The organism is Cribrihabitans pelagius (assembly GCF_048820915.1).
Taxonomy (GTDB): Bacteria; Pseudomonadota; Alphaproteobacteria; order Rhodobacterales; family Rhodobacteraceae; genus Cribrihabitans_A; species Cribrihabitans_A pelagius.
In genome coordinates this window covers 1-110,701 of the sequence record NZ_JBMERR010000009.1, presented here as the reverse complement: position 1 = coordinate 110,701, position 110,701 = coordinate 1, and the positions used below count along the sequence as shown (strand labels likewise).

General features: G+C 66.6%; 107 protein-coding genes, 1 tRNA gene, 3 pseudogenes and 1 riboswitch (1 of these 112 cut by a window edge). Of the genes and pseudogenes, 52 read left to right on the top strand and 59 right to left on the bottom strand.

Annotation, left to right across the window (positions count from 1 at the left end; all coding sequences use genetic code 11):
- Both nudC and ACOHX0_RS10180 read left to right on the top strand, forming a co-directional pair.
- A protein-coding gene (gene nudC / locus ACOHX0_RS10185; RefSeq protein WP_420676569.1) for an NAD(+) diphosphatase crosses the window boundary here: on the top strand, positions 1–711 show its 3' portion. Its footprint begins 261 nt before the window's first position; only the last 711 of its 972 coding nucleotides appear in the window; its start codon lies off the left edge, out of view; it ends in the stop codon at positions 709–711.
- A gap of 53 nt (positions 712–764) precedes the next feature.
- A complete protein-coding gene (locus tag ACOHX0_RS10180) occupies positions 765–1,232 on the top strand; it encodes an SRPBCC family protein (RefSeq protein WP_420676568.1) in 468 nt (155 codons plus the stop codon).
- Between the two features lie 69 nt (positions 1,233–1,301).
- Here ACOHX0_RS10180 and ACOHX0_RS10175 read toward each other — a convergent pair whose 3' ends face one another.
- Positions 1,302–2,180, bottom strand: coding sequence for an alpha/beta hydrolase family protein (locus tag ACOHX0_RS10175; protein WP_420676567.1), 879 nt, complete (start codon positions 2,178–2,180; stop codon positions 1,302–1,304).
- 75 nt (positions 2,181–2,255) lie between these two features.
- Between ACOHX0_RS10175 and ACOHX0_RS10170 the strand changes: the two genes are divergently transcribed.
- Together ACOHX0_RS10170 and ACOHX0_RS10165 are read left to right on the top strand one after the other, a co-directional pair.
- Entirely contained in the window at positions 2,256–2,927 is a 672-nt protein-coding gene (locus ACOHX0_RS10170) for a TetR/AcrR family transcriptional regulator (RefSeq protein ID WP_420676566.1), read from the top strand.
- 18 nt (positions 2,928–2,945) lie between these two features.
- Positions 2,946–3,176, top strand: a riboswitch (cobalamin riboswitch).
- 105 nt (positions 3,177–3,281) lie between these two features.
- A complete protein-coding gene (locus tag ACOHX0_RS10165; RefSeq protein ID WP_420676565.1) occupies positions 3,282–3,689 on the top strand; it encodes a hypothetical protein in 408 nt (135 codons plus the stop codon).
- Positions 3,690–3,723: 34 nt separating this feature from the next.
- Here the strand turns inward: ACOHX0_RS10165 and ACOHX0_RS10160 are convergent, their stop codons facing one another.
- A complete protein-coding gene (locus ACOHX0_RS10160) occupies positions 3,724–4,254 on the bottom strand; it encodes a protein-tyrosine phosphatase family protein (RefSeq protein ID WP_420676629.1) in 531 nt (176 codons plus the stop codon).
- A 310-nt stretch (positions 4,255–4,564) separates the two neighbouring features.
- Here ACOHX0_RS10160 and ACOHX0_RS10155 point away from each other — a divergent pair, with 310 nt between their 5' ends.
- The 3 genes from ACOHX0_RS10155 (at position 4,565) to recR (ending at position 7,708) form a co-directional block, all read left to right on the top strand.
- On the top strand, positions 4,565–6,403 hold the full coding sequence (locus tag ACOHX0_RS10155) for a DNA polymerase III subunit gamma/tau (RefSeq protein ID WP_420676564.1): 1,839 nt from the start codon (positions 4,565–4,567) through the stop codon (positions 6,401–6,403).
- A 151-nt stretch (positions 6,404–6,554) separates the two neighbouring features.
- Positions 6,555–6,899 carry a YbaB/EbfC family nucleoid-associated protein gene (locus ACOHX0_RS10150; RefSeq protein ID WP_420676563.1) on the top strand — a complete coding sequence of 115 codons (345 nt, stop codon included), beginning with the start codon at positions 6,555–6,557 and terminating at the stop codon, positions 6,897–6,899.
- 209 nt (positions 6,900–7,108) lie between these two features.
- Positions 7,109–7,708, top strand: coding sequence for a recombination mediator RecR (gene recR, locus ACOHX0_RS10145; RefSeq protein ID WP_420676562.1), 600 nt, complete (start codon positions 7,109–7,111; stop codon positions 7,706–7,708).
- A 95-nt stretch (positions 7,709–7,803) separates the two neighbouring features.
- Here recR and ACOHX0_RS10140 read toward each other — a convergent pair whose 3' ends face one another.
- Entirely contained in the window at positions 7,804–9,891 is a 2,088-nt protein-coding gene (locus tag ACOHX0_RS10140; protein ID WP_420676561.1) for an ATP-binding protein, read from the bottom strand.
- 416 nt (positions 9,892–10,307) lie between these two features.
- Positions 10,308–11,081 carry a DUF1013 domain-containing protein gene (locus ACOHX0_RS10135; protein WP_420676560.1) on the bottom strand — a complete coding sequence of 258 codons (774 nt, stop codon included), beginning with the start codon at positions 11,079–11,081 and terminating at the stop codon, positions 10,308–10,310.
- 130 nt (positions 11,082–11,211) lie between these two features.
- Between ACOHX0_RS10135 and ACOHX0_RS10130 the strand changes: the two genes are divergently transcribed.
- Together ACOHX0_RS10130 and ACOHX0_RS10125 are read left to right on the top strand one after the other, a co-directional pair.
- Entirely contained in the window at positions 11,212–11,865 is a 654-nt protein-coding gene (locus ACOHX0_RS10130) for a ribonuclease T2 family protein (RefSeq protein WP_420676559.1), read from the top strand.
- Positions 11,866–12,070: 205 nt separating this feature from the next.
- Positions 12,071–12,928: a DUF2189 domain-containing protein gene (locus ACOHX0_RS10125; RefSeq protein WP_420676558.1), complete on the top strand. Its 858-nt coding sequence runs from the start codon at positions 12,071–12,073 to the stop codon at positions 12,926–12,928.
- A 91-nt stretch (positions 12,929–13,019) separates the two neighbouring features.
- Here ACOHX0_RS10125 and ACOHX0_RS10120 read toward each other — a convergent pair whose 3' ends face one another.
- On the bottom strand, positions 13,020–14,030 hold the full coding sequence (locus ACOHX0_RS10120) for an NAD(P)H-quinone oxidoreductase (protein ID WP_420676557.1): 1,011 nt from the start codon (positions 14,028–14,030) through the stop codon (positions 13,020–13,022).
- Between the two features lie 138 nt (positions 14,031–14,168).
- Positions 14,169–14,870 (bottom strand): COQ9 family protein, encoded by a 702-nt coding sequence (locus ACOHX0_RS10115; RefSeq protein ID WP_420676556.1) that lies wholly within the window; start codon positions 14,868–14,870, stop codon positions 14,169–14,171.
- Between the two features lie 117 nt (positions 14,871–14,987).
- On the opposite strand from ACOHX0_RS10115, the gene rpsU reads away from it, so the two are divergent.
- Both rpsU and ACOHX0_RS10105 read left to right on the top strand, forming a co-directional pair.
- Complete coding sequence (rpsU, locus tag ACOHX0_RS10110) at positions 14,988–15,194, top strand: 30S ribosomal protein S21 (protein WP_005614280.1); 207 nt, start codon at positions 14,988–14,990, stop codon at positions 15,192–15,194.
- 837 nt (positions 15,195–16,031) lie between these two features.
- Positions 16,032–17,015, top strand: coding sequence for a CAP domain-containing protein (locus ACOHX0_RS10105; protein WP_420676555.1), 984 nt, complete (start codon positions 16,032–16,034; stop codon positions 17,013–17,015).
- An 81-nt stretch (positions 17,016–17,096) separates the two neighbouring features.
- On the opposite strand, the gene ppk2 is transcribed toward ACOHX0_RS10105, so the two are convergent.
- Both ppk2 and ACOHX0_RS10095 read right to left on the bottom strand, forming a co-directional pair.
- Positions 17,097–18,014, bottom strand: coding sequence for a polyphosphate kinase 2 (gene ppk2, locus ACOHX0_RS10100; protein WP_420676554.1), 918 nt, complete (start codon positions 18,012–18,014; stop codon positions 17,097–17,099).
- 339 nt (positions 18,015–18,353) lie between these two features.
- Positions 18,354–18,812, bottom strand: coding sequence for an Lrp/AsnC family transcriptional regulator (locus ACOHX0_RS10095; protein WP_420676553.1), 459 nt, complete (start codon positions 18,810–18,812; stop codon positions 18,354–18,356).
- Between the two features lie 138 nt (positions 18,813–18,950).
- Between ACOHX0_RS10095 and ald the strand changes: the two genes are divergently transcribed.
- The 3 genes from ald to mscL all read left to right on the top strand — a co-directional run bounded on the left by ald (position 18,951) and on the right by mscL (position 21,909).
- Positions 18,951–20,069 (top strand): alanine dehydrogenase, encoded by a 1,119-nt coding sequence (ald, locus tag ACOHX0_RS10090; protein WP_420676552.1) that lies wholly within the window; start codon positions 18,951–18,953, stop codon positions 20,067–20,069.
- 327 nt (positions 20,070–20,396) lie between these two features.
- Positions 20,397–21,308 carry a hypothetical protein gene (locus ACOHX0_RS10085; RefSeq protein ID WP_420676551.1) on the top strand — a complete coding sequence of 304 codons (912 nt, stop codon included), beginning with the start codon at positions 20,397–20,399 and terminating at the stop codon, positions 21,306–21,308.
- A 166-nt stretch (positions 21,309–21,474) separates the two neighbouring features.
- Positions 21,475–21,909, top strand: coding sequence for a large conductance mechanosensitive channel protein MscL (mscL, locus tag ACOHX0_RS10080; RefSeq protein ID WP_420676550.1), 435 nt, complete (start codon positions 21,475–21,477; stop codon positions 21,907–21,909).
- A gap of 111 nt (positions 21,910–22,020) precedes the next feature.
- Here mscL and ACOHX0_RS10075 read toward each other — a convergent pair whose 3' ends face one another.
- From ACOHX0_RS10075 to ACOHX0_RS10065, 3 genes are all read right to left on the bottom strand, one after another.
- Positions 22,021–22,470, bottom strand: a complete 450-nt coding sequence (locus ACOHX0_RS10075) for a YtoQ family protein (protein WP_420676549.1) — start codon at positions 22,468–22,470, stop codon at positions 22,021–22,023.
- Positions 22,461–23,123, bottom strand: a complete 663-nt coding sequence (locus ACOHX0_RS10070) for a phosphoribosyltransferase (RefSeq protein WP_420676548.1) — start codon at positions 23,121–23,123, stop codon at positions 22,461–22,463. Before ACOHX0_RS10070 ends, ACOHX0_RS10075 begins: the two co-directional genes overlap by 10 nt.
- Before the next feature lie 90 nt (positions 23,124–23,213).
- Complete coding sequence (locus ACOHX0_RS10065) at positions 23,214–23,849, bottom strand: class I SAM-dependent methyltransferase (RefSeq protein WP_420676547.1); 636 nt, start codon at positions 23,847–23,849, stop codon at positions 23,214–23,216.
- 87 nt (positions 23,850–23,936) lie between these two features.
- Here ACOHX0_RS10065 and ACOHX0_RS10060 point away from each other — a divergent pair, with 87 nt between their 5' ends.
- Positions 23,937–24,818, top strand: coding sequence for a LysR family transcriptional regulator (locus ACOHX0_RS10060; RefSeq protein WP_420676546.1), 882 nt, complete (start codon positions 23,937–23,939; stop codon positions 24,816–24,818).
- A gap of 106 nt (positions 24,819–24,924) precedes the next feature.
- On the opposite strand, the gene pheT is transcribed toward ACOHX0_RS10060, so the two are convergent.
- The 3 genes from pheT to pheS all read right to left on the bottom strand — a co-directional run bounded on the left by pheT (position 24,925) and on the right by pheS (position 29,169).
- Positions 24,925–27,321: a phenylalanine--tRNA ligase subunit beta gene (pheT, locus tag ACOHX0_RS10055; RefSeq protein WP_420676545.1), complete on the bottom strand. Its 2,397-nt coding sequence runs from the start codon at positions 27,319–27,321 to the stop codon at positions 24,925–24,927.
- A gap of 477 nt (positions 27,322–27,798) precedes the next feature.
- Entirely contained in the window at positions 27,799–28,095 is a 297-nt protein-coding gene (locus tag ACOHX0_RS10050; RefSeq protein ID WP_420676544.1) for a hypothetical protein, read from the bottom strand.
- Complete coding sequence (pheS, locus tag ACOHX0_RS10045; protein WP_420676543.1) at positions 28,096–29,169, bottom strand: phenylalanine--tRNA ligase subunit alpha; 1,074 nt, start codon at positions 29,167–29,169, stop codon at positions 28,096–28,098. It abuts the gene before it with no gap.
- A gap of 188 nt (positions 29,170–29,357) precedes the next feature.
- Here pheS and ACOHX0_RS10040 point away from each other — a divergent pair, with 188 nt between their 5' ends.
- Positions 29,358–29,993, top strand: coding sequence for a DUF1326 domain-containing protein (locus ACOHX0_RS10040; protein ID WP_420676542.1), 636 nt, complete (start codon positions 29,358–29,360; stop codon positions 29,991–29,993).
- Positions 29,994–29,999: 6 nt separating this feature from the next.
- Here the strand turns inward: ACOHX0_RS10040 and ACOHX0_RS10035 are convergent, their stop codons facing one another.
- The 4 genes from ACOHX0_RS10035 to pyk all read right to left on the bottom strand — a co-directional run bounded on the left by ACOHX0_RS10035 (position 30,000) and on the right by pyk (position 33,106).
- On the bottom strand, positions 30,000–30,779 hold the full coding sequence (locus ACOHX0_RS10035) for a MauE/DoxX family redox-associated membrane protein (RefSeq protein ID WP_420676541.1): 780 nt from the start codon (positions 30,777–30,779) through the stop codon (positions 30,000–30,002).
- A gap of 140 nt (positions 30,780–30,919) precedes the next feature.
- Positions 30,920–31,285: a 50S ribosomal protein L20 gene (gene rplT, locus ACOHX0_RS10030; RefSeq protein ID WP_008557989.1), complete on the bottom strand. Its 366-nt coding sequence runs from the start codon at positions 31,283–31,285 to the stop codon at positions 30,920–30,922.
- A 15-nt stretch (positions 31,286–31,300) separates the two neighbouring features.
- Positions 31,301–31,501, bottom strand: coding sequence for a 50S ribosomal protein L35 (gene rpmI, locus ACOHX0_RS10025; protein ID WP_259958335.1), 201 nt, complete (start codon positions 31,499–31,501; stop codon positions 31,301–31,303).
- Positions 31,502–31,660: 159 nt separating this feature from the next.
- Positions 31,661–33,106, bottom strand: coding sequence for a pyruvate kinase (pyk, locus tag ACOHX0_RS10020; RefSeq protein ID WP_420676540.1), 1,446 nt, complete (start codon positions 33,104–33,106; stop codon positions 31,661–31,663).
- Between the two features lie 261 nt (positions 33,107–33,367).
- Here pyk and ACOHX0_RS10015 point away from each other — a divergent pair, with 261 nt between their 5' ends.
- The 3 genes from ACOHX0_RS10015 to ACOHX0_RS10005 all read left to right on the top strand — a co-directional run bounded on the left by ACOHX0_RS10015 (position 33,368) and on the right by ACOHX0_RS10005 (position 35,150).
- Complete coding sequence (locus ACOHX0_RS10015) at positions 33,368–33,607, top strand: DUF6868 family protein (RefSeq protein WP_420676539.1); 240 nt, start codon at positions 33,368–33,370, stop codon at positions 33,605–33,607.
- Positions 33,608–33,674: 67 nt separating this feature from the next.
- A complete protein-coding gene (locus ACOHX0_RS10010; RefSeq protein ID WP_420676538.1) occupies positions 33,675–33,989 on the top strand; it encodes a DUF1244 domain-containing protein in 315 nt (104 codons plus the stop codon).
- A 177-nt stretch (positions 33,990–34,166) separates the two neighbouring features.
- Entirely contained in the window at positions 34,167–35,150 is a 984-nt protein-coding gene (locus ACOHX0_RS10005; protein WP_420676537.1) for a zinc-dependent alcohol dehydrogenase family protein, read from the top strand.
- Between the two features lie 84 nt (positions 35,151–35,234).
- Here ACOHX0_RS10005 and ACOHX0_RS10000 read toward each other — a convergent pair whose 3' ends face one another.
- The 3 genes from ACOHX0_RS10000 to dgcN all read right to left on the bottom strand — a co-directional run bounded on the left by ACOHX0_RS10000 (position 35,235) and on the right by dgcN (position 38,223).
- Positions 35,235–36,095, bottom strand: coding sequence for a D-amino-acid transaminase (locus tag ACOHX0_RS10000; RefSeq protein ID WP_420676536.1), 861 nt, complete (start codon positions 36,093–36,095; stop codon positions 35,235–35,237).
- A gap of 10 nt (positions 36,096–36,105) precedes the next feature.
- Positions 36,106–37,071 carry an N-acetyl-D-Glu racemase DgcA gene (dgcA, locus tag ACOHX0_RS09995; RefSeq protein WP_420676535.1) on the bottom strand — a complete coding sequence of 322 codons (966 nt, stop codon included), beginning with the start codon at positions 37,069–37,071 and terminating at the stop codon, positions 36,106–36,108.
- Between the two features lie 150 nt (positions 37,072–37,221).
- A complete protein-coding gene (dgcN, locus tag ACOHX0_RS09990) occupies positions 37,222–38,223 on the bottom strand; it encodes an N-acetyltransferase DgcN (protein WP_420676534.1) in 1,002 nt (333 codons plus the stop codon).
- Between the two features lie 299 nt (positions 38,224–38,522).
- Between dgcN and ACOHX0_RS09985 the strand changes: the two genes are divergently transcribed.
- Entirely contained in the window at positions 38,523–39,485 is a 963-nt protein-coding gene (locus tag ACOHX0_RS09985; RefSeq protein WP_420676533.1) for an L-malyl-CoA/beta-methylmalyl-CoA lyase, read from the top strand.
- Between the two features lie 187 nt (positions 39,486–39,672).
- Here ACOHX0_RS09985 and ACOHX0_RS09980 read toward each other — a convergent pair whose 3' ends face one another.
- Entirely contained in the window at positions 39,673–40,125 is a 453-nt protein-coding gene (locus tag ACOHX0_RS09980) for an Lrp/AsnC family transcriptional regulator (RefSeq protein ID WP_420676532.1), read from the bottom strand.
- 73 nt (positions 40,126–40,198) lie between these two features.
- Between ACOHX0_RS09980 and ACOHX0_RS09975 the strand changes: the two genes are divergently transcribed.
- Entirely contained in the window at positions 40,199–40,795 is a 597-nt protein-coding gene (locus ACOHX0_RS09975; protein ID WP_420676531.1) for a LysE family translocator, read from the top strand.
- A 43-nt stretch (positions 40,796–40,838) separates the two neighbouring features.
- On the opposite strand, the pseudogene ACOHX0_RS09970 reads toward ACOHX0_RS09975, so the two are convergent.
- Positions 40,839–41,670, bottom strand: a pseudogene (locus tag ACOHX0_RS09970) (AraC family transcriptional regulator).
- A gap of 125 nt (positions 41,671–41,795) precedes the next feature.
- Here ACOHX0_RS09970 and ACOHX0_RS09965 point away from each other — a divergent pair.
- From ACOHX0_RS09965 to ACOHX0_RS09955, 3 genes are all read left to right on the top strand, one after another.
- Positions 41,796–42,758 (top strand): acetyl-CoA carboxylase carboxyltransferase subunit alpha, encoded by a 963-nt coding sequence (locus ACOHX0_RS09965; protein WP_420676530.1) that lies wholly within the window; start codon positions 41,796–41,798, stop codon positions 42,756–42,758.
- A gap of 202 nt (positions 42,759–42,960) precedes the next feature.
- Entirely contained in the window at positions 42,961–43,164 is a 204-nt protein-coding gene (locus ACOHX0_RS09960; protein WP_420676529.1) for a dodecin family protein, read from the top strand.
- Between the two features lie 606 nt (positions 43,165–43,770).
- Entirely contained in the window at positions 43,771–44,649 is an 879-nt protein-coding gene (locus tag ACOHX0_RS09955) for a DUF1206 domain-containing protein (RefSeq protein WP_420676528.1), read from the top strand.
- 10 nt (positions 44,650–44,659) lie between these two features.
- Here the strand turns inward: ACOHX0_RS09955 and ACOHX0_RS09950 are convergent, their stop codons facing one another.
- Positions 44,660–45,313, bottom strand: coding sequence for a GntR family transcriptional regulator (locus tag ACOHX0_RS09950; RefSeq protein WP_420676527.1), 654 nt, complete (start codon positions 45,311–45,313; stop codon positions 44,660–44,662).
- Between the two features lie 99 nt (positions 45,314–45,412).
- Positions 45,413–46,132 (bottom strand): M48 family metallopeptidase, encoded by a 720-nt coding sequence (locus tag ACOHX0_RS09945; protein WP_420676526.1) that lies wholly within the window; start codon positions 46,130–46,132, stop codon positions 45,413–45,415.
- A gap of 99 nt (positions 46,133–46,231) precedes the next feature.
- Here ACOHX0_RS09945 and ACOHX0_RS09940 point away from each other — a divergent pair, with 99 nt between their 5' ends.
- From ACOHX0_RS09940 to ACOHX0_RS09925, 4 genes and pseudogenes are all read left to right on the top strand, one after another.
- Entirely contained in the window at positions 46,232–46,558 is a 327-nt protein-coding gene (locus tag ACOHX0_RS09940; RefSeq protein WP_420676525.1) for a TIGR02300 family protein, read from the top strand.
- A 182-nt stretch (positions 46,559–46,740) separates the two neighbouring features.
- Positions 46,741–46,816: transfer RNA gene (locus ACOHX0_RS09935), tRNA-Ala, on the top strand.
- 531 nt (positions 46,817–47,347) lie between these two features.
- Positions 47,348–47,581 carry a hypothetical protein gene (locus ACOHX0_RS09930; RefSeq protein WP_420676524.1) on the top strand — a complete coding sequence of 78 codons (234 nt, stop codon included), beginning with the start codon at positions 47,348–47,350 and terminating at the stop codon, positions 47,579–47,581.
- Between the two features lie 68 nt (positions 47,582–47,649).
- Positions 47,650–48,062, top strand: a pseudogene (locus ACOHX0_RS09925) (transposase); the annotation flags it as partial.
- A gap of 11 nt (positions 48,063–48,073) precedes the next feature.
- Here the strand turns inward: ACOHX0_RS09925 and ACOHX0_RS09920 are convergent.
- Both ACOHX0_RS09920 and ACOHX0_RS09915 read right to left on the bottom strand, forming a co-directional pair.
- Positions 48,074–49,183 carry an ATP-binding protein gene (locus tag ACOHX0_RS09920; protein ID WP_420676523.1) on the bottom strand — a complete coding sequence of 370 codons (1,110 nt, stop codon included), beginning with the start codon at positions 49,181–49,183 and terminating at the stop codon, positions 48,074–48,076.
- 610 nt (positions 49,184–49,793) lie between these two features.
- Positions 49,794–50,204: a sugar 3,4-ketoisomerase gene (locus ACOHX0_RS09915; RefSeq protein WP_420676522.1), complete on the bottom strand. Its 411-nt coding sequence runs from the start codon at positions 50,202–50,204 to the stop codon at positions 49,794–49,796.
- Between the two features lie 111 nt (positions 50,205–50,315).
- On the opposite strand from ACOHX0_RS09915, the gene ACOHX0_RS09910 reads away from it, so the two are divergent.
- Genes ACOHX0_RS09910 through ACOHX0_RS09890 form a run of 5 tightly spaced genes read left to right on the top strand, consistent with a single transcriptional unit; the run spans position 50,316 to position 55,010 of the window.
- On the top strand, positions 50,316–50,996 hold the full coding sequence (locus ACOHX0_RS09910) for an acetyltransferase (protein ID WP_420676521.1): 681 nt from the start codon (positions 50,316–50,318) through the stop codon (positions 50,994–50,996).
- Positions 50,993–51,922 (top strand): glycoside hydrolase family protein, encoded by a 930-nt coding sequence (locus ACOHX0_RS09905; RefSeq protein ID WP_420676520.1) that lies wholly within the window; start codon positions 50,993–50,995, stop codon positions 51,920–51,922. Before ACOHX0_RS09910 ends, ACOHX0_RS09905 begins: the two co-directional genes overlap by 4 nt.
- The gene (locus ACOHX0_RS09900; protein ID WP_420676519.1) at positions 51,919–52,866 is read left to right on the top strand and encodes a GNAT family N-acetyltransferase; all 948 of its coding nucleotides are present in this window, start codon (positions 51,919–51,921) and stop codon (positions 52,864–52,866) included. The genes ACOHX0_RS09905 and ACOHX0_RS09900 overlap by 4 nt, the downstream gene beginning before the upstream one ends.
- 30 nt (positions 52,867–52,896) lie before the next feature.
- Entirely contained in the window at positions 52,897–53,994 is a 1,098-nt protein-coding gene (locus ACOHX0_RS09895) for a DegT/DnrJ/EryC1/StrS family aminotransferase (protein ID WP_420676518.1), read from the top strand.
- A 56-nt stretch (positions 53,995–54,050) separates the two neighbouring features.
- Positions 54,051–55,010, top strand: coding sequence for a glycosyltransferase family A protein (locus ACOHX0_RS09890; RefSeq protein WP_420676517.1), 960 nt, complete (start codon positions 54,051–54,053; stop codon positions 55,008–55,010).
- A gap of 226 nt (positions 55,011–55,236) precedes the next feature.
- On the opposite strand, the gene ACOHX0_RS09885 is transcribed toward ACOHX0_RS09890, so the two are convergent.
- On the bottom strand, positions 55,237–57,990 hold the full coding sequence (locus ACOHX0_RS09885) for a M10 family metallopeptidase (RefSeq protein ID WP_420676516.1): 2,754 nt from the start codon (positions 57,988–57,990) through the stop codon (positions 55,237–55,239).
- An 18-nt stretch (positions 57,991–58,008) separates the two neighbouring features.
- Positions 58,009–58,416, bottom strand: a complete 408-nt coding sequence (locus ACOHX0_RS09880; protein WP_420676515.1) for a hypothetical protein — start codon at positions 58,414–58,416, stop codon at positions 58,009–58,011.
- A gap of 321 nt (positions 58,417–58,737) precedes the next feature.
- Here ACOHX0_RS09880 and ACOHX0_RS09875 point away from each other — a divergent pair, with 321 nt between their 5' ends.
- The 6 genes from ACOHX0_RS09875 to ACOHX0_RS09850 all read left to right on the top strand — a co-directional run bounded on the left by ACOHX0_RS09875 (position 58,738) and on the right by ACOHX0_RS09850 (position 64,636).
- Complete coding sequence (locus ACOHX0_RS09875; protein ID WP_420676514.1) at positions 58,738–59,643, top strand: metal ABC transporter substrate-binding protein; 906 nt, start codon at positions 58,738–58,740, stop codon at positions 59,641–59,643.
- A 105-nt stretch (positions 59,644–59,748) separates the two neighbouring features.
- Positions 59,749–60,729: a manganese/iron ABC transporter ATP-binding protein gene (locus tag ACOHX0_RS09870; protein ID WP_420676513.1), complete on the top strand. Its 981-nt coding sequence runs from the start codon at positions 59,749–59,751 to the stop codon at positions 60,727–60,729.
- Positions 60,726–61,634 (top strand): metal ABC transporter permease, encoded by a 909-nt coding sequence (locus ACOHX0_RS09865; RefSeq protein WP_420676512.1) that lies wholly within the window; start codon positions 60,726–60,728, stop codon positions 61,632–61,634. The genes ACOHX0_RS09870 and ACOHX0_RS09865 overlap by 4 nt, the downstream gene beginning before the upstream one ends.
- A 5-nt stretch (positions 61,635–61,639) precedes the next feature.
- A complete protein-coding gene (locus ACOHX0_RS09860; protein ID WP_420676628.1) occupies positions 61,640–62,491 on the top strand; it encodes a metal ABC transporter permease in 852 nt (283 codons plus the stop codon).
- Positions 62,492–62,812: 321 nt separating this feature from the next.
- Positions 62,813–64,162, top strand: a complete 1,350-nt coding sequence (locus ACOHX0_RS09855) for a sensor histidine kinase (protein WP_420676627.1) — start codon at positions 62,813–62,815, stop codon at positions 64,160–64,162.
- Positions 64,163–64,183: 21 nt separating this feature from the next.
- Positions 64,184–64,636 carry a response regulator gene (locus tag ACOHX0_RS09850; RefSeq protein ID WP_420676511.1) on the top strand — a complete coding sequence of 151 codons (453 nt, stop codon included), beginning with the start codon at positions 64,184–64,186 and terminating at the stop codon, positions 64,634–64,636.
- A gap of 105 nt (positions 64,637–64,741) precedes the next feature.
- Here ACOHX0_RS09850 and ACOHX0_RS09845 read toward each other — a convergent pair whose 3' ends face one another.
- The 22 genes from ACOHX0_RS09845 to arsQ form a co-directional block, all read right to left on the bottom strand.
- On the bottom strand, positions 64,742–65,122 hold the full coding sequence (locus ACOHX0_RS09845) for a response regulator (RefSeq protein WP_420676510.1): 381 nt from the start codon (positions 65,120–65,122) through the stop codon (positions 64,742–64,744).
- Complete coding sequence (locus ACOHX0_RS09840) at positions 65,115–68,345, bottom strand: ATP-binding protein (protein WP_420676509.1); 3,231 nt, start codon at positions 68,343–68,345, stop codon at positions 65,115–65,117. Before ACOHX0_RS09840 ends, ACOHX0_RS09845 begins: the two co-directional genes overlap by 8 nt.
- A gap of 78 nt (positions 68,346–68,423) precedes the next feature.
- A complete protein-coding gene (locus ACOHX0_RS09835) occupies positions 68,424–69,467 on the bottom strand; it encodes a potassium channel family protein (protein WP_420676508.1) in 1,044 nt (347 codons plus the stop codon).
- 132 nt (positions 69,468–69,599) lie between these two features.
- The gene (gene ureG / locus ACOHX0_RS09830; RefSeq protein WP_420676507.1) at positions 69,600–70,217 is read right to left on the bottom strand and encodes an urease accessory protein UreG; all 618 of its coding nucleotides are present in this window, start codon (positions 70,215–70,217) and stop codon (positions 69,600–69,602) included.
- Positions 70,214–70,879, bottom strand: a complete 666-nt coding sequence (locus ACOHX0_RS09825) for an urease accessory protein UreF (RefSeq protein WP_420676506.1) — start codon at positions 70,877–70,879, stop codon at positions 70,214–70,216. The genes ureG and ACOHX0_RS09825 overlap by 4 nt, the downstream gene beginning before the upstream one ends.
- Positions 70,851–71,375 carry an urease accessory protein UreE gene (ureE, locus tag ACOHX0_RS09820; RefSeq protein WP_420676505.1) on the bottom strand — a complete coding sequence of 175 codons (525 nt, stop codon included), beginning with the start codon at positions 71,373–71,375 and terminating at the stop codon, positions 70,851–70,853. Before ureE ends, ACOHX0_RS09825 begins: the two co-directional genes overlap by 29 nt.
- 8 nt (positions 71,376–71,383) lie before the next feature.
- Entirely contained in the window at positions 71,384–73,096 is a 1,713-nt protein-coding gene (ureC, locus tag ACOHX0_RS09815; protein ID WP_420676504.1) for an urease subunit alpha, read from the bottom strand.
- Between the two features lie 8 nt (positions 73,097–73,104).
- The gene (locus ACOHX0_RS09810; RefSeq protein WP_420676503.1) at positions 73,105–73,425 is read right to left on the bottom strand and encodes an antifreeze protein; all 321 of its coding nucleotides are present in this window, start codon (positions 73,423–73,425) and stop codon (positions 73,105–73,107) included.
- Complete coding sequence (locus ACOHX0_RS09805; protein WP_420676502.1) at positions 73,422–73,727, bottom strand: urease subunit beta; 306 nt, start codon at positions 73,725–73,727, stop codon at positions 73,422–73,424. Before ACOHX0_RS09805 ends, ACOHX0_RS09810 begins: the two co-directional genes overlap by 4 nt.
- On the bottom strand, positions 73,724–73,954 hold the full coding sequence (locus ACOHX0_RS09800) for a hypothetical protein (protein WP_420676501.1): 231 nt from the start codon (positions 73,952–73,954) through the stop codon (positions 73,724–73,726). Before ACOHX0_RS09800 ends, ACOHX0_RS09805 begins: the two co-directional genes overlap by 4 nt.
- 11 nt (positions 73,955–73,965) lie before the next feature.
- Positions 73,966–74,268: an urease subunit gamma gene (locus ACOHX0_RS09795; protein ID WP_420676500.1), complete on the bottom strand. Its 303-nt coding sequence runs from the start codon at positions 74,266–74,268 to the stop codon at positions 73,966–73,968.
- A gap of 2 nt (positions 74,269–74,270) precedes the next feature.
- Positions 74,271–75,029 (bottom strand): urease accessory protein UreD, encoded by a 759-nt coding sequence (locus ACOHX0_RS09790; protein WP_420676499.1) that lies wholly within the window; start codon positions 75,027–75,029, stop codon positions 74,271–74,273.
- Positions 75,030–75,298: 269 nt separating this feature from the next.
- Positions 75,299–75,784, bottom strand: coding sequence for a GNAT family N-acetyltransferase (locus ACOHX0_RS09785; RefSeq protein WP_420676498.1), 486 nt, complete (start codon positions 75,782–75,784; stop codon positions 75,299–75,301).
- 29 nt (positions 75,785–75,813) lie between these two features.
- Positions 75,814–76,656 (bottom strand): phosphate ABC transporter ATP-binding protein, encoded by an 843-nt coding sequence (locus ACOHX0_RS09780; protein WP_420676497.1) that lies wholly within the window; start codon positions 76,654–76,656, stop codon positions 75,814–75,816.
- An 18-nt stretch (positions 76,657–76,674) separates the two neighbouring features.
- The gene (locus ACOHX0_RS09775) at positions 76,675–77,505 is read right to left on the bottom strand and encodes a PstA family ABC transporter permease (protein WP_420676496.1); all 831 of its coding nucleotides are present in this window, start codon (positions 77,503–77,505) and stop codon (positions 76,675–76,677) included.
- A 22-nt stretch (positions 77,506–77,527) separates the two neighbouring features.
- Complete coding sequence (locus ACOHX0_RS09770) at positions 77,528–78,454, bottom strand: PstC family ABC transporter permease (RefSeq protein WP_420676495.1); 927 nt, start codon at positions 78,452–78,454, stop codon at positions 77,528–77,530.
- Positions 78,451–79,284, bottom strand: a complete 834-nt coding sequence (locus tag ACOHX0_RS09765) for a phosphate ABC transporter substrate-binding protein (protein ID WP_420676494.1) — start codon at positions 79,282–79,284, stop codon at positions 78,451–78,453. Before ACOHX0_RS09765 ends, ACOHX0_RS09770 begins: the two co-directional genes overlap by 4 nt.
- A 60-nt stretch (positions 79,285–79,344) precedes the next feature.
- The gene (gene argE, locus ACOHX0_RS09760) at positions 79,345–80,511 is read right to left on the bottom strand and encodes an acetylornithine deacetylase (protein ID WP_420676493.1); all 1,167 of its coding nucleotides are present in this window, start codon (positions 80,509–80,511) and stop codon (positions 79,345–79,347) included.
- Between the two features lie 45 nt (positions 80,512–80,556).
- Positions 80,557–81,618: a hypothetical protein gene (locus tag ACOHX0_RS09755; RefSeq protein ID WP_420676492.1), complete on the bottom strand. Its 1,062-nt coding sequence runs from the start codon at positions 81,616–81,618 to the stop codon at positions 80,557–80,559.
- 42 nt (positions 81,619–81,660) lie between these two features.
- Positions 81,661–82,932 (bottom strand): arsinothricin biosynthesis radical SAM protein ArsL, encoded by a 1,272-nt coding sequence (arsL, locus tag ACOHX0_RS09750; RefSeq protein WP_420676491.1) that lies wholly within the window; start codon positions 82,930–82,932, stop codon positions 81,661–81,663.
- 49 nt (positions 82,933–82,981) lie between these two features.
- On the bottom strand, positions 82,982–84,058 hold the full coding sequence (locus ACOHX0_RS09745) for a methyltransferase domain-containing protein (protein ID WP_420676490.1): 1,077 nt from the start codon (positions 84,056–84,058) through the stop codon (positions 82,982–82,984).
- Positions 84,059–84,087: 29 nt separating this feature from the next.
- Positions 84,088–85,266 (bottom strand): arsinothricin export permease ArsQ, encoded by a 1,179-nt coding sequence (gene arsQ / locus ACOHX0_RS09740; RefSeq protein ID WP_420676489.1) that lies wholly within the window; start codon positions 85,264–85,266, stop codon positions 84,088–84,090.
- 230 nt (positions 85,267–85,496) lie between these two features.
- Between arsQ and ACOHX0_RS09735 the strand changes: the two genes are divergently transcribed.
- Complete coding sequence (locus tag ACOHX0_RS09735) at positions 85,497–86,429, top strand: LysR substrate-binding domain-containing protein (protein WP_420676488.1); 933 nt, start codon at positions 85,497–85,499, stop codon at positions 86,427–86,429.
- A 43-nt stretch (positions 86,430–86,472) separates the two neighbouring features.
- On the opposite strand, the gene phnE (ACOHX0_RS09730) is transcribed toward ACOHX0_RS09735, so the two are convergent.
- The 4 genes from phnE (ACOHX0_RS09730) to phnD form a co-directional block, all read right to left on the bottom strand.
- Entirely contained in the window at positions 86,473–87,282 is an 810-nt protein-coding gene (phnE, locus tag ACOHX0_RS09730) for a phosphonate ABC transporter, permease protein PhnE (RefSeq protein WP_420676487.1), read from the bottom strand.
- Positions 87,282–88,076, bottom strand: coding sequence for a phosphonate ABC transporter, permease protein PhnE (gene phnE, locus ACOHX0_RS09725; RefSeq protein ID WP_420676486.1), 795 nt, complete (start codon positions 88,074–88,076; stop codon positions 87,282–87,284). Before phnE (ACOHX0_RS09725) ends, phnE (ACOHX0_RS09730) begins: the two co-directional genes overlap by 1 nt.
- Positions 88,073–88,876, bottom strand: a complete 804-nt coding sequence (phnC, locus tag ACOHX0_RS09720) for a phosphonate ABC transporter ATP-binding protein (protein ID WP_420676485.1) — start codon at positions 88,874–88,876, stop codon at positions 88,073–88,075. The genes phnE (ACOHX0_RS09725) and phnC overlap by 4 nt, the downstream gene beginning before the upstream one ends.
- Positions 88,877–88,982: 106 nt before the next feature.
- On the bottom strand, positions 88,983–89,966 hold the full coding sequence (gene phnD / locus ACOHX0_RS09715) for a phosphate/phosphite/phosphonate ABC transporter substrate-binding protein (protein ID WP_420676484.1): 984 nt from the start codon (positions 89,964–89,966) through the stop codon (positions 88,983–88,985).
- Between the two features lie 252 nt (positions 89,967–90,218).
- Between phnD and ACOHX0_RS09710 the strand changes: the two genes are divergently transcribed.
- Together ACOHX0_RS09710 and ACOHX0_RS09705 are read left to right on the top strand one after the other, a co-directional pair.
- Positions 90,219–90,941 (top strand): response regulator transcription factor, encoded by a 723-nt coding sequence (locus ACOHX0_RS09710; protein WP_420676483.1) that lies wholly within the window; start codon positions 90,219–90,221, stop codon positions 90,939–90,941.
- A 5-nt stretch (positions 90,942–90,946) separates the two neighbouring features.
- Positions 90,947–93,445 (top strand): sensor histidine kinase, encoded by a 2,499-nt coding sequence (locus ACOHX0_RS09705; protein ID WP_420676482.1) that lies wholly within the window; start codon positions 90,947–90,949, stop codon positions 93,443–93,445.
- Between the two features lie 22 nt (positions 93,446–93,467).
- Here the strand turns inward: ACOHX0_RS09705 and ACOHX0_RS09700 are convergent, their stop codons facing one another.
- Positions 93,468–97,772: a hypothetical protein gene (locus tag ACOHX0_RS09700; RefSeq protein ID WP_420676481.1), complete on the bottom strand. Its 4,305-nt coding sequence runs from the start codon at positions 97,770–97,772 to the stop codon at positions 93,468–93,470.
- A 504-nt stretch (positions 97,773–98,276) separates the two neighbouring features.
- Here ACOHX0_RS09700 and ACOHX0_RS09695 point away from each other — a divergent pair.
- Complete coding sequence (locus tag ACOHX0_RS09695; RefSeq protein ID WP_420676480.1) at positions 98,277–98,885, top strand: hypothetical protein; 609 nt, start codon at positions 98,277–98,279, stop codon at positions 98,883–98,885.
- 18 nt (positions 98,886–98,903) lie between these two features.
- Here ACOHX0_RS09695 and ACOHX0_RS09690 read toward each other — a convergent pair whose 3' ends face one another.
- The 3 genes from ACOHX0_RS09690 to ACOHX0_RS09680 are packed head-to-tail and all read right to left on the bottom strand — an operon-like array spanning position 98,904 to position 101,745.
- Positions 98,904–100,016 carry a hypothetical protein gene (locus ACOHX0_RS09690; protein WP_420676479.1) on the bottom strand — a complete coding sequence of 371 codons (1,113 nt, stop codon included), beginning with the start codon at positions 100,014–100,016 and terminating at the stop codon, positions 98,904–98,906.
- Positions 100,013–101,011 carry a hypothetical protein gene (locus tag ACOHX0_RS09685; RefSeq protein ID WP_420676478.1) on the bottom strand — a complete coding sequence of 333 codons (999 nt, stop codon included), beginning with the start codon at positions 101,009–101,011 and terminating at the stop codon, positions 100,013–100,015. Before ACOHX0_RS09685 ends, ACOHX0_RS09690 begins: the two co-directional genes overlap by 4 nt.
- Positions 101,008–101,745 carry a hypothetical protein gene (locus tag ACOHX0_RS09680; protein ID WP_420676477.1) on the bottom strand — a complete coding sequence of 246 codons (738 nt, stop codon included), beginning with the start codon at positions 101,743–101,745 and terminating at the stop codon, positions 101,008–101,010. Before ACOHX0_RS09680 ends, ACOHX0_RS09685 begins: the two co-directional genes overlap by 4 nt.
- An 865-nt stretch (positions 101,746–102,610) precedes the next feature.
- Between ACOHX0_RS09680 and ACOHX0_RS09675 the strand changes: the two genes are divergently transcribed.
- From ACOHX0_RS09675 to ACOHX0_RS09635, 9 genes and pseudogenes are all read left to right on the top strand, one after another.
- Positions 102,611–102,757, top strand: a complete 147-nt coding sequence (locus ACOHX0_RS09675; protein WP_420676476.1) for a hypothetical protein — start codon at positions 102,611–102,613, stop codon at positions 102,755–102,757.
- Positions 102,754–102,906, top strand: coding sequence for a hypothetical protein (locus tag ACOHX0_RS09670; protein ID WP_420676475.1), 153 nt, complete (start codon positions 102,754–102,756; stop codon positions 102,904–102,906). The genes ACOHX0_RS09675 and ACOHX0_RS09670 overlap by 4 nt, the downstream gene beginning before the upstream one ends.
- Before the next feature lie 463 nt (positions 102,907–103,369).
- Entirely contained in the window at positions 103,370–104,338 is a 969-nt protein-coding gene (locus ACOHX0_RS09665) for a carbon-nitrogen hydrolase family protein (protein ID WP_420676474.1), read from the top strand.
- A gap of 50 nt (positions 104,339–104,388) precedes the next feature.
- Positions 104,389–107,130 carry an aminotransferase class I/II-fold pyridoxal phosphate-dependent enzyme gene (locus ACOHX0_RS09660; RefSeq protein ID WP_420676473.1) on the top strand — a complete coding sequence of 914 codons (2,742 nt, stop codon included), beginning with the start codon at positions 104,389–104,391 and terminating at the stop codon, positions 107,128–107,130.
- A 20-nt stretch (positions 107,131–107,150) separates the two neighbouring features.
- Positions 107,151–108,602 carry a biotin carboxylase gene (locus ACOHX0_RS09655; protein WP_420676472.1) on the top strand — a complete coding sequence of 484 codons (1,452 nt, stop codon included), beginning with the start codon at positions 107,151–107,153 and terminating at the stop codon, positions 108,600–108,602.
- 5 nt (positions 108,603–108,607) lie between these two features.
- Entirely contained in the window at positions 108,608–109,606 is a 999-nt protein-coding gene (locus ACOHX0_RS09650) for a C45 family autoproteolytic acyltransferase/hydrolase (protein ID WP_420676471.1), read from the top strand.
- Between the two features lie 197 nt (positions 109,607–109,803).
- Positions 109,804–109,959, top strand: a complete 156-nt coding sequence (locus tag ACOHX0_RS09645) for a hypothetical protein (RefSeq protein WP_420676630.1) — start codon at positions 109,804–109,806, stop codon at positions 109,957–109,959.
- A gap of 29 nt (positions 109,960–109,988) precedes the next feature.
- Entirely contained in the window at positions 109,989–110,339 is a 351-nt protein-coding gene (locus ACOHX0_RS09640) for a transposase (protein ID WP_420676470.1), read from the top strand.
- Positions 110,326–110,701 (top strand): annotated as a pseudogene (locus ACOHX0_RS09635) (IS5/IS1182 family transposase); the annotation flags it as partial. The gene ACOHX0_RS09640 and the pseudogene ACOHX0_RS09635, both read left to right, overlap by 14 nt.

Here is a 110,701-nt window from a genome sequence, read left to right as displayed (position 1 = left end):
CCGCGCTTTGCCTGCATGCTCAGCGGCTGGCAGCCGGAGGCGGCCGCGGAGGACACACCCGGCAGCTTCGGCCCGCAGCACCCGGATCTGCCGCAGGGCCAGGTCTTTGCCGATCTGCGCCAAGTGATGGCGCTGCTGCCTGCCCTGGACGCCGAGATCGCGGCCACCGCCAAGGCGCTCCTGTCCTGGCACCGCAGCCACCGCTTCTGCGCCGCTTGCGGCGCGCCCAGCCGGGTGGTTCAGGCGGGCTGGCAGCGGCTTTGCCCGGTCTGCGGGACACCGCATTTTCCGCGCACCGATCCGGTGGTGATCATGCTCATCACCCATGGCGATGACGTGCTGGTGGGGCGCTCGCCCGGCTGGCCCGAGGGCGTCTATTCGCTGCTGGCGGGCTTTGTCGAGCCAGGCGAGACGCTGGAGGCGGCGGTGCGACGGGAAACCTTCGAGGAATGCGGCGTCGAAGTCGGCGCGGTCAGCTACTTGTCGAGCCAGCCGTGGCCCTTCCCGATGTCGCTGATGTTCGGCTGCGCCGGGGAGGCGCTTGGTCAGGCGCTCACCATCGACCGCACCGAAATCGAGGATGCGCGCTGGGTTCCGCGGCAGGAGATGATGGATGTATTTGCGGGCTCGCACCAGGAGATGAAGCCCGCGCGTGAGGGCGCCATTGCGCATTTCCTTATCAAGAACTGGCTTGCGGATACGCTGGACTAGCGCGCATATTCGGTCCAGGCAGCAGAACACAGGCAGATTTCAGGCGGGCATTCATGAAGTTTCTCAGCAAGGAAGATATCGAAGCACCGATTTCCAGGGTCTTCGAGGCGATTGCCGATTTTGAACACCTGGAGCGGGCCGCGGTCCGGCGCGGGCTTGAGGTGGAGCGCACCGGCGACATCGCTGCCCCGGATGCGGGGCTGGCCTGGGATCTGCGCTTCCAGCTCCGCGGCAAGCCGCGCGATATCCGCTTGGTGCTTAAGGAGTATGAACCGGTGACCGGACTGGCGCTGACTGGCAGCGGCAGCGGCGTCGAGGGCACCATGCAGGTTGCGCTGACCGCCCTGTCGCCGCGCAGCACCCGGATGGCGGTGGAGCTGAAACTGTCCGCCAGCACCCTGCCCGGCCGGCTGATGCTGCAATCGCTGAAACTGGCGCGCGGCAAGCTGGAAAGCCGATTCAAGCAGCGCCTGTCCGACTATGCCAAGCTGACCGAAGAGCGGCTGAACCGCACAGTCTGAACCGCACCGCCTGAAACGCGGTTGCGGCAGGAAAACGGGGGCCTGGTCTGAAATCCCGCCGCCGGGCGGTCAGAGCGGCGCAACCAGCTCCGGCCAGAGCGCCGCGTTGCGGCGGGCAAAGGCACCGAGGTGGCCCGCCGCCTTCAGCCCGTAATCGGACGGCCTCAGCACCCTTCGTCGCTGCGGCACCGCGCCGAAGACCTCGGCCAGGCGCCAGGCGCTCACCGGCGGGATCACGTCATCGTCGCTCAGCGCGATCACGTCCACCGGCACGCCCGAGCGCGCCCAGGCCGGGCGCGGCAGGCTGTTTCCGGTTTCCGGCAGGTAGCTTCCCGGCGTGGTGCACCAGCGCCGCCACTGCCAGTAGACCCCGGCCGGCAGGTCGGCCCCGAACCCCACCGCGCGCCCGGGGAGGAACCCGGCCAGCCGCACCGCCACGGGCACATGCCCGAACCAGAAGGCCAGCGCCAGCGCGCGGTAGGGCCAGGGATGATCGTGGTGATGCACCAAGCCGCCCGCAACCACGATCATGCGGGCGACGTCTTCGAGGCCATCCTGCAGGGGCATCAGCATCGCCCCCAAAGAATGGCCAATCACCCACAGCGGCACGCCCGCATAGTGCCGCCGCATCTCGGCCCGGGCGGCCGGCTGATCCGCCAGCGCCCAATCGGCCATTGTTGCATTCGAGCGGCGCGGGTGGCCCTGCGCCGACTCGGCAAAGTCCCGGTAGTCATAGGTGAGGCACGCCAGCTGCTGCTCAGCGGCCAGCCAGCGCGCGAAATGCCGGTAGAAGCTCTGCGGCACACCGGTCGCGCCATTGAGCACCACCGCCGCCCGCGCAGGCCCCTCGGGACGGAACAGCCTTCCGGCCAGCCTCGCATTGCCCGACGCGAACCGCACGGGCTCTTCCCGGACCGCGGCGGATTTGGCTGATGTGTCGTCCAGCATGGCAAGACCTCTCCTAGACCAACTGGTCTAATTCCACCACTGGACCATCCGGTCTAGACCTGTCAAGCTTGCGCCATGCGTGACGCGACGACACCTTCCCCCGCAGTTTCTTCCGCCACCCCCGCTCAGGCCGCCAGCGATCCGGCCGGCGGTGCTCCGCCGCGGCCCACGCGGGAGCGCCTGATCCTGGCCGCTGCGGTGCTGTTCCGCGACAAAGGCTACAGCGGCGTCGGCCTCTCCGAGGTGCTGGCCGCGGCGGAGGCGCCCAAGGGCTCGCTCTACCACCACTTCCCGAACGGCAAATCCGACCTCGCGATGGCGGCGGCAACTTGGGCCTCGGACCAGATCCTGCGGCTGATCGCGGTCTCCTTCGAGCCTGCCGCCAGCTTCCGTGAGGGCGCGGTGACGGTCTGCCACAAGCTTGCGAAGCTTTTCGATACCTCCGGCAAATGGGCGGGCTGCCCGGTCTCGGCCACGCTGTTCGAGGGGCCGGACAACGCGCAGCTGCACCAGCACGCGGCGGAGCTGTTCGAGGGCTGGATCGGCGAGACCGCCGCCCACGCCCGCCGTCTGGGAATGAGTGAGTCTGAGGCGCGCGCGGCGGCGGAGAACTTCTATATCCTGCTGCAGGGCGGCTGGCAGCTGGCACGGGTGCGCCGCTCGTCGGACGTGATCCGCGCCCTGCCCGCGCAGCTGGCGCTGCCGCAAACGGCGCCGCAGGCCCCGCAGCCGCAGAAAACCGATTGACGCGGCGGCGGGAGAGCCGCTACCGCTTGGGGTGACGGTTTCCCGCGGCACGCGTTCTGCTGCCCGGGGTGAAAAGGGAACACGGTGCGGCCCGGCTTTGCAGCCTGGCCAATGCCGCGACTGCCCCCGCAACTGTGAGCGGCGAGCAACCCCGAAGATCACCACTGGCCCGCGGCCCTGCCGCGCCGGGAAGGATCGGGGACGCTTTGACCCGCGAGTCAGGAGACCTGCCGTCACACGTGAAACTCGAAACCGGCGGGGTGTCCGGGCGGGTCCGGATGGCCGCGGTGCTCACGGGCGCAGATCATTTGGAACCGGTCCCGGCAGCTGCCCCGCCAAGCGCGGAGGGCGCTGATGATCTGGACGGACAAGACACATTTCTACGCCGCAACAACCTGCCTGCACCTGGGCAGGCCCTGCCCGGCGGCGGAGCAGATGGTGGCCAAGCTGGCCGAGGCGATGACAAGGGCCAAGCCGCTGACACAGGCGGATTTTTCGATTTCCGGCAGCACCGCGCTGGAAGGCTGCGCCAAGGGTTGCCCGGCGCGCTTTGCGGCCAGCCACGAAGGCATTAGGGTGTTCTGCGGCGCCGATGAGGACGCCGATCCCGCAGAGCTCGACCGCTATGCCGATGCGATGTTCCGGCGCGGCGGCAGCGCCTTCACCGCGGCACAGGGCGGCAGCTGCCGTCCTTGCGCGCTGGTCGAGGCGCTGCCCAAGCCCGCAGAGGCGCGGGACGCCGAGCGGATGATGGCGCTCTGAGCGGCACGGCCGCGTTTTGCAGCCCCGGCCCGGCTCAGCCCTGGCCGGGCGCCTGCTCTCCTGCCCAATAGGGCGCGCAGGCCCAGTCCATCTGCGCCTGGGTTTCCACCGCGCAGGGGCGCACCGCGCGCAGGCGGGCCAGCGCCTTGGCCGGGGGCTCGCCGCATTCCACCAGCAGCCGCAGCACCGCCATGCCCGAGCGGCCGCAGCCGCCGCGGCAATGCACCAGCACCCGGCCGCCGCCCCTGAGCGCATGGCGCGCGGCGGCGCTGGCGGCGGGCCATTTCGCCGCCACCGCGGGCGGCGGAGCCTGGAAATCCGGCACCGGCAGATGCACCCAGCGGCAAGCGAGGCTCTGGATGTCGGCGCCCAGCAGCTGGCCGCCGACGCTTGCATTTTCTGCGTCAGTGGTGAGCGAAATCACCAATCCCGGCTGCCACCCGCCGATATCGGCCAGGTCGCCGCGGTAATCGCCGCCTGCCCCGGGCAGCGGGCACAGCGCCAGGATGCCGCGCGCGACTGGCAGCGCGTGAATCGCCAGCCCCTCCGCACCGGCCTCCTTCATTGGCTCCCGCTGTACTGGCTCCTGCTGGCCCGGCCCTGCCGCGCCGGGATTATCCCTGGACATGATGGCACTCTCCCGCTGCCGCCGCCCCTTCGCACCGTCCGCCCCGTGACCGGGACCCGACTTTGGCAGCCTAGCCGCGAAAGCGCCGCCCTCCCAAGCCTTTTGGCACAACTGGTTGGCACGGCGCGCCCCGCGGCTCCCTGCGGCCCCGGCCCCGCGCCCCTTCTGCGGTGGACGAAGCCGCCCCGCTTCCTTACCTTGCCCGCAACGCGGCGCTGCCGCCTCCCCGAATCCGGCACGAGAGACCATGAGCGACACACCCAGCGCCGCCCCCGGCGGCACCGGCGGCGAAACCGGCCAATCCCCCTATCAGGTTCTGGCCCGCAAATACCGCCCCGAGACCTTTGCCGACCTGGTCGGCCAGGACGCGATGGTGCGCACGCTGAAGAACGCCTTTGCCGCCGACCGCATCGCCCAGGCCTTCATCATGACCGGCATCCGCGGCACCGGGAAAACCACCACCGCGCGGATCATCGCCAAGGGCATGAACTGCATTGGCGAGGATGGCACCGGCGGCCCCACCACCGAGCCCTGCGGCAAATGCGAGCATTGCGTGGCGATCATGGAAGGCCGCCACGTCGATGTGATGGAGATGGACGCGGCCTCGCGCACCGGCGTGAACGACATCCGCGAGATCATCGATTCGGTGCAGTACCGGGCGGCCTCGGCGCGATACAAGATCTACATCATTGACGAGGTCCACATGCTGTCGACCTCCGCCTTCAACGCGCTGTTGAAGACGCTGGAAGAACCGCCGGCGCATGTGAAGTTCATCTTCGCCACCACCGAGATCCGCAAGGTGCCGGTCACCGTGCTGTCGCGCTGCCAGCGCTTCGATCTGCGCCGGATCGAGCCGGAGGTGATGATTGCCCTCCTGCGCCGGATTGCCGCTGCCGAGCGCGCTGAGATCGCCGATGACGCGCTGGCGCTGATCACCCGCGCCGCCGAAGGTTCGGCCCGCGATGCGACCTCGCTCTTGGATCAGGCGATCTCCCACGGTGCCGGGGAAACCACGGCCGAGCAGGTCCGCGCCATGCTCGGCCTTGCCGACCGCGGCCGGGTGCTGGACCTGATGGACATGATCCTGAAGGGCGACGCGGCGGGGGCGCTGACCGAGCTTTCCGGCCAATATGCCGAGGGCGCCGATCCGCTGGCGGTGCTGCGCGACCTCGCCGAGATCACCCATTGGGTCTCGGTCGTGAAAATCACCCCCGAAGCCGCAGAGGACCCCACCGTCAGCCCCGACGAGCGCGCCCGCGGCCAGACAATGGCCCAGAACCTGCCGATGCGGGTGCTCACCCGCATGTGGCAGATGCTCCTGAAGGCGCTGGAGGAAGTGGCCGCCGCGCCGAATTCCATTATGGCCGCGGAGATGGCAGTGATCCGGCTCACCCATGTCGCCGACCTGCCCTCCCCCGAGGAGCTGATCCGCAAGCTGCAGGACACGACCCCGCCGCCTCCGAATGGCGGTCCGGGCGGAAATGGCGGGATGCCCGTGCAGAGCATGGGCGCGCCTGCGGCGGGCGGGGGCGGCGGAGCCTCGGCCCCGCCGCAGGGCGCGCCCATGGGGGCCGCACCGGGCCAGACCAGAGCATCCGCAGGCGGCGCGGGCCAGGCGGCGGCGCTGGCGCCCCGCGCGAGTTCGGCCCTCGCGCGATACCCGTCATTTGAGCATGTGGTCGAGCTGATCCGCAGCAACCGCGACGTGAAGCTGCTGGTGGAGGTGGAAACCGGTGTGCGGCTGGTCTCCTACCAGCCGGGCCGGATCGAGTTCACCCCCGCCCTGCAGGCACCGCGCGACCTCGCGGCGCGTCTGGGCACCGCCCTGCAGAACTGGACCGGCAGCCGCTGGGTAGTGACCATCGCGCCCGACGGCGACGCGCCGACAATTGCCGAGGTGCGCGACGCGGAGGAAAACGCCCTGCGGCAGAAGGCCAGCGCGCACCCGCTGGTGCAGGCGGTGCTGGAAACCTTCCCGAAAGCGAAGATCAAGCAAATACGCACCGCCGAGGAGCTCGCGGCCGGCGCCGCGGCCGAAGCGCTGCCCGAGGTTGAAGACGAGTGGGACCCGTTCGAGGACGGCTGACCGCCCCGCCGCCGCCCCGCTCCGGCCCGGTAAATGTCCCGGCCCGCGCTCCAGGGGCGGTGGAAAACCCGCCCTGCCCCGGCCTCGCCCCTTGTCTGAGGCCGGTGGCGCCCGTATCTACGCTGCAAACCGGAATCCTAGGAGAAGACAGATGTTCAAAGGCCTCGGCGGTCTTGGCGACATGGCCAAGATGATGAAATCGGCGCAGGAGCTGCAGTCCAAGATGGCGGAAATGCAGGAAGAGCTGCACAACGTGATGGTCACCGGCGAAGCGGGCACCGGGCTGGTGAAGGCCACCGCCTCGGCCAAGGGCGACCTGAAGGCGCTGGACATCGACCCGTCGATCTTCAACGGCGACGACAAGGAAGTGGTCGAGGACCTGATCCTCGCCGCGATCAAGGACGCCCAGGCCAAGGCAGCCGAAAAAGCGCAGGAAGAGATGACCAAGCTGACCGAAAGCATGGGCCTGCCCAAGGACATCAAGCTGCCGTTCTGAGCCCTCCTTGCTTCACACGCGACGGATGAGGCGGCCGCGGGCCGCCTTTTCTCTGTCCGGCCCCGGCCGCAGCCCTGCGCACGGCTGCCGTGCCGCCGCGCATTGCCCGCCCGCAAGCCGCAAACAAACCCCGCACATTTTATTGCCGCGGCCTTGCGCTCCCCTGCACGGGCCCGCCTATATGAGACGGCAAGGAAAGGTCCCGAGCGATGAACGACAATCCCACCGGCGAGATCGAGACCCTGATTGCCCTGATGGCCAAACTGCCGGGGCTGGGGCCGCGCTCGGCACGCCGGGCGGTGCTGCATCTGATCCGCAAGCGCGCGCTTCTGCTGACGCCGCTGGCCGACGTGATGGGAGAGGTTGCCGCCAGCGCCCGCGAGTGCCTCAACTGCGGCAACGTGGGTACCGATGACATCTGCCCGATCTGCCAGGACGAAGCGCGCGCCAATGGCGAATTATGCGTGGTGGAGGATGTCGCCGACCTCTGGGCGATGGAGCGCGCGGGCGTGTTCAAGGGCCGCTACCATGTGCTTGGCGGCACTTTGTCCGCACTGGATGCCGTCGGCCCGGAGGAGCTGCGCATCCCCCGGCTGGTGGACCGGGTTGGTGCTGAGGCGGTGCGCGAAGTGATCCTGGCGCTCAATGCCACGATCGAGGGCCAGACCACGGCGCATTACATCGCCGACCAGCTGCAGGGCCAGGTCCGGCTCACCTCGCTGGCGCAGGGAGTGCCGATCGGCGGCGAGCTGGATTATCTCGACGACGGCACTATCTCGGCCGCGCTGAGGGCGCGCAAGGAAATCTAGCGGCGCGGCAGGCGGCGCAAAATTCCGGCACGGAATTTTGGCCGGAAAACGCGCGTTTTCCGGCGCCCTCGGGCTGCAGCGGCGCGCGCGCCCGGTCAGCGCAGCACTGCACGGTAGAGCTGTTCCTTGCAGAAAGGCTTGTCCAGCACCTCGACGCCGGAAAGTTCGGGATAGCCCGCCGCGGCGGCGCTGACCGCAAAGCCGCTCATCATCACGCAAGCCAGGCCCGGCTGCAACGCCCGCAAGGACGCAAGCGTGGCCCAGCCGCAGTGGCCCGCCAAGTTCATGCCGATCACCGCGCCGCTGAGCGGCGCGCCGCGGCGCAACACCTCAAGCGCCGCTTCCCGGCTGTCCGCCAGCTCCACCGTGCAGCCCTTGAGGCGCAATAGCCCGGCCACGGCGCGGCAGACGGTGTCCTCGTCATCCACCACCAGAATGCGCCGCGGCGCCGCGGCGGCCGGATTGCGCGCTGAGGCAGCCACAGCGCCGCGGGCAGCGTTTTCAGCCAGCGGGAAGTAGAGCCGGAAGCAGCTGCCCTGCCCCAAGGCGCTCTCCACCGCCACCGCGCCGCCGTGGCGACGCAGGATGCCCATCGCGGCGGCCAGCCCCAGACCGCGGCGGCCAGGGCGGGTGGAAAAGAAGGGGTCGAATATCCGCCCCAGGGTCTCGCTGGCCATGCCAGTGCCGCTGTCCCGCAGCTCGAGCGCGGTGCAGGGGCCGGAAGGCAAAAGATTGCCGTTCAGCATGGCGGCCCGTTCGGATGCGCAGGGGCTGGCGCGGGCGGTGGCCAGCTGGATGCCGCGGGCCGCGGGTCCGTTCGGGTCCGGCAGCCGCGCCTCGGCGGCGTTTTGCAAGAGGTTCAGCACCAGCTGGCGCAGCTGCGCCGCATCGCCCCGCAGCGGCAGCGGCGCTGCGCTCAAGTCCAGCTGCAGCGGCACCGGCGCGGCACAGCCAGCATCCAGCATCCCGGCGGCGGCCTGCACCTCGGTGTTCAGGTCGCAGAGCGCCTGCCCGTGCGCCGGGGGCCGGGGGCCGCCGGCATAGTCCAGGAGGGGGCGCAGCAGTGCGGCCGAGGCGCGCACCCCCTGCTCCAGCAGCAGCACCTGCGCCGCGGCCGGATGGCGGCTGCCATCCAGGCCGAAATGCGCCAGCGCCAATTCGGCCTGGCCCTGCATGGCGGCGAGCGCATAGTTGAAATCATGGGCAATGCCGCCCGCCAGCCGGGCGAGACTTGCGCTCTTCTCTGCCTGCTGGCGCGCCTGCCGCCGCAGACGCCGCAGCGCCCGGGCGCGCAGGCGGCGCAGCTCGCGCTGAATCTGGCTGGTAAAGGCCTCGCCCAGCGCGGCGCCCAGAGGCGGGAGCGGCGTCCCATCCAAAAGCACGAAGCATCCCATCAGAGTGCCGCGCCGGTTGCGCAGCGCCTGGCATCGGGAATACGCAATGGGAGCTGAGCCGCCGCCCTCCAGGCCGCCGGCGGCCGGGGGCAGCAGGCCGCGCAGAGGCGCGGCTGGCGGCCCTGGCGGGCCATCGGCCAGTTCCCGGGGCACCACGGCGCCTTCCGCGGCCGGTTGCCGGGCACCATCGAGGCAGAAGGCGAGAACCTGCAGCTCGCCGGGCTCTTCCGGCGCTTCAGCCGCGATCACCGCGGCGCGGGCGCCGGAGGCGGCCTGCAGCTGCGCCGCCAGCCAGCGCAACGCCGCCTGCGGCCCGGCTCCGCTGGGGCCGCGGGCCAGATCCGCCAGCACGCATCCGCGCCGCCGCTCCGCAAGCCCCGCGGCCAGCCGCACCGCATATGGCCCCATGGCTGCAAGTGCGCGCGCAGCGAGCGCCGCTCCCGTGTCGCGGCGCCAGGCGGCGTGCAACACCCCGGCAACGCCGCCCTCCGGCAAAAGAAGCGGCAGGCCCGCGTAGCTCTGGATGTCTTCGGCCAGCAGCATCCTGTCCTGCGGAAAGCGTTGCTGCACCTCGCCGGGCAGCACCAGCGGCCGGGCGAGGTGCATCACTTCGCGGCAAGGGGTGAAGCGGTTCTCGTAGTCGAAGTCCTGCAGCGGCAGCCCGTCGAAGCAGCCTGCAACCACCCGCATCCAGCCCGGGCGGCTGCATTCCGCCACCGCCACCAGATCGGCGCGCAGCAGCCGGGCCAGCCGCGCCACCAGTACTTGGGAAAACTGCGGATCCGGCATCCCTGCAAGGCTGCCGCGATCCGTTCCGCAGCGGGAATCCGCTGCAGGCGCCAAAACGCATACCATGGTGACACTCCTGCCATACCCCCCGCTGGCCTTGCCCCCGCCGCCAGCTGGCCACTCACAAACACAGATGCGCCACCGCCGCGCGGCCCGCCGCCTCCGGACAGGCTGCTGCCGGAGGACGCCGCCGGTTGCAGCCGCCCGGAACACGGCAGCCAAAACCGGAGCACAGCGCCCAAGGCGCAGGCGGAGGCCGTGGAAACTGGCTCCGCCCCGGCAGGCTAACATAAAAAGCCGCAGGCCCTGAGCTCAGGATCTGCGGCTTTTTAAGTGACTTTAAAGCGTGTGATGCCGTCCCGCGCCCGCGCCGGACCCGTCAGTCAGAGGCCTGGGAGCAAGGGAGGCCTGAGGGGTCAGCGCTGGCTGCTGTCCTCGTCCTCTTCCTCGTCGTCCTCGTCGCTGCCGCCGGAGGGCAGGTTGAAGAAGCTGTCCGCATCGAGCGGCGTCTCTTCCTTCTTTTCCTCGCTGCGCCCGCCGCCCAGGGTGAAGCTTTCCAGACCCTCGATGGCGGAGGGGATCTTGGGCTCGGCTTCCATCTCCAGCGACTGCTCGGTGGAAACCAGCTTGCGGCGCTCGTCGTCGCTCATCACGCCGCCTTCGGCTGCTTTCTTGGCGGCCGCCTTCTGCACCGCGGCGTCAAGCTCGGTCTGCTTGCACAGACCCAGCGCCACCGGGTCGATCGGCTGCATATTGGCGATATTCCAATGGGTGCGCTCGCGGATCGACTGAATCGTCGGCTTGGTGGTGCCGACCAGCTTGGCGATCTGGCCGTCGCTGAGTTCGGGGTGGAACTTGACCAGCCAAAGGATCGAGTTCGGCCGGTCCTGGCGCTTGCTGAGCGGGGTGTACCGCGGGCCGCGGCGCTTTTCCTCGCCGGCGGCTGCCGGGTTGAACTTCAGCTTCAGCCGGTGCACCGGGCTGGCCTCGGCCTTGTTGATCTCGTCCTGGGTCAGCTGGTTGTTGGCAACCGGGTCGAAGCCTTTCACACCCACGGCCACCTCGCCGTCGGCGATGCCCTGGATCTCCAGCTCGTGCATGCCCACGAAATCGGCGATCTGCTTGAAGCTGATCGTGGTATTGTCCACCAGCCACACGGCGGTCGCCTTGGCCATCAACGGTTTTGCCATGCGCTCATCTCCTTAAAACACATCTTCCCCGCCGCCTGGATTAGGCTGCCCCGGCTTTCGGGGTCTGGTTTCCGTTGTCGGGGAACTTCCCGCCTATATAGTCAGCTTGGACGCATAAGGAAAGAGGCCAATGCGCAAGTTGTTTCTGGCGCTCGCGGCGGCGCTGGCGGGATATGCCGCGACGGCAAGCGGACCGGCGGCCGAGGGGGAGCGGGCCGGAGCGTTCGCCTATTACGTGCTGGCGCTGAGCTGGTCGCCGAACTGGTGCGCGCGCGAGGGCGATGCGCGCGGGGCAGAGCAATGCGAGGCGCGCCGCGATTTCGGCTGGACCCTGCACGGGCTCTGGCCGCAGCACGCCCGCGGCTGGCCCAGCTACTGCGCCAGCAACGCCCGGCCGCCCAGCCGGCCGATGACGGCGGCGATGGCGGACATCATGGGCAGCGGCGGGCTGGCCTGGCACCAATGGAAGAAGCACGGCACCTGCTCGGGGCTGGAAGCAGCGCAGTATTTTGCCCTTGCCCGCACGGCATACGAAAAGATCCGCCGCCCGGAGGTGTTCCGCCGCCTAGAGCAGCCGGTAACCCTGCCCGCCGCGGTGGTGGAGGAGGCCTTTCTGGAAGCTAACCCGGCACTCAGGGCCGACGGCCTCACCATCACCTGCCGCGGCGGCGCCATCCAGGAGGCGCGGGTCTGCCTGTCGAAGACGCTTGAGCCGGTGACCTGCGGAGTGGATGTGAGCCGGGATTGCAGGCTGAGAGATGCCCGGATGGAGCCGCTGCGCTGAGCCTTCCCTTGGCGCCCCGGCCCAAGTCACTTTCCCGAAGGGCTCCCGCCGGAGGCCTGCGCCGAAAGGCGCTTTGCCGCCGCGCGCGGCTTTAAATGGTCCGTGAAGCACACATTGCCCGGTTTTGTGCTATTATAACGCCATGTGCCGCACCCGGCCTCGCCAGAACGGCACTTCGGTGATGTTAGTGAGGAGGATGTTGAGCATGGCAAAGACAATCGGTAACCCGCTCAGCTGGCTGCTGCAGAGCGCGGGGATCACCCGGGAGCATCTGGGGCAGACGGTCGACCAGATGGGCAGCAGCAAGGTCAGCGAGATGCCAGTGGCGCGCAAGCTGGATATGGAAGATATCCTGCATGCGCTGGCCGCCGGGCTGGAGGATTTCGCCGCCTGCCGCAGCGATGCAATCTTCCTGGTGCTGTTCTATCCGCTCATTGGCATTGCGCTGGTGGTGATGAGCCTGTCGATGAACCTCTTGCCGCTGATCGTGCCCATGATCATGGGCTTCGCCATCCTGGGGCCGGTGGCGGCGGTCGGGCTTTACGAGATGTCGTCGCGCCGCGAGGCCGGTTTCGAGCCGCGCTGGCTGGATGCGCTGGCGGTGCTGCGCTCGCCCGCCTTCGGCGCCATCCTGGTGCTGGGGTTCTACTTGGCCGGGCTGTTCATTGCCTGGCTGGTGGCGGCGGACATGATCTACAGCCGCACCCTGGGGCCGGAACCGCCGGCCTCTATCATGGGCTTCGTAAGCGACGTGGTGACCACCCGCGAGGGCTGGATCATGGCGATCACCGGCGGGGCGGTGGGGGCGGTTTTTGCCTTTGCCGCGCTGGCGATGAGCCTGGTCTCCTTCCCGCTGCTGCTGGACCGCCATGTCGGCCTGCCGGTGGCGGTGGCGACCTCGCTGAAGGTGATCCGCAAGAGCCCGCTGGTCTGCCTGACCTGGGGCGTGCTAGTGGGCACGGCGCTGGTGGTGGGGGCGATCCCCTTCCTGGCCGGGCTGATCATCGTGGTGCCGGTGCTGGGGCATGCGACCTGGCATCTGTACCGGCGCGCGGTGCAGTAGCCGCCCTGGCTGCGGACCCAACGCACATCGGGCCGGCATTTCTGCCGGCCCTTTTCTGTATCTGCCGCATCGGGGGCGTCTTACGGCAGGGTCAAACGCCCGCTGCGCCGTGCGCCTCGCCACCCACCTCGAGAACGATCTTGCCGATATGGCCGGAGCTCTCCATCCGAGCGTGGGCCGCCGCGGCCTCCTCCAGCGGGAAGCTGCTGTCCATCACCGGCGCCACCTTGCCCGCCTCGAGCAGCGGCCAGACCTTCTCGCGCAGGTCCTCGGCGATGCGCGCCTTGGCGAGATCGCTTTGCGGGCGCAGGGTGGAACCGGTCACCGTCAGGCGGCGGGCCATGATCTGGGCGAAGTTCAGCTCGGCCTTGGGGCCGGAGAGGAAGGCGATATGCACCATCCGCCCGTCATCGGCCAGCGCCCGGATGTTGCGCGGGATGTAGCCGCCGCCCACCATGTCGAGAATCAGGTCGGCGCCGCCCTCGGCCTTCAGAACCTCGACGAAATCCTCCTCGCGGTAGTTGATCGCGCGCTCGGCGCCCAGTTTCAGGCAGGCGGCGCATTTCTCCGCCGAACCGGCGGTGGTGAAGACCCGCGCGCCAAAGGCGCTGGCCAGCTGGATTGCGGTGGTGCCAATACCCGACGAGCCGCCATGCACCAGAAAGCGCTCCCCCGCCCTAAGACCGCCGCGGGTGAAAACGTTGGACCAGACGGTGAAGAAGGTCTCCGGCAGGCAGGCGGCCTGTTTCAGGCTGAGGCCCTCGGGCACCGGCAGGCAATGCGCCGCCGGGGTCACTGCGTAGCCGGCATAGCCCCCGCCCGGCAAGAGCGCGCAGACGCGGTCGCCCGCGGCAAGCCCGGCAACGCCCGCACCCACCGCCGCGATCTCGCCCGCGGCCTCCAGCCCCGGCAGGTCGCTCGCGCCCTTGGGCGGGTCATAGGCGCCCGCGCGCTGCAGCGCGTCGGGGCGGTTGACGCCGGCATAGGCGATCTTGATCAGCACCTCTCCGTGGCCGGGCTCCGGCCGCGGGCGGCTGGTCATCTGCAGCACCTCGGGCCCGCCGGCCCGGGTGATTTCAACGGCGCGCATCGTCTCGGTCATGGGGTGCTCCTCCTGCTTCTAGATCTGCCTAGCATCCGGCCCGGCGCCCGCAAACAGAAAAGGCGCCGCAGCCTGGCGCCTTTGCGGAGCATCCCCGCCGTGAGTGAAACCGCAGGCAGCCGCCGGGTGCCGGCGCCGCTATTGCCGCGGCCGCATCGAGCCGGGGAGATCGTCGCGGTCCTTGGGCGGTCTGACCTGGCCCGCGAGCCAGTTCGGCCCGGCCAAGAGCGGCTTCAACAGCGGGTTGTTCTGCAAGCCCGCCTTGAGCTTTTCGAACTCCATCACGTTTGCGATCCGCCGGTCGAGGAAATCCCAGGTCGCCTGGTGCTCCAGGCTGTCGTCGCCCAGCCAATAGAGCACGGTGGCCGTATAGACTCCGGCGAGCGAGGCGCGCTTGGTGTACCAGTTGAGATCGTCGGAATTGTCGCCCAGCGCGTCCCAGATGGCATCGCAGGTGCCCCAGATGGCGCGCACCCCGTCGCCTGCATATTGCGGCAGCGAGAACAGCGTGCTGCCGCGGCGCACCGCCTCCTTGTCGTCCACCGCCTCGATCCGGAAGCGCACTGCGGCGGCCACCTTGTCGCGGAAGCGCATGCCGGTCAGGTCGGCTGCCGCCAGCCGCTCCAGCATCCGGGCATCGCCGCGGGCGTGATAAGCCAGCGCCAGGTCCACGGCGCCGCGCGGGCAGACCGCGCGGGCCAGCGCCTCGGGCACGCCGGCATCCTGCTCGGCGGCGCGGAAGGTGGTCTCGGTCCAGCCATCGAAGGGCACATGCATCAGCGCCGCGTCCAGCAGCCGGTCCTTCACGTGTTCCTGCTCGACCTCGTGTTCCAGGCTCATGGATACCTCCTGCGGTTGCGGTTCATCCCCTACTAGACAAAATAGAGGCGCTTTGCTATACGGCCACTTCCTGCAATTTCCTTGCAACTCAAAACTTAGAAAGGTGGTGACAACCACATGCAGGTTAGTGTTCGCGACAACAATGTCGATCAGGCGCTCCGTGCCCTGAAGAAGAAGCTGCAGCGCGAAGGCGTGTTCCGTGAAATGAAGCTCAAGCAACATTTCGAGAAACCGTCCGAGAAAAAAGCGCGCGAGAAAGCTGAAGCGATTCGCCGTGCCCGTAAACTGGCACGCAAGAAAGCCCAGCGCGAAGGTCTGCTCTAAGCAGGCAGAACGCCCGGTGCCCCGGCGGGGCGCCATGGCGGTATGCCCGCGGACCCGGCTCTCCAGCTTTGGACAGCACTAGGCCGGCGCTTGCGCCAGCCGCTATAAGTTCAGACAACCCCCGCGGCCCTGCCCGGGGGTTCGTCGTTTTCCGGGCCTTGCGCCTGTCTCTGGCGGGTGCGGCAGAGGCAGGAGGGAAAATCGCAAAAACTTTATCCACACACCTATAAGATGTATTCACAGACAGAATTCTGGTGTAACGTGAATTCAGCGGGGCGAGTTTGATGCGTTTCCCTAACCACTGCCCCGCCCGCCGGACGTGGAACACCCGGCACAATAAAACCCGGAGCTGGCAGCGTCCCCCCCACTGACACAGGCGCCTGTCTTGATCCCTGCAAGCAAGACTTTCCCGGCTCCGGGTTCTTCCCTTGCCGAAGCGGGGCCGCAGCCTCCGCCCCCCGGAGCTGCGGCGCCACCCCCTTCCGCGGCCGAATCTCAAGCCGCTGGAGTTTCCAGCCATTATCCCGCTCAGCAAATATCCGCGCGGAGGCCGCGCCCCGGTGCAGTCCGCCATGCCGCATGGGTATCTGCCGCCGCCCTCTTCTTGAGATGGCGGCGCGCGCAGGGCGCAGCTGTTCCAGCGGGCGGGCCGCGGCCACGCCGTCCCGTCCCGCCGGCCCGGCTGCGCGCGGGATTCCGCGTACCTGCGCGGGGCATTCGGGCAGAGCCTTGCCGCAAACCGCCGCCTCTGCTGCTGCGGCCTGTCCCGGCCGCCGGATTGCGGTAGCCCCTGCCCTGCCGCCGCATTGACGGCATCTTCACGGAGCAGACCCCCCTATGTCTCAGGCAGACGCACTCGAGCGCCAGATGCTCGACCTCATCAACAACGAGCGGACCTCGCGCGGGCTGGACCCGCTGCAGCTGGAGCTGCGGCTCAACGATTCGGCCGAAAATCACAGCGAATGGATGCTGCAGCAGGACGTTTTCTCCCATACCGGCATCGGCGGTTCCAGCGCGGGCGATCGGATGGCCGATGCGGACTTCCAGTTTTCCGGCAGCTACAGCTGGGCGGAAAACATCGCGTGGCAGAGCGAGCGCGGCACCAGCGGGCTGGCCGATGATGTCGCCAACCTGCACGATTCGCTGATGAACAGCCCGGGCCACCGCGCCAATATCCTCAGCCCCGCCGTCGAGGTGATCGGCATTGGCGTCGAACGCGGCAGCTTCAACGGCTGGGACGCGGTAATGGTCACCCAGAACTTCGCCCGCACCGGCGCCCCGGTGCAGCTGGACACCGGCACCCCCGCGGGCGGCGGCACCGCCGCGGGCCATCCGACCGCCGGCGATGACGTGCTGGAGCTCGACACCGCGGGCACCCTGCGCGGCTTCGCCGGCGACGACCGGCTGACCGGCAGCAGCGGCGCGGACGGCCTCAGCGGCAACCGCGGCCGTGACGTGCTGCTCGGACGCGGCGGGGATGATGACCTGCAGGGCGGCGGCCACCGGGACACCCTGCGCGGCGGCCGCGGCAACGATACGCTGGACGGCGGCAACGGCAACGACATGCTGACCGGCGGCAGCGGCGCCGACCACTTTGTGTTCAGTGGCGGCAACGACACGGTAACCGATTTCGACCCCGGCAAGACTGGCGAGCAGATCGACCTCGGTGCCGCGGACGGTATCGGCGGCTTTGCCGACCTGATGGCCAACCACAGCCGCCAGACCAGCGCCGGGCTGGAGATCTCGGACGCGGACGGCGACAGCCTGCTGCTCACGGGCGTCACCGGAGCGGACCTGCAGGCAAACGACTTCCTGTTCTGAAGCAGTCTGCACTGGACCGGCAAAACCGAAAGGGCGCGCCCGCTGCGGCGCGCCTTTCACACCTCAAACCAGGCCCGGGCTTCAGTAGATCTTGGGCACGTAGAGCTCATCCGGCAGCACCTGGCGCTCGTAGTCGGGATTGTACTCCCGGTCGGGCAGCGAGACCTTCTCGCCCGGCACCTCCTCATAGGGGATCTTGGTCAGCAGGTGCTCGATGCAGTTTAGCCGCTCGCGCTTCTTGTCGTTGCCCTCGACGATGTACCAGGGCGCCTCGGGGATGTTGGTGCGGCGGAACATGGCCTCCTTGGCCTTGGTGTACTGCTCCCAGCGGATCCGGCTTTCCAGGTCCATCGCGCTCAGCTTCCACTGTTTCATCGGATCGTGGATGCGCATCATGAACCGCAGCTGCTGCTCCTCGTCGGAGATTGAAAACCAGTACTTCAGCAGGATTATCCCTGAGCGCACCAGCATCCGCTCGAATTCGGGAACGTCCTGGAAAAACTGTTCGACCTGATCCTCGCTGGCAAAGCCCATCACCCGCTCGACACCGGCACGGTTGTACCAGGAGCGGTCGAAGAGCACGATCTCGCCGCCTGCGGGCAGGTGCGGCACGTAGCGCTGGAAGTACCATTGGCTCTGCTCGCGGCGGTTGGGCGCGGGCAGCGCCACCACGCGGGCCACCCGCGGGTCGAGCCGCTGGGTAATGCGCTTGATCACCCCGCCCTTACCCGCGGCATCGCGGCCTTCAAACAGGATGCAGACCTTGGCGCCGGTGTGCTGCACCCAGTCCTGCACCTTGATCAGTTCGGCCTGCAGCCGCAGGAGATTGCGGAAATAGACCTCGCGGTCGAGCATTTCCGGGTGCTGGGCGCGGTAGATCTTGCGGATCTCCTGACTCAGCATCGGCTCGGCGAACTCGATCTCGATGTCCTCGTCCAGCGTGTCCTGCAGCTCCGCTTCCAGCCAGTCCAAGGATGCGGTTTCGGTTTCGCGGGTCACGGGGGAGGCTCCTTGTTGTAAGTCGTTTTGCGGGCGTGAGGCGTTTCCGCGGCGGCGGTGTTTCCAAATCACGCGAAACCGCCTTGTGACCGCGGCTTGTAAAAATCTTGTGCCAGCCTGTGCCGCGTTGACGCAGAACCCAGCTGCGCCCGCGCGGCGCAGTTCCGCTTCCCGCGACTGCCCTGAAGCGGCGGGCTGACCCTAGGCAAGCGGAAATCCGGGCCAGGTTCAAGCGCAAAAGGCCGCTGCGGGGGGAAACCGCCGCCGCTGGGTCCGGGCGCCCGAGGCGGGGCCGGGTTCAAGCGCAACAGCCGAAGCGGCGCCAGAATGGGCCGCAGCTCAGACCGGCAGCGCGGTGGTCTTGAACACGGTGCGCAAGGCAAAGCTCGACTGCATCTGCGCCACGCCGGGCAGCCGGGCCAGATGCTGGCGGTGGATGCGGGCGAAATCCTCGGTGTTCTCGGCCACTACCTTCAGGATGTAATCCGCGGTTCCGGCCATCAGGTGGCACTCCAGCACATCCGGGATCAGCGCCACCGCGCGCTCGAAGGCGTCGAGCAGCTCGTCCGCCTGGCCTTGCAGCGTGATTTCGACAAAAATGGTCGCGGGCACGTTCATCTTGCGCGCATCCAGAAGGGCGACGTAGTTGCGGATATAGCCCTCCGCCTCCAGCCGCTGCACCCGCCGGTGGCAGGCCGAGGCCGACAGGTTCACCCGTTCCGACAGCTCGGCGTTGGAAATGCGGCCCTGCTTTTGCAATACCGAGAGTATGCGACGATCCGTTTCATCCAGGGCCATTGTGCGAAGATCCTTGCTGCCTTCCAGCGTTATAGTCGAAGATCCTTCGAAGGACAGGTTTATATTCTGCACAATAAAGCAGCACATTTTGCCGCGCCTGGGGCATCATGGGCGCAAAGTATATGGAGGAGAGACCCCATGAAGATCGGATGCCCCACCGAGATCAAGCCGCAGGAATTCCGCGTCGGCATGACCCCCGATGCCGCCCGCGAGGCGGTGGCCCACGGCCACGACGTCGTGATCCAGAAAGGCGCCGGGGCCGGCGCCGGCTTCACCGACGAGGATTACGCCGCCGCCGGCGCAGTGATCCTCGACACCGCGGAGGAAATCTTTGCCAGCGCCGACATGATCGTGAAGGTGAAGGAGCCGCAGGCGGGGGAGCGCAAGATGCTGCGCGAAGGCCAGCTGCTGTTTACCTACCTGCACCTGGCGCCGGACCCGGAGCAGACCCGTGACCTGCTGGAGTCGGGCTGCACCGCGATTGCTTATGAAACCGTGACCGACGACCGCGGCGGCCTGCCGCTGCTGGCGCCGATGTCGGAGGTGGCCGGGCGCTTGGCGCCGCAAGTCGGCGCCTGGACGCTGCAGAAGGCCAATGGCGGCCGCGGCGTGCTGATGGGCGGCGTGCCGGGCGTGGCGCCTGCCAAAGTTGTTGTGATCGGCGGCGGCGTTGTCGGCACCCATGCCGCCAAGATCGCCGCGGGCATGGGCGCGGATGTGACCGTGCTGGACCGCTCGCTGAACCGGCTGAAGTATCTGGACGATGTCTTCGGCGGCACCTTCAAGAACCAGTATTCCACCGCGGGCGCCACTGCCGAGTTGGTGCGCGAGGCCGACATGGTGATCGGCGCGGTGCTGATCCCCGGCGCCGCCGCCCCCAAGCTGATCACCCGCGGGCAGCTGTCGGAGATGAAGCCGGGCGCGGTGCTGGTGGACGTGGCGATCGACCAGGGCGGCTGCTTCGAGACCTCCAAGGCGACCACCCATGCCGACCCGATCTACGAGGTCGACGGCATCATGCATTACTGCGTTGCCAACATGCCGGGCGCGGTGGCGCGCACCTCGACCCAGGCGCTTGGCAATGCCACCCTGCCATTCCTGCTGAACCTGGCCGACAAGGGCTGGCGCAAGGCCTGCGAGGACGACCCTCACCTGCTGAACGGGCTCAACGTGCATGCCGGTCAGCTGACCTATTACGCGGTCGGCAAGGCGCTGGGGATCGACGTGATCTCGCCCAGCCTGGCGCTGAAACAGTAACGGCCCCCATCTCCGGCAGCAGCAAGCCTGACCGCAGCCAAACCAAGGCCCCGCCTAATTGGCGGGGCTTTTCCGTTTAAATGCCTGCCGGCTGCCGTGCCCCGGCCGCTGCGGATTACGACGCCGTTCACCGCGCAGAGACAATTGGCAACGATTGTTTTCGCACAACCCTCTTCCCGTTGAAGAAAATTTTGTCAAAAATGCAGGCGCTGCCGCGATCTCGTGCGTGACGTCCGGTACGCTGCTGATCTGTGGCTTGTCTGGAACACTTCGGCCGGCATGGCAAAGCTGCATCTCCTGCGCCGGTCAAGAGTGGAAGCATAGCCTATGCCTGTAAGTTCGAAAGTCTTTACCTACGAAGCGGAAGGGCTGTCCTACACAGTTACCCTATACGAAGAAGCCGGCCAATTTTTTGCCGATATAGCTGTCACTGAAGGCGCCATGGATGTGAACGCCATTTATTTCGGTGACGACGACTTTTCGGGTCCCAGTGAAGCCCTCCGCGGGCCGCTCAATATGAACGGCGCCGGGCTTGATGGCGAAGATGTGCAGTGGGATGCGGCGGTCGAGCTCAGCCGGCCCGGACTCGGCCGGGAAGGCGCTGATAAGGAGACCTATGTGGAAACCGGCGATACGCTGACGGTTTCGCTGGATATCGGCAGCCTCGATGAAGTCGATGTCTTTGGCATCCGCGCCACTTCGACGACCACCGATGCAGGGTCGATCAAGGCGGTCAGCAGCAATCCAGAGGAGCCCGAAGACCCGGAAGAGCCGGAAGATCCGGAAGACCCCACCTACGACAAGGTCTTCTTCGGAGAGGTGTTCTCCGAGACCGGCGATCCCCTGGGCGGGGCCTTCATCCTCGATGAGGAGCCCGATCCCAACCCCTACAGCATTCCTGCGCTGCCGGAAGGCACCGAACCGACCTTCGAGAATTTCCTGTCGTACTATCTGTCGGACGAAGTCGGCGGCGATGTGGAAACGCTGGAAGGCATCGTCTTTTATGGCTCCGCGGCTGACGGCAATCTGGAGGAGCTATTCCGCCTTGAAGCACCGGACGGCGGCTTCCAGGATGCCGAACAGGTTCTGGCTGCATATGACGATGCCATTTCAGATGGTGGTGATGAGGCCACCTATTCCGGTGAGGAGCTGATGGCCGCCATCAGCCTGGGCGAAGAAGCGCTGGAAACCCGCGAAGACGACGCGCCGCTGGACGCGGAAGAGTTCGAACTGGGCTGACTACCGGCAGGGTGCCCGGACTTTTTCCGGTTCGCCGGCGGGCCAGCCGCTGCGGGCCGGAAGTCCGCACGCAGGACGCATCCCGCCGCTTTGCATCCGGGCGGCCCCGCCCTAGGCTGCGGAACAGAGAGCGGCGAGTGGTGCCGCCAAGCGAGGGATCCGCAGAATGCTGAAAGAGTTCAAAGCCTTCATCGCCAAAGGCAACGTGATCGACATGGCGGTCGGCATCATCATCGGCGCCGCCTTCACCGCCATTGTGCAATCGCTGGTGCATGACGTGATGAACCCGGTGATCGGCCTGTTCACCGGCGGCGTCGATTTCACCGATCATTTTCTGGTGCTCGGCCGCAGCGAAGGCAGCTTCGATACACTGGAGGCCGCGCGCGAGGCGGGCGTCCCGGTCTTCGCCTACGGTGCCTTCCTGATGGCGGTGATCAATTTCCTTATCATCGCCTGGGTCGTGTTCCTGCTTGTGCGCACGGTTAACAAAATCCGCGAGTCGGTGGTGCGCAAGGAAGAGCACGCCCCGGCCGAGAAGGCCCCGGCGGGGCCAACCGAGCTGGACGTGCTGCTGGAAATCCGTGATTCTCTGAAGAAATGAGCCGGGCCGCGCCGGGAACCTGCCGCCGCAGCCCGCCCGGAATTGGATAGTGGGAAGGACCGCCCCTGCGCGGCCCCCTCCCCGCCCGCCCGCAGGCAGCGTGGCCGGGAGTCAGCCGGGCAGCTTGCCGGTCAGCACGTAGGAGAGGATCTCCACCACCTGGCGCGGCTCTTCGGCCACCGCCAGCGCCGCGGCATGCACTTCCTTCAGCGCGTGGTGGTGCTCGGGCGGGTTCAGCACGATGATCGACTTGCCAAGCGCCGCTGCATAGCCCGCATCGAATGCCGCGTTCCACTGCTTGTATTTCTCGCCGAAGCGCACCACCACCACGTCGGCCTCCTCGATCCCCTTGCGCGTGCGGATCGCGTTCACCATCGCGCCCTTGTGGTCGTGCCAGTACTTGTTGTCCTCGGCACCCAGAATGGCAACGCCGCAATCATCGCTGGCGCCGTGGTCGGTGACGGGCGCGTTGAAATGCACCTCCAGCCCCTTTGCGCCCTCGATGATCTGCTTGCGCCAATCGGTGTGAATTTCCCCCGAGAGGTAAACGTTCAATGCCACGGTCTGTCCTTTCCTGAGCCAGCCCCGGGAGCGGCGGCCAATGCGGCCGCGACCTCCGCGTCGCTGGTTTGTTCGAAATCCCTGTAATGCGCACCCACCGCCCAGAACTCGGCCGGGCAGTGCAGGCAGACCACAGTATCCACCAGCGGGCGCAATTCGTCCACCGCCTCGGGCGGGGCAACCGGGACCGCCAGGATCACCTTCGCCGGGCGGCGCGACTTCAACCAGTGCAGCGCTGCGAAAACGGTGGCGCCGGTAGCAATGCCGTCGTCCACCACCACCACGGTCCGCCCCTGCAACAGCTGGCGCGGGTGGCCTGAGAGGTAGCGGCGGCGGCGGGCCGCGTTCTCCTGCCGGGCCTGGGCCACCTGGGGCGCGAAATCGGCTGGCGTCAGCCCCGCGGCCTTCAGCAGCGCGCCATTGAACAGCGCATCGCCCCCTTCGGCCAGCGCGCCAGCCGCCAGCTCCGGGTTCGAGGGCATGCCGATCTTGCGCACCAGGATCAGGTCCAGCGGCGCCCCGAGCTGTTCGGCGATGGGGAGCGCTACCGGCACACCGCCGCGCGGCAGCGCCAGCACCACCGGCTTGTCCATCGGCAGGGACGCGAGCCGGTCCGCCAGCAGGCGGCCTGCGGTGCTGCGGTCGTCGAACATGAGAGCCTCCGCCCCACGACCTAGCGCGCCGCGGCCGGAGGCAAAGGGCGCCCGCGCATGCATTGGAGCAGGAACGCGGGCACCGGAGTGTCAACCCAACCGCGCCACCAGGTAGCGGCCGGGGGTATCGGCGGGGTAGTTGCCTGTCTCGATGATGCGGAAGCCCGCGCGCTGTACCGCGGCCTCCAGCGCGCTGACACTCAGGAAGCCTACATGGGCGGGCGCCTGTCCGGCCAGCCGCATCAGCGGGATAGCCACTTGGAACAGGCGGTACTTGAGGGTCCCCCTGGCCTCGCCCAGGCAGGGCGTCTTGGAGATAAACAGCCCGCCCGGCTTCAGCCGCGCCGCGATGCCTGCCAGCGCTGCCTTCAGATCCGGCAGCAGGTGCAACAAGTTGAAGGCCATCACCGTATCGAACGGACCTGTCGGCGCCGTCTCCACCGGGCAACAGTGAAGGCGGATGTTCTGCACCGCCGCCGCTGCCGCACGCTCGCGGGCGACCTTGAGCATCCCCTCCGACAGATCCGTCGCGGTGATCCGCGCCACCCCCGGCGCAAGCGCGATCGCGGTGGAGCCTGTGCCGCAGCCGAGCTCCAGCACCTCTGCACCCTCATCCAGGTAAGAGCGCGTCCGCTCGAGCGCGTATTCGTAGGCTCCCCGATCCCGGATCGGGTGTTTGGCGTATTTCGGGGCAATCCGGTTCCAGAAGCGGGCGTCGGCGGTCATGGCAAATCTCCTTGCGTACAGACAGGGTAGCCATGCAGGAACCACGGGAGAATTGCCGAAATTCGGAAGGGTGATATACATTTTTGCATGGATAACCCGGACTGGAACCACATACGCGCCTTTCTGGCGACCGCTGAGACCGGCTCCTTTTCGGCAGCGGCGCGGCAATTGCGGCTGAGCCAGCCGACGCTGTCCCGGCAGGTGGCGGCGCTGGAGGCGGAGCTGGGCCTCTTGCTGTTCGAGCGCCTCGGCCGCAGCCTGGCGCTGACCGAGGCCGGGCGCGGCCTGCTCGCGCATTCCCGCCGCATGGGCGACGCGGCCAGCGAGCTGGCCCTCACCGCCACCGGCCAGTCCCGCGCCATCGAGGGCACGGTGCGGATCACCGCGAGCGACGTAATGTCGGCCTATGTGCTGCCGCCGGTCCTGCAGGAGCTGCGCGCCCGGGCACCGCGGCTCACAATCGACGTGGTGGCGGCCAATGACATCCGCGATCTGATGCGGCGCGAGGCGGATATCGCCATCCGGCACGTGCGCCCTGAGCAGCCCGGCCTGATCGCCCGGCTCGTGCAGGAAGCAAGCGCGCATTTCTACGCTGCCAGCAGCTATCTGGACCGGCGCGGCAGACCGGCCTCCCCGGCGGAGCTCTCCAGCCATGACTTTGTGAGCTTCGGCGATGCCGCCCGCTCGATCAGCTTCTTCACGCCGCTGGGCATCCATGTGACCGAGGCGAATTTTCCCATTGGCTCGCAAAGCGGGCTGGTCGCCTGGGAACTGGTCAAGCGGGGCTTCGGCATCTCGCCGATGGCGGACAGCGTTGCCGGCCTCACTCCGGGGATCGAGCGCGTGCTGCCACAGATGGAACCGGTGCTTTTCCCGGTCTGGCTCACCACCCACCGCGAGCTGCACACAAGCCGCCGCATCCGGCTTGTGTTCGACCTCTTAGCGGAGTTCTTCGCCGGGCAGCGGTAACGGAAAAGCGCGGCTCCCCGGTCACGGGGGCCGCGCAAAAGTTTTTGCAAAAACTTTCTGCCAAGACTTTTGCAAAAGTCTTGGGCCCGGCGGAAGCGGCGGCGGGTCAGCCGCGCAGGGTGCCGCCGGTTGCCTTGACCACCTTGGCGATGATCTTCTCGCTCACCGCCTCGATGTCCTTTTCCTTCAGCGTCTTGTCCGCGGGTTGCAGGCGCACGGTGATCGCCAGGGACTTCTTGCCGTCGCCCAGCGAGCCGCCGATGAATTCGTCAAAGACGCGCACCTCCTCGATCAGTGCCTTGTCGGCACCGGCGGCGGCATTGACCAGGGTCAGCGCCTCGACGTCCGCATCCACTACGAAGGCAAAATCGCGCTCCACCGCCTGCAGGTCGCTCTGCGTCAGCGCAGCGCGGGTAGCGGAAGACCTGCGCGGCAGCGGGATTTCCTCCGGCCAGATGGTGAAGGCCACGGCCGCGCCCTTGATGCCCATTTCGCGCAGCACCTTGGGGTGCAGCTCGCCGAAGACGCCAAGCACCTTCTTGGGACCGAGGCAGATGCGCCCGTGCCGGCCCGGATGCCACCAGGAAGCGCCGCCGCGCAGAATTTGTACCTTGGTGGGGGCGCCGATGGCGGAGAGCACCGCATCGATATCGGCCTTGGCATCATAAAGATCGGCGGCGCGGGAGGCGCCGTGCACGTCCTTGGGCCCGTTGCGGCCCACCAGGAGGCCTGCGATCTGCCCCGCCTGCTCACCCGGCTCGCCGCCGTGGAAGACGGGGCCCGCCTCGAACAGCGCCAGGTCCATGAAGCCGCGCGCCTGGTTGCGGGCCGCCGCCTGCAACAGACCCGGCAGCAGGTCCGGGCGCATGTGCGACATTTCCGAGGAGATCGGGTTGGCCAGCATCGTCGCATCCTCACCGCCGCCGAACAGCGCGGCCGAGGGTTTGTCGATGAAAGTGTAGCTGACGATCTCGTTGTAGCCGAGGCTGGCGCAAGTGCGCCGCGCCATCTGCTGGCGGCGCTGCTGCGGGGTCATCACCGGCTTGGGGATGCCCGGCGTCAGCCGCGGCAGCGGCTTTCCCTGCAGCTTGGTAAGCGAGGCGATGCGGGCCACTTCCTCGACCAGATCGGCCTCGCCCTGCACGTCGGGGCGCCAGCTCGGCACATGCGCGAGGTTGCCTTCCAGCTGGAAGCCCAGCCGGGTCAGGGTTTGGCGCTGGTCGCTCTCCGGGATCTCCATTCCGACGAGCGACTGCACCCGCTGCGGGTCGAGCTTGTAGGCGCGGGAATGATCCGGCACGTCGCCCGCAATGACCACTTCCGACACCTCGCCGCCGCAGAGGTCGAGGATCATTCGGGTAGCGCGGTGCAGCCCTTCGATGGTGAACTCCGGATCTACCCCGCGCTCGAAGCGGTAGCGCGCGTCGGAGTTGATCTTCAGCGCGCGGCCGGTGGTCGCGATCTGCACGTGGTCCCAGAAGGCGCTTTCCAGGAACACATCCACGGTCTCCTCGGTGCAGCCGGTGGCTTCGCCGCCCATGATGCCCGCGATGCTCTCCGGGCCGTTTTCGTCGGAGATCACCATCTGGCCCGCCCCGAGAGTGTATTCCTTTTCGTCCAGCGCCTTCAGCACCTCGCCGCCGGCCGCGCGGTGGACGCGCAGGTTGCCTTCCACCTTGGCGGCGTCAAAGACGTGCAGCGGACGGTTCTGGTCGAAGGTGAAGTAATTGGTGATATCGACCAGCGCCGAAATCGGGCGCAGGCCGATGGCGGTGAGCCGGTCCTGCAGCCACTGCGGCGAAGGGCCGTTCTTCACGCCGCGGATCAGCCGGCCCGAGAACAGCGGGCAGCCGTCCAGGGTGTCGCCGTCGATGCTGACTTTGATGGGGCTGTCGTATTCGCCCGGCACCACTTCATGCGGCTGCGATTTCAGCGTGCCGAGACCGCGCGCTGCCAGGTCGCGGGCGATGCCATGCACACCCAGCGCATCGGGCCGGTTCGGGGTGATGGCGATCTCGATCACCGGGTCGACCTTGGCCGGGTCATTCTCCGCCAGCCAATCGATGAACTTGCCGCCGACCGCACCCGAGGGCAGCTCGATGATGCCGTCGTGCTCCTCGCTCAGCTCCAGCTCGCGCTCGGAGGCCATCATGCCGTAGCTTTCGACGCCGCGGATCTTGCCGACGCCGATGGTGATGTCGAGGCCGGGGATATACATGCCCGGCTTGCAGACCACCACGGTGATGCCCTCACGCGCGTTGGGGGCGCCGCAGATGATCTGCATCTCGCCCTCGTCGGTGTCGACCTTGCAGACGCGCAGCTTGTCGGCATCGGGGTGCTTTTCGGCGTGTTTCACGTAGCCGAGGGTGAAATCCTTCAGCCGCTCGGCCGGATCATAGACGCTTTCCACCTCCAGCCCGAGGTCGGTGAGCGTTTCGGTAATCTCGGCGACGGAGGCGTCGGTTTCGAGGTGGTCTTTCAGCCAGGACAGCGTGAATTTCATCGGTCGGGGGCCCCTTGGCAGATGTGCGTGATTGCCAGAGGCAATGGCAAAGAATGCGGCAGGGTGCAAGGGTGCGGGCGTGATGGGGACGAGGATGGCGGGGAGTGAGGTGGAAATGCCCGGGATGGGCAGCGGACGAGCCGCGCGTTCGCCTGACCGCGGGGAGGCGATCCGACGATCATGTTTGGCAGTTTATGCCGGCCAAATCCGTAGAAGGCCGATGTCTGCGCTAACGGCACCAAATCGCCTGCCCGTGCGGGCGGTCAGGCGATCGCGCGGCGGCCTCTCGGCCTTGATTCCGCGCTGAGGGCAACACGGGCAGCAGCAATCTATTGGAGAAAACCGTTGCTATCTATCTCGGAGCATCGCGCCGGACCCGAGGGTGGGCGCAATCGCGCCCGCGTCGTGCTGAAAGCAGGCCTGAGGCGTGACGGGGCAGGTCGGGCGCGATGCGGGCTGCGCTCTGCGAAAGCCCGACTAGCGTTTGAAGCTCTTGAGCTTTGCTTTGGTATCCCAAAGAAGATTGCTTTTCTGCCGTTCCGACGTCCTGCGTTTGGCCCATCCCCGCATTGCAAAGAGGAGAAAGATCTGCAGCGGCACCATGATCGCGTAGCCGTAGAGTTGCGCGGCCCAGTCGGGAGCGTTTTCTGCGACCACGACCCAACAGACGAAACCCGCGATGAACAGGCCAAAAATCTGCCAGAGTTTCAGCCTGCTTGAACGGCCCTGAAACCACTCAAAGCAGGCAGACACATATAGGCCGAAGACCTGCATTTACCGGCTCAAACCGCCATGCAGCGCCGGCACGTCGAGGCTCTGGAAGCCGTAGTGGCGCAGCCAGCGCAGGTCGCTGTCGAAGAAGGCGCGCAGGTCCGGGATGCCGTATTTCAGCATCGCCAGACGGTCGATGCCGATGCCGAAGGCAAAGCCCTGGTAGACCTCGGGGTCGATGCCGCCTGCGGCGATGACCTTGGGGTGCACCATGCCGGAGCCGAGGATCTCCATCCAGTCGTCGCCCTCGCCGATCTTCAGGGTGCCGTCCTTCCAGGAGCAGCGGATGTCGACCTCGGCCGAGGGTTCGGTGAAGGGGAAATGCGACGCACGGAAGCGCAGCTCCACGTTGTCCACCTCGAAGAAGGATTTCACGAACTCCTCCAGCACCCACTTGAGGTTCGCCATCGAGATGTCCTTGTCGAGCGCCAGACCCTCGACCTGGTGGAACATCGGCGTGTGGGTCTGGTCATAGTCGGCGCGGTAGACGCCGCCGGGGCAGATAATGCGCAGGGGCGCGCCCATCTTCTCCATCGAGCGGATCTGCACGGGGCTGGTATGGGTGCGCAGCACATGCGGCGGGCGGTTGTCGCCTTCCGCGCGGTGCATGTAGAACGTGTCCATCTCGGCCCGTGCGGGGTGATGGCCCGGGATGTTCAGCGCGTCGAAATTGTACCAGTCGGTGTCGATACGGGGGCCTTCGGCAACGGAAAAGCCCAGCTCGGCGAAGATCGCGGTGATCTCCTCCTGCACTTGGCTGATCGGGTGCAGGCTGCCCTGCCGCTGGGGCCGCGCGGGCAGGGTCACATCCAGCCATTCCGTGCGCAGCCGCTCGTCCAGCGCGGCATCGGCCAGCGCCATCTTCTTGGCGGCGAGGGCCGAGTTGATCTCGTCCTTCAGGGCGTTCAGCGCGGGGCCCGCGGTCTGGCGCTCTTCGGGAGTCATCTTGCCGAGCTCGCGCATCTTAAGCGCCACTTCGCCCTTCTTGCCAACGGCGGCGACGCGGATCGACTCCAGCGCGTTTTCATCGCCGGCTTCCGCAATCTGACTCAGATATTTTGCCTTAAGATCGTCCATCACGGCCCCTCGAAATTTGCTGGTGCCCTGCTACCACAGAGAGGGCTGAAAGCAAGGCCCGCAGCGCCCCAAGCTCCCGGGCTGTGGCATTGCGGACCAGCGCGGCGGGCGGCAGCGGCGCTGAAACCGGGGCCCGATTGTGCTATACTTCCGGCCACCCCGCACAGCAGCAGAACCGGAGGACCGCCATGGCACATGTGGATTGGTATATCGAGGGCCGCAGCTTCGGCAATTGCAACTGCAACTACGGCTGCCCCTGCCAGTTCGAGGACCTGCCCACCCACGGGCACTGCACCGGCTTCGAGGTTATCCATGTCGACAAGGGGCACTTCGGAGAGACCGATCTGACCGGCACCCGGGCCGGCCTGCTCTATGCCTGGCCGGGGCCGATATTCGAGGGCGGGGGCGCCTTGCAGGCGATCATTGACGACCGCGCCTCCGACGCGCAGCGCGATGCCCTTGCCTCCGTGCTGATGGGCGGGGAGACCGACGAGGAAGCCACCCATTGGTGGGTGTTCCGTGCCATGTGCGACACCGTGCATGAGACTTTGTTCAAACGGATCGACTACGATGTGGATATCGAGGGGCGCAGCGCGAAGGTTGACATCGAAGGTCTGCTGACCGCCTCGGGCCGGCCGATCCAGGCGCCGCACGGCGGCGGCGAGCACCGGGTGCGGATCGACATCCCCGGCGGCATCGAATTCACCCTGGCCGAAATCGGCAGCGGCTCCAGCAAGTCCTCCGCAGCCATCAAGCTCGACCTCGAGGACACCTACGGCCAGTGGGCGGTGATCCGGCACGGCCCGCACGGGGTTGCCGCCTGAGCCGGGTCAGCTCAGCAGCATCCACGCGCCCATGCCCGCCATCATCAGGTTCTCGGTCAGGGACACAAAGCCCAGCGGCACCTGGCTGCTGCCGCCCATGCAGGCGCATTTCAGCTCGCGCTTGTCGATATAGACCGCCTTGAACACCGAAACCGCGCCCACCGTACCGATGATCAGCGCCATCGGCGCTGCAAGCCAGATCAGCACGCCGGCCAGCATCAGGAGGCCCGCCAGCCCCTCCGCAAAGGGGTAGACATAGGCGTAGGGCACGTAACGGCGCGCCAGCAGGTCGTAGTTGAGGAACATGCTGGAGAAGCTTTCCACGTCGCGCAGCTTCTGCAGTGCCAGCAGGCACATGGAAATGGCGACGAACCAGAACAGCGTCCGCCCGGCACCGATCGCGCCGAAGGCGGCCCACTGGCCGGCCAAGGCGATGCCCAGCGCCATTGCAAACAGAGCAATCACCGGAACGTAGGTGGTTTCCCCTTCCTGACGCAGCGGGATTCCGAAATGGGCGCGCAGATCGTCGTAGCCGCCAATCCGCTCGCCGCCGATATAAGTCTGCGGCGTGGTGCTGACCCCGGCTTCCTCTTGAAAACGGTCGACCTCCTCCCGGGTGGTGAGGCGGTGATCCTCGACCTTGTGGCCCTTCCAGCGCAACAGCGCCTTGGACTTGAGCCCGTAGGGGCAGAGATGGCCCGGCATCTCCATCCGGTACAGTTTGGCGGTGCCGGCTGCCTCTGCAGCCTGCCCTTCGGCCCGAGTGGCGGTGGTGTCATCTGGCATCGCGCCCTCCCCTTGTCGATCTGCGGATACTGGACAAACGCAGTTACCGCGCAGGAAGGTTCCCATGCTGCGGCGGGAAGGCGGCCACAAAAAAGCCGCCCCGGCGGGGGGCGGCTTCGAAAGCTAGAGGACCGGGCGCCTTAGGCGGCCAGCGCGTCCTGGGCCTGGCGCACGATGGCACCAAAGGCTTCGGGCTCGTGCACGGCCAGATCGGCCAGAACCTTGCGGTCCACTTCGATGCCGGCCAGGGTCAGGCCGTTGATGAAGCGGGAGTAGGTCAGCGCTTCGTCATGCGAACGGACAGCAGCGTTGATCCGCTGAATCCACAGCGCGCGGAAGTTGCGCTTGCGGTTCTTGCGGTCGCGGGTTGCGTACTGGTTCGCCTTGTCGACGGCCTGACGGGCAACCTTGAAGGTATTCTTGCGGCGGCCGTAGTAACCTTTGGCTGCCTTGATGACCTTCTTGTGACGGGCGTGAGTCGTGGTACCACCTTTAACGCGGGACATATCTCAGATCTCCTCTTAGCGGTCGTAGGGCATGAAGCCCTTGACGATCTTTGCGTCGGGGGCCGACAGGACCGTGGTGCCGCGGGCGTCACGGATGAATTTTTTGGTGCGCTTGATCATGCCGTGGCGCTTGCCGGCCTGACCGCCGATGACCTTGCCGGTCGCGGTGACCTTGAAGCGCTTCTTGGCGCTCGACTTCGTCTTCATTTTGGGCATTTCCGTCTCCTTTTCAGGTCGGGTTGCACGCGACTCGGCATGCCACTGGAGCCGGACGCGCAAAGGAAGCCGCTCTATAGGAGTGGGCGGGGCGGATGGCAAGCCCTTTTGCGGCTGCTTTTCCGCCCCCTCCCCGCCCCCCGTATCAGGCGGCCGGGATCACTCGGGATCGGTGCTGTAGATCAGCCGCTCGTCGCAAGGCGCCACGCGCAGGATGTTGGTCGATCCCGGCACGTTGAAGGGCACGCCCGCGGTGACCACGATCTGGTCGGTCTCGGCCGCGAAGCCGCCTGCCCGCGCCGCCCGCGCGGCCGCAACCACGGCGCCCTTGAAGCGGCTCAGCTCCGGCGTCATCACGCAGTGGCAGCCCCAGCTCAGGCACAGCCGCCGCGCGGTGGCCTGCAGCGCGGTCATCGCGATGATCGGCACGCCGGGACGCTCGCGCGCGGTCAAGAGCGCGGTGGTGCCGGACTGGGTGAAGCAGCAGATCGCCTTGATCTCGGTCTTCTCGGCGATCTCGCGGGCGGCGGCAACGATGGCGTCGGCCACCGTGGTGCCCTTGGCCGAACGCGAGGAATTGATGATCTGGGTATAAGTCGGGTCCGCCTCCACCTCGGCGGCGACCTTGTCCATGGTCTGCACCGCCTGCACCGGGTACTGGCCGGCCGCCGATTCGGCGCTCAGCATGATGGCGTCGGACCCTTCGTAGATCGCGGTGGCCACGTCCGAGACCTCGGCCCGGGTCGGCATCGGGCTTTCGATCATGCTCTCCAGCATCTGGGTGGCGACGATCACCGGCTTGGCCGCGGCGCGGCACTTGCGCACCAGGCGCTTCTGGATCGGCGGCACTGCCGAGACCGGCAACTCCACACCAAGATCGCCGCGCGCCACCATGATGCCATCGGAGGCATCCAGGATGGCCTCGAAATCCTCCACCGCCTGCGGCTTCTCGATCTTCGACAGCACCGCGGCGCGGCCATCGGCCAGCGTCCGCGCCTCGTAGACATCCTTGGCGCGCTGCACGAAGGACAGCGCCAGCCAGTCCACCCCGAGGTCGCAGACAAACTCAAGATCCGCCCGGTCCTTTTCCGAAAGCGCCGCCAGAGGCAGCACCACGTCGGGCACGTTCACCCCCTTGCGGTTGGAGATGGTGCCGCCGGTTTCCACCGTGCAATCGGCAAAATCGGGGCCGCAGTCATCCACGACCAGGCGGATCTTGCCATCGTTGACCAGCAAGTGCGCGCCAGGCTCCAGCGCTTGAAAGATCTCCGGATGCGGCAGGCAGACGCGGTTTGCGCCGCCCTCGGCCGTGTCGAGGTCGAGCCGGAACTTCGCGCCCTCGGCCAGCTCCTCGGCGCCATTGGCAAAGACCCCGACCCTCAGCTTCGGGCCCTGGAGGTCGGCCAGAATGGCGATCGGGTTGCCCAGATCTGCCTCCACCTGGCGGATGATCTTGTGCTTTTCGGCGATCTCCGGGTGGCTGCCGTGCGACATGTTGAGACGGAACACATCGGCGCCCGCCTCATGCAGGGCGCGGATGGTTTCATAGGTCTCCGAGGCTGGCCCCAAAGTGGCGACGATTTTCACATTCCGCGAACGTTTCATGGCTTTCCTAACCTCCGGACCGTATCTTGTTACCGCAAACGGCGTTGTGCCGCTTATCCCCCAATTCCCGTTTTGCCGCAACTCCCCCAAAGTGCCGCAGGGGCAGAATAGCACCGGAAGTCCAAATATCCGCCTGCGGCCGGACCCGGCCAAGCCGGCGCGGCGGCGCGGCGGGGCGGACGGGCGCCAGCAGCACTGGCGTTGCAGGCAGGACAGACCGCCCCCATATCTGATACTGACTAAATTTGGAAAGGAGTGCCCATGACTGAGGACATGCTCTCCGCCTTCTTTGGCTGGCTGACCCTGCTGCATCTCGGCCTGTTCACGCTTTCCGCCCTTGTGCTGATGGCGCAGCGCGATTGGATTGCCGGGCTGCACGCCCGCCTGTTCGGCCTTGCCCCGGCTGACGTCAGCCTGACGGCCTACCGCTGGCTGGGCAACTACAAGATTTTGATCCTCGTCACCGCGCTTGGCCCCTGGCTGGCGCTGCAGCTGATCTGATCCCATTGCCCGCGGAGGGCGCCGCTGCTAGGCCTGAGCGCAGCCGCCAAACAAAAGGAGCCCTGCCATGGATCCGAAAACCGACATCGAGCTTCAGGCCGCCGCCTTCCGCCGCCTGCAAAAGCACCTGATGGAAGACCGCACCGACGTGCAGAACATCGATTTGATGAATCTGGCCGGTTTCTGCCGCAACTGCCTGAGCCGCTGGTACCAGGAGGCTGCCAATGAGAAGGGCATCGAAATGGGCAAGGAGCAGGCCCGGGAGATCTTCTATGGAATGACCATGGAGGAGTGGAAGGCCAACTACCAGACCGACGCGGGTGCGGAGAAACAGGCGGCCTTCGAGACCGCGTTCAAGGAAAACGTGACGGACAAGCAGTAGGCCCGCGCCGCTTCCAGGGAGGGGCGCTGCCCCTCTTGGCCTGATGGCCAATTCACCCCGGGGGTATTTCGGGCCAGAAAGTGAGTAAACCTGTCCCGGCGAGCGGCGCCCGGTTGATCTGGCTCATGCCCGTGGCCGCGGGGCTTTGCTAGGCTTTCCTCCGGAAGGAGGCGGCCGATGCGCGCGATGCTGCTGGAAGAGCCGGGCAAGCCGCTGGTCCTGCGGGATATCCCGGTGCCGGCGCCCGGTCCGGGCCAGGTCCTGCTCCGGGTCGAGGCCTGCGGGGTGTGCCGTACCGATCTGCATGTTGCCGATGGAGAGTTGCCCGGACCCAAGCTGCCGCTGGTGCCGGGGCATGAGATCATCGGGCGGGTGGCCGCGCTGGGGCCTCGCATGCGGGAGTTCGCGATCGGCCAGCGGCTGGGAGTGCCCTGGCTGAGCCATGCCTGCGGCGGCTGCCTCTATTGCCGGATGCAGCGCGAGAATCTCTGCGATGCGCCGCTGTTCACCGGCTATACCTTTGACGGAGGTTATGCCGAGTACTGCCTAGCGCATGGCGCGTTTGCGGTTCCGCTGTCCGAGACCGCAGACGCTGTGGCGATGGCACCGCTGCTGTGTGCCGGGCTGATCGGTTACCGCTGTCTTGCCCGCGCGGGCCCGGCCGCGGCGCTTGGCCTCTATGGCTTTGGCGCGGCGGCGCATATCCTGTGCCAGATTGCCAAGTGGCAGGGCCGCCGGGTCTTTGCCTTCACCCGCGAGGGCGACGCCGAAGCGCAGGCCTTTGCCCGCCGCCTCGGCGCGGTTTGGGCCGGCAGTTCGGCCGAGCCTGCGCCGGAGCCGCTTGACGCCGCGATCCTCTTTGCCCCGGCAGGCGCGCTGGTGCCCAAGGCGCTGAAGGATCTGCGCAAGGGCGGCCGGGTGGTCTGCGGCGGCATCCACATGAGCGACATTCCTGCCTTCCCCTATGCCGATTTGTGGCAGGAGCGCGAGATCGTCTCGGTCGCCAATCTGACCCGCGCCGACGGCGCGGCCTTCTTTCCGCTGGCCCAGGCCGCAGGGGTCAGGACCGAGACCGTGCCCTACCCGCTGGAGCAGGCCAACCAAGCGCTGGCGGACCTGCGCGCAGGCCGCCTGCAGGGGGCGGCGGTGCTGCTGCCATGACCGCGGACCCCGCGCAAACGCCCTGAGCGAAGAGCACGAAAAAGGGGCCCGGGGGCCCCTTCCCCCTTCGTATCCACGCGGGCGTCAGACGGCCTTCTTGCGGCTTTCTTCCAGATAGATCTCGCGCAGACGCTTGGCGATGGGGCCGGGGGTGCCGTCGCCCAATGCGACTCCGTCGATCTCCACAACTGGCATCACGAAGGCCGAGGCGGAGGTGGTGAAGGCTTCGTCCGCGCCCTGGGCTTCCTCGATGGTGAACAGGCGCTCCTCGATCTGCATCTGCGCTTCTTCGGCCAGGCGCAGCACCGCGGCACGGGTGATGCCGTGCAGGATGTCGGTGCTCAGCGGCCGGGTCACGATGGTGCCGTTCTTCACGAAATAGGCGTTGTTCGAGGTGCCTTCGGTGACATAGCCATCCTCGACCATCCAGGCATCGTCGGCCCCCGCCTTCTTGGCCATCATCTTGCCCATCGAGGGGTACAAGAGCTGCACCGTCTTGATGTCGCGGCGGCCCCAGCGCATGTCCTCGACCGAGATCACCTTGGCGCCCTTCTTCGCCGCCGCACTGTCGGCCAGGCCCGGCTTGTCCTGGGTGAACAGCACCAGCGAGGGCGGCGTGTCCTCGGCCGGGAACACGAAATCGCGGTCGCCGTCGGAGCCGCGGGTCACTTGCAGGTAGACGAGCCCCTCCTCGATACCGTTCATCTCCACCAGCTGGCGGTGGATCTCGAGGAGCTCCTCCTTGGAGCAGGGGGAAGCCATGTCCAGCTCCTTCAGCGACCGCTCCAGGCGCACCGCGTGGCCCTCGAAATCGATCAGCTTGCCATCCAGCACCGAGGTCACCTCATAAACCGCGTCGGCAAACAGGAAGCCGCGGTCAAAGATCGAGATTTTCGCCTCGGTTTCCGGCAGGTATTCGCCATTCACATATACGGTTCGGGTCATCTTGGTCTCCTCAACCCCAAAGTGCCGGTTTCGGCGGGTGCACGCCCTCGGCATCAAACAACAACGGTTCGCCGCGGTCTTCGGCCAGCAGGAGCGGGCCGTCAAGATCCGTTACCGCCGCACCCTGCGCCACCAGCACCGCGGGCGCCATCGCCAGCGAAGAGCCCACCATGCAGCCGACCATCACCTTGAAGCCCCGCGCCAGCGCCTCTTCGCGCAGCTTCAGCGCCTCGGTAAGGCCGCCGGTCTTGTCCAGCTTGATGTTGATGACGTCGTATTTGCCCTCCAGCGCGGCCAGGCTGGTGCGGTCGTGGCAGCTTTCATCGGCACAGACCGGCACCGGGCGGTCCATGCCAATAAGCGCGTCGTCCTCGCCCGCGGGCAGGGGCTGCTCCACCAGCTCGACGCCGAGCCGCACCAGATGCGGAGCAAGTTCGGCGTAGACTTCCGCGCTCCAGCCCTCGTTGGCGTCAATGATGATCTTCGCCTCCGGCGCGCCTGCACGCACCGCCTCCAGCCGCGGCATGTCGTCAGCGGTGCCGAGCTTGATCTTCAAGAGCGGACGGTGCGCGTTGGCGGCGGCCTGTTCGCGCATCTTTTCGGCCGTGTCGAGCGACAGCGTGTAGGCGGTGATCTCCGGCCCGGGCGCGGGCAGGCCAGCCAGCTCCCAGACGCGTTTACCTGCCTGTTTTGCCTCCAGGTCCCACAGCGCGCAGTCGACCGCGTTGCGGGCAGCGCCCGCGGGCAGCAGCGCCTGCAGCTCTTGCCGGGTGAATTCGGCGGGCAGCCCCTCAATCTCGGCAGTCACGCTCTCCAGCGTTTCACCATAGCGTGCGTAAGGCACGCATTCGCCCCAGCCGGTGACGCCATCCTTCTCGGCCTTGACGGTCAGCACCTTGGCCTCCGTGCGCGAGCCGCGCGAGATGGTGAAGACCTGCGCCAGCTTGAATGTATCCGGGGTGACGGTGACTTTCATGACGCTGCCCTTTGCTCTTGCGTTCCGTTGCGGCCGGGATGCCGCGCAGGCGCCGGCCGCGACCGGCGCCTGCTCTTTCATCTTGCCAGAAATACTCCCGCCGGAGGCTCCCCAGGCCGCGCCTGAAGACCCCCGGCGGAAGCGGTTAAATCAGACCGCGGCGAGCGCGTCCACCAGGCGGCCGGCGCCATGGCGGTAGGGATCAACGGCGGGCAGCCCCATGCGTTTTTCCACGCGCGCGAGGTAGGTCACCGCCTCATCCTCGCCCAGATGCTGGGTGTTGACCGAGATGCCCACCACCTTGCAGTCCGGGTTGGCCCGCAGCGCGAGCGGCAGCGCCACGTCGCGCAGCTCCTCCAGCGAGGGCACGGCATAGTCCGGCAGGCCGCGCATGTGCTCGCGGGTCGGCTCGTGGCACAGGATCAGCGCATCCGGCTGGCCGCCATGCACCAGCGCCAGGGTCACCCCCGAGTAGGAGACATGGAACAGCGAGCCCTGGCCCTCGATCAGGTCCCAGTGGTCGTCGTCGTTATCCGGGGTCAGATATTCGATGGACCCCGCCATGAAGTCGGCAATCACCGCGTCCAGCGGCACGCCTTCGCCGGTGATCAGGATGCCGGTCTGGCCGGTGGCGCGGAAGCTGGACTTCATGCCGCGCTTTTTCATTTCGGCGTCCATGGCCAGCGCCGTGTACATCTTGCCGACCGAGCAGTCCGTGCCCACCGCCAGGCAGCGCTTGCCGCGGCGCTTCACACCGTTGGCGATCGGATACTGCACCGAGGGCACCCGCACATCGTGCAGGGTGCGGCCGTGCGCCTTGGCTGCAGCCACCAGATCGGCCTCGTCGCGCAACAGGTTGTGCAGGCCGGAGGCGAGGTCATAGCCCAGCGCCAGGGCCTCGAGCAGGACTTCCTTCCAGGCGGGCGAGATCACGCCGCCGCGGTTGGCCACGCCGATCACCAGCGTCTTGGCGCCCGCTTCCCGTGCCTCGGCCAGGCTCATGCCGGTCAGCCCCAGGTCGGCGCCGCAGCCCGGCAGGCGGAACTGGCCGACCGCGTGATCGGGGCGCCAGTCGCGGATGCCGATGGCCACTTTGGCAGCCAGCATGTCGGGCGCATCGCCCAGAAACAGCAGATATGGGGTCTCGATCATGTGGGGCCCTCCTTCGAATTCAGATTTCCGGCCAACTTTAGAGAAGCCCGCCCGGGAGCGTGTCCCTATTCCGGCCTTCGGCGCGCACCGTGTCGCAAGATTCTCTCACCTAACGGGCAATCCGGGGGAGAAGCTTCGGCGAGCAGCGCCCCTGCGGCCGATCCTTGCGCCAATCAAGCATCGCGCGCTGCATTCTGCACGCGCAATGCTGCGGCTGCACAATTTCGCTTGCGTGCCGCCCGGCAATTTCCTACCACAAACGAGAGACATTCCGCAATTTCATTACCCGGAGACCCGACATGAGCTTCCGCCTCCAGCCCGCCGCCCCGGCCCGCCCCAACCGCTGCCAGCTGTTCGGACCGGGCTCAAAGGTCAAATTGCTCGAGAAGATGGCGGCCTCGGCGGCCGATGTCATCAACCTCGACCTAGAGGACTCGGTGGCGCCCGGCGACAAGGACCAGGCCCGCGCCAACGTGATTGAGGCCATCGGCAACGTCGACTGGGGTGGCAAGTACCTGTCGGTGCGCATCAACGGGCTCGACACGCCCTATTGGTACCGCGACGTTGTCGACCTGATGGAGCAGGCGGGCGAGCGGCTCGACCAGATCATGATCCCCAAGGTGGGCTGCGCCGAGGACGTCTACGCGGTGGACGCGCTGGTCACCGCGATCGAGCGCGCCAAGGGCCGCACCAAACCGGTCTCCTTCGAGGTGATCATCGAATCCGCGGCGGGCATCGCGCATGTGGAGGAGATTGCCAAATCCTCCCCCCGCCTGCAGGCGATGAGCCTGGGGGCTGCGGATTTTGCCGCCTCGATGGGGATGCAGACCACCGGCATCGGCGGCACGCAGGAGAACTACTACATGCTGCGCGGGGGCGAGAAGCACTGGTCCGACCCCTGGCACTGGGCCCAAGCCGCAATTGTTGCCGCCTGCCGCACCCATGGCATCCTGCCGGTGGACGGGCCGTTTGGCGATTTCTCCGACAAGGAAGGCTACATCGCACAGGCGAAACGCTCCGCGACGCTGGGCATGGTCGGCAAATGGGCAATCCACCCGAGCCAGATCGAACTGGCCAACCAGGTCTTCACCCCGTCGCAAGAGGCGGTGCAGGAAGCCCGCGAGATCCTCGCCGCGATGGAAGACGCCAAGGCCAGCGGCGCCGGTGCCACGGTCTACAAGGGCCGGCTGGTCGACATCGCCTCGATCAAGCAGGCCGAGGTGGTCGTCGCCCAGGCCGAGCTGATCGCGCAGAACGGCTGAGCCGCGGGACAAGCGATGGCAGGGCGCCAGGCGGCGCGCCCTGCCCCTGAACCCTGCGCGGCGCCGACACCGCGCAGCTGCCAAGTACCGCCCGCGGCAGCCGCGGCGCAGTGAGTATTTTCGGCAAGATGAAAGAGCTGCTCCCTGTCATCTTGCCGAAATACTCAAAATCCAACGCCTGCCCGGATCAGGCCCGCAGATCCTTAGGCGAGCCCATCACAACGTAGGTCGTAATCCCGGTCACGTATGGCGAAGTGCCGAGGATATCGGTGTGGAAGCGCTTGTAGCTAGGCAGGTCGGCGCATTCGACGCGCAGGAGGTACTCGATTGTGCCGGTGATGTTGTGGCACTCCACCACCTCCGGCGCCGCCTGCATGGCGCGTTCGAAGGCTTCCTGCGCCTCCTTGGTGTGCTCGCCCAGCCCGACACCAATATAGGTGGCAAAGCCCGCGCCCATTTTCTGCCGGTCGAGCACCGCGCGGTAGCCGGTGATGACGCCGCTGCGCTCCAGCTCCTGCACCCGGCGCAGGCAGGCCGAAGGCGACAGGCCGGCGCGTTCGGCCAGTTCCAGGTTGCTGATCCGGCCGTCGCGGCTGAGTTCCTGCAATATTTGCTGGTTTATGCGGTCACTTTTCACCATTGATTGCAAAAATACGCCGCGCGCGCCGCAGAACGCAATTTCATTTGCCGAATATTACGCAATTAATCTGCGCATGACCCACGAACTCCTCGCAGCCCTTGCGCTTTTCGCCTTCGTCTCCTCGATTACGCCGGGGCCGAACAACCTGATGCTGATGGCCTCCGGCGCCAACTTCGGCTTCCGCCGCTCGATCCCGCATATGCTGGGGGTGGCGCTGGGGTTTGTCTTCATGGTGCTGCTGGTGGGCGCCGGGCTGGTGCAGGTGTTTGATGCCTTCCCGGTGAGCTACACGGTGCTGAAGGCGGTCTCGGTCGCCTACCTATTGTGGCTGGCCTGGAAGATCGCCCATGCCGCCCCGGCCGAGGCCAGGCGCGAGGCGGGCCGGCCGATGACCTTCCTGCAGGCGGCCGCCTTCCAGTGGGTGAACCCGAAGGCCTGGGCGATGGCGCTGACCGCGATCAGCGCCTATACGCCGGATCAGACCCTGACGGCGATCCTGTTCGTCGGCGTGGTCTTTGGCGCGATCAATCTGCCCTCGGTCGGCTCCTGGACGGTGCTCGGCCAGCAGATGGCGCGTTTCCTGACCAGCCGGCGGCGGCTCACGCTGTTCAACTGGTCGATGGCGCTGTTGCTGGTGGCCTCGCTCTACCCGGTAATCTGGCCGCAGTGACGGCAAACGCCCGCCCCGGCCAGGGACGGGCGCGGGGCGCGGGTCACCTCAGCGGCAGGCAGATCTCGGTCACAAGCTCGCCCGGCGCGGTATTGCGGGGGTCGTTCAGGTAGATCTCGTAACAGGGTTCATCGGCCGGCTCTTCGCCCGACTGCGGCAGCTAATTGCCGAACAGGCTGTGATAGGCGGCGGCCAGGCCCGGATAGGGCCCCTTGAAGGTCAGCACGGCAGTTTTGCCGCCAGCTAGCTGCATCTCCTCCAGCCCCTCCGGCAGATCGCCACGGAATTCCGCCCCGGCAAAGCTGCGCAGATCACCCGCGGGGACGTTATCGGGGCTGTCGAAATAGACGCCGAGCGCGGCCCCGGCCTGGGGCCAGAGACCGCGGGAATCGCAAATGGCGCCGAGAGCCTCGAAACTCCTGCCAATTTCCTCATAAGCCCCCCCGGTGGGGGAGGCCCGCCAGGCGGCGCGAGGGTTCGTTTCGCAAAGTCACGTCATGCATGGTATAGCTTCCTGTTTTGAAGGCGGGGCCGGGCAGCGCCAGGCGCTCCGCGCGACGGTAGGCAGCGGGACTGCTGCCATAGGCTTCGCAGAAAGCGCGCGAGAAGCTGCCGGGGTTGGGATAACCCGCCTGCGCCGCGACTTCGGCCAGCGGCTGACCGCCCTGCACCAGCCAGGTGGCCGCCCGATGCAGCCGGATGCGGCGCACCGCCTGGGCGCAGGTCTCGCCGGTCAGGGCGCGGAACACCCGGTGCCAGTGGAAGCGCGGCATCGCCGCCACATCCGCCAGCGCATTCAGCGACAGGTTCCCGTCCGGGTGGTCGTGGATATGGGTCAGAACCCGCAGGATCCGGTCTTCGTATGTGGCTGCCATGCCCGGCCTCTCCGCTTTGCTCTCTGCCCCATCGTGATGCCACGGCAGGAGATCACAAATCTTGCTGAGTTGCATCTGTCGGCGCGTAAGGCCATATAACGGCAAACCTGCAGAGCAGAGGCGACATGACCCAGTATCTGGAATTCGAAAAACCGCTGGCCGAGATCGAAGGCAAGGCGGAAGAGCTGCGGGCGCTGGCGCGCGCGAACGAGGAAATGGACGTGGCCGACGAGGCCAAGGCGCTGGACGCCAAGGCGGCACAGCTGCTCAAGGACCTCTACAAGGAGCTCACCCCCTGGCGCAAATGCCAGGTCGCGCGCCACCCCGAGCGGCCGCATTGCAAGGATTACGTCGAGGCGCTGTTCACCGAGTTCACACCGCTCGCGGGCGACCGCAATTTTGCCGATGATCTGGCGGTGATGGGGGGCCTCGCGCGCCTCAACGATCAGCCGGTGATGGTGATCGGCCACGAGAAGGGCTCCGACACCAAGTCCCGGATCGAGCGCAACTTCGGCATGGCCCGCCCCGAAGGCTACCGCAAGGCGGTGCGGCTGATGGAGATGGCGGGCCGGTTCAAGCTGCCGGTGATCACCCTGGTCGACACGGCCGGCGCCTACCCCGGCAAGGGCGCCGAGGAGCGCGGCCAGTCCGAGGCGATCGCGCGCTCGACCGAGATGTGCCTGAAGATCGGCGTGCCGCTGATCTCGGTCATCATCGGCGAAGGCGGCTCCGGCGGGGCGGTGGCCTTTGCGACCGCCAACCGCGTGGCAATGCTGGAGCATTCGATCTACTCGGTGATCAGCCCAGAGGGCTGCGCCTCGATCCTGTGGAAGGACGCCGAGAAGATGCGCGAAGCGGCCGAGGCGCTGCGGCTGACCGCGCAGGACCTCAAGAAGCTGGGCGTGGCCGACCGCATTATCCCGGAACCGCTGGGCGGCGCCCACCGCGCCCCGAAAGCGGCGATGGCCTCGGTCCAGGCAGCGTTGCAGGAGATGCTGGAGGAACTCTCCGGCAAGGACGCGGCGGCGCTAATCAAGGACCGGCGCCAGAAGTTCCTCGACATCGGCTCCAAGGGGCTGGCGGCCTAAGCCACCCATTATGATCTGGTGACTGCAAATGCCCGGCCCCGTGCCGGGCTTTTTCCGTGTGAGGACCGGTCGCGCGTGCTGCCCCCATCGCCCTGCGCACCGGCTGCACAGGGACGTTTGACGCATCACGTCAACGGGCGCACTATGGAAGCTGCCTTGAAGCCCCATTTCAGGGGCAGAGGGCGAGGGAAAGGAGGGCACCATGAGTGTCGCACGCGTTACCGAGATTTCCGCAACTTCGACCGAGAGCTTTGACGATGCCGTCAAGCAAGGGATCGAACGCGCCTCCAAGACTCTGCGCGATATCAAGAGCGCTTGGGTCAAGGACCAAAACGTCGATGTCCAAAACGGCAAGGTCACCCACTTCCGGGTGAACCTTGCCGTGACCTTTGTTCTGGACGATTAAGCGGCGAGGCTCCCTGCCCCGCTTCAAAAGCTGCCCGGCTGGCGCCCCACCCCTGAGGCGGGACCGGCGCCTTAAGTCTGGCTGAGGCGGCCGAAGCCGCCTCAGCAGCCGTGATTTCTTCGGCCCTCCGCGCTGCTGGTGACCGTGGACACGCTGGAAGCAGAGGACGCGAAAAGGCGGAGCGAGTTTCGGCGCCGGTCGTTTCTGGCGGCCGGCCCCACTGAGTTGTGCCTTCACCATCAATCCGCCGAAATACCAGCCCAGGCCCCGACTTCTCTGCATGCGCGCGGAGATACAGTTGCGGCCGCTCTCCGGATGCCTGCTTTTGCTCAGGGGGCCGGTGGCCTTCCACTGCCCGGACGCGCGGCCGGGACGTTGGCCGAGGTCCTCTCCCGGCCGTTCAGCGGCGCTTCACAGGTGCATGCGTCCTGAACGGCACGCCGCGGATGCCAGCCGGCGCCAGCGCCGGGGTACAGGATGTGCACGGAACCTCCGCCTTGGCGCCGGGCTTTGCAGGCTTGGGCCAAGCCATCCGGCGGGAACATTTCTGCCGTTCGCGCATTGTCCTTATGAGCAATACACCTGACTTTTCCGGAGAATTCCGCCATGCCAGCCGACAGCCTGTCGTCAGACGCCCGCCGCAAGCGCCTTGAGGGCGTGAACCCTGACGACTTCGCCTGGGCGGTGCCGATGATGCGCCTTGGCTACGCCGGACGGGCGCTGGTCTACCTGGCGGTGGCGGGTGTGTCGCTCTACTCGATCTGGCGAGGCGGCGAGGCCAAGGGCACCGCGGCGGCGCTGGAGTGGCTGCAGGGCGGCTGGGGCACCGCGGTGATCGTGCTGATCGCCATCGGCCTCTTTGCCTATGCGGTCTGGCGCTTGATCGACAGCTTCTGGGATCTGGAGGCCTACGGCAGCGGTGCCAAGGGGCTTGTAGCCCGGGCGGGCATGATCGCGACCGGGATCGTGCATCTGGCGCTTGGCGGGCTGGCCCTCACCGTCATCATGGGCTCCGGCAATGCTTCTGGTGGCAATAGCAGCTACCTGGGCACCGTCCTCGGCACGCCTGGCGGGCAGACTGCCCTCGCGGTGGCCGGGGTGCTGACGATCGGGACCGGCGGCTACTATGTCTACAAGGCCTGGACCGAAAGCTATCGCAATCACCTGCAGGCCAATCCGGCGACGATGCACATGAACGCCGCGCTTAAGGCAGGGCTTGCGGCGCATGGTGTGGTGGTCGCCATTATTGGCGTGCTGATCCTGCAGGCGGCGCTGTCAGCCTCCAGCGCTTCTGCGGGCGGCATGGGCAGTGCCTTCGAATGGCTCTACACCAAGGCCTACGGCCGCGTGCTGGTGACCGCCTTGTGCCTGGGACTCCTGGGCTTTGCGCTGTTCTGCTTCGTCAATGCGCTCTACCGCATCGTGCCCAAGGCCACGGACCGCACCACCGAAACCCTGCGGGACGCGCTGGAGAAGGCAAGCTGAGGCGCCCCCGCTACCCCGCCAGCATCCGCAAGCCCTGCGTCACGTCCGAGCGCACCGCCAGCCGCAGTCCTGGCTCGTCGCCCGCCTTCAGCGCCGCGATGATCAGTTTGTGGTTCTGCGGCGGCTCGGTGCGGCGCAGGCGGCCGTAGAGCGCGCGCATGGTGGGGCCAAGCTGCAGCCAGACCGTCTCTGCCATCGCCAGCATCGCCGGCGCCTGCGCCCGCAGGTAAAGCGCGCGGTGGAACTCCAGGTTGGTGCGGATATAGCCCACCGCATCGCGTTTGGAGACCATCTCGGCCACAGTGGCATTGATCGCGGTCAGCCGGTCGATCAGCGCCATATGGGCGCGCGGCAGGGCGCGGCTGGCCAGCTCCACCTCCAGCAGAGCGCGCAGCGCCGCCAGCTCCTCGATCCGCTCGTTGGTGAGTTCGGGGGTGGAGACCCGGCCCGAAGAGGACAGGAACAGCGCGCCTTCCGCCGCCAGCCGCCGCACTGCCTCCCGTGCCGGGGTCATCGAGACGCCGAACTCGCGGCCGATGCCGCGCAGCGTGAGCGCCTCGCCGGGGGCGATGTCGCCATGCATGATGCGGGTGCGCAGGGTTCTGTAGACCCGGTCATGCGCCGAGGGCGCGGCGTCGGAAGAGGAGCGTGCAGACATGTTCATCCCTTGAAGTGATCACAAATCGCGCCGCGGTCAACTGCGCAGGGAGGCGCAGGCATGCCCGGAAGCGGCATCGGCGGGCGGGCGCCAGTCGCGGCCGCCTCAGCCGCCGCTCTCGCCCGCCTCAGGCCCGAAGCGGTAGCGGTGCAGGCTGGCGCCGTTTTCCCGCAGCCAGCCGCGCGGCGCCTGATAGGACCCGTGGATACGCTCCACCGTGGCCCAGAAGGCGGCGGAATGGTTCATCTCGGCCAGATGCGCGACCTCATGCGCGGCGACGTAGCGCAGCACCGCAGGCGGCGCCAGCACCAGCCGCCAGGAATACATCAGCGCACCCTCCGCGGTGCAGGAGCCCCAGCGCGAGCGGGTATCGCGCAGCGTCAGACGGCTGTAGCGGCGGCCCAGCCGCGCCGCGTAAGTGTCCGAAGCTTCGGCGAGCCGCGCGCGGGCCAGTTCGCGCAAGTAACGCTGCAGCACCCGCCCCGCCAGCGCCCCGTCCGCCCCGGGCGGCACCGCCAGCCGCCCCGGCTCCAGGAGCACCCGTTTGCCGGGCGCCCGCTCCAGCCGCCGCTCTTCCCCGCCGACCGGCAGCGTGGCGCCGAAGGCCGCCTCGGCCGGCGCCGGGTGGCGGGCCAGATGGGTGCGGATCCAGTCTTCTTTCTCTGCGGCAAAAGCCAGCGCCGCCTCCGTCGGCAGCGACTGCGGCAGGGTAAGGGTCACACGCCCGTCGAGCGAGGAGATCCGCAGGCTGATGCGGCGCGCGCGGGGCGAGCGGCGCAGGGTCAGCGGCACCGGCGGATCACCGGGCAGATGGTGTCGGCTCACGCGGGGCTCCCTCCGGGCAAAGGCTTTGACAGTGCCACCCTCATATGGCAAGGCACCGGAATCGTCGATACGACTCACCAGTAAATCAAGGGGACCCACATGCCCAAGGAAGAATGGGGTGTAAAGCGCGTTTGCCCCACAACTGGCAAGCGCTTTTATGACCTGAACAAAAACCCGATCGTCAGCCCCTACACGGGCGAGGTCGTGGAGCTGGAAACCGGCAAGAGCCGGATGATCGCGGCCGACCGCGAAGACGCCGCGAGCGCAAAGTCCAAGGAGACCATCCCGGGCGACGACGCGGTGCTGGAGGATGATGACGCGGTCGACATGGACCTGGGCGATGACGTCCTGGACGATGACGACGACGAGGACAACGTCTCCCTCGACGAAATCGCCGATATGTCCTCCGACGAGGACGAAACCTGAGGCACAGCCTCGGGCGGAGAGGCCGCGCGCCTCTCCCGCGCCGCCGCTTCGGGCGGTCTGAAAAAAATCGGACGATGGCGCATTTTCCGCTTGCAGCCCGCGCCGCCGTCCCTTAAACGACGCTCACACCGCAAGACGGGCCGCACCGGAAACGGAACAGGCACAGAAAAGCGGACAGGTTTGGGGCCTTAGCTCAGCTGGGAGAGCGCTTGCATGGCATGCAAGAGGTCAGGAGTTCGATCCTCCTAGGCTCCACCAAACTTCTTTTAAAAGCACTCGATAGTTCTGCCTTTTTCGTCAGAGGATTTGCCTCTGCCGCGCAGACGGATGCTCTTCCCTTTCGGAAAATCCATCCCGCTGTGATCCCAGCCTCTGGCGCGCTGATCGCCTTTCAGCCCTCTCCCCTGTCAGACCCTAGGATGGCCCATGTACCCTCAACCTGATGGCGCGGAATAGAAACGGGGTCTTCGGAGAGGATTTCAGGGTCCCAGCCAGCGTCGTCATCTGTTGGCCTCCTGAAGGAAAGGCGGGTGGCGGCACCGGCCAGGCAATTCGGCTGGCGAATTCCGCCGGTATTCCGGTGATCGATCTGGGCAAGCCCGAGCTTGCGGGAAATTCGGCCGCGGAGGTGCGTGACTGGGCGAGGGAGCTGATCGCATCTTTCCGGGCCAGCCGCGGTCTGCCTGAGGTGGCCCGCTGCAGCGAGCTGGCGCTTTCCTGAACTGATCAGCAGCGCCTCACGCCGCGCTCCTATATGATCGAGCCACTTCTCTGAGCCCGGATATGCACTTGGCGCTGACAATTCTTGTGAGCGAACAATACTTTGGCGGCAAGGAGGCCAGGATGGCGCATTTAGCGGCACTTCAGGAGCAGCGCAGACAGTTGCATCTGGGGGCGGCGAGAGCCGCCTGGCGGATCATTCATGCCCAACTGGCCGCCGAGGGCATTCGGCACAAGCTGTTCGGATCCCTTTCAACAGGAGATTTCCGTGAGCACTTGGACATCGACCTGATGATCCTGTGAAAGCTTGGACCTGTCGCGGTTTGATGCCGCTCCTTTGATAGCATTTATTGCGCCGAGGGAGACGAATTATGGGCACGAAACGGACGGACGAATTTCGACGGGATGCGGTGCGGATCGCGTTGACCAGCGGACTGACACGCAAACAGGTTGCTGATGATCTTGGTGTTGGTCTGTTAACGCTGAACAAATGGATCACGGCACACCGAGACACTGACGTAGTGTCGAACGAGGATTTGAGCCTCGCCCAAGAGAATGAACGGCTTCGACGTGAGAACCGCATTCTCAAGGAGGAGAGGGAGATCCTAAAAAAGGCAACGCAGTTCTTCGCGGGCCAAAAGCCATGAGGTTCAGGTTCATCGAGGAACACCGCGACAACTTTCCGACCCGCCGCCTGTGTGATGTCATGGATGTCAGTCCGCGCGGTTTGCGGGCCTTCCGCAGCCGTCCGGTCAGTCGCAGACAGCGGTCCGATCTGGTCACGCCGCCGCCCCATCAACCTTGGCGCAGCGTCAGTGCCAGCTCTGCGCTTTCCAGGACATACTGCCCGATGCCGGGCCGCCACACCAAACCCTTGTCCCGGAGCGTCTCAAGCGCCTTCTGGATTGCGCCCTTGCTGGCAGGCTGACCGTCGGAGCCAAGGGCCATTCTGGTTGCTTCCGCGAACGGCGCAAAGTCGATTCCGGTCTCCGCCATGGTCCGCAGGATGTCCTGCTGGAGCGGGGTTAGGACAGCAATCTCGGACAGGAGCTGCTGCCGGGAGGCCTCCATTCGGGTTTTAACGAGGCGCCGCAACGCGTCCTCCCCGAATTCGGTGCCCAGAATGAGGTCGCGCAGGCAGTCATTCAGACGTTCCGGCCGCCTGCCCAGCTGGTCGAAAGCCTCTTCGATCACCGAAGGATCGAGGCGGGCATTCTGCGACAACCTGGCATTCAGGTGTTCGGCGACCGCCGTGGTGTAGTCGGCGCCGAGCGGCGGGAAATCCCGGATCGCAGCACCGAAGAACGGAGCCTGGTGGTCGTGAACCAGGGCAGAGAGCTTGTCGCGATGGGAGCCAGTCATGACCAGGTAGAGACGGCCAGGCAGCTCCACCTGGTTGATCGCGTCACGCGCGGCCTTCAGGGCAAACATCGCATTGCGCCCCTCCTCCGACACCAGGCTGTGCTGAGCCTCATCGATGATGAACACGACGTCCTTGCCGGTTGCCTCGACCAGCAGCGAGAGCGCATCCGGAATGGTGCCCTCCCATGTCCCGGAAGACTTCAGATCCACCCGAAACCCAAGCGCGCCAATGGCACTGAAGGGTGCCTTGCGCCGGATCTTTGCGATCAGCCCGTCGCATTCCTCGAGCGCGCGGGCGATGCTGCCGGTGATCAGGGTGCCTGGGTTTGCGTTTTTGTCCGCCCAGAGGTCCACGTAGAGTGCAAGCTTTCCCTGCTCTTCCAGCAGCGGCAGAAGATCACGGCGCAGGAAAGTGCTCTTCCCCGTCCGCCGCGGTGCCGCGAGAAAGAGGCCCGAGATCTCGCCAAAGAGCGGGTCGGGGTTCAGCAGGCTGGCGATGCGTTCGGCCTCATTGCGCCTGGGCACGAAGAGTGTTTCTGCCATGAGTGCTCCACAGTATCCAAATCGGGAGTACGGTACTCCATTGGGGAATACCTGGGAATACCCTCGTCGCCGGGATGGATTTCTGCGGGAAGAAAGAAGGCCCGGCATCACGTGCCGGGACCTTAGGAATCCCATGGCATCAAACTCAGCATGGCCGGGAAAGCGGCCTGGCGCGACAATGTCTTTGCTGATCGCTCTGGAGAGCCAAAAAACACGAGGAGGTCCACCTTCGCACCGATGCCGGCGTTCTCCAGGGCCCGCGCAGGGACCGGCCGCTGTCCGCCCTTCTGCAACAGCCGAAGGCCTCATTCATCCCGGAACGGAAAGACGCCCGGAACCTGTTCAGGCAAACCGAACCAGCTCTCATCGCTGAAGCCGCCAGCCTGCTGCATTCAATTTCCGAGCCTGTATCAAGCACCCCGTCTTAGCAGGCCAACAGGCCCGAGGCGATGGTCGGCACGAGTTCAGCCTGCAGGCCGCATTCGCGAACCAACTCCCTTCACCCTGCGGCCAACAGGTCCGGCACCGAAACCTCTTCCTGACGATGCCGCCCGGCCTGGGCCGCCAGGCACCTTTTCAGAGGCACTCTCGCGGACCGGCGAAGGGCGCTTCAGGAGGCGCCGACCGCCTTCAGGAAATCACCGCGGCCGCGGATGTAGTCGCTTTCCTTGTAGACGTCGGACGCCAGCACCATGCAGACCGACCCGGACGAGAAATTATCCAGGTAGCGCCAGATCATCGGGCAGATATAGACGCCGTAGTAGGAGCGGTTGAGCTGGAAGCGCTTCACGCCAAAACCGTCGTCCAGCACCAAGTCGAAACTGCCCGACATGCAGATGACAAACTGATGCAGGTCCTTGTGCGCGTGCTCGCCGCGATCGGCTCCGCCAGGCACGTCATAAAGATAGTAGACCCGGCGGATGTCGAAGGGGATGTGATTTTGCCCTTCGACGAACGTCAGGTTTCCCCGGACATCGGTAATTTTCGGCAGATCGACGACGCGGCAGTCTTGCAGTGGCACTGGGATTATCACTCGCTTTTTTCTCACGAAGTACCTATATGACCTTCCGACAATCAACAACATACACGTGCATCGCCTGAGTGCATTGCCAAGGATCAGCGAGCCACAGTCATGCCGAACAATCTTCTTATCGTCGGAGACGGCGAATTCGCCGATATCGCCTATGAGTACTTCACGGTCGACAGCCCCTACACGGTCGTGGGCTTTGCGGTGGAGCGGGACTATCTGAACGCCACTGAAAAATTCGGCCTCCCCGTGGTTGCCCTGGAAGAGGCGGAAGAGCATTTCGGGCCAGCTGCGGCGGAAGCGCATGTGGCAGTCACCTCCACGCAGCTGAACCGCGTGCGGGAGCGCCTGATCGGGCTGACCAAGGAAAAGGGCTATACGCTGGCAAGCTTCGTCAGCCCGCGCGCAATGGTCTGGCGGACCGCGGAGCTGGGCGAAAATGCCTTCATCTTCGAAAACAACGTGGTGCAGCACGGCGTGCGCATCGGGAACGGCTGCGTTTTGTGGTCGGGCAACCACATTGGCCATCAGACGGAGATTGGCGATTACTGCTTCGTGTCCTCGCATGTGGTGGTGTCAGGCTACTGCAAGATCGGCGCCCGCAGCTTCATCGGCGTGAACGCCAGCTTTGCCGATGGGGTGACCGTGGGGGCGGACAGCTTTGTCGGCATGGCCGCGGTGGTCAACAAGTCCTTCGAGGATCCCGGCCGGATCCTCAACGGCCACCCTGCCGAAGCCTCGCGGGTCAGCGCCTACCGCTATTTCAAGATTAAGCCCGCAGCATGAGCTGGCGCAAGGAAGGCCTGGTCTACTGCCCCGGCGGCGCATCGGACTGGGCGCAGCATTCCTTCATGACGCCCTGCCCCTGGCTGCGGGATCCGGACACCATCCGCCTGTTCGGCGGCATCCGCGATTCGGCCGGTATCAGCCGGATCGGCTGGGTGGATGTCGATGCCAAGGATCCGCGGCGGGTGAAAGCAGTCTCGCCGGATCCGGTGCTGGATCTTGGCGCACCCGGCATGTTCGACGACAACGGCGTGATCCTGGGCGATGTGCTGGAAGTCTCGGACGATGAGCTGCGGCTCTACTATGTCGGGTTCCAGCTGGTGGAAAAGGCAAAATTCCTGGCCTTCACCGGGGTGGCGATCAGCCGCGACCGCGGCGATAGCTTTGAACGCTGGCAGCCGACTCCCGTCATCGACCGCTGCCCGGACGGCACTTTCATCGGGGCACTGCATTCGATCGCCGCGCTTCCCGATGGCACGTACCGGGCCTGGATCTCGCGCGGCCGCGGCTGGCAGCCGCTGGATGGGCGCGCGTATCCGCAGTACGATTGCTGGACGCTGACCAGCCCGGACGGGCTGAGGTTCGACAATGCAGAAGCGGTGCCGATCATTGCGCCCGGTCCAAACGAATACCGGATTGGCCGGCCGCGGGCCAGCCTGCTGCCGGACGGCACCTGGGAGCTGCGCGCGACCTCGGATACCTTGTCCAAGCAATACGAGAGCTTCCGCTTCACCTCGCCGGATGGGGTGGCCTTCACCCGCACCGCGGACCGTGAGCTGCCGCGCGGCGCGCCCGGCGCCTGGGACAGCGAAATGACTTGCTATCCGGCGCATTGCGAGACTGCGGACGGCACCCGCTATCTGTTCTACAATGGCAACGACATGGGCCGTACCGGCGTCGGGGTCGCCCGGTGGCAGCCGGCATGAGCTGCGCCGTTACGATCCGGCGCTATGAAGCCGGGGATGCCGCGGGCTGGAACGCTTTCGTTGCGGCCGCCAAGAACGGCACTTTCCTGCACGACCGCGGCTTCATGGAGTATCACGCGGACCGGTTCACGGATCACTCCCTTATTGCGGAGATGGATGGCAAGACCGTTGCCCTCCTGCCTGCCAGCCGCCACGGAGATGAGCTGCAGTCTCACGGCGGTCTGACCTATGGCGGGCTGGTGACCGGCCCGGCGATGTCCGCTGCTCTGATGCTGGATGTCATAAAAGCGCTTGGCGGCGCCCTGCGCAGCGCGGGCATCTCATGCTTGCGCTATAAGGCGATACCGCACATCTTCCACCGCTGCCCGGCAGAAGAGGACCTTTATGCGCTGATGCGGGCGGGAGCCCGGCCGGTGCGCAGCGATCTTGCTTCGGTGATCGCGGCAAGCCGCAGCCCGGGGTTTTCGAAATCCAAACGCCAGGGCGCGCGGCGTGCCGGAAAGGCTGGGCTGCGGGTCGTGGAGATGGAAGATTTCACGCCCTTCTGGGAAATTCTCACTGCCCGCCTCGGCGAAGCCCACCAGGCCGCTCCGACCCACAGCCTGGAAGAGATCCGCCTGCTGCAAAGCCGGTTCCCGGACCGTATCCGGCTGCTGGCGGCAGTTGATGACAGGGGCGTGCAGGGCGGTATCGTGACCTTCGACTGCGACCCGGCGCTGCACGCGCAGTACATGGCGACCACCGAGGACGGGCGCCGCAACGGCGCGCTGGACCTGATCGTTTCGGATCTAGCGGACCGCGGATTCGGCGGCCGCGACTGGTTCAGCTTCGGCATTTCGACCACAGATGGCGGGCGCGAACTCAACACCGGCCTGGCCCGGCAGAAAGAGATGTTCGGCGCCCGCAGCATTGTGTTTACCCACTATGAGTGGCATCTGGGCTGAAGATTTACCCATGCAGAAAGAGGGTGGCGGATGAAGGTTCCATTTCTCGATGTCGGCGCGGCCTACCGTGCATTGAAGGACGAGATTGACGCCGCGGTGATCCGGGTGATGGACAGCGGCTGGTATATCCAGGGTCCCGAAGTCCAGGCCTTCGAAGCGGAATTCGCCGCCTATTGCGGCGTGGATCACGCTGTTGGGGTCGGCAACGGGCTGGACGCCCTGGTGCTGTCGCTGCGCGCCCTTGGCATCGGTCCTGGCGACGAAGTCATCGTGCCCAGCAACACCTACATTGCCACTTGGCTGGCCGTCTCCCAGGTTGGCGCGCGGATCGTGCCGGTGGAGCCGGACCAGGCCCTGCACAGCATCACGGCCGAAGCCTGCGCCCCGGCACTGAGTGACCGCACCCGCGCCATCATCCCGGTGCATCTCTACGGGCAGCCCGCGGACATGGATCCGATCCTGTCTCTGGCGAAGGCGCATCGTATTTTCGTGATCGAGGACGCGGCACAGGCGCATGGCGCCCTCTACCGGGGACAGCGGATCGGCGGTTTAGGAGATCTGACCTGCTGGAGCTTCTACCCCGGCAAGAATCTGGGTGCTCTGGGCGACGGCGGCGCAGTGACCACCCGGGACGCCGCGCTGGCAGAACGTCTGCGCATGCTGGCCAACTACGGCTCCTCCAGGAAGTACATGCATGAGATTGCCGGCACAAACAGCCGTCTCGACCCGGTGCAGGCAGCGGTGCTGCGGGTCAAGCTGAGACATCTGGAGGACTGGAACAACCGCCGCCGCGCGATTGCCCGGTTCTATTCGGAACAGCTGGCGGATCTGGACCTCATGACGCCCGCCGCTCCGGATTGGGCCGATCCGGTCTGGCATCTGTACGTGATCCGCAGCCGCCGCCGCGACGCGCTGGCCGCACATCTTGAGACGCAGGGCATTCAGACACTGGTGCATTACCCCACCCCGCCGCACCTTCAGGGCGCCTATGCGGGGCTCGGATATGCCACAGGCGATTTTCCGGTTGCCGAACAATTGTCGGAAGAGCTGCTCAGCCTGCCGATCGGACCCCATCTCGGCGACGAGGCCCCGGGCCGCGTCATCGCTGCGCTGCGCACCGCGCCATGACACGGCGCCTGCCAGCCCAGGCTGGCGGTTGCCCAGTCGACAGAAGGAATGCTTGAATGAGTGAAGCCGGTTCCGAACCTCTGGTCTGCTCGATCATCTGTACCACCTATAACCACAGCCGGTTCTGCCGGGTGGCGCTGGAGTCTGTCTATGCGCAGGATTACCCGCATATCGAAATTGTGGTGATCGACGACGGCTCCACCGATGGCAACATCGGGGAGCTGGAAAAGGTCCTGGCGCGCTCGCCCTATCCTCACAAGCTGATTGCCCAGGAGAACACCGGCAATGTCCCGCTGAACGTCAACCGGGCCATCGCGGCAGCCACCGGAGACTACATCTCCCTGTTCTCCCTGGATGACCTGCTGCTGCCCGGCGCAATCTCCTCGAAGATGGAGATCGTCCGGCAAGACCCCAGCATGGTCCTGGTTGCCAATACCTGCAACAAAGAGATCGACGACGACGGCGAGACGGTCACCGAGCATTTCGAATCGCCGCTCTACAGGAAATCCGTGGAATCGGCGCGGGAGCTGCTAGAGATCGAATACGAACAGCTCGGCACCTTCTACAATCAGGCCGCCGTGCTGCAGACGGCGATGGTGCGCGCGGTGGGTGGCATGGACCCGGACATCTCCGGCGACGACATCATCCTGCGGACAAAGATGTTCAAATACATGGTTGCGCGTCCGGAGCTCAAATTCACGCTGCTGCATGAACCGGGAATGGCCTATCGCAAGCATGGCACGAACATCCATCTGAACACCTGGAACCAGATAAAGACAGTGATCGACTGGCACGGCCGCTATTTTCCGGACAGCCCTCTGCCGGACCTTGCGCACCGCTGGATCAGCCACTTTGTCTATCAGGCCCTGAAATCCGGTGACAAACAGGCGCTGGCAAAAGCAGAGCGTTACAGCCCGGTACTGGAAGCCGCGTTGCAAGACCACCGCAAGAGCTGGAAGTTCCGCCGCCGCAGGGCCAAGGCGGCAGTCAGGCGGATGCTCGGCATCCGCGCCTGATAGCAAGCACCTGGCGCCTGCCGGGAACGGTCAACGGCCGCGCCCGAGCCCGGCGCGGCCTTGGCTCCCGCCGCAGGGCCAAGGCGGCAGTCAGGCGGATGCTCGGCATCCGCGCCTGATAGCAAGCACCTGGCGCCTGCCGGGAACGGTCAACGGCCGCGCCCGAGCCCGGCGCGGCCTTGGCTCCCGGCGCCGGCCGCCAAGGCCGCGCCGGTCAAGCGCTTGACTAGAAAAGGAACCAGTCCTCGGTCAGGATTTCGGTCGCCTTGACCTTGCCCAGCTCCGCAATCAGAAGGGCATCTGCCCCGCCCGGGCCATCGGCGTCGAACTCGAGCACCGCGGACTTGCCGTCCGCGCGCAAAGCCAGCTGACCCGCGCCCAGAGCCGTGGCCAGATCCGTGCCCTGCTCGTCCAGAAGGCCTGAGATGTCGAACAGGTCGCCGTCCCGGCGGGAGAAGTCGGCGAGCAAGTCGCCTGTCTCCTCCGCGGTGTCGAAAACGAAGACATCCGCCCCCTTGCCGCCCTTCAGGACGTCGTACCCGGTACCGCCCCAGATCACATCGATGCCCCTGCCGCCATCAATGATGTCATCGCCAGCGCCGCCGTCGATGCCGTCATTGCCGTTGTCACCCTTGATGCTGTCGTTGCCGTCACCGCCCAGGATGACATCGTCACCACTGCCCGCCTTGATCTGATCATCGCCGGTGCCGCCGCTGATTGTGTCGTCGCCTTTACCGCCGCCGAGCTTGTCGTCATGCTCGCCGCCGTCGATCACATCGTTGCCGTCGCCCGCCTTGATCTTGTCGGCTCCGGCCCCGCCAATCAGGCTGTCGTTGCCATCGCCGCCGTCCAGATGGTCATCGCCGCCGCCGGCCGAAACCGTATCGTCCCCGTCGCCGGCCTTGTGCTTGTCCTTGCCGCTGCCGCTGGTCATGACGTCATTGCCGGCGCCGCCGTCCAGCTTGCTGCCGCCTTCGCCGCCGTTCAGCGTATCGTGACCCTCGCCGCCCTTCAGCTGGCTCTTGGCTCCGTTGCTGATGAGAACGTCATTGCCCTCGCCGCCATCCAGGCGGTTGCGTCCCGCACCCGCATCGAGAACATCATCGCCCGCGCCGCCGTCGATCTTGTCGTCCCCGCCGCCGGCGGTGACGGTGTCGTTGCCATTGCCGGCTTTGATCTGGTTCTTGCCTTCACCGGCAGAGAGGGAGTCATTCCCCTCGTCCCCGTAAAGCTTGTCGTCGCCATCGCCGCCGCGCAAATCGTCATCGCCATCGCCGCCGTGGAGCTGATCCTTGCCCTCGCCGCCATCCAGCGTATCTGCACCGCCAAAACCGTACAGCTTGTCATTGCCGCCACCGCCGTCGAGGAAGTTGGCAAGCAGATTGCCGTAGCCGGCATCCCGGCCGTTGCCGAAGATCACGTTCTCGATCTCGGTACCGTCGGCAATGGTCAGGGTCTTGGAACCGATCTTGCCGGAGGCGCCGCTGTCGAGCAGCACTTTGGCGTTCAGCGTCACCGCGCTCAGATCCAGCGTATCGGTGCCGCCGTCGGTGTCGGTGACGGTGCCCAGCAGGTTCGTCCAGTTCCGCACGAAGTCATTGCTGAAAGTGTAGGTGGTGTCGGGCGACAGCGGCGGCGGGGGCGGCGGCGGCGGCGGGGTGTCGCCGCTGTCGATGATCTCGGCCACATCGGCGGTTGCCGCCACTCCGGTGAGGAACACCAGCCTGGTATCGGTGCCGCCAAGCGAAATGACCAGCCAGCTGCCGCCGGAGCCTTCCTCCAGCGACACGGTGCCGTCGCCGGCAGGTGCCTGTCCGGTATAGCCCGCCGCTTCCAGCAGGGCTGTGATGTCGACCCGGTCGCCTGCGGCAAGGTCGAAGTCGGTGACGGTATCGCCCGCCTCGTCCAGCGCGGTGTAGACGAAACGGTCCGCCCCGGTGCCGCCGGTCAGCTGATCCGCGCCGGCGCCGCCGATGAGGATATCGTTGCCGCCGCCCGCGAGGATATGGTCGTTGCCGCCGCCGCTCTCCAGCCGGTTGTTCGCATCATTGCCGATGATATAGTCTGCGCCCGCGCCGGTGACGGCGTTCTCGATCACCGTGCCGCGGCCGATGGCGAAATTGCCGGTCTTGCCGTTCAGGTCGGAGAAGGTTTCCGCAACCAAGCTCAGACGCTGGTTCTGGTGGTGCGAAGCCAGATTGATGAGATCGGTGCCGCCGCTGTCGACGATCGTCACCGCATAGCGGCCGCTCAGGTCCATGCCGAACCGGCCCGTGGTTTCGCCGTCGCCATAGGTGGTGTCGCCGGTTTCCACATTCGTGGGCGTGCCGTAGAGCTGCTGCACCGCCGCGATATCAGCCAGCTGCGCGGTAGCCAGATAGACGAAAGTGGCGTCCGTCGCCGGGTTCTCGTGCTGGCTGAAATAGGACATCACCGAGACCTGCCAGCTGTCATTGGCAAAATGCGCGTCGCGGGCATAGTCGGCGCTGCCATTGTAGTCGCCGGTATGGCCGAGACCGAGCGCATGGCCGATCTCGTGAATGTAGGTCTGCAAGTAGTAGTCGCCGTAGTTGGACCAGCTGCTCGCGACATTGATGTGCGAGCTGAGGATGGTGCCATTGCTGACGCTGGAGGAGGCATAGGCGCCGGACTGGTTGTCATCGAAGGTGATCTGAGCGTTGTTGCTCTCGACAAAGTTGATACCGCTCAGCGCGGTCCAGCTTTCCAGCGCCTTGCGCGCGGTGGCCTGGCCGCTGGCGTTCAGTCCGCTGAGGCTGACAGTGATCTGACCGCCCGGCTGCACGTCGAATGAACGCTGGGTGCGGCCGGTATCTTCCCAGAAACCCTGGGTCAGATAGGTGGCGATCTGGTCGATCGTGTAGGTCGGCTTCCCGGCCGCGTCCCAGGCGGAGGCGCTGCCGGTGCCGCTGCTGGTGACTTCGGGAATACGGTGCTGGGGGCTTCCGCAATATTCACACATCTGGGTAATCCATCCTCGTTAAAGCGTTTTCAGGGGAATTCCGGAATGCCGGACCAGGGCCCGGGCAAAGCCGGCGAGGCTTTCTGCCGTCAGGATGCCGTCGAGAACCGAATGCTCGATCACCGGGCCGCGGCCGCTGCCGTCCGCGCTGCTCTGCCAGGACAGAACACCGGCCAGCCAGTCGGCGGCGCAGTGCTGCGGGTGGTAGCGCAGGGTCAGCGCTGCAGGCGCGGCAGAGGCCGCGTCTTCCGGTGCGCAGAGGGTCACTGCCGCGTCCGGCCGGGCTTCGGCCAGCGCGTCGGCGAGCACCTGGCAGAGCTGGTCCTGCTCCTCTCCGCCGCAGATCAACAGGATGCCATTGGCCGCATCCGCCTGCGGCGCAAGGCCGCCGGACGGGCCGTCTGATGGGGGGTCGGTACGTGTCATCCGGAGGATCGCCTTGCCAGAGGGGTCGAGAATTCGGGTTCACTCTCGCGCCGTTCTGGCCGCCCTTAAGGAACTAGAAAGGGAATCGGGCGCGAACGGGGGCGCAATTCGGGCACCAATGTGGCCGCGTTAACTTTTCACGCTGCCCTGCGCCTTCCGCGCGCATCCCGGCACTCCGGCGCGCCGGGGCTGTTGCCCCGCCCGCCGCCGGGTACCTTCAGGGGCAGCGGTTCTTTGCAAATCATTCTCAAGATCATTGACAGTTGAGAATGACTTGCAATAACACTTCCGCCAGAACACCTGCACCTGACGGAGAATCCAATGGTTCCGACCCTGCTTAAGACCCTTTCTGCCGCCGCCATCGCCGCGGGCCTGGCCAGCGCTGCTGCCGCCGCCGAAGATAAGATGAAGGTGGTCACCACCTTCACCGTGATTGCCGACATGGCGCAAAACGTGGCTGGCGACGCCGCCGAGGTGGTCTCTGTCACCAAGCCGGGCGCCGAGATCCACGGCTACGAGCCGACCCCGCGCGACATCGTGCGCGCCTCGGACGCGGACCTGATCCTGTGGAACGGCATGAACCTGGAGCTGTGGTTCGAACAGTTCCTGTCGAACCTGAAGGACGTGCCCTCCGCCACCCTGACCGACGGCATCAACCCGATCTCGATCACGGCCGGCTCCTACGAAGGCAAGCCCAACCCGCACGCCTGGATGGGTCTCGACAACGCGCTGATCTACATCGACAACATCGTCGAGGCCTTTGCCGAGCATGACCCGGAGAACGCCGCCGTTTACGTGAAGAACGCCGCGGCCTACAAGGACAAGCTGCGCGCCACCATCGAACCGCTGCGCGAAGCGGTGGCCGCGATCCCCGAAGACCGCCGCTGGCTGGTCACCTGCGAAGGCGCCTTTAGCTACCTGGCCCGCGATTTCGGCATGAAGGAGCTGTACCTCTGGCCGATGAACGCCGATCAGGTCGGCACCCCGCAGCAGGTGCGCGCGGTGATCGACGGGGTGCGCACGCATGATATCCCGGTGGTGTTCTGCGAAAGCACCGTGAACACCGCCCCGGCCGAGCAGGTGGCGCGGGAAACCGGCGTGCAATACGGCGGCGAGCTGTATGTCGACTCGCTGAGCGAAGCGGGCGGCCCGGTGCCGACCTATATCGACCTGCTGAAGGTCACCTCCTCGACCATCGCCCGCGGGCTGACCGCCGCCACCAACTGAGCCTTCGCGCCAAACGATCCGTCTTCCCCGCGGCCGCAACGCCGCGGGGGGATGCATTTTCGATCCCAGAATTCATAAGTGCATGTAAGACTACGGAGCACCAAAATGCTTGACGCCAGCGAGGTCCAGACCATGAAGACGAATGCCAGCCCCCCCGGCGGCGGCATCGCTGCGAAAGACGTCACCGTCACCTACCGCAACGGTCATACCGCGCTGTGGAACGCCAGTTTCGAAATTCCCCGCGGCACCGTTTCTGCGCTGGTCGGCGTCAATGGCGCGGGCAAATCCACCCTGTTCAAGGCCATCATGGGATTCGTGCCGGCCGCCAGCGGCGAGATCCGCATTCTCGGCCTGCCGGTGCGCGAGGCGCTGCGCAAGAACCTGGTGGCCTATGTGCCCCAGGCCGAGGAGGTCGACTGGGCCTTCCCGGTGCTGGTGGAAGACGTGGTGATGATGGGCCGCTACGGCCACATGGGCTTTCTGCGCCGCCCCAAACCGGCCGATCACGAAGCCGTCGATGAGGCGCTGCGCCGGGTCAACATGCAGGACTTCCGCCACCGCCAGATCGGCGAATTGTCCGGCGGCCAGCGCAAGCGGGTGTTCCTGGCCCGCGCCTTGGCGCAGGACGGTCAGGTGATCCTGCTGGACGAGCCCTTTACCGGCGTGGACGTCAAAACCGAGGAGCAGATCATCGCGCTCCTGCGCGAGCTGCGCGCCGAGGGCCGGGTGATGCTGGTTTCCACCCACAACCTCGGCTCTGTCCCTGAGTTCTGCGACCGCACAGTGCTGGTCAAGGGCACGGTGCTGGGCTTTGGCCCGACCGAGACCACTTTCACCCGTGAGAACCTGGAACACGCCTTTGGCGGTGTGCTGCGTCATTTCACCCTCGGCGGCACCGCCCTGCACGAGGACGGCGACCCCCGTCAGGTCACCATCCTGACCGACGACGAACGCCCCTTCGTGCAATATGGCGAAAAGACCCAGCTCAGCAAGCGCCGCGCCAAAAAGGCAGGCGGCGAGGAGAGCCGCGCCAAGCCGGAGCCCGCGGTGGGCGGCACCGGGAGCACCGGCGGGAGCAGCTCATGACCGAGTACCTGCTGGAACCGTTTTCCTACGGCTACATGACCAACGCCATGTGGGTGTCGGCGCTGGTCGGCGCGGTCTGCGCCTTCCTGTCGGCCTATCTGATGCTGAAGGGCTGGTCGCTGATTGGCGATGCGCTTTCGCATTCGGTGGTGCCCGGGGTTGCGGGTGCCTACATCCTTGGCCTGCCCTTCGCGCTTGGCGCCTTCGTCGCAGGCGGACTTGCCTCCGGTGCGATGCTGTTCCTGTCGGAGCGGTCAGGCCTCAAGGTGGATGTGATCATCGGGCTGATCTTCACGTCGTTCTTTGGCCTGGGGCTGTTCATCGTCTCGGTGAACCCGATGTCGGTCTCGGTGCAGACCATCACCATGGGCAACATCCTCGCGATCACGCCGGAGGACACGCTGCAACTGGCGATCATCGGCTTTGTCTCGCTGGCGGTGCTGCTGGCGAAATGGAAGGACCTGATGGTCACTTTCTTCGACGAAAACCACGCCCGCACCATCGGGTTGCGGCCGGGACGCCTGAAGGCGATGTTCTTCGTGCTGCTGTCGGCCTCGGTGGTGGCGGCGATGCAGACCGTGGGGGCCTTCCTGGTGATCGCCATGGTCGTCACCCCCGGCGCCACCGCCTATCTGCTGTGTGACCGTTTCCCCCGGCTGATCGCGCTGTCGGTGCTGATCGGCGCCACCACCAGCTTTACCGGCGCTTATGCGAGCTATTTCCTGGACGGCGCCACCGGCGGCATCATCGTGACACTGCAAACGCTGATCTTCCTTTCCGCCTTTGTTCTTGCCCCGAAACACGGGTTGCTGGCGGCCCGGAAGAAAGCGCGCGACGCGCTGCGACGCGGCCCGCAGATGACCGTTCCCGTGCCCGCCACCGCCGCAACCGAGGAGAGCCGGTAATGGACATGGACACGCTTCTTCAGCCGTTCCAATTTGCCTTCATGCAGAACGCCTTCCTGATCTCGGCCATCGTGTCGGTGCCGGCGGCGCTATTGTCCTGTTTCCTAGTGATGAAAGGCTGGGCCTTGATGGGGGATGCGGTCAGCCACGCGGTGCTGCCGGGGATCGTGCTGGCCTATATCGCCGGGCTGCCGCTGATCTTGGGCGCCTTTGGCGCGGGCATGCTCTGCGCGGTGGCGACCGGCTACCTGTCGGGCAACAGCCGGGTCAAGCAGGACACGGTGATGGGGGTAGTCTTCTCCGGCATGTTCGGGGTCGGCATCGTGCTCTATGTCTCGGTGGAGACCAACGCGCACCTTGACCATATCCTGTTCGGCAACATGCTGGGGGTGGAGCCGGACGAGCTGTGGACCGCCGCCCTCATCTCGCTGGCCGTCGGCACCGGGCTGGTGCTGAAATGGAAGGATCTTCTGCTGCACAGTTTCGACCCGGCCCAGGCGCAAGCCTCGGGGCTGCGGGTGAACTGGCTGCATTACGGGCTGCTGGCGGCGCTGTCGCTGACCATCGTTGCCACGCTCTCGGCAGCCGGGCTGATTCTGGCGATTGGCCTGCTGATTGCACCCGGGGCGATCGCTTTCCTGCTGGTGCGCCGGTTCAGCGCCATGCTCTGGGTGGCGGTGGTGGTGTGCATGACCTCGATGCTGGCGGGCACCTATGCAAGCTTCTACCTCGACAGCGCGCCTGCACCGACCATCGTGCTGATCCTGACCGCGATCTTCGTGCTGGCCTTCGCCCGGCGCCTGATCCTCACGCGCCGGGCCTCGATGCAGCGCACCGGGGCGTCTGCCGGCTGGTAGCGCGGAACAGACCAATGCCCGCCCCCTTGCCGCCAGCGGCGGGGCCGGGCGTTGCGAAGGGATCAACTGACTGCAACCTTAACGATACTTTCATGCATTCGTGCATCTTATTGGTGTATCGTCATTACAACTGCCTGCCGCCCTAGCCGCAGGGCGGCTCCCTGGCTGCACACTAGAAGGAACATCCCGGACAGCCGTCCAAAAGGAGCACATATGAGCCCCCCTCAGACGCATTCCCCCCAGTCCGCATTCGGCACCGAAAACAAGGTGACATTCTTCTCGACCGCGGTGATCCTCGCCGCCGGCATAATCTTCGATCTGATGACCCCGCTGGGCGTGGCTGGCGGCATCATTCACGTGTTCTTCGTCCTCTGCGCCATGTGGTGGCGGCCCGCTTACGTCACCTTCGTGCTCGCGGGCATAGCCTCCGCGCTGACGGTCATTGCCTATCTGGTGATCACAGAAACCACTACCAGCCTGTCGGCGGTGCTGGTGAACCGGGCGCTGTCGCTGGCGGCGATCTGGGTTGTGGCCTTCATGGTCTACTTCAACCTCAAAAAGACAGAGCTTGCCCTGCAGAGCAACGAAGCGCGGCTGAGCGCGGTGGTGACGGGCTCGGTGGACGGGATCATCACTATCGACGAGGACGGCCTCATCGACAGCTTCAACCCGGCCTGCGAAAAACTGTACGGCTACAACGCCGAAGAGGTAGTGGGCAAGCCGGCCGGCATATTGGTCCCGGATTGCTACCGCACGGAAAGCGATGAATCCTTCCAGCGTTACCAGGAGACACATGACAGAAGCGCGATCGACATCAACCGGGAGATGGTCGGCCTGCGCAAGGACGGCAGCACCTTCCCCATCGAGCGCTCGACGGGCGCGACCGAGGTGGGCGGGAAGGTGCTGTTCACCCTCATCATCCGCGACATCACCGAGCGCAAGGAGGCCGAGGAGGATCGCGAGGACTATATCGAGCGGCTGGCGCGCTCCAACCAGGAGCTCGATCAGTTCGCCTATGTCGCCTCGCATGACCTGAAAGCGCCGCTGCGGGTAATCGACAACACCTCCCGCTGGCTGGAGGAGGACTTGGAGGGCAAGCTGGATGAGGAGAGCCTGGAGAACATGTCGCTCCTGCGCAACCGGGTGGAGCGGATGGAGCGGCTGCTCGACGATCTTCTGGAGTATTCCCGCATCGGCCGTCAGACCGATAACCGCTACACCACCCGCACCAGCGGCGACGACCTGATGAAGGACGTGATGCTGCTGGTCGAAAAGCCCGAGCGCTTCGAAATCGCGGTCAGCCCGGAGTTCTCCGGCATCGCGCTCAACACGATGCCGGTACAGCAGATCTTCGTCAATCTGATCAACAACTCGATCAAGCATCACGACAGGGACGCCGGCCGGATCGAGATCGGGGTCGAGGACCGGGGCGAGAAATACCTGTTTTCTGTCCGCGACGACGGGCCCGGCATCGACCCCAAGTTTCACGACCAGATCTTCAAGATGTTCCAGACCCTGAAGCCGCGCGACCGCGTTGAGGGCAGCGGCATGGGATTGGCGATGATTTACAAGCACGTGCAGCATTTCGGAGAGACGATCACCGTCGACTCCGCCGAAGGCCAGGGCGCCGACTTCCGTTTCACTTGGCCGAAACACCAACGGTTGAACTGATTGCAACGAAGGAGGGACGCTATGCTGACCCTGGCAACCAACGACAGGCAAACCGCTCCGCTGAACATCCTCCTGGTGGAGGACGACGATGGCGACGCCAAGGCAGTGCAGCGCGCCTTCCGCAGCGTGCGGCTGGCCAACACGATCGTTCGCACCGTCGACGGCATCGAGGCACTGGAATTACTGCGAGGTCAGGATCCCGAGCGCAAGATGCCTGTGCCCTACATCCTGCTGGTCGACATCAACATGCCACGGATGAATGGCATCGAGCTGGTGCAGGAACTGCGCAACGACCCGGATTTGAAGCAATCCATCATCTTCATCCTCACCACCTCCAAGATGGAGGAAGACAAGGCCGCCGCCTATAATCTCAACGTGACCGGCTATATCGTCAAGGAAACCGCAGGCCGGGATTTTCTGAACCTCGTCGACATGATCGAAAGCTACTGGCGCGTGGTGGAAGTGCCGTTGTAGCCTGGCCTGCCCCGCGGCGGGCGGCTTGCAGGTTTGCAATGGCAGCCCGCGGCAGCCCCTGGCACCCCCAGCGGGAGGACGCCCGGCTGCGGCAACGGTGGCCGTTCAGGAGGGCTTTGCACCGCCGGTGAGCCTGGAAAGCGCCAGCGTCAGGTCGTCCTCGCCAAAAGGTTTGGTCAGGATCGGGTGATCTTCGAAGGGCGGGCCGAGCCTCGTGTTGCTGTAGCCGGTGGAAAACAGAATCGGGATACTTCTGTCATGCGCCGCCTTGGCCACCCTGTAGGACGTCTCGCCATGCAGGTTCACATCCAGCACCGCCGCATCGAAACTGCCCGCCTCCAACGCGCCCAGACCCGCCGTCTCGCTGCCCGCCATGGTGACCGCGCAGCCCAGATCTTCGAGGATGTCCTCGATCATCATCGCCACCAGCATCTCGTCCTCGACCACAAGCACCCGCAGACCCTGCATTTTTACTATCTCAGACATCCAGCGCCTCCAGACCCAGGCTGATTTCGCAGACCAGCCCCTCCCCCGGGAAGTCCATCGTCACCTCCGCTGCAAACTGATGCCCCAGGCCGGTATTGATCAGCCGGGTGCCGAACCCCTTCTTGGACGGCGGCGAGACCGGCGGGCCGCCATGTTCCTGCCAGCGGAAGCGCAGGCGGCCGTCCCCGATGCGCCAGCGGATCGCGACGTGGCCTTCCGGCACCGAAAGCGCACCGTATTTGGCGGCATTGGTCGCGAGCTCATGCAGGCCCAGCCCAAGCGACAGCACCAGGTTCGGCCCCAGTTTGACATCGGGCCCTTCGAGCCGGAAGCGGGACGGTGCCCCGGGCGGCGCGAAGGGCCGCAGCGCGCCCTCGACCATGTCGCGCAGCGCCGCGGCGTCCCATTGCTGGCGGGTCAGAAGGTCATGCGAGGCCGCCAGCGACATCAGCCGCATCTCGAAAGCGCTGCGGCTGGCGCTTTCCACGCCGGAGCCGCGCAGGGTCTGAGCCGCCATCGACTGGACAATCGCCAGCGTGTTCTTCACCCGGTGGTTCAGCTCGTGCAGCAGCAGCTGGCGCTTTTCCTCGGCCTGTTTGGCTTCGGTGATATCGCGGGAGATCACCAGGAGCCGTTCCGCCTGCCCGTCGGTGCCGAAGATGGGTGAGACCAGCTCGTCCCACCAGCCGGGAGTGCCCGCGGGATCGCGGCGTTCGGCGGTGAACCGTCCCGGCCGCCCCGCCAGCGCCTCGGCCACTGCCTGTTCGGCAGCGGCGCGGTGCTCGCCATCCCAAAGGCAGGCATAGCGCGCGCCCACCGGCGGCACCGGGTGGCCGCCCTGCAGGGTGCCCAGCCCGATACCGTTGCCGATGAGAATGCGGCCCTCCAGGTCCAGAAGCTGGATACCGTCCTGGCTGCTTTGCAGAATGCGCTCGCTCAGCGCCTCGCCGCGCGCGACTTCGGCCCTGAGCCCCGCAAGCTTCAGTTGGGCTTCCACCCGGGCCAGCAGCTCACGCTCGGAGAACGGTTTGACCAGGTAGTCGCTGGCGCCCGCCTCCAGCCCTTCGACCCGGGATTCCTCTCCTGCCCGCGCCGACAGCAGGATCACCGGCACCGTGCGCAGCCGCGGCTCCGCGCGCAAGGCCGCGATCAGGCCGAAACCGTCGAGCCTGGGCATCATCACATCCGAGAGCACCAGATCGGGCGGGCTCGCGCGGGCCGCTTCCAGCGCCGCGGCGCCATCGGAGGCGCAGATCACCTCGTAAGCGGGGCTGAGGAGGCGGCGCACGTAGTCACGCATGTCGGCATTGTCGTCAGCCCAGAGAATGCGCGGGCGCCGTGTGTCTGTATCCGTGGAAGCAACGGCCGGGCGCGGCGCCGCTCCAGCGCTTTCCGCCAGCCGTGGCGCGGTATCCCCCTCCGGCAGCCAGCGCATTGCCTCTTCGACATAGGTTTCGGCCGCCACTGCCGTTGACTGCAGCGCCTTGGCGGCGCCGATCCGCTCCTTTGGCAGATGCGCGGTGCCGAGCGGTATGCGGACGGTGAAACAGGTGCCCGCCCCCAGCTCGCTTTCCGCCGAGATGCTGCCGCCATGCAACGCGGCCACCTCCTGCGCCAGCGCCAGCCCGATGCCGCTGCCCTCGTAGGAGCGCCCGCTGCTGCCCGCGACACGGTGGAAGCGGTCGAAAATGCGCGGCAGCTCGGAGGCGGGGATGCCTGTGCCGGTGTCGCGCACCCTGAGCACAGCCGCGCCCTCTTCTTCCGCCATCGAGACGCAGATGCGCCCCTCCAGTGTGAACTTGAAGGCGTTGGACAGGAGGTTCAGAACGATCTTCTCCCACAGTTCCCGGTCGGCATGGGCCTGGACCGGAGCGCAATTCACCTCCAGCGCAAGACCTGCGTTGTCGCAGGCCGAGCGGAAGCTGCTGGCAAGATCGGCGGTCAGAGCGCCCAGGTCCGCAGGCTCGAATGAGGCCTGCGCTCGGCCGGCTTCGAGCCGCGAAAAGTCCAGGAGCGTGTTCACCAGCTTCAGCAGCCGCCGCCCGTTGCGCTGCACCATCTCCAGCGACTCGCGCCCCCCCGGGTCCAAATCGCCCTGTGCCAGCATGTCTGCCAGCGGGCCGAGCATCAGGGTGATCGGGGTGCGGAATTCATGGCTGACGTTGGAGAAGAACAGCGTCTTGGCGCGGTCGATCTCGGCCAGAGCCTCCGCCCGGCGGCGCTCATGTTCCAGTGCCTCGGCATTGGCAACGGCGGCGGTGACGGCGGCCGCCAGCAGACGCAGGAAGCTGGCATACTCCTCGTCGAAGGAAAGCCTTGCGCTGGTGCCGGCGACGATCAGAGCGCGCGGCGCATCCGCCCCCGGCGGCACCACCGGCAGTATGCGGGCGCGGGAGGGCGGTTCGGGATAGGGCCCGCAGGCGAGGGCACCAAAGCGGCCCTCCAGCCCGGTGACATCCACGCTCCTGCCGCTCTCCATCACCTCGTGCAGCGGCCACACAGTGCCGCCCCCGGTATCCAGCTGCACCACCTCCGGGCTGGCGGGCGTGCCCGGCGCGATCCCCACGGCCTCGGCAAGCCGGGCCCGGCCGTTGTCCGGATCAGTCAGGTATATCAGCACGAACGGCAGGTCGGTGTCGTCTTCCGCCAGCGATTGTGCCGCAAGCGCAAAAGCCTCCGGCACGGTATTGGCGCTGCCAGTGCGCTCCGACAGATCGCGCAGCAGGCGGCCGCGGCGCTCGGCCAGCATTTTGCCGGTCACCTCGTTCACCGGGTGGAACAGACCGCCGACGCCGCCGCTTTCGTCACGGATCGGGCTGAAGGAGAAGGTAAAGAAGGTCTCCTCCAGATAGCCATGCCGGTCCAGGAACATGCGCTGGTTCTGGATGAACTGGCTTTCGCCCTCCAGCGCCTTGTAGAAGGCCTCGCCGATGACCGGCATGGCCGACGCCCAGCATTCGGTGAAATTCTGCCCCATCGAGTCCGGGTGCTTGCCGCCGCAGATCGGCCAGTATCCGTCATTGTAGATCTGCACGTGCTCCGGCCCCCAGGCCATGGAGATCGGGAAGTTGGAGGAAATGCAGATACTGACCGCTGTGCGCAGGCTCTGCGGCCAGTCCCCGATCGGTCCGAGCGGGGTTGCGGACCAGTCCATTTCGCGGATCAGCTTGCCCATCTCGCCGCCTCCCGTCAGGAAGCTGGCATCGCAACGGTCGAACGTCATCGGCCTGTCCCTATTTCTGCGCAAAGTAGCTTGCAACAGGGCGGGACACCAATCAAGCCGTTGATTCCGCGCCGGAGCCTAGACGATGACCGGCACCGCGCCGCCCGGCATCGCCGCCTGCAGCCTGGTCCCCTGCAGGCGGTGCGCCGCCAGGTAGTAGAAGATGCCCTGCGCTTTCAGCACCGGCGGGAAGGGGCGGAACGCATAGGCGCCGTCTTGCGGCTGCGAAACCGCAATCAAGGTCCCGTCGCAGGCGGCAATCGCCGCTTCCAGCCGGGCGGTCTCGGCCTCGGCACCGACCCGCGCGGAATAGATCGTTGCCCCAACGTTGGCAGCCGAGAGCGCCATCAGGATCTGCCCCGCGCCCGGATCCTGCGCCGCCCGCACCAGCGCTTCGGAGGCGTTGGAGACCACGGTCTCTACCCCGGCAATGCGCGCGGCGCGCCGGGCGGTGTCGCGGTCCTCGAAGAATGCCGCCACATGCACGGACTGGTTCAGCTCGCGGATCGCTAGACAGGCGTTAAAAGTCTCCGCATCGCTGTTGGCAAAGACCAGCGCCTTTTGCGCCATCGGGATCGCCGCCCGGCGCAGCGAAGTCAGCGCGTCCAGCCGCTCGGTGCGCACCATGTGGACGCCCTGCGGCACCTCGGCCTCGGCGTCCTTGGTCAGCAGCACGATCTTCTCGTCGCCGTCCTGCCCCGCGATCAGGTTCTCCACGATCAGCGGCGTCTGCTCGCGCTGGTAGCCGACGATCACGGTTGCGCCCGCCAGAGTCTCGAAATTGCCTTGTCCTTCTGCCATCCGCCTTATCCTTTCGACCATTGCCCCGGCCAGCCGTCCCAGCACCGCCGAGAAGATCAGAAGCGCGCCCGGGAAGAACCAGAGCGCCGCCACCAGCCGCCCGGCGTGGGTCTCGGGCGACAGATCGCCATAGCCCACGGTGGAGGCGGTGGTGGCCGCGAAATAGAGAAACGTCAGGGCGCTGGAAGTCAGCGCCGTCTCCCCCGCCAGCATGAACAAGGCCCAGGAGATCAGTACGAACACCAGACACATGAGCGCCAGCATCCACAGCCGGAGGTCCAGTATATCCCGGTAGATCTTGAGGATCAGCCTGTTGAGCATCGGTGCTGGAGGTCTCGGGGCAGTTGCAGTGAGGGGCCTGGCCCGCGGGCCTGCCCGCAACACTGTCAGACCCCGCCGGCGGCGGCAAGCCCCTGCCCGGCTTCGCGAAACCTCGCCCGAGACCCAGCGGCCTCAGCCGGGCAGGCCGGAGATTTCGCAGAGGCAGGCGGTCACCTCCGCCACGCCCTCGCCCGCCTTCAGGCTGGTGAAGAAGAACGGCCGCCCGCCCCGCGCCACTGTGGCGTCGCGCTGCATCACCTCCAGCGAGGCGCCCACATGCGGGGCGAGGTCCGTCTTGTTGATCACCAGGATGTCGGAGCGGGTCAGCGCCGGGCCGCCCTTGCGCGGGATCTCCTCGCCCGCGGCCACGTCGATCACGTAGAGCGTCACGTCGGCCAGTTCCGGACTGAAAGTGGCTGACAGGTTGTCGCCGCCGCTTTCGATCAGCACGATGTCGAGGTCCGGGTGACGCGCCTGCATCTCGGCCACCGCGGCGAGGTTGATCGAGGCATCCTCGCGGATTGCGGTATGCGGGCAGCCGCCGGTCTCCACCCCTATGATACGGTCCTGCGGCAGGATCTGCATCCGCATCAGCGCCTCGGCATCCTCCTGGGTGTAGATGTCGTTGGTGATGACGCCGATCGAGAAGCGGGGCTTGAGGCTCTCCGCCAGCCGCGCGGTCAGCGTGGTCTTGCCCGCGCCGACCGGGCCGCCGATGCCGACGCGCAGGGGGCCGTTCATTCTGGTCATGATTGGAAAAGCCTTGGTTGCAGGGTTTCATGCCGCATCGCAGCGATATCGGAGAGGAAGGAGGTGGAAGATATGTCCTCCAGCCCCGCCCCGGCCGCTTCGGACGCGATGCGCAGGCAGGTCCCGTTGAGCCCGGCCAGCACGGTTTGCGCATCGGTCTGGCCCAAGGGCATCAGCCGCTGCGCGGCGGCGGCGAGGTTGCCGAGGAAGGCTTGCAGATAGAGCGCCGCCACAGCCTCAGGCGGCAGCTCCATCAGCCGCGCCGCCCGGCCCAAAGCCACCGGCAAGAGCATCGGCGGCAGCGGGAGGCCCCAGACCGCAGCGGTGACCCGGGCAAAGGCCGCGCCCTGGCGCGCGCCCTCCCGAAGCCGCTCGGCCGTGGCCGCATTGCCGCGCGCCTCGGCGTGGAGCAGCAGGGCCTCCGCCTCGCTCTCCGCCCGCCAGGCCAGCCAGATCCAGACCGCATCGCTTCGGCCGCTGCCGAAGGCGGTGATTTCCGCAAGCCATTCGCCGAGGCTCTCTGCGTCATTGACCCAGCCTTCCCGGATGGCCTGCTCCAGCCCGTGCGAATAGGCAAAGGCGCCAACCGGATAGGCCGGCGACAGCCACTGCGTCAGCGTCAGCAGCCGGGCGTCAATGGGTGTGGCCGTCAGCATGGTCATGCGCGTGGGAATGCGGGTGGTCGTGGGCGCGGTGGTGCGCGCTATGCCCATGTTCATGCGCGTGGGTGCGCCCGTGGCCATAGGCGCCGCCCTCGGGCGTGAAGGGCTCCTCGGCCTCGCGCACGGTGGCGCCGAGATGCTCGAGCATGTGCCGGATCACGGGGTCGCGCTGGATCAGCAGACGCTCCGCGCCGATCTGACAGGGTGTGTGCCGGTTGCCGATGTGCCAGGCGAGCCGCGGCAGGTCCGGCCCCATCACCTCCAGCACCGGCTCGCGCGCCGCCTGCACCCGCAACAACCGCCCATCCGCCAGTTCCAGCGCGTCGCCCTCCTCCAGCGAAGTGGTCTGTTCCAGGTCCACAAGAAAAGCCAGCCCGCCATCCGCCACCAGCCGCTTGCGGCGCAGGAAACGCGCCTCAAAGCTCAGCGTCACGGTATCCGCCGCAGCCCCTTCGGGCTGGCGCAGCAATTTCTGGGCAATGGGAAGCTCTGACATCGCGGGCCTCAATACAGGAAATAGCGTTGTGCCATGGGGAGTTCCGTGGCGGGCTGGCAGGTCAGCAGCTCACCGTCCGCGCGCACCTCATAGGTCTCCGGGTTAACAACCACCTTGGGGGTTGCGCTGTTCAGCTTCAGGTCCGCCTTGCCGATATTGCGGGTGTTTTCCACCGCCAGAAGCGTCTTGGCGAGCCCGAGCCTCTCGCCGATGCCATCGGCCAGCGCCGCGCCGGAGACGAAGGTCACCGCCGAGTTCTCCACCGACCGGCCGTAGCTTGCGAACATCGGCCGCGAATAGACCGGCTGCGGCGTCGGGATCGAGGCGTTGGGGTCGCCCATCTGCGCCATCGCGATACTGCCGCCCAGCAGCACCATCTCCGGCTTCACACCGAAGAAGGCCGGATCCCACAGCACAAGGTCCGCGCGCTTGCCCTCCTCGACCGAGCCGATCTCATGCGCGAGCCCATGCGCGATGGCGGGGTTGATGGTGTATTTCGCGATATAGCGGCGGACGCGGAAGTTGTCGTTGCTGCCCTGCTCCTCGGCCAGGCGGCCGCGCTGCTTCTTCATCTTGTCGGCGGTCTGCCAGGTGCGGATCAGCACCTCCCCCACCCGGCCCATCGCCTGGCTGTCCGACGCGATGATCGAGAACGCCCCCATGTCGTGCAGGATGTCCTCCGCGGCGATGGTCTCGCGCCGGATGCGGCTTTCGGCAAAGGCCACGTCCTCGGGGATCGACTTGTCGAGGTGGTGGCAGACCATCAGCATGTCCAGATGCTCGTCCACCGTGTTCACCGTGAAGGGCCGCGTCGGGTTGGTCGAAGACGGCAGCACGTGGTCCTCGCCGCAGATGCGGATGATGTCCGGCGCATGGCCGCCGCCCGCGCCCTCGGTGTGGAAGGCATGGATGGTGCGGCCCTTGATCGCCGCCAGCGTCTGCTCGACAAAGCCGCTTTCGTTCAGCGTGTCGCTGTGGATCATCACCTGCACGTCCATCGCATCCGCGACCGACAGGCAGCAGTCGATGGCCGCGGGGGTGGAGCCCCAGTCTTCGTGCAGCTTCATTGCGCAGGCGCCGGCCAGGATCTGCTCCTCCAGCGCGGCCGGCAGGCTGGCATTGCCCTTCCCGGCGAAGGCCAGGTTCATCGGGAAGGCGTCCGCGGCCTGCAGCATGCGGCCAAGGTGCCAGGCACCGGGGGTGCAGGTGGTGGCCAGTGTCCCATGGGCTGGCCCGGTGCCCCCGCCCAGCATGGTGGTGAGGCCGGAATGCAGCGCCTCCTCAATCTGCTGCGGGCAGATGAAGTGGATGTGGCTGTCGAACCCGCCCGCGGTCAGGATGCGGCCCTCGCCCGCGATTACCTCGGTGCCCGGCCCCACGATGATCTCCACCCCCGGCTGGGTGTCGGGGTTGCCCGCCTTGCCGATCCTGAGGATCCGCGCGTCCTTCAGCCCGACATCGGCCTTGTATATACCGCTGTGGTCGATGATCAGCGCATTTGTGATCACAGTGTCCGCCGCCCCTTCGGCGCGGGTGGCCTGGGACTGGCCCATGCCGTCGCGGATCACCTTGCCGCCGCCGAACTTCACCTCCTCGCCGTAAGGGCCGGTGAGATCGCGCTCGACCTCGATGATCAGGTCAGTGTCGGCCAGCCGCAGCCGGTCGCCCGTGGTGGGGCCGAACATCGCGGCGTAATCGGCGCGTTTGATCGTCGCAGGCATCTTTGATGCTACTTTCTCTTCGGGCCGCGCTTGGCCAGCCGGCTGGCGTTGGACTTGGTGGTGCGGCGGACCGGCTTGATTGCCTGGGAAAGTGTCTTGGCGGCATCCTGCCCCTTCATCGTGCCGAGAACCAGCTTGGTGCCGGCCTGATGGAACGCCTTCTTCTTTTCCGTCACCATGCGGGAGTTTTCACTGGGCAGGACCGACCAGACCCCGGCCCAGCCCATGACCCGCATCCAGATCACCGCGCTGGCCTCCATCGCCGTCAGCGCCGCTTGGGTCTGAAATTTCAGCATCGCGAAAGGATCGGTGTAAAAATCGTACTTCATAACGCACCCATGATCATTTGATTGAATCCATAGATGCGCCTTCCACCCTGGATTTCAATCAGCTGAACCTCACGGCGCTGCCCCGGCTCGAACCGCACCGCGGTGCCGGCGGCAATATTCAGCCGACTGCCGCGGGCAGCGTCCCGGTCAAAGTGCAGCGCAGGGTTGGCCTCCGCAAAGTGGTAATGCGAGCCCACCTGCACCGGCCGGTCGCCGGTGTTGGCCACCATCAGCGTGAGCACCGGGGCGCCCTCGTTCAATGTCAGCGCACCTGGCGCGGGAAAGATTTCGCCCGGGATCATGAGCGCCGCCCCGTCCGGTGCCCCGCCCTGTGTCTCCCCCGCCGCGAAGCAAAGACCCGGCGCAGCGCCATGGCTGCCAGCGGCACGCAGAGGCCGGAGAGAGCGGCGGCGGCCAGCCAGCTTTCCGCGGCATGGGGGTGCAGGTGCGCGCCCGCATCGGCCTGTGCTGTTGCGGGTGCCGTGATGGCCGCGGCGGCGGCGATCAGGGCGGGGGCCGGTTTCCTCATCTCTGTCTCCTTCAGCGGATCGGGTTGTGGACGGTCACCAGCTTGGTGCCATCGGGAAAGGTCGCCTCGACCTGGACTTCGCGGATCATCTCGGGCACGCCCTCCATGCAGTCGGCGCGGGTGATGACCGCGGCACCCGCTTCCATCATATCGGCCACCGAACGCCCGTCCCGCGCGCCTTCCGCCACTGCATCGGCAATGAGGGCAATGGCCTCCGGGTGGTTGAGCTTCACGCCCCGCGCCAGGCGGCGGCGTGCCACTTCGGCGGCCATTGCCACCATGAGCTTGTCTTTTTCCCTAGGGGTCAGATTCATCGTCACAATCTCCAGGAGGCAGGCAGCCGGTTGCGGCTGAGACGGTCCAGAATGGGGATCAGCGCCTGGCGCAGTGCAAAGCCGTCGGCGGCCAGAATGCGCGCCGCCAGCAGATCCGGTGCCAGCAGGCTGGCCCCGCCGGTGGCGGGCAGGTGGCGGCGCAGCGGGTCGAGCTGCGCTTCGGCGTCAGGCCCGGCATAGATGAGGCTCGCCATCGCCCCCGCCCCGGCACCGGTGACGCGGCGCGCCATGTGGGTGAGCGCATCGCCGGTGATGTCCACGCCATCGCGGTACGCCGGCACGCCGCCGCGGGTGATGCGCACCCGGTCGCGCAGGCGGATATTGCGCAGCTGCTCGCCCATGGCGGCGCGGCCGAAGATCACGGCTTCGGCCATCAGGAACCGGGCATCCGGCGCCAGCGACACCGTCAGGGTGCGGGAGAGCGCGGAGCCTTCGAAAAGGATCAGCTCCTGCGGCAGCCACATCAGTTCGGCGCCGCTTCCGGCCTCCAGCCGGGTGGTGACCACGGCCTCGCCCGCCTCTGCCCGGTAGGCGCGTTCAGCCGCCTGGGTGGTGAGCGTCAGACTGCTGCCCCGGCCCGCCCGCGCCTCCACGCCGATGCGGTCGCCGCCAGTCAGCCCGCCCGAAGTGTTGATCAGGATCGCCTCTATGCCGTTGTCCCGCGGGCGCGGGAACAGCGCCTTCATCGCGCCCGAGCTGCGGAGGCGGTCCAGCCCCGAGTTCCGCCCCGCCTGTTTCACCGATAGCAGCAGCGCCCCCCGCGAGCGCGGCGGCGCTTCGGCGGCGTCCGGAATGGCAGCTGTGGCGATGGCAGAAATCGTGCGGTCCCCCGGTTTCCTTTGGCTTATCCTTGATCAGACCGCAGGCGGAGAGACCATGCCGGGGCGCTTGCATAAGCAACTGCCGGAGCCTGCGCTGAAATCTTCAGCGGCTGCGCCCGATCATGTCTAAAAAACAGGCAGGGTAAGGGCAGCAAGGGGCTCGAACGAAACAGGCGGCCCGGGGGGCCTCACAGCTGCTTCTGCATCAGCACCAGATCCAGCCACTGGTCCCACTTGCGCCCGGCCTGCGGCACCCGGCCGGCCTCGGCAAAGCCCATGGCCGCGTGAAAGGCCACCGCGCCCGGGTTCGCGCCGCTGATGCCGGCCACCAGCACATGCACCTCCTCACGGCGGGCAACCTCTTCAAGGCAGGCCATCAGCGACTGCCCCAGCCCGCGCCGTTGGGCAAAAGGGGCCAGCTGGATGCTGTGTTCCTTGGTGTGGCGGTAGCCGCTGCCGCCCCGAAAGGCTCCGTATGTCGCAAAGCCGCAGACCTGGCCTGCAAAATCCGCGACCAGGAACCGCGGCCCGCGCTCTTCTATGGTTTCGGCGATCTGTTCTGCGGTCTTCTCCTCCGACGCGAAGGTGATCAGCGTGTCCAGGATCATCCGGTTGGTGATCTCCGCGATCTCTCCGGCGTCCTCGGGCCGGGCTTGCCTGATGGCGCGCAGCATGGCTGGCTCCTTCCTATGGTCTTCCATTTTCAGCAGAATTCGCCGTTGATATAGGCGCGGGTGATTTCATTCTGCGCGCCCGTCATCATTGCCTCTGTCGGGCCGGTTTCCAGCACCACGCCGGTGCCGCCCTGCTGCCAGAAGAAGGCGCAGCGGTCCGAGACCCGGCGCGCCTGGGCCAGGTTGTGGGTGACCACGATCACTGCGCAGCGCTGGCGCAGGTCGTGGATAAGCCGCTCGATCGCGGTGCAGGAGATCGGATCAAGCGCGCTGCAGGGCTCGTCGAACAGAATCACGTCGGGGTCGCTGAGCAGGGCGCGGGCGATGCACAGCCGCTGTTGCTCGCCGCCCGAAAGATTGGTGGCGCGGTCTTGCAGCCGGTCCTTGAGGCTGCGCCACAGGTTGACCGCGCGAAGGGCGGTCTCGATCTTCGCGCCGTAGTCCGCGCGGTTGCGGTCGCCTGCCGCCTTGAGCGCGAATTCCATGTTTTTGCGGATCGAGAAGGGAAACGGATTGGGGCGCTGAAACACCATGGCGATGCGGTTGCGCAGCGCGGCGGGCGGCACGCTGGAGGGATAGATCTGCGCGCCGTTGAGGGTGATCCGGCCGGTAACCTGCGCTGCCGGCAAGGTGTGCTCGATCATCCGGTTCAGCGTGGTGACAAAAGTGGACTTGCCGCAGCCGGACGGGCCGATTACCGCCAGGATCTCGTTGCGGTGCAGCGTCAGGCTGACGTCGCGCAGGATCTGGCGGCCCTCCAGCGTGACGGTGAGGCCTTCGGCTTCCAGCACCGGAATGTCCGGCAGGGCGCGCGGCGCAGGCGATGCGGAGGCGGCGGGCGCCCGGGCCTGAAGGACGGTGGTTGACGGCATGAGGCAAGCTCCCTGAGTTCAGCGCCTGGCGCGGGTGGAAAAGAACATCCCGGCCGAGCTGATCAGCAAAAACAGCGCAATCAGCAGCAGCGCGGCGGCCGCGGCGCGGCTATCGCCGCCCGGAATGTTCATCGCGAGGTCATAGATGTGGATCGACAGCACCCGGCCCGGGTCGAGCAGGCTATCGGGCATCCGGTCAGAATAGCCGCTGGTGAACATCAGCGCCGCAGTCTCGGCCAGCGCCCGTCCGCTGCCCAAGAGCAGAACGGTGATGATCTCCGGCGCGCAGGCAGGGATCAGGATGCGGAAGATGAACCGCGCCTTGCCCGCGCCCAGCGCATAGGCGCCGCTGCGGTAGCCGGCGGGCAGCAGGCGGAACACCTCCTCGAAAGCGAATGCGCAGATCGGCAGGATCATCACTGCCAGCGTGAGCCCACCGGTCAAGAGCGAGGTGCCCAAGCCCAGCGCCTGCGCAAAGAAGCTGCTGCCGAAGAGGCCAAAGGCGATCGAAGGCACGCTGGCCAGCACCAGCATGCTGGCCCGGAACAGCCGCACCGCGCGCCCGCCCGCGGGCAGGTACTCGGTCACGAAAAGTGCCAGCGCCAGGCTGACCGGCAGTGCCGCCGCCACCGCGATCCCCAGCACCGCAAGCGTGGAGACCAGGATGGGAAACACCCCGCCGGCCCTGCCCGAATGGCGCGGCGCTTCGCTCAGGTAGGCGAGGTTGCTCTGTCCCAGCCCCTGCACCGCGATGTCGAAGACGATCTTGCCGTAGACCAGGCACACGATTGCGCTCACGGCGTAGAAGGCAAGCGCGGTCAGCCGTTCCGTGAGGCTGCGGCTGGGCACAGGGGGTCTTCGGACGGCCATCTCAGACATCCACCTGCGTGGGGGGGCCGGCATCGAGCAGGTAGATCAGCAGTGCCAGCCCGGTGGCCAGCGCAAACAGGATCAGCACGCTCAGGAACAGCACCGATCCGTGCAGCGGCTCGGCATAGCCCATCTCAAGGGCCACATTGGCCGTGAGGGTGCGGATGGGATCGAACAGGCCCTGCGGCAGTTCGGCCTTGTTGCCGGTCACCATCAACACCACGATGGTCTCGCCCAAGGCGCGGCCCAACCCCAGAAGTGCCGCCGACAGCACCGCCCGGCGGACCACCACCATCGCCATCGAAAAGCAGGCGAGCCCAGGCGCCGCGCCCAGCGCCAGGGCGCCATGCAGCATCGGCCGCGGCAGTTTCGCAAGCGCGGTGTCGATCAGCAGCGCCGTTGTGGGCACGATCATCAGCGCCAGCACCAGTATACCGCTGATCAGGGCGAAGCCCGGAGGCGCTGCGCGGGCGGCCAGGGGCACCACCTGGGTCAGCCCCCAGAAGCCGAGTATCACGGTCGGCATCGCTGCCATGACAAACAGCCCGCGCCGCAGCGCCGCGGCGGCAAGCGGGGCGAGAAAGAATTGCATTGCCGCGGCAAGCATGACGCTCACCGGCGTAGCAATCGCCACCGCGCCGAGTGAGGCCAGCAGGCTGCCCGCAAGCATCGGCTTCAGGTCGAAAAGCCCGCGGGTGGGATACCAGTCCGGGTCGGTGAGGAACTGCAGCAGCGGAATCGCCGCGAGAGCCGGCGCGGCGCCGCGCAGGATAACCCACGCCACTACCAGCACCGTCAGGCAGCCCAATGCAAAAACCGTGGCAAGAACGGCCCGCAGCAGGCGCTCGGCCAGCGGCGCGCGCGGCCCGGCGCCCGGGCGCCCGGCTTGCGCCGCATATGCCGCCTCTGCGCTCAGTGGCACGCTCACTGGCTGACCGGCGTGTAGGACAGATCGCGGATGATGCCACTGACGGCTTCGGACTTGCTGAAGCCGACCAGCGCCTTCAGCTCTGCCGCCTCCGCCCCGGTTGTCACCAGGTTGAGCGGGCGCGTCGCCTTGTAGCTGCCATCGGCCACGTTCTCCAAAGTCGCAGGCACCTCGCCCAGCGCAATCAGCTTGACCGGCACGCCAAAGCTGATGTCGATCATCGCCGCCCCGATCGAGACATAGCCGATGCTGTCCGGGGTGAGCGATACGGTCTTGATCATCTGGGCGTTTTCGGCGGCGACCAGATCTCCCTTGATCTGATCCGCGGTGACCCCGAGGAACTTGTTCAGCACCACCGAGGTGGCACTGCCCTCGCCCTTGGAGACCACGATGATCTCCCGGTCCGGCCCGCCCGCCTGCGACCAGTTCGAAAGCTCCCCGGTAAAGATGGCGCGCAGCTCTTCGCGGCTGATCTCTTGCACCGGGTTCTCCGCATGGATTAGCGCCGCGATGCCGTCTCGGGCGATGACATGAGCGGTGAGATCGGCCTCCGAGGGTTTGAGCTCGCGCGAGACCATGGCGACATCGGTGAGCCCCTTGCGCAGGTCGGCGATGCCCTTGCTGCTGCCGCCGGTCTCGACAAAGATCCGCGCCTTGCCCTCGCCCGCCTCATACAGCTTGCCGATCTCCAGCATCACCGGGGCGATTGTGCTGGAGCCTGCGAGGCGGATATCCGGCACATCCTGCGCCTGCGCTCCGGGGCTGCCAAGCGCAGCAAACAGGCCGCCGGCCAGGGCTGCAAGGGCAAGCATGCGTCGGGATCTTGTCATGTGGTCTCTCCTGTCAGTACCTTGCGCCCGCGCCTGCGGGGGCGGTCTTTGGTGTTGCGTTCATGCGGCGAGATGCCGTGCCAGCGCGCCGAGAAAGCCAAGGCACTCCTGCAGCTGTGCCACCTCCAGGTATTCGTCCGGCTGATGCGCCTGGGCCATTGACCCGGGGCCGCAGATCACGGTGGAATAACCCGCCTCCTGGAACAGCCCGGCCTCGCTGCCGAAACCCGCCTGGCCGGCCGCGCAGCCGCCGGTGAGGGCCTGCACCAGCGCCTCCGCCGCGCCGTCCTGTTCGGACGCGAGGCCCGCCACCCGCGCCTTCACCTCCACGGTGATGCCGGCTTCGGGGCGGATTTTCTGCAATTCCGCCTGCAGCGAGTTGGTGCGGTCCAGGTAGCGCGACAGCCAGCGGTCCATGTCCTCCCTCGGCATCACCCGGATATCGGCAGGGAAGCTGCAATAGCCCGCGGTGACATTGCCCGAGGTGCCGCCCTTGATGCGGCCTGCGTGCAGCGTGGTATAGGGCGGGGAGAAGCCGCCCCCCTGCCCGGAGGCTTCGGCCTGGCGGGCGTTTTCCAGCATCCGGTCCTCCAGCCAGCACACCAGCCGCGCCGCGGCCATCACGGCGGAGACACCAGTGTGGCAGATCGAACTGTGCACCTCGTAGCCGGTCACCCGGGTCATCAGCGACCAGGTGCCCTTGTGCCCGTTCACGATCGACATGCCGGTGGGCTCGCCTACGATCACCGCTTCCGGCGGCGGCATGCCGGCGGCCATGTGCGCGATCAGTGGCTGGACCCCGAAACAGCCGATTTCCTCGTCATAGCTGAAGACGATATGCACCGGGCGCTTCAGACCGGCGGCCTGAAACTGCGGCACCATGGCAAGGACCGCCGCGCAGAAGCCCTTCATGTCGCAGGCGCCGCGGCCCAGCAGGCGGCCGCCCTCATGGCGCAAGGCCCAGGGGTCTGCGGACCAGTCCTGGCCCTCCACCGGCACCACATCGGTATGGCCCGACAGCACCACGCCGCCGGGGCGGTTCGGGCCGATGGTGGCGATCAGACCGGCCTTGCTGCCATCGGCGTTGGGCAGCAGTGTGCAGGTGACGCCATGTTCGGACAGGCAGCTTTGCACAAAGCCGATCAGCTCCAGATTGCTGCTCATCGACACCGTGGGAAAGGAGACCAGCCGGGCCAGCAGCGCGGTGGCCGATTCAAGCTGCGTCATGCCTGCCCCCTGCCTGCCCCGTGCCTGCAGCGGCGCGTTTTAGGCTCAGCATCCGCAGTCCCCGTCCCGGCATTCGGCCGCCAGCCTGCCGGAGCTGCCCAGCGGCGCGCGGCCCTTGGTTTCCGCCACCGGCCGCACCGCGGTCTGGCTGCAGTCGAACAAGGCAGCGTCCTCAAGCGGCGGCCGCCCGTAGGCCGGGATGATCGCGAAACTGCCGGCATAGGGCGGGCGCTGCAGCACCGCTGCAGTCTTGGCGCAGACCGCGATCCGCACCCCGCGGGGGTAGACATGGCCGTCGTCGTCCTCCACCCGCGACCAGGGGCCGAGATAGACGGCAGCATCGCCCTGCTCCAGGCAGACGCCCCTGGTGCCGGTATGGGCGCTGAGCGCAAAGGCGCGCAGCTCGGCGCCGTCGGTGATCACCGCCGGGCGGTCCAGAACCGGGGTCAGCGTCACCCCGTGGAAACCTGCCCGCAACAGCAAGTCCGCGATCTCATCTTCTTTCGGGAAGTGGCGGCAGAGGTGGCCTTCGCAGGGGATCTCCGCGCCGCTGAGCGGCTCGTCCGCGGCAAGCACCAGCGTCTCGAAACTGCCGCCCGTCTCCAGCACCCGGGCGCATTCCGCCAGCACCAGAGGCAGCTGGCTCTCCCCGGTGGTGTTGAGCAGGAAGGGCGCCATGACCTGCCGCAGCGCGCCCGATCCAATCCAGGCCTCCCCGCCCTGCCGCTGCAGGAGCACCTGCTGGACCGCCAGCATCGAGCCTGCATTGGGCAGCCAGGCCAGCAGCGCCTCTTCCAGGGTGAAGAGGTCGGAGGGCAGCCGCCGCGACACCTGCCAGCCCTCGGGCAGCTCCGTCGCCCCGTCCGGCGCGCCGCCGGTCTGCACCAGCCAGGCGGGGGCGCTGGCGGCGAGCTCCGGACAGCTGCGCAGCGCCGCGGCGGGCACGTCAATCAAGAGGCGCTGGCCCGGCCGGGCCAGCTGCACGGAGTGCCATTCCGCTATTGCCCCGGCCAGAGCGCCGCCATTCCAATCCAGCGCTTCGCCCTTGCCCGGCTGCTCCGCGGCCAATCTCGCGGCGTTGGCGATCAGTTCATCCAGTTTTCTCATCACGTTCCCCTTCCTTCAGCCCCTTCAGTCAGTGCACGCCGATCAGCACTTCAGGCAGCAGCGCTTGAACTGGCCTTCCTCCACCGGCGTGACAGAGGCGCGGAACAGTTCGTCGACACGCGGGTCCGGGTGGAACCAATCGTAGTGGAATTCCTGCTCCTCCAGCCGCAGCGCGCGGATGCTGTCGTTCTTCAGCAGCGGCGAGCCCTTGTAGAGGTGCAGGCGAGTTTCGTACTGCACCGGATCCACCGCATCCTCCATGCCGGTTTCGACCAGGAAATCGTGGAACCTGGGGAAATCCTCCAGCCCGACCCAGGGGTTGAACATGATGAAGGTAGGATTGAGGACGATGCCCGAGTCCTGCACCAGGCGGACCGACTCCTTGAGATCCTCCACCGTGACCTCCTTGCGGACCTGCTGCAGCACCTCCTCCTTGGGGAATTCCAGCGCCGAGGTGATCACCCGCACGCCGTGCTCGCGGAGCTCCCCCAGCCGGTCGCGGTTTTCCAGGATGTGGTCGACCCGGGTGGTGAAATCGAAGGTGAGCCCCGGGTGGCGCTTATGAATGCGCGCCAGCGCGTCGAAGCTGCGGCGGGTGGCGTTGAAGAACTCGGCATCGATGAAGGTCATGTGCTCCATGCCCTGCTCAACCAGCACGTCGATGTCCTCGATGATCTGATCCACGTCGCCCAGCAGCACCTTGCCGTCATAAGCCGAATAGACCGAGCAATAGGTGCACTTGTGGTGACAGCCGCGGGTCAGCTCCAGCCCGCCGACGATCTTTTCCTCGCCCATCAGGTTGGTCAGATGCGGCTGCGGGTATTTCGACAGATGCGGCGCGGCCTGGCGCAGGGGTTTGGCCATGGTGCCGCGCAGCTTCAGCATCTGCAGCGTCTGTTCCGGCGAGGCGGCGTGGCTGAAGACGTTGACCACCGGCTCCTGCCCGCCTGCCTTGCGGTTCATCAGCGAGACCAGCGGCACCTCCCATTCGCCGCTCACCACGTGGTCGGCGTAACGCCCGCTCAGATAGGAGGCGTTGATGGTGGCATATTGGCCGAACATCACCTTCTCGGCGGTGCAGCCGGCTGCGTCCAGCTCCCTGGAGAGCTGGATGGCGGAATTCAGGCTGTCGTAGAGCGGCACCGGGAAGATGATGGTGTCATAGGCCTTCAGCCGCTCGATGTCGTAGCCTTCGACATAGGCGTCGAGGAAATCGGTGTCGTGGCCCGCGTTGCGCAGCGCTGCCAGCCCGGTGAGGGCGTTGAGCGGCTGGTAGCCGCCTTCGAAGATGGACACGAGGATGGAGGAGGGCATGTTCTGGAGTTCCCTTGGCGTGAAATCGTTGGCTTGGAAGACGGGGGGCTTAGCCGCAGCAGCTTGCAGCGGGGGCAGGCTCTGCCGGATCGTCGAGGAAGTGCAGCTGCCCGGCAAAGACCTCCTGCCGCAGCCGTTGGGCCGTGGGGGCGTCCACACGGGTCACCTCACCGCTGACAAGAAAGGTCCCGGCGTCGTCGCGGACAGAGGCCCAAGGGCCCTTGTACATGACCGGGTGCACTTCCGGGGCCTCCCCGGTCTCCCGACCGGCACTCAGCGGTTTGACGGCCGTCACGGTGACCGACTGGAAGGTGACCTCGCCGATGGTCTTTTCCGGAACCGCGGCACGTTCGGTGACGGTGAGCCCGGTGAAGCCCGCGCGGCGCAGCGCCGCGTAGAAGGCCTGTTCCTGGTAGACACCGGAATAGCAGCCGACCCACAGCTCGGGATCGTCCCGCAGCTCCTGCGGCACTTCCACGTTGGAGACATTGTCCGACAGTGCGATCCGCCCGCCGGGGCGCAGCACCCGGTAGATCTCCTTCAGCACATTGTCCTTGCTGGCGGTGTCCACGAGGTTGATGACGCAGTTCGAGACCACCAGATCCACCGAGGCATCGGCGATCAGCGGCGCGTTCTGGCGCTGGTCCTGCAGCGCGGCTTGCAGCGCCGCGTAATCCTCCAGCCCCTCGAGCCTGCGGCCCGCGACCGTTGCCTCCACCTGTTCCAGATCGCTGGCAAGGTCGTCGATCGACCCCCAGGCAAAACGCAGATTGTCGAGGCCGGTGGCGGCGGCAAACCCGGCCTGGTGGCGGCGTGCCAGAGTAAGCATGTCGCGGTTCATGTCGACGCCGATAACCCGGCCCTCCGGGCCTGCGATCTGGGCCAGGATGTAGCAGATCTTGCCGCTGCCGCTGCCGAGATCCAGCACCACGTCGCCCGGCCGGGCAAAGCGGGCGGGATTGCCGCAGCCGTAATCGCGGGCGATGATCTCCTGCGGCACGTTTCTCAACAGTACCGGGTCGTGGTCGTTCATGCGGCAGACCTGCGCCGCCTCGGTGCCCATCGCGCCATCGGCGGCGGCAATCCGGTCACTGTAGCCTTGCAAAACGGCCTGTTTGATATCCATGGTCAACTCTCGGTTTTGGGAGGGGTGGATCAGATCAGGGCAAGCCCCTGCATGGTGAGCAGCACTGCAAGGCCTAGGAGCGCCTGCAGCACCGAGCCGCCGGCCAGGATCGCGGTGGCGCTGACCTCGCGCTCCTCGGCCAGGGCGCTGCGGCGGACCAGCCAGTAGAAGCTGTCGTTGGGCAGGATCGCCACAAAGGAACCGAGGCAGATAGCCAGCACTGCCGCCACGGGCGAAACCTGCGAGGCCGCGACAATCGGAACCGCGACGGGGCCCGCCGCGGCAAAGGTGGACATGCTGGAGCCTTGCAGCAGCTTGAACAGCGCCGTCATCGCAAAGAGGGTCAGCAGCGCCGCGGCGCCGTTCTGGGCAGTGAAGATTTCCGCCACCGGCACCACGGCGGTGACAAAGGCGCTGAAGGCGCTGGCGGCCCCGATGATCAGCAGCAGCGAGCCGGTGCGGCGGATAGCGGCATCGATGCATCCGCGGCGCTCAGCCCCCGGCACCATGGCAAGCGCCGCGGCGGCGGTCAGCAGCAGCGCGCCCTTGGGGTTGGTGGCGAATTCCAGCCACGGGTTGAAGCCGAAATCAAAGAGCGCACCACAGGCCAGCAGCCCGGCGAGGAGCGCGAAGGGCCACAGAAGCTCCAGCGACGCCGCACCCGCGCTGCGCCCGGCCACCCCGGCGCCAAAGCCCAGGCGCCGCTCGATCAGGCGGCCGTAGATCAGACCGGCGGCCCAGACCGGCGCGAAGATCGCTGCGCAGTAAGCCAGCAGCCGGGCATCGGCAACGCCCAGGCTGGTGGCAACGATGAGGGGACCCGCGGGAAACAGCAGCTTGAAGCCCGCGTAAGCGCCAAACGCGAGCGACAGCTTGCGCGTCTGCACCATCGGCGACAGCGCCGCATAGGCGGTGTCCGGGCAGATCATCCCCGCCCCGGCCACCGGCGCAAAGCCAACCGAGAGCGCCTGCGGCACCTCGATCTTCTGCCGGTCGATGGCGGCGGCGATCGCAAAGGAGGGCAGGAGGATCAGCGCGAACTCCCCCGCCGCGTAGCCCCAGCCGCTGTTGAAGGTGGAAATGATCTCCCCCGCGCCAAAGCCCGCAACAAGGCCGATCAGCAGGGTGATGAGGATCATCCAGACCAGCACCGGCCAATTGGGCCAGAGGCTGGCAGGCGTTGTCTTTGCGGCGGTTTGGTCTGCCATCTGATACACTCCCTGACCCGGGGCTGGAGAGGCCCCGCACGCACTTTGTCCGCCTGCTCTGCCGGGGCGTTCTCCGGGCACTTCACCGCCTTGGGCCCGGCAGCCTTGCAGCCGCGGCACCCGCCTGGTCCGCCCAGATGCAGGAGATCGTTACCGCCGCCCGACACACGGCCTTAATTCTGCTTAAACGGGTATTTGCTGTTCTCAAAATTTGATTTATTCATGGGTACATGAACAAAACTGCATACAGGCTTCCGACCTCGAAGGCGCTGCTCGCCCTGGAGGCGACCGTACGGCTTGGCAGCGCCACCCTGGCGGCGCGGGAGCTGCTGGTCACGCAAACCGCCATCAGCCACCGTCTGAAGGATCTGGAGGAGCAGCTCGGCAAGCCGCTGTTCTGCCGCCATGGCCGCACCCTGGCCCCCACAGCGGAGGCGCTGAGCCTTGCCGAAGCGGTGCGCAGCAGCGCGGGTATCCTCGACACCGCCTGGAACAGCATCCAGAGCCCGGCGGCGCGGGATACGCTGACCATCTCGATGCTGCCCGCGCTCGCCAGCAAGTGGCTGGCGCTGCGGCTGTCGGACATGCTGGGCGAGGTGCGCAGCGCAAACTTGCGCATCTCGGCCTCGCGCGAGCTGGTGGATTTCCAGCGCGACGGCGTCGATGCGGCAATCCGCTATGGTGTCGGCAACTGGCCGGCGGTCCAGGCCCGCCGCATCGCCGACGAGATCGTCGCCCCGGTGATGGCGCCGAGCCTCGCGCGCCAGCTGGACCTTTCCTCGCCGCAAGCGCTGTCCGGCGTTACCCTTCTGTGCTGCGACAACCCGGACAGCTGGGACGACTGGTTTGCAGCCTCCGGCCTGGAGCGGCCGCGTGATCCCGGCGAGATCCACTTCGACGAGGACGCAACCATGCTGGAATCCGCAATCGGCGGTAACGGCGTGGCGCTCGGCCGTTTTGCCCTGGCCGCACATGACATCAGGACTGGGCGTCTGGTGGCGCCCTTTGCCTTCCGGATGGCCTCCCGCTACAGCTACTGGTTTGTCCAGGACCAATCCGCTCCCGAACGCCGGTCCACCGAGGAATTCTTCACCTGGGCGCGCAAATGCCTGACCCGCGATGCGCAGATGCAGCCCGAGGCCCGGCCGCAGGAAAGGCCCTGACCGGGGCCAGGGCCTTCGGGACCACAGGCAAGCGGTATCCCGGTTACAGGATCCGCTTGCGCAGGGCGGAGGAGACCACCTCGCCAAACACCACCAGCGCCAGGATGGTGAGCAGCACCATCGAGACTTCGGGCCAATTGAAAGTGTCGATCGCACCCTGCAGGATCATCCCGATGCCGCCCGCGCCGACCAGCCCCAGCACGGTGGATTCGCGCAGGTTGATGTCCCAGCGCAGGATGGCGACAGCAAAGAAGGCGGGCATCACCTGCGGCACGATGGCATAGAGCACGATCTTGAACTGCGAGGCGCCCGCGGCCTCCAGCGCCTCCACCGGCTTGCGGTCGATCTCCTCGATCGCCTCGCCCAGCAGTTTGCCAAGGAAGCCGATCGAACGGAACATGATCGCGGCGATGCCCGCGACGATGCCGGGGCCGAAGATGGCGACGAACAGAAGCGCCCAGATGATCGTGTTCACTGACCGCGAGGACACCAGGATGAACCGCCCCAGCCAGAGTGCTGCCCGGTTCGGCGTGGTGTTCTGTGCCGCGATATAGGCCACCGGCAGCGACACAACGACGGCAATCATGGTGGCCAGCGTGGCGATGTTCACGGTCTGCCAGATCGCCTCCAGGATCGAAGGCAGATTGCTGGGATCGGGCGGCATCATCCGGCCAAACAGGTCGGCCATCTGCACCGGCGCGTCCCAGACCCATTCCCAGATCACGTCGATGCTGCCCAGCGCCCAGCCGACCACCAGGAGCGTGAGCGCCAGCCCGCCATAGCGCATCAGCCGCTGGCGCAGGGTGAAGCGGGACCAGTGATCGAGGGTCTGCTGCAAAGGTTGAGTGCTCATCATGCAATCCGCTTCCTGACAAATCCGCTCACCGCTTCCGACACCAGGATCACACCGACGATGACCATGGTGATGGCGAGGGCAAAGTCGTAGTCGTAGCGGCCGAAGGCATTGGCCAGCGTTGCCCCGATACCGCCCGCGCCGACGATGCCGACGACGGCGGAGGCGCGAAGGTTGCTGTCCAGCTGATAGATGCCCAGCCCCACCAGCCGCGGCATGATCTGCGGCATCACCGCATAGGCCAGCGTCGCGATGAAGCCCGCCCCGGCGGACCGCATCGCCTCAACCTGGCCGAAGTCGATTTCTTCAATGCGTTCGGCCAGCAGCTTGGCAACAAAGCCAATGGAGTAAACCACCAGCGTGAGCGCCCCCGCCAGCGGGCCAAAGCCCACTGCCTTTACGAAGATGATCGCGACGATCACCGGGTGGAAGCTGCGCGCGATGATGATGGCGGCCCGGCCCAGCAGGTACACCGGCCGCACCGCGATGTTGCCCGCCGCCATGAAGGCCAGCGGCACCGACAGCGCGACGCCGCCCACGGTGGCAAGGATGGCGATCTTCAAACTTTCCAGGAAGCCGTCGATCAGCAGGCCCGCGCGGTCGAAGCTGGGCGGGAAGGCGCCGCTGAAAATGCGCTGCGCCCGCGTCAGCCCCTCGGCGGCGCGGTCCCAGTCGATCGGCAGCGTCGCCAGGGTGATGATGAAATAGAGCCCCGCTGCTGCATAGAGCCCATAGCGCAGCACGGGGCTCGCGATGAAGGGCGGCTTGCGCCAGGTGTCCGGTATGCTGCTCATGCCGCGGCCCCGACACTGGCGCCCGCACTCGTACCGGCGCCAGCCTGCGCACGGTCCTCGGCCGGCACACCGGCATAGATCGCATCCATCTCCGCAGTACCCAGCGCGCCCGGCAGATCGTCGAAGATGATCCGCCCGTAGCGCATCCCGACGATGCGGTCGCTGTATTGCTTGGCCTCACCCACGTTGTGGATGTTGATGATCACCGGCAGCTTCAGCTCGGAGGCGAGATCGCGCAGAAGCGACATGATCTGCTCGGAGGTCTTGGGGTCGAGCGAGGCGGTGGGCTCGTCCGCCAGCAGGATCTCCGGCCGCTGCATCAGCGCCCGCACCACGCCGACACGCTGGCGTTCGCCGCCCGACAGCTCGTCGGCGCGCTTGTTGGCGTAATGGGCGATGCCCACCCGCTCCATCAGCTCGTAGGCGTGACGGATATCCTCGCGCGGGTAGCGCCGGGTCAGCGCCGCCCAGGTGGAGATATAGCCCAGCCGCCCGGACTGCACGTTTTCCATCACCGTCAGCCGGTCGATCAGGTTGAAGCTTTGGAACACCATGCCGATGCGGCGGCGCGCGTCGCGCAATTGGCGGCGGTTCAGGGTGGTGAATTCGGTGCCGTTCAGCTGGATCGAGCCCGAGGTCGGCTCGACCAGCCGGTTGATGCAGCGCAAGAGCGTGCTCTTGCCGGCGCCGGAAGAGCCGATCACCGAGGTGACCTGATCGCCCTCAACGGTCAGGTCCAGCTCCTTCAGCACCGGGTCGCCGGAGCCGTAGCGTTTTGTCAGTTTGGAAATTCTAAGCATGGCGGCCTTTCGGACAAAGCGCGGCCCCTCCCCTGCCGCGAGGGGCGAGGCAGGGGCCGCGGGTCTGCCCGGCCGCGCAGCGGCGGCCGGGGCGCGTGGTCTGTGGTTATTTCCCGGCAAGTCCCTGGGGCGTGTATTCCACCCCGTTGGAGGCCTGGATCTGACGGATCACCGCCCATTGATCCTTGTAGGTGATCGGGATGAACTTGCTCACGCCGTCGAATTCGTCCCCCAGCTTGGTGCCGGCAAAATCGAAGCTGAAGAAGGCTTCCTTGATCTTGGCAGTCAGCTCGGGGTCGAGATTGTGCGCCACCGTGAAGGAAGTGGTCGGGAACGGGTCGCTCTCCCAGATCTTGCGCACGTCGGCGGGGTCATAGAGCCCGCGCTCGGCCATGCGGTCCACCACTTCCGAGGCCACGGGCGCCGCGTCATAGTCGCCCGCAACCACGCCCAGCATCGACTGATCGTGCGAGCCGGAATAGATCACCTCATAGTCGCTGTCGGGCACCACGCCCAGATCGGGGAACAGTGCGCGCGGCGCCTGGTTGCCGGAGTTCGAGGTGGGCGAAGTATGCGCGACGCGGCGGCCGGCCAGGTCCTTCACCTTCTCGATGTCGGAGCTGGCCTGGGTGAAGACCTGGAGCTTGTAGCCGAACTGCCCGTCCTCGGCACCCATGATCGCAAACGGCACCGCACCGGCGAGGTTCACCGCAAAGGGCGTCGGCCCGGTGGAGAAACCCGCCACATGCAGGCGGCCCGAGCGCATCGCCTCGACCTCGGCCGAGTTCGACTGCACCGCGAAGAACTGCACGTCCTTGCCCGTCACCTCTTCCAGATGCGCAATGAAAGGTTGCCAGATATCGGCGTAGACTGCCGGGTCCTCGACCGGGGTGTAGGCAAAAACGAGTGTGTCGGGGTTGTTCAGTTTGGCCGGATCGGTGGGTGTGTCGGCCACCAGATCGCCGTTTGCGTCGCAGTAAAGCGCATCGAGCGCGCCGCGCTCGGCGCAGTCTTCCGCCGCGCTGGCCGAGACCGCCGCGGCCGACAGGATGCCCAGCGCCGCCACGGCCCGGGTTACGAATTTTTCCATGTTTTCCTCCCTTTGAAGCGCCGCTGCCGGAACAATATTCCGACCGTCACAGGCGCTCGTGTTTCTCACGTTAGCGGCCTGCACGCAGCGTCGGCGAGCCGGGATATGTTAACCGGACAGCAGATCGGCGGTTTTGATGTTAACAATGTTTCAAACCGCTGCGCGCTTCGCTAGAGATGCTAGGGTTTGCCGGAGCGGCGCGGGGAGGCGCCGCCGGGGAAGACAAAAGCCCCCGTTGAGGAGGAGGGACGCATGCAACAGGGCAAGGCGGAGCCGCTGATTGCCATCGTGGACGATGACCCCGACGTGCGCGACACGCTGGCCGCGCTGATGCAGGACAGCGGGTTCGAGCCACTGTGCTGCGAGAGCATCGCCGCCTTCCTCGCGCTTGGCGACCCGCCGCCGGTGGACCTCGCGCTGATCGACCTGCGGCTGCAAGGGGAGTCCGGGCTGACGCTGGCGATCCACATCCGCGAACGCTACGAGATCCCGATCGTCATGCTGACCGGCGTGGGTGACGAGATCGACAAGATCATCGGTCTGGAGACCGGCGCCGACGATTACCTCATCAAACCGTTCAACCCGCGCGAGCTGGTCGCCCGCATCCGCGCAGTGCTGCGCCGCTACGGGCTTGGCAGCCAGAAACCGGCACCCGCCACCGGGCAGGGCATCGTTTTTGGCTCGATGCGCGTCGATGTGCAGTCACGCAGGCTCTTGAACCGCGAGGGCGGCGAAATCCCGCTGACCAATGCCGAATACCGTCTGCTGGAATACTTCGCCCGCAACCCGGAGCGCGTGATCCCGCGGCCCGAACTGCTGGAGGAGCTGGGCTCGGACATGCAGCGCTACGTCGACCGCACCATCGACGTGCTGATCCTGCGCCTCAGGCGCAAGATCGAGACCGTGCCCTCCAAGCCCGTGCATCTGCGGACACGCCGCGCGCAAGGCTACGTCTTCCACCTCTCCCCGGGCTGAGCGCGATGCCGCCCCTGCCCCGGCTCAGCGTCCGGTTTCACCTCTCGGCCGCCATCGCCACGCTGTTTGCCCTGATCCTGCTCGTCAGCCTGATCGGGATGCGGGTGCTGAATCGCACCGAGCTGTGGATGAACACGCTGCATCAGGACACGCTGGCCGAGGTCTCCGCAGCGCTGGACCTGTCGCGTCGCTCCGCCGATCTCGCCGCCTCGGCGCCCTTCCTGTTTGCGCTGTTCCCGCCGTTCCAGCTGGAGGCGGAGGCGGAAAGCGTGCTGGAGAACCTGCGCAGTATCGAGACACATCTGGAGCACGACCCGGCGCTGGACCTGCCGGTGGCGCGGCTGCGTATCGCGATTGGCGACCTCACCGCCGCGCTGGTGCCGCAGGCCGCCCGCAAGGCCGAGCTGACCGCCATCCGCCGCGACATGCTGCGGCTCAGCCGGCGGGTGCGGCGGCTGGCGGGCGACACCTCTCTGCCGCTGGCCGAGCGTGAGATCTGGGCCGGACTGCAAGCGCTCACAGCCAGTGTCATCGGCGCGGTCCGGGCCGAGGAAATGATCGAGCTGGGCGAGTTTTCCCGCCGCTACGCGCAGGACCGGGACGCAGTGGCCGCCAAGCTGCTGCCCTCCCATCGCGCAACCTTTGACGAGATCGACCAGGCGGCCGTTCGCAGCGCCCCGGTCTTCCTGCTGAAACACCGCGAGATTGCCGCCGGGCTGGATGCCGAAAACGCCCTGTTCCGCATCCGCCAGGAGACCGGCCGCATCAACCGATACGCCGGGCAGCGGGTGGCAGAGGCCCAGGCGCGGCTGTCACAGGCGCGGGCGGAGACCTCCTCGAACCTCGGGTTTGCGATCAACTCCTTTGTCGCGCTGACGCTGGCGAGTCTGCTGGTGGCAGTGGTCTCGGCCCTGTTCGTTTCCCGCTACGTGGCGCGCAACCTGCGCCGGGTGGCCGATGCCATGCGCAAGCTGGCGGCGGGCGACCATCGCAGCACCTTGCCCGCCCCGCGGGTGGCGGAAGACGAGATCGGCCAGCTGTTCCAAGCCTTTCAGGTGTTCCGCGACAACGCCCGCAAGCTGGACCGGCGCACCGGCGAGATTCGGCGCCAGAACGCGCTCTTTGCCCGCGTGTTCCGCAACATCCAGGACGGCATCGCGATCACCGCCGCCGATGGCCGGATCGAGGCCGAAAACGGCAAGCTGCGCAGCCTCCTGCGGCTGCCGCCCGCGGAAGGCCCCGCGCCCGCGATGCAGGACCTGCTTGCGCGCTCCGCCTTCAGCCGGCAGGCCAGCGCGGGCGAGCGCGGCGGATTTGAGGAATGGCGCGATGGCGCGGGCCACGTGCTGGAGCTGCGCCACTCCCCCCTGCCCGACAGCGGCGCGGTCTGGCTCCTGTCGGAAACCACCGAGCGCAAGCGCATCGACGAGCGGCTGGAGGAGATCCGCCGGGTCGAGACACTGGGCAAGGTCACCGGCGAGGCCGCGCATGATTTCGGCAACATCCTCTCCACTATCGCGGGCAGCCTGCACCTGCTGGACGGGGCGGAGGGCGCGGAGGCGCGGCGTCTGCAAGCGCGGATCGGCTCCGCGGTGGATCTCGGCACCTCCCTGACCGAGCGGCTTTTGGCCTTTGCCCGCAAGCAGCACCTGGAGCCGCAAGTCACGGACATCGGCCAGCTGGTGGAGGGCATGGCGGACCTGCTGGAAATGGCGCTGCCCGAAACCGCTGCCCTTGAGTTCGGCCTGCCCGGCGAAGAGGTGCTGGCCCGGATCGACCCCGGCCAGCTGGAAAGCGCGATCCTGAACCTCTGCGTTAATGCAGGCCAGGCGATCGAAGGCGCGGGCACGGTGCGGGTCAGCGTCGAAGGCGGCGCCGAAGGCGCCCGCGTCTGCATTTGCGACGACGGCTGCGGCATGCCGCCAGAAATCCTGCAACAGGCCACCGACCCCTTCTTCACCGCGCGCAGCGATGGCAGCGGCACCGGGCTGGGCCTGTCGATGGTCGATGGTTTCGTGCATCAGTCCGGCGGCCGGCTGTCGATCACCTCCCGCCCCGGCGCAGGCACTGCCGTCGCCATGGATTTCCCGCCGCATGCGGAGGCCGCACCCGCCCCTCGGCCGCCGCAGTTCCGGGGCACCGCGCTGGTGGTGGATGACGACCCGGCCTACCTCGCCGCCGCCGCCGCGGCGCTGGAACGCTTCGGCCTCAGCGTGCGGCAGGCATCCAGCTACGGCGAAGGCGCGGCGCTGCTGCGGCAGATGGCAGGGCTGGATCTGCTGCTGAGCGATCTGAACCTCGACGCAGGCCATTCCGGCTGGGACCTCGCCCGGCTGGCCGGCGATGTGCAGGAGGGCTGCCATGTCATCGTGATGTCCGCCCGCCGCATCCCCCCGCCGCCTGCGGGCCTTCGCGGGGCAGTCCAGCTCCCGGCGATCGAGAAACCGCTATCGGAACCCGGCCTGCTGGCCCTGATCCGCGCGGCGCGGCTGGCGGCGGCCTGACCCTGCGCGCCAGCCCCCGCATTCACAGATCCAGATCGATCTCCTCTTGCACCCGGGGCGCGGCCTCGGCCAGCGCCCGCGCACGGGGAATGTCGACCAGCCAGATATCCAGCGTCAGCCCCTCGCGTCCGCGATCGCCCACCCGGGCCGCCACCGCCGGACCGCAAAGCGGCAGAACCTCCTCTGCCCGGAAGTAGCTGCGCGCCTCCTTGCCGTCGGAGGGCCAGCCGAATGCGCGCCAGTTCCCCCCCTGCGCCCAGCGCCGGGGCAAGAGGGCTGGCGTGCCGCCCGGGTTTTCCGCACTGCTCCCGCCGGTGCCTTCCAGCTGCATCTGCGGCGCCCCGAGCCCCTGGAAAAGCTGTGTGCCGGTGCAAAGGCCCATCGGGTCGATCTGCGCGGCCGGCACCCCCCAGTAGAACTCCCGCCCGGAGCGCTCCACCGAGATGGCGCCATATTTCCGCTCCAAAGCGCTGCGCAGCCCGGCAAAGGTCGCATCCCCGGCGGGCAGGCGGCGGTGGTAGAGGATGGCCGTGACCAATGCGCCGTCCGCTCCAGGCACCAGCGTGGCCGCCAGCGCTTCCTCACCGTCCGCGGAGACCAGTGCGGCGGCGCTGCCGTAAAGCGTGGGCTGCGCCTGCGGCAGCGCGCGGAACGCGGCCCCTTCCGGAAAAATCCCGCGCGCCCGCTCCAGGAACTCTGCCTCGCTCATCCCCAGTGTCAGGCCGCGGATCTCCAGGCTGGCGGGCGCCGTGCCATGGGCCGCCTGCCAGTCCTTCGGTGCCAGCCGCGCGGTGACCTTGCTTTGCCCGCTGCCGGCGGCGGTGTGAACAGCCAGTTCAGTGACCGTCCCCTCAAGCACGATCCCGCCGCGAAAACCCGGCAAGTCGCTGCCGCCGGGCGGCAACGGCACGAAGCGGACCCCGGAGACCTCGATGCCGTAGTCATAGGCCACCGGGCGGCCCGCGACCGCGCCCGGCGTGGGCATTTTGCGCAGGATCACCAGCGCGTCGGTGTAGGCGGCGGCATCGCCATCTGCGGATGGCGTCTGCAAATGGCTGTGCCGCGGCATGGACGGGCAGGCCCGGAACCCCATCGGAATTCCCTGGTGCGAGGCCCGGCCGCGCAGCAGAAGCGCCCGGTCCAGCCCCGGCGCCGGCACCTGCGGCGGCGCGCTTTGCGGGCGCGCGGTCCGGACAGTTTGCGCGTCACTGCCAAGGAGTTTGCCTGCATGCCCGCTGACAGCCCCGCCGCGCCCAGCCTCCGCCAGATAGCCAAAGCCCGAACAACCGGTAACCGGGTGGTCACCCATACCCTGTGCAGCCATGGGGACGATAAGCCGCTCCGGCAGACGCGCTGCACGCTTGCGGGTCCATTCCGTGAAGGCCGGCAGCACCGCCGCAAGATCCTCTTCGGTCAGGCCCGCGTCCGGATTGCGGAAGAAGGCGCCCCAGGGCAGCGCAGCGCCCTGCGCCGCTGCCAGACGCTCGCGCGCCAAACGCTCGTCCAGCATCCGCTTGAAAGCGTCCCGATCGTAAAGTTGCGGTTCGGCGCGGATGGTGAGCAGGTCCACGGTCTCGCGGTCCAGATAAAGCCGCTCCGGTGCTGCCAGCGTGGCATCCGGGCTGGCCTCGGTGCGTTTCTTCGCGGCCACCGTCAGCGTCAATGCGATGCGTTCGGGGAACCCGTTCTGCCGGGCAGGGCCCGCCAGGATTTCCGACGGCCGGGAGACGAGCAGGGTGCTGTGCTCCTTCACCGCCAGCGGCCGCACCCGCAGCAAAACCCGGAATTCCCGCTGCCGGTTCAGGTAGACTTCGATCTGCTGCGCCTGTTCCGGGGTTGCAGCGAGGAAAGGCATCGCCTCCCCCGCTGCCGCAGCCAGCGCCGGAGGCCGCAGCTCGCTGAGGTCATGGCGGTGCGCGACGGGCTCCAGCCGGAGGTGGCCTTGCAGCGCAAAGCCGCCGCGGGCCGTGTCGTACCCGGCAAGCCTCAAGACACCACCGACGATGTAGCTCTCCCGCCGCAGCGCCGAAATCCGGGTGATTTCCTGCCGTATGCGCATCAGCCTCTGCGCGTTGGTCAGGCGGCCCATGCCCGGCAAGCCGCCGGCGCGCTCCGCCAGCATGGCTTCGCCGCCCGGCAACGCTCCGGCGGCCGCCCAGAGGCTCGCGGCCGTGGTCAGGTAAAGCTCGGCAGGCAGATCTGCCCCGTCCGCGGGCTCCGGACGGGTCAAGGGGAAGCTGGCCAGCACCGTCTGCGCTTCCAGGTTTTCAAGCAGGTGCAGCGCCTCGGGGATCACCGGGATCTCCAGCAGATCCAGCTCCTTCTGCGTTACCGGCCCCTGCCCGCGCGCCAAGACCCGGGGCGGGCCGAGCTGGTAGTCCAGTACCGCCACCACGCTCTCCCCCGGCAGCCTGTCGACTTCCAGCCGCTGCAACAGCGCAATGGCCCGGGACTCGGGGACCGGCAGGAACTCCGGAAACTGATTACGGTAAGGCCAGAGCCCGCCGTTTGCCGGCCCGCCTTGCAGCCACAGCAGGTCTTGCGGGTCCAGGCGGAAGGCAAAGCCTCGCGATGCGGGATCATAGGTCTGCAGCTGCAACAGGCCCAGGCCGCGCATCCTGACCGGCAGGGCAGGTGCCTTGGCCTGCACCATCCGGGCGATCGCGGGACTGGCGCGGCGCAGCGCCCGCTGCCACTCCGGCGCGCTCATCCCCGTGGCCTCCGGGCTGTCCCGGAAGCCCACCGGCAGCACCCGGTCGCGCTCCAAGGGCTTCAGCACCGAAAAGGCAAGCGACAGCGCCAATTCGGGCGCCAGCGGGCGCTCGCCGCCGACCTGCATCACGGCCGCCAGGCGCAGGGCGAGACTGGCCGCCTGCGCCCGCGCGGGGCCGCGCCTGCCAGGGTCCGGGGGCAGGCCCAGGTGCTCACGGGCGGCGGAGGTGGGGTGCAGCATCCGCCCCCCCTGTGGCAGCAAGCCATAGTCTGCAAAGCTGGCCGGGCCCGCGGGCGGGGTCTGCTGCCCTGCGCCGCGCCGCCACACGTGGAGTACCTGCTCCGGCGGCGCGGGCGGGACCGGCTGACCATAGCGGGGGCGGTGCTCCGTGCGAGGCTGGAGGATCAGCGCAACCTCCTCCACCCGCATCGCGATGTCCGCCGAGATCGTATTCTGGGTCAATCCATACACATTCTGCGTCTCTGCCGGCAGCCGCACCCGGGATTCGCCCAGCGCAATCTTTGCGCGCAAATAGGTTCTGTCCTCGCGATGGGCTTGCGCAGCGCGCGAAGTATCGCCAGTCCCTGCAAGACGCATGGCAACCGCCGGCGGCACGGGCAAGGGCAGCGGGGCCTGCTCGATCAGGCGGACCTTTCCCATGCCATAGCCTGCCGCCACGTGCAGCGTCCGGACCGCCGCCGGGTCGCTGGACTCCAGGCCTGCGTTCACCATAGGAGGATCGAGGCGCAGGCTTGGCGGCTGTCCCGTGCCAGGCCGCTCCAGCCGGACCGGAATGCCGAGCACCACTTGCTGCGGCGGGTGCACCCGGACCGCGAGGCGGCTTACCGCTTGCAGAAAGGCGGCATCCTCCGGTGAACCGGCGCGCGCGCCCTCGGGAACCGAGGGGTAGCCCGGCGGCAGATCGTCCCTGCGCAGCGCATTTGACACACGATAGGTGCGGACAAAGCCGGGCCGCTGACCCAGCAGCCACAGGCCCAGCCCCTGGGCCACCGCTTCCCGGCCGTCTAGCGTCCTGCCGGGCCGTGCTGCTGGTGCCGCTGCCGGGCGCGTCTGCGCCGTCACCCCCTCCAGCTGCTGCAAACGGGCACGGTAGTGCCCGGCGATGCAATCGGGCACGCTCCCGCATCCGGCCATCCTGGCGGACCATGCGGCCTGGCCCTGCGCAAGCCCGGAACCCGCCGCGCCGCCGGTGCCAAGCCGCTGCAACAGCGCGGCCATGCTCCGGTCCAGCTCCGCCAAGCCGGGGTGGGTGCAGACCGCCTGTGCGCTTAGCGTTTGAGCGGTGGCGCAATTGATCGCCGGGCGCAGGTCCGCATCCGTGCGGCCGCAAAAAGATACCAGTGCCTGCAAGGCGTCAGCGGCACCGTGCAGGCTCACGTCCCTGCGGCCGCCCTGCCAATGCAGCACCGTCAGCCGCCGTCCCGCGGCCATCCGGGCCAGCAACGGGCTGTGCAGCAGCACCGGCGCCACCATCGCGGCATCGCGCGGGTCGTGGGTCATGGCAAAGGTGGCCGCCGCCTGGCCGTCGATCTCAAAACGGAACCGGCGGGGCTGACGCTGTACCCTGTCCGCCCCCTCCGGAGACAGCAGCATCAGAGCAACGCCCGGCCGGCCTTCCTCGCCCAAACGGCCCGGGAACGGGCTCTTGCTGCCGGCTCTGCGGCAGCGGAGCGCCAGCACCGGCTTGCCGCCGTGGACAAGGTCCGCCGAACCCACGCCCGCCGCCTCTACCGGGGTGAACTGCCAGACGGCCTGCGCCCGGCCAGACCCGGACCAAAGCAGCAAAACGGCAAGGCAGAACAAGGGAAATGAAAGGGAAAACAACCGCGGCATTACGGGAAACGCTCCGAACCGGACTCGCAAACAATACCCATCGCAAATATAGCGTAATTGCCCGGCCGGTAAACAATCCTGGCGCGCATCTGGTCTGCCAGCAGGCTGAAACATGTGAAATCTCCGCATCCTTCACGATATTTATCAGTGACTTACGCGGGAACGGCGGCTGCTGCCGCCCGCTCGCCCAGGCGGCAAACTTGACGCAGCCGCGAAACTGGTGCCAGATCTAGGTTGTTTCATTAACCGCAACCCGGTGCCGCGATGTTAAAAAGTGCCATTTGTTTTCTAGCCTTCGGGCTTGCGCTCAGCCCCGTTCCTGCCAACGCCCAATCCAATGCCCGGAGCATCGCCGCCGCACTGCAAAGCTGGCGGGACGCCTGCGGAGACCCGAACCCGGATCTGGTGATCGGCTACCTCGCCGATGCGGTGGCCACAAACAATATCGATATCCGCAAGGCCTGCATGCGGCAGGTCTTTGCTTCGGACAACGTGGATCTCAGGAACGCGGCGCTGCGCATCGTGATCGCCGCCCTGCCGCGCATCCGGTTCCGGGTCGAGAAGCCGGAGCGGCCCGGCAGCCTGTACCCGGCCATTCAAACCGGCCTGGTGTTCCAGGCCGCCAACGGCGATGCGGGCGCGGGCACTGCGACCTGGTACACGACCTTCTCGAACCGGGAACCGGAAGAGGAATACAGCGGAACCGCCGCAGTGCTGGGCCCCGGCGTCGTTTGGGAAGGCCCGGTCAAATGGGGATCGGCCAGCTACAAATGCAAGCTGTCCGCAGACCTGGCGGAACACTCGCAGCTGCAAGGCATAATCCATTGCGGCAACCTCGGCACCTACCCGATTTCCGCCGAGCTGATGGATTGAGCCCGGCCGGCCTCCCCCTCATTGCAGCGCGATACGCGACAGCCCGGCCTCCCCGGCCTGCGGCAGCAGTTTCAGCCGGATCTCGTAGGGTGCCGCGCGGTTGATCCGGCAGGGCTGCGGCTCCGGCCCGGCATGGCAGGCCGACGACAGCACCTCCCAAAGCGCACCCGGCTTGCGGCCCTCGACAATCGCGCGGGCCGGTGCGGCGCAGTCCGGTGCCGCCGCGAGCACAAGGCTTCCCACGCGGCGGTCTGCCGCCGCCACCTCCAGCACCAGTTCCACCGTGCGGCTGCCCGCGGGCGGCGCGGCGCGCCAGCAGGCGCCCTGCCCGGAGAGGCCCGTGAGCTGCGCGGAGCCGTCCCGCACATCCGCCGCCAGGCTGACAACCGTGAAGGCCAGGCCCGGCGCCGCCTTCCCTTCGGCACCGGGTTCAGCGTCCTGCGCCGCCTCCAGCGCTTCGAAGGCGGCCCGGATCCGGTCGAAACGCAGCGCCCGAACGGCCTCCGCCCCGGCGTCTGCCTCCCCCAGCACCATCGCGGCAGGGCGCAGGCGGCCATGCCAGCTGACTTCGGCAACCGAGCCGCTGATGCCCTTTTGCAGGAAGCCCAGGTCCCTCTGGCTGCGCGGCCGCAGCAGCAGCAGGCTGCCGCGCTCTGCATCCGAGGTGGCGAGGGTCTGTTCCATTTCCATCCGGCGGAACGTCCCTTCCTGCATGAAGGTAAGCTGCAGCGGCCCGCCCGCGCGCAGGGCGTCGTTAAAGGCGAAACTGCTTGGCAGCCCCAGGCGCGAAGGGCATTCGCCCGCGCGGCGCCCGCTTGTCACCCGGGCGAAGGCCAGATCCTCCAGTCCGGGCGCCGCCTGCACGCCCTCGATCTGCACCGTATGGGCCGGTCGGCCGGTCTCGCCGGCGCGGCCGGACTGGTCAAGATACCGCAGCCCGCCCTCGCCGCCGTTGCGGTCGACCAGATGCCAGGGAAAGGCGATCCAGCAGCTGCGGTCCTTGCGCGAGCCAAACAGCCAGCCGTTGGCCTTTTCGGCAAAGGCCGCGGCAACAAAGACCGTCTCGGCCCGGGCGGCAGCGAGCGGCCCCGCGGCAAGGGTGATGCACAGCAAAATCAGGCGAACACTCATGTCTCTCCTTTCCGCCAATCCATACACAGCGAGAAAAAGCCAAAGCCCAGCTGGAGGAAGAAACTGATCACCAGGAAGGCCACCAGGAACGGCGCGATAGTCGGGTCGCCAAAGGCGCGGGCAATCGGGCCGACGGCGATGACCTCGGATTGCTGGTCGCTGCCGGGGCGGAAAATTTTCAGCTCTTCGGCGTTCACCGTGAATTGCAGGTTCATGGCCGGCTCCCCCGGCAGCCGCATCACAGTGCCCGAAACCTCCCCGCCCGCCACCTCGATCCGGCTGCCGCGCACGATGGGAAAGCTGCTCTCGGCCACCGGGTAAAGCTTGCCGCTGTCCAAGGGGGAGGAGGAGCGCGCGAAGATCTGCGCAGTGCCGCCATGGATAAAGAACCGCGGCAGCCGCTCCACCTGGGTCCCGGCGGGCGTGGCGGCCTCCAGATCCCCCGGATCCGGGCGCGGCGGCATGCCGATTTCCTGGCTCACCTCCAGCCGCCCAAAGACCGGCAGAGGCTGGTTCCGGCGGAGTGTCTCGTTCGGCAAAAGCACGGTCAGACGCTCCGACAGGCGGCAGTTCGCGCCTTGGCTTTCCACCAGGATCTGATCCTTCGCGGCCTTCGGGCGGATGTTGATTTGGATAAACTCCGGCAGGGCGAAATACTCAACCGTGGCGCCGGTAGGCGGGGTGATGCGGGCAGTGAGGCGCGGGTCCTGGTCCCCCAGCTTCTCCTCCTCCTCAGCTGCTTCACAGAGGTCACTGGGGGCGATAAGAATGGCATTGCGCAGGGGCAGGATCGCCAATTGGCTGCGGTCGGCGGTGAAGGAGACATGGTTGGTCCGCACATCGGCAAAAAGCACCGGCTTGGCGGCCGACAACAACCACGTGACCGCCACTTTCAGCAGCAGCGCGAAGAGCACCGTGACAACAAGGCCAGCCACGACAAACAGCACGGCGCCGCGCCTGGCCTGTGATTTGGTCTGCTGGGCCTGCCCTGTCATGGCATCTGCCGCAGCTGCACGCGATAGGACTTGGTCACCGGGGACAGCCCGTCATCCAGGCTGATCCGCAGGACTCCCACCGCCGGCACCGTCAAAGGACCGAAGGCCACCCGGCAGCGGGTGTCAAAGGCAATCCGCTCGTGCTGGACCTTTGCGCAGCTGCCCTGCACCGGCCCGCCGCCCGCCGTCCCTTCGAGCGCCAGCTCCACCTTCGTGCGCCGCGAGCCGGAGTTCACCAGGAGCTGCAATTCCTCCGCTCCGCCACTAGCCGGCAGTTCCGGCAGGAACAGCCCGTGCTCCTCGAAACAGGTCTCATCGGAGGCCGTGAAGGCGACGAGGGCCACGTCTTCCCGAGCATATGCGCGCAGGTGCCGCTCGTATTCCTGCTTGGCGAAGGGCTGCAGGCGGACTGCGCCCTGTCCCGTACCGCCGGCTTCAAGCGTATAGGGCGTGCGCGTCCAGTACAGACCGTCGCGGCTGACCCCGCGCACACAGATGATGCTGCCAGACGGCGGCGGCGCCGCGACCAGCACATTGGAGGGGTCAAAGGCGGCAGAGCCCGCGACCGCAACCCTGAGCCCCGCCAGCACCCCGCCGGAGGTCTTCGAGGCGTCGTCGAAATGATCGTTCACCTCCCCGCCGAAGGGACGGGCGATCGCGACCTGCGGCGCTTGGCTCTGCGCCAGGGCCGGGGCGGTTGCAGCCAGGGCTGCCAGAAATAGGGCCAAACGCATGAAGGTATCTCCCGCAAACTCACCCTGTGGGCGAATAATGCCAGCCCCCGCGGTAATCACCAAGGGTATTCTGGCACAGGCCGAGCGGACGACTTCCCCGTCATTCCCGCGCACAGGGCGCTGCACCGAAGACTCCATTCCGTTCTTTAACACTCTCTGTCCCGGAGAGGGGAACGACTTACTTAACCTCCCGGGCAACCGGCCTGCGGCGGAAAGGAACAACATCCCTTTTGGCAAAACGGCGCAAATAGGTTGCAGTCCCGGGAAATACCGGCGGTTCAAACCTATCGAACGACAGCCACATCCTGGAGGTTTCGGAAAAAAAACCCTTCTGTCCGCCGCCTTGGCCCTGGCGGCAACTGCGTCCATTGCCGAAACCTTCACCCTCTACGCCTCGCAATCCAATGCGGATGCGCAGAAAACCGTCGTTGCCTTCCCGCCGCCGACCCCGGCCTTGACGCCAAGCCGGTGCGTGACGCAGGAAGTCATGGCGCAGGCGGGGCAGCTGAAGGCCTTCAAATCGCCGGAGGCCGGCGCCTGTGACCCCGTGCTCTGCAGCGCCCGGGGGCTGCTAGCACTCGACGAAGCAGATCCCCGCCGGCAACGAGGCCCGCGTGCAGGGCGGCAGAAGCGGCACTTTCAAGGCCGTGGCCCCGGGCGGAAAGCCCCATGGCGCCATGCTCGGCTTCCTCACCCTCCGCAACAAGGCCGATGGTTCGCCGGTCGATTTCGTCTCCCCCGTGGAGGGCGTCAGCTACGCGACCGGGGCGGTGGCGCTCCTGGACACCGCAAAAATTGCCGATGCGGCGCAGAAATTCGCCGTCTTCGTGCTGTCGCAGGTGGCGGCCAGGACCTGGTGCGGGAGATGCGCTGCATCCCGGCGCGCAACGGCATGGACGTGCCTGCAGGCATCCCCGCGCGCGAAAACATCAAGCTGATGGCCTTCAGCCCGGCTGAGGCGCTGAACGGCGCCGGCGCCAACAAGGTCAAATCCGCCGAGCTCGGGGGGTGACGCTGACCCTGAAGACCGTCCTGATCGTCCCGGCGCCGATAATTGCCGCTTCCCCGATCATATCCGGGATCCAGCAGATACCGGAATGGAGCATCTGGCTGCCGGTTGCGCCGCTGGCTGCCTTTGTGATGATCGGCCCGGACAAGTGACTGATGGGCTTCTAGATCACTTCCGCCGGCGAGCACCTGCGGAACTTCATCCCGTTGGAGTTCTGGGCCGCCACCAACGAGGCGGACATCGCGATGGCCTGGGGGCTGCGCAGATCTCTGCGCGGCTCACTCTCGGTCACGCCGATCCAAGCGCCTGCTGAGAGGCCGGAGCGAGGCTGGCCTGGCGCAGGATCTGCACGCCTGAAACGCGTCTCGCCGCTGAGGCATAATGCGCCGGGTCCGTGGCGGCCGGCGCTGTGCGTTTGCGGGCTGGCGACGGCGTGAAAATATCACAAAACGCACCGGGCCCAGGCGCTCCCTCCGCCCGGGCTGGAGCGCATTTGGAGTGGGACGTGGCGGCGGCCGGCGCCCGGCGGCCGCGGCCGGCGGGGATACACCCTAGCCACGGCCGGGAACCCCAAATAGACTGCGTGTAACACAGACAGCTGGAGAACCGCCCAATATGACACCTTTTGCAATTGCTGGTGTTCAGATGCACGTTGCCGCGCTTCACTCGAACGTCGAGGCCATGCGGCACCGCATCGAGATCCTGATGGCCCGGTTCCCCTGGACCCAGATGGTTCTGTTTTCCGAACTCGCGCCTTACGGGCCGCTGGACCGGTTTGCCCTGCCGTTCCCGAACGATACCCTGCAGCAGTTCCAGGAGGATGCCCGCCGCTTCGGCATCTGGCTGATCCCCGGCTCGATGTTTGAGAAGACCGAGGACGGCCGGATCTTCAACACCTCCGTGGTGATCAACCCGGAAGGCGAGATCGCCGCGAAATACTCCAAGATGTTTCCCTTCCGCCCTTACGAGGCAGGGATCTCGGCGGGCACCGAATTTTGCGTCTTCGACGTGCCCGAGATCGGCCGCTTCGGGCTGTCGATCTGCTATGATATCTGGTTCCCGGAAACCACGCGCCAGCTGACCAGCCAGGGGGTGGAGGTGCTGCTGCACCCGGTGCTGACCGGCACCACTGACCGCGAAGCCGAACTCGCCATCGCCCGCGCGACGGCGGCCCAGTTCCAATGTTATGTCATCGACGTGAACGGGCTGGGCGTCGGCGGTGTAGGCCGCTCCATCGTTGTCGACCCTTCCGCCACCGTGCTGCACCAGTCGGCCGGCCAGGAGGACATGTTCCCGATCGAGATCGACCTGGACCAGGTCCGGCGCCAGCGCGAAACCGGTCTCAAGGGGCTTGGCCAGGTGCTGAAGAGCTTCCGCGACCGGGAGGCCGAGTTTACCGTCTATGACCGGGCCAGCGGCGCCGATGCCTACCTCAGGACGCTCGGCCCGCTGGAGACACCCAAGCAGGGCTCGGCCCGCGGGCTGCAGGCGCCGGATCCCAGGACCTCGCTGGAACAGGCCGACCAATCGATACTTACGCCGCAATATTACTCCGCCTTTCCCGGAAAGGCGGGCTCAGGTTAATCGGACCGGGTAGCGGCGCTGGTCCGGACACGACAGAAAGGGGGCAGGTCTTGAATTTGCAATCTGAGAAGAAATTCCCGTCGATCCGAGACTACTACAGCGCAACTCAGCTGCGCGCAGACCGGTGGAGCGCATTGCGGGAGGCCGCCGAAGGCCTCTCGCGGCACAGCGCCGACAGCCGGCAAGGCAAGAAGCTGATGAACACGGCCGAGCACCTGTTCGAGGTGCTGGCCCCGATCGAACGGTACTGGGCCTTTCCCGGCATCCATGCCTTCGAGCACCTGCGGCGCCTGCTGCACCAGGGCAATACCGGCGATCTGTCGATTGCGGTCCGGCGCATCGCCCGGGCGCTGACCTCGGGCGCCTACCGGCGGCGGTCGATCCCGCTGTCGTCCGACGAGATCGATACCGAGGACTACGAGGACGAAGCCTCCCTCGCGCCCGAAGCGCGCGCCCTGGGACGTCCCTATTTCGAGGTGCTGATCGTCGATGACGTCTCGGAATCTCAGGAACGGTTCCTGCGGCAGAACCTGCTGCGCATGCGCCGGGTGGAGGACCCGTTCATCTACGAGCCGGTGATCGTGCCTTCGCTGGAGGACGCGCTGATCGGCGTGTTGTTCAACTACAACGTCCAGGCCGTGGTGATCCGCCCCGGCCTGTCGCTGAAGTCCAAGATCGAGCTGCCGATCCTCAGCCAGTACCTCACCCGGGTGAGCGAAACCGAGGAAGTCGATGCGATCGAGCCGCATGAATACGGCCCCGAATCCTGCCGCCTGATCGAGAAGATCCGCCCCGAACTGGACGCCTATCTGGTCACTGACCGCTCGGCGGAGGATATTGCCGGGCTGGACCTCGGCCGCTGCCGGCGGGTGTTCTACAACCAGGAAGACTTCCAGGAGCTGCACCTCAACATCCTCCGCGGCGTCGACCGCCGCTACAAGTCGCCGTTCTTCACCGCGCTGAAGGAATATTCGAAACAGCCCACCGGCGTCTTCCATGCGATGCCGATCAGCCGCGGCAAGTCGATCAGCCGCTCGCACTGGATCCAGGACATGGGGGCCTTCTACGGCTCCAACATCTTCCTGGCCGAGACCTCCGCCACCTCCGGCGGGCTCGACAGCCTCCTGGAGCCGCGCGGGCCGATCAAGGAAGCGCAGGACATGGCGGCGCGGGCCTTCGGGGCGAAACACACGTTCTTTGCCACCAACGGCACCTCCACCTGCAACAAGATTGTGGTGCAATCGGTGGTGCGGCCCGGCGACATCGTGCTGGTTGACCGCGACTGCCACAAGTCGCACCACTACGGCATGGTGCTGGCGGGCGCGAGCGTGGTCTACATGGACAGCTACCCGCTGCACGAGCACTCGATGTATGGCGCGGTGCCGCTGCGCGAGATCAAGCACACGCTGTTGCAGCTCAAGGCCGCGGGCAAGCTGGACCGGGTCCGGATGGTTTTGCTCACTAACTGCACCTTCGACGGTATCGTCTATAACGTGCAGCGGGTGATGGAGGAATGCCTTGCGATCAAGAAAGACCTGATCTTCCTCTGGGACGAGGCCTGGTTCGGCTTTGCCCGCTTTGACCCGACCTACCGGCAGCGCACCGCGATGGGGGTGGCCAACACGCTGCGGCAAACGCTGCGCACTCCGGACACCGCCGCGGCCTGGGAGGCCCAGCAGGAGGCGCTGAAAGACGCGGAGGAGGCCCAGTGGCTGAACACGCGGCTGGTGCCGCCGCCGGATGCGCGGGTGCGCGCCTATGCCACCCAGTCGACCCACAAGACACTGACCTCGCTGCGCCAGGGCTCGATGATCCATGTCAACGACCAGGACTTCAAGGGCGAGGTCGAGCAGTCTTTCCACGAAGCCTACATGACGCACACCTCGACCTCCCCCAACTACCAGATTATCGCCTCGCTCGACGTCGGGCGGCGCCAGGTGGAGCTGGAGGGGTTCGAGTTCGTGCAGAAGCAGATCGAAAGCGCGATGTCGATCCGCCGCGCCATTTCCGACAACCCGCTATTGCAGAAATACTTCCGGATCCTGACCGCGGGCGAGATGATCCCCGAACAGTTCCGCGACAGCGGGGTGGCGGCCTATTACAACCCGGACCACGGCTGGGCCGATACCTGGCACATGTGGCGGGAGGACGAATTCGTGCTGGACCCGACCCGCGTCACGCTTGCGGTGGGCGGCACCGGCTGGGACGGCGATACCTTCAAGACCAAGATTCTGATGGACAAATACGGCATCCAGATCAACAAGACCTCGCGCAACACCGTGCTGTTCATGACCAATATCGGCACCACCCGGTCCTCGGTCGCCTATCTGATCGAAGTGCTGGTGGAGATCGCAAACGAACTGGACGAGCTTTTGGACGATGCCTCCAAGATGGAGCGCCGCTCGTTTGAAAACCGGGTTTCCGCCCTGATCGAGCACGTCCCGCCGCTGCCCGACTTCAGCCGCTTCCACGATGCCTTCCGGGCGGGCACCGACACGCCGGAAGGCGACATCCGCACCGCCTTCTTCCTCGCCTACAACGAGGACAACTGCGACTACATCCCGATCGACGACCGCCTGATGCAGCGCCTCGAAGCCGGCGAGGAGCTGGTCTCGACAAGCTTCATCATACCTTACCCGCCCGGCTTTCCGATTCTGGTGCCGGGACAGGTCATCAGCCCGGAAATCATGTCCTTCATGCGGGCGCTCGATGTCAGCGAGATCCACGGCTACCGCGAGGATCTGGGCCTGCGCGTTTTCACCAAAGAGGCTTTGATGTCCGTCAAGAAATAGAATTCACAGGGAGAACATACATGCCGAAGAAAGTTCTGAACAACATTTCGGAAATCCGCCGCTATTTTCACACCAACCCGGACCCGGTCTATTTTGTCTCAGCGACGAACTTTAATCTTCTTGGACTTGATGAATGGGTGAAGAATTTCAAGTATATCTGCTACATGGACTGTTTCGACGGCCGCCACCCGAACGTTCTAGTGCCTTCGGAGCTGCCGCATGACGAATTCCAGTCGATCGAGGACATCAACAACTACCTGCTGCAGCACAAGGAAGTCATCGACTACGTCAAGGCGCGCGGCGGCAAGCCGAAGTTCGTGTTCCTGATGTTCGACGAGAAGACCGAGCAGCTGGTGAAGGAGCTCGGCGGTGAGCTGTGGTTTCCCAAGGCGAAACTGCGCACCAGCATGGACAACAAGATCGAAACCGTCCGCGTCGGCAACAAGGCGGGCGTGCCCTCGGTGCCCAACACGCTGTCGGAGGTGGAGAGCTACGACCACCTCAAGGAGATCTGCCAGAAGGCGGATCTGGGCAACGACCTGGTGCTGCAAAGCGCCTTTGGCGATTCCGGGCACACCACCTTCTTCATCAAAACCGAGGCCGATTTCCGCAAGCACGAGCACGAGATCGCCGGCCAGGGCGAGATCAAGATCATGAAGCGGATCGACTGCCGCGGCTCCGCGATCGAGGCCTGCGCCACCGCCGAGGGCACCATCGTCGGGCCGCTGATGACCGAGCTTGTCGGCTTCAAGGAGCTGACCCCCTACCGCGGCGGCTGGTGCGGCAACGAAATCTTCTCGACTGCCTTCCCGCCCAAGACCCGCGAGCGGGCGCGCGAGCTGACCTTCAAGTTCGGCGAGCAGCTCCGGAAGGAAGGCTACCGCGGCTATTTCGAGCTGGATTTCCTGATCGACAAGAAAACCGGCGAGATCTGGCTGGGCGAGCTGAACCCGCGCATCACCGGGGCCTCCTCAATGACCAACCACGCGGCCTTTGCCCATGCCGACGCGCCTCTGTTTCTGTTCCACCTGCTGGAGTTCTCGAAAAAGCCGTTCAAGCTGGATGTGGGCGAGCTGAACGACCGATGGGCCGACCCGGACATGATCGATTCCTGGTCGCAGATGGTGATCAAACACACCGAGGATACCGTCGACATCGTGACCTCCGCGCCGGAATCCGGCATCTACCGGATGCTGCCGGACGGCGAGGTGGTGTTTGACCGGTTCGACTACCACCGGCGCGCCGTCGAAAGCGAGGACGAGGCGTTTTTCCTGCGCATCGCCAACGCCGGCGACTACCGCTATGAGGGCGCCGATCTCGGCATCCTTGTCACCCGCGGCCGGTCGATGACCAAAGGGTTCCAGCTGACAGACAAGTCGAAGCGCTGGATCGACGGCATCAAGAACGCCTATTCCGCGCGCCCGCTGCCCTCGGCGCAGGCCTTTGAGGATCCGGCGTTCAAGATTATGTAGGGGGGATGAAACTCACATTCCGCGCCCTGCAGGAGAGCGAGCCCGGGCAGGTGCTGTCCGGGCTCTTTTCCGAATACCGCAGCGCCTATCTGGACTGGTGGGCAAGCGAGGGCCTGACCGGCCGGCCGACCTATGCCGAATGCCGGCGGGCGCTTCAGACCCATATGCCCGAAATCGTGGGGATCTACGATCAGCTCTGCGCCGCCGTGGGCGGCGGCGACATGGAGGCGCGCTTTCTCAGCTTCTACTGCCCGCCGCGTTACCTGGCGGGCTGCAGCCAGGCGGTCTGGCCGGGCCGGGAGCCGCTTCTGGTGCGCAACTACGACTACAACCCGGCGGCCTTTGACGCGGTGTACCTGAAGACCGCATGGCAGGACCGCAAGGTGATGGGCACGTCGGACGGGTTGTTCGGGCTTCTGGACGGGGTGAACGATGCCGGGCTCGCCGTCTCGCTCACCTTCGGCGGGCGCCGCGCGATCGGGGATGGCTTCGGCGTGCCGCTGATCCTGCGTTACCTGTTGCAGACCTGCGATACACTTGAGGAGGCGCAAGAGGTGCTGCAGCGGGTGCCCTGCCACATGAGCTACAATGTGACGGTGCTGGACCGCCACCGGACCTATTTCACCGCCTTCCTGGCCCCCGACCGCACTGCCCTCATCACCCGTGCGGCGGTTGCCACAAACCATCAGGAACGCGTCGAATGGACCAGCCATGCGCGCCTGACAGCTTCCGTCGAGAGGGAGCGCTTTCTCCTGCAGCGGCTGACGCTGCACGAGGAGCCCAAGGCAAAATTCATCGGCGCGTTCCTCAAGCCGCCCTTGTATTCCCTGGCTTTCGACAGGGGTTTTGGCACACTTTACACCGCCGCCTACCACCCCGCTGAACGCTCTGTGGACCTGCTCTGGCCCGGCCGGGCCTGGCGGCAGAACCTGGACCGGTTTGAAGCCGGTTATCTGGGGGTCGACTATCCCGGCTGCCAATACCCGCCCCTTGCACATCGTTGAGACCCGGGGGAGCGAGAGGGAATGATTTGATCGGATGAACCGCCTTGCCTCCGGCCCGCAGCTATCGTTGCGGGGCTGGCGGAGGAGAGGAGCGTCCGATTAGGCCACCGCCCACGGGGACTAGGTGTTTGATCCCAAGGTTTGATGGTGCGATTCATTCGATGGAATGGAAGGATGCCCTATGGGACAGATACGTCATGGATGCCAAGAGCTGTGTGCCGGTTCAGCACGGCGGCGCGGACTTGGATTTCCGCGGCCTGCCGCTCGAAGTCTCCGGCCATCAGGGATTGGCCAAGCAGCTTGATACAGTTGGACACCTCCGGAAACCTCTGGCTGATCGGCGGATAACGTGATTCACTTCCCGCGTAACCGGGAGGCGGCCATGTCGAGGCAAGCAGGCTTCTGGAGCGTTGATGACCGGCTGGCGGAGATCTCGGCGGGTGGCGATCCGCTGGAGACATTGAATGCCACGGTGGATTTCGAGCGCTTTCGGCCAATTCTTGAGTGCGCGGCTGGCAGGCCGCGCAGTTCCAAGGGCGGTCGACCGGCTTTGGACATTGTGCTGAAGTTCGGAATGCTGGTGCTGCAGAGCCTGCATGGACTGTCGCTCGAGGGAACCGAGCGTATGGTTCGGGACCGGCTCAGCTGGATGCGGTTCTGCGGTCTCGGGATCGCCGGCACAGTGCCGGACGCGAACACGCTCTGGGACTTTCGCGACCTTGATCAAGGCTGATGCGTTCGACGGGCTGTTCCGGGAACTCGACCGGGCAATCAACCAGGCGGGCTTCATCCCACGCGCCGGACAGATCATCGATGCAAGCCTCATCGCTGCCCCGCGCCAGCGCAATTCGGACGGCGAGAAGGCGGCCGTCAAAGCGGGCAAAACCGCGCAGGAGATCTGGCCGGATAAGCCTGCAAAGGCGGCGCAGAAGGACACGAACGCGCGCTGGACGGTCAAGTACTCCAAGGCAAAGCCGCGTGCGGACGGCAGTAAGCCGGTCGACCTCGCGATCCCGATGTTCGGCTATAAGAGCCATATCTCCATTGGTCGCCAGAATGGGATTATCCGCCGACAGACCGTCACCGACGCGGCCC

Excerpts from the sequence above, each read along its gene's own strand:
- ACOHX0_RS10180 (WP_420676568.1), top strand. The coding sequence starts at position 765 with ATGAAGTTTCTCAGCAAGGAAGATATCGAAGCACCGATTTCCAGGGTC.
- ACOHX0_RS10175 (WP_420676567.1), bottom strand. The coding sequence starts at position 2,180 with ATGCTGGACGACACATCAGCCAAATCCGCCGCGGTCCGGGAAGAGCCC.
- ACOHX0_RS10170 (WP_420676566.1), top strand. The coding sequence starts at position 2,256 with ATGCGTGACGCGACGACACCTTCCCCCGCAGTTTCTTCCGCCACCCCC.
- ACOHX0_RS10165 (WP_420676565.1), top strand. The coding sequence starts at position 3,282 with ATGATCTGGACGGACAAGACACATTTCTACGCCGCAACAACCTGCCTG.
- ACOHX0_RS10160 (WP_420676629.1), bottom strand. The coding sequence starts at position 4,254 with ATGAAGGAGGCCGGTGCGGAGGGGCTGGCGATTCACGCGCTGCCAGTC.
- ACOHX0_RS10155 (WP_420676564.1), top strand. The coding sequence starts at position 4,565 with ATGAGCGACACACCCAGCGCCGCCCCCGGCGGCACCGGCGGCGAAACC.
- ACOHX0_RS10150 (WP_420676563.1), top strand. The coding sequence starts at position 6,555 with ATGTTCAAAGGCCTCGGCGGTCTTGGCGACATGGCCAAGATGATGAAA.
- recR (WP_420676562.1), top strand. The coding sequence starts at position 7,109 with ATGAACGACAATCCCACCGGCGAGATCGAGACCCTGATTGCCCTGATG.
- ACOHX0_RS10140 (WP_420676561.1), bottom strand. The coding sequence starts at position 9,891 with ATGCCGGATCCGCAGTTTTCCCAAGTACTGGTGGCGCGGCTGGCCCGG.
- ACOHX0_RS10135 (WP_420676560.1), bottom strand. The coding sequence starts at position 11,081 with ATGGCAAAACCGTTGATGGCCAAGGCGACCGCCGTGTGGCTGGTGGAC.
- ACOHX0_RS10130 (WP_420676559.1), top strand. The coding sequence starts at position 11,212 with ATGCGCAAGTTGTTTCTGGCGCTCGCGGCGGCGCTGGCGGGATATGCC.
- ACOHX0_RS10125 (WP_420676558.1), top strand. The coding sequence starts at position 12,071 with ATGGCAAAGACAATCGGTAACCCGCTCAGCTGGCTGCTGCAGAGCGCG.
- ACOHX0_RS10120 (WP_420676557.1), bottom strand. The coding sequence starts at position 14,030 with ATGACCGAGACGATGCGCGCCGTTGAAATCACCCGGGCCGGCGGGCCC.
- ACOHX0_RS10115 (WP_420676556.1), bottom strand. The coding sequence starts at position 14,870 with ATGAGCCTGGAACACGAGGTCGAGCAGGAACACGTGAAGGACCGGCTG.
- rpsU (WP_005614280.1), top strand. The coding sequence starts at position 14,988 with ATGCAGGTTAGTGTTCGCGACAACAATGTCGATCAGGCGCTCCGTGCC.
- ACOHX0_RS10105 (WP_420676555.1), top strand. The coding sequence starts at position 16,032 with ATGTCTCAGGCAGACGCACTCGAGCGCCAGATGCTCGACCTCATCAAC.
- ACOHX0_RS10095 (WP_420676553.1), bottom strand. The coding sequence starts at position 18,812 with ATGGCCCTGGATGAAACGGATCGTCGCATACTCTCGGTATTGCAAAAG.
- ald (WP_420676552.1), top strand. The coding sequence starts at position 18,951 with ATGAAGATCGGATGCCCCACCGAGATCAAGCCGCAGGAATTCCGCGTC.
- ACOHX0_RS10085 (WP_420676551.1), top strand. The coding sequence starts at position 20,397 with ATGCCTGTAAGTTCGAAAGTCTTTACCTACGAAGCGGAAGGGCTGTCC.
- mscL (WP_420676550.1), top strand. The coding sequence starts at position 21,475 with ATGCTGAAAGAGTTCAAAGCCTTCATCGCCAAAGGCAACGTGATCGAC.
- ACOHX0_RS10070 (WP_420676548.1), bottom strand. The coding sequence starts at position 23,123 with ATGTTCGACGACCGCAGCACCGCAGGCCGCCTGCTGGCGGACCGGCTC.
- ACOHX0_RS10065 (WP_420676547.1), bottom strand. The coding sequence starts at position 23,849 with ATGACCGCCGACGCCCGCTTCTGGAACCGGATTGCCCCGAAATACGCC.
- ACOHX0_RS10060 (WP_420676546.1), top strand. The coding sequence starts at position 23,937 with ATGGATAACCCGGACTGGAACCACATACGCGCCTTTCTGGCGACCGCT.
- pheT (WP_420676545.1), bottom strand. The coding sequence starts at position 27,321 with ATGAAATTCACGCTGTCCTGGCTGAAAGACCACCTCGAAACCGACGCC.
- ACOHX0_RS10050 (WP_420676544.1), bottom strand. The coding sequence starts at position 28,095 with ATGCAGGTCTTCGGCCTATATGTGTCTGCCTGCTTTGAGTGGTTTCAG.
- pheS (WP_420676543.1), bottom strand. The coding sequence starts at position 29,169 with ATGGACGATCTTAAGGCAAAATATCTGAGTCAGATTGCGGAAGCCGGC.
- ACOHX0_RS10040 (WP_420676542.1), top strand. The coding sequence starts at position 29,358 with ATGGCACATGTGGATTGGTATATCGAGGGCCGCAGCTTCGGCAATTGC.
- ACOHX0_RS10035 (WP_420676541.1), bottom strand. The coding sequence starts at position 30,779 with ATGCCAGATGACACCACCGCCACTCGGGCCGAAGGGCAGGCTGCAGAG.
- rplT (WP_008557989.1), bottom strand. The coding sequence starts at position 31,285 with ATGTCCCGCGTTAAAGGTGGTACCACGACTCACGCCCGTCACAAGAAG.
- rpmI (WP_259958335.1), bottom strand. The coding sequence starts at position 31,501 with ATGCCCAAAATGAAGACGAAGTCGAGCGCCAAGAAGCGCTTCAAGGTC.
- pyk (WP_420676540.1), bottom strand. The coding sequence starts at position 33,106 with ATGAAACGTTCGCGGAATGTGAAAATCGTCGCCACTTTGGGGCCAGCC.
- ACOHX0_RS10015 (WP_420676539.1), top strand. The coding sequence starts at position 33,368 with ATGACTGAGGACATGCTCTCCGCCTTCTTTGGCTGGCTGACCCTGCTG.
- ACOHX0_RS10010 (WP_420676538.1), top strand. The coding sequence starts at position 33,675 with ATGGATCCGAAAACCGACATCGAGCTTCAGGCCGCCGCCTTCCGCCGC.
- ACOHX0_RS10005 (WP_420676537.1), top strand. The coding sequence starts at position 34,167 with ATGCGCGCGATGCTGCTGGAAGAGCCGGGCAAGCCGCTGGTCCTGCGG.
- ACOHX0_RS10000 (WP_420676536.1), bottom strand. The coding sequence starts at position 36,095 with ATGACCCGAACCGTATATGTGAATGGCGAATACCTGCCGGAAACCGAG.
- dgcA (WP_420676535.1), bottom strand. The coding sequence starts at position 37,071 with ATGAAAGTCACCGTCACCCCGGATACATTCAAGCTGGCGCAGGTCTTC.
- dgcN (WP_420676534.1), bottom strand. The coding sequence starts at position 38,223 with ATGATCGAGACCCCATATCTGCTGTTTCTGGGCGATGCGCCCGACATG.
- ACOHX0_RS09985 (WP_420676533.1), top strand. The coding sequence starts at position 38,523 with ATGAGCTTCCGCCTCCAGCCCGCCGCCCCGGCCCGCCCCAACCGCTGC.
- ACOHX0_RS09980 (WP_420676532.1), bottom strand. The coding sequence starts at position 40,125 with ATGGTGAAAAGTGACCGCATAAACCAGCAAATATTGCAGGAACTCAGC.
- ACOHX0_RS09975 (WP_420676531.1), top strand. The coding sequence starts at position 40,199 with ATGACCCACGAACTCCTCGCAGCCCTTGCGCTTTTCGCCTTCGTCTCC.
- ACOHX0_RS09965 (WP_420676530.1), top strand. The coding sequence starts at position 41,796 with ATGACCCAGTATCTGGAATTCGAAAAACCGCTGGCCGAGATCGAAGGC.
- ACOHX0_RS09960 (WP_420676529.1), top strand. The coding sequence starts at position 42,961 with ATGAGTGTCGCACGCGTTACCGAGATTTCCGCAACTTCGACCGAGAGC.
- ACOHX0_RS09955 (WP_420676528.1), top strand. The coding sequence starts at position 43,771 with ATGCCAGCCGACAGCCTGTCGTCAGACGCCCGCCGCAAGCGCCTTGAG.
- ACOHX0_RS09950 (WP_420676527.1), bottom strand. The coding sequence starts at position 45,313 with ATGAACATGTCTGCACGCTCCTCTTCCGACGCCGCGCCCTCGGCGCAT.
- ACOHX0_RS09940 (WP_420676525.1), top strand. The coding sequence starts at position 46,232 with ATGCCCAAGGAAGAATGGGGTGTAAAGCGCGTTTGCCCCACAACTGGC.
- ACOHX0_RS09920 (WP_420676523.1), bottom strand. The coding sequence starts at position 49,183 with ATGGCAGAAACACTCTTCGTGCCCAGGCGCAATGAGGCCGAACGCATC.
- ACOHX0_RS09910 (WP_420676521.1), top strand. The coding sequence starts at position 50,316 with ATGCCGAACAATCTTCTTATCGTCGGAGACGGCGAATTCGCCGATATC.
- ACOHX0_RS09905 (WP_420676520.1), top strand. The coding sequence starts at position 50,993 with ATGAGCTGGCGCAAGGAAGGCCTGGTCTACTGCCCCGGCGGCGCATCG.
- ACOHX0_RS09900 (WP_420676519.1), top strand. The coding sequence starts at position 51,919 with ATGAGCTGCGCCGTTACGATCCGGCGCTATGAAGCCGGGGATGCCGCG.
- ACOHX0_RS09895 (WP_420676518.1), top strand. The coding sequence starts at position 52,897 with ATGAAGGTTCCATTTCTCGATGTCGGCGCGGCCTACCGTGCATTGAAG.
- ACOHX0_RS09890 (WP_420676517.1), top strand. The coding sequence starts at position 54,051 with ATGAGTGAAGCCGGTTCCGAACCTCTGGTCTGCTCGATCATCTGTACC.
- ACOHX0_RS09885 (WP_420676516.1), bottom strand. The coding sequence starts at position 57,990 with ATGTGTGAATATTGCGGAAGCCCCCAGCACCGTATTCCCGAAGTCACC.
- ACOHX0_RS09880 (WP_420676515.1), bottom strand. The coding sequence starts at position 58,416 with ATGACACGTACCGACCCCCCATCAGACGGCCCGTCCGGCGGCCTTGCG.
- ACOHX0_RS09875 (WP_420676514.1), top strand. The coding sequence starts at position 58,738 with ATGGTTCCGACCCTGCTTAAGACCCTTTCTGCCGCCGCCATCGCCGCG.
- ACOHX0_RS09870 (WP_420676513.1), top strand. The coding sequence starts at position 59,749 with ATGCTTGACGCCAGCGAGGTCCAGACCATGAAGACGAATGCCAGCCCC.
- ACOHX0_RS09865 (WP_420676512.1), top strand. The coding sequence starts at position 60,726 with ATGACCGAGTACCTGCTGGAACCGTTTTCCTACGGCTACATGACCAAC.
- ACOHX0_RS09860 (WP_420676628.1), top strand. The coding sequence starts at position 61,640 with ATGGACACGCTTCTTCAGCCGTTCCAATTTGCCTTCATGCAGAACGCC.
- ACOHX0_RS09855 (WP_420676627.1), top strand. The coding sequence starts at position 62,813 with ATGACCCCGCTGGGCGTGGCTGGCGGCATCATTCACGTGTTCTTCGTC.
- ACOHX0_RS09850 (WP_420676511.1), top strand. The coding sequence starts at position 64,184 with ATGCTGACCCTGGCAACCAACGACAGGCAAACCGCTCCGCTGAACATC.
- ACOHX0_RS09845 (WP_420676510.1), bottom strand. The coding sequence starts at position 65,122 with ATGTCTGAGATAGTAAAAATGCAGGGTCTGCGGGTGCTTGTGGTCGAG.
- ACOHX0_RS09840 (WP_420676509.1), bottom strand. The coding sequence starts at position 68,345 with ATGACGTTCGACCGTTGCGATGCCAGCTTCCTGACGGGAGGCGGCGAG.
- ACOHX0_RS09835 (WP_420676508.1), bottom strand. The coding sequence starts at position 69,467 with ATGCTCAACAGGCTGATCCTCAAGATCTACCGGGATATACTGGACCTC.
- ureG (WP_420676507.1), bottom strand. The coding sequence starts at position 70,217 with ATGACCAGAATGAACGGCCCCCTGCGCGTCGGCATCGGCGGCCCGGTC.
- ACOHX0_RS09825 (WP_420676506.1), bottom strand. The coding sequence starts at position 70,879 with ATGACCATGCTGACGGCCACACCCATTGACGCCCGGCTGCTGACGCTG.
- ureE (WP_420676505.1), bottom strand. The coding sequence starts at position 71,375 with ATGTCAGAGCTTCCCATTGCCCAGAAATTGCTGCGCCAGCCCGAAGGG.
- ureC (WP_420676504.1), bottom strand. The coding sequence starts at position 73,096 with ATGCCTGCGACGATCAAACGCGCCGATTACGCCGCGATGTTCGGCCCC.
- ACOHX0_RS09810 (WP_420676503.1), bottom strand. The coding sequence starts at position 73,425 with ATGAAGTACGATTTTTACACCGATCCTTTCGCGATGCTGAAATTTCAG.
- ACOHX0_RS09805 (WP_420676502.1), bottom strand. The coding sequence starts at position 73,727 with ATGATCCCGGGCGAAATCTTTCCCGCGCCAGGTGCGCTGACATTGAAC.
- ACOHX0_RS09800 (WP_420676501.1), bottom strand. The coding sequence starts at position 73,954 with ATGAGGAAACCGGCCCCCGCCCTGATCGCCGCCGCCGCGGCCATCACG.
- ACOHX0_RS09795 (WP_420676500.1), bottom strand. The coding sequence starts at position 74,268 with ATGAATCTGACCCCTAGGGAAAAAGACAAGCTCATGGTGGCAATGGCC.
- ACOHX0_RS09785 (WP_420676498.1), bottom strand. The coding sequence starts at position 75,784 with ATGCTGCGCGCCATCAGGCAAGCCCGGCCCGAGGACGCCGGAGAGATC.
- ACOHX0_RS09780 (WP_420676497.1), bottom strand. The coding sequence starts at position 76,656 with ATGCCGTCAACCACCGTCCTTCAGGCCCGGGCGCCCGCCGCCTCCGCA.
- ACOHX0_RS09765 (WP_420676494.1), bottom strand. The coding sequence starts at position 79,284 with ATGACAAGATCCCGACGCATGCTTGCCCTTGCAGCCCTGGCCGGCGGC.
- argE (WP_420676493.1), bottom strand. The coding sequence starts at position 80,511 with ATGACGCAGCTTGAATCGGCCACCGCGCTGCTGGCCCGGCTGGTCTCC.
- ACOHX0_RS09755 (WP_420676492.1), bottom strand. The coding sequence starts at position 81,618 with ATGAGAAAACTGGATGAACTGATCGCCAACGCCGCGAGATTGGCCGCG.
- arsL (WP_420676491.1), bottom strand. The coding sequence starts at position 82,932 with ATGCCCTCCTCCATCCTCGTGTCCATCTTCGAAGGCGGCTACCAGCCG.
- ACOHX0_RS09745 (WP_420676490.1), bottom strand. The coding sequence starts at position 84,058 with ATGGATATCAAACAGGCCGTTTTGCAAGGCTACAGTGACCGGATTGCC.
- arsQ (WP_420676489.1), bottom strand. The coding sequence starts at position 85,266 with ATGGCAGACCAAACCGCCGCAAAGACAACGCCTGCCAGCCTCTGGCCC.
- ACOHX0_RS09735 (WP_420676488.1), top strand. The coding sequence starts at position 85,497 with ATGAACAAAACTGCATACAGGCTTCCGACCTCGAAGGCGCTGCTCGCC.
- phnE (WP_420676487.1), bottom strand. The coding sequence starts at position 87,282 with ATGAGCACTCAACCTTTGCAGCAGACCCTCGATCACTGGTCCCGCTTC.
- phnE (WP_420676486.1), bottom strand. The coding sequence starts at position 88,076 with ATGAGCAGCATACCGGACACCTGGCGCAAGCCGCCCTTCATCGCGAGC.
- phnC (WP_420676485.1), bottom strand. The coding sequence starts at position 88,876 with ATGCTTAGAATTTCCAAACTGACAAAACGCTACGGCTCCGGCGACCCG.
- phnD (WP_420676484.1), bottom strand. The coding sequence starts at position 89,966 with ATGGAAAAATTCGTAACCCGGGCCGTGGCGGCGCTGGGCATCCTGTCG.
- ACOHX0_RS09710 (WP_420676483.1), top strand. The coding sequence starts at position 90,219 with ATGCAACAGGGCAAGGCGGAGCCGCTGATTGCCATCGTGGACGATGAC.
- ACOHX0_RS09705 (WP_420676482.1), top strand. The coding sequence starts at position 90,947 with ATGCCGCCCCTGCCCCGGCTCAGCGTCCGGTTTCACCTCTCGGCCGCC.
- ACOHX0_RS09700 (WP_420676481.1), bottom strand. The coding sequence starts at position 97,772 with ATGCTGCTGTCTCCGGAGGGGGCGGACAGGGTACAGCGTCAGCCCCGC.
- ACOHX0_RS09695 (WP_420676480.1), top strand. The coding sequence starts at position 98,277 with ATGTTAAAAAGTGCCATTTGTTTTCTAGCCTTCGGGCTTGCGCTCAGC.
- ACOHX0_RS09690 (WP_420676479.1), bottom strand. The coding sequence starts at position 100,016 with ATGAGTGTTCGCCTGATTTTGCTGTGCATCACCCTTGCCGCGGGGCCG.
- ACOHX0_RS09685 (WP_420676478.1), bottom strand. The coding sequence starts at position 101,011 with ATGACAGGGCAGGCCCAGCAGACCAAATCACAGGCCAGGCGCGGCGCC.
- ACOHX0_RS09680 (WP_420676477.1), bottom strand. The coding sequence starts at position 101,745 with ATGCGTTTGGCCCTATTTCTGGCAGCCCTGGCTGCAACCGCCCCGGCC.
- ACOHX0_RS09675 (WP_420676476.1), top strand. The coding sequence starts at position 102,611 with ATGCGCTGCATCCCGGCGCGCAACGGCATGGACGTGCCTGCAGGCATC.
- ACOHX0_RS09665 (WP_420676474.1), top strand. The coding sequence starts at position 103,370 with ATGACACCTTTTGCAATTGCTGGTGTTCAGATGCACGTTGCCGCGCTT.
- ACOHX0_RS09655 (WP_420676472.1), top strand. The coding sequence starts at position 107,151 with ATGCCGAAGAAAGTTCTGAACAACATTTCGGAAATCCGCCGCTATTTT.
- ACOHX0_RS09650 (WP_420676471.1), top strand. The coding sequence starts at position 108,608 with ATGAAACTCACATTCCGCGCCCTGCAGGAGAGCGAGCCCGGGCAGGTG.
- ACOHX0_RS09645 (WP_420676630.1), top strand. The coding sequence starts at position 109,804 with ATGGATGCCAAGAGCTGTGTGCCGGTTCAGCACGGCGGCGCGGACTTG.
- ACOHX0_RS09640 (WP_420676470.1), top strand. The coding sequence starts at position 109,989 with ATGTCGAGGCAAGCAGGCTTCTGGAGCGTTGATGACCGGCTGGCGGAG.